The organism is Micromonospora sp. NPDC047527 (assembly GCF_040643015.1).
In the GTDB taxonomy this organism is placed as follows: domain Bacteria; phylum Actinomycetota; class Actinomycetes; order Mycobacteriales; family Micromonosporaceae; genus Micromonospora.
On the sequence record NZ_JBEYTK010000002.1, the window covers coordinates 110,731 to 225,176 of the forward strand.

At 71.1% G+C, this 114,446-nt stretch carries 109 protein-coding genes, 2 tRNA genes and 1 pseudogene (2 of these 112 only partly in view); 59 read left to right on the forward strand and 53 right to left on the reverse strand.

What is annotated here, in order from left to right; all coding sequences use genetic code 11:
• From ABZ808_RS09300 to ABZ808_RS09310, 3 genes are all read right to left on the reverse strand, one after another.
• Nucleotides 1–518 carry the 5' end (the start) of a hypothetical protein gene (locus ABZ808_RS09300; protein ID WP_357003060.1) on the reverse strand. Its footprint begins 544 nt before the window's first position, so the window shows 518 of its 1,062 coding nt (coding positions 1–518); its start codon is at nt 516–518; its stop codon lies beyond the left edge, outside the window.
• Nucleotides 519–658: 140 nt separating this feature from the next.
• The gene (locus ABZ808_RS09305) at nt 659–943 is read right to left on the reverse strand and encodes a DUF6457 domain-containing protein (protein WP_357003062.1); all 285 of its coding nucleotides are present in this window, start codon (nt 941–943) and stop codon (nt 659–661) included.
• On the reverse strand, nt 940–1,572 hold the full coding sequence (locus tag ABZ808_RS09310; RefSeq protein ID WP_357003064.1) for an NTP transferase domain-containing protein: 633 nt from the start codon (nt 1,570–1,572) through the stop codon (nt 940–942). Before ABZ808_RS09310 ends, ABZ808_RS09305 begins: the two co-directional genes overlap by 4 nt.
• Nucleotides 1,573–1,674: 102 nt before the next feature.
• Here ABZ808_RS09310 and fdhD point away from each other — a divergent pair, with 102 nt between their 5' ends.
• Nucleotides 1,675–2,529 (forward strand): formate dehydrogenase accessory sulfurtransferase FdhD, encoded by an 855-nt coding sequence (gene fdhD, locus ABZ808_RS09315; RefSeq protein ID WP_357003066.1) that lies wholly within the window; start codon nt 1,675–1,677, stop codon nt 2,527–2,529.
• On the opposite strand, the gene ABZ808_RS09320 is transcribed toward fdhD, so the two are convergent.
• On the reverse strand, nt 2,519–3,232 hold the full coding sequence (locus ABZ808_RS09320) for a GAP family protein (RefSeq protein WP_357003068.1): 714 nt from the start codon (nt 3,230–3,232) through the stop codon (nt 2,519–2,521). The two genes, fdhD and ABZ808_RS09320, sit on opposite strands and share 11 nt — an antisense overlap.
• A 194-nt stretch (nt 3,233–3,426) precedes the next feature.
• Nucleotides 3,427–3,603, reverse strand: a complete 177-nt coding sequence (locus tag ABZ808_RS09325; protein WP_357003070.1) for a hypothetical protein — start codon at nt 3,601–3,603, stop codon at nt 3,427–3,429.
• 71 nt (nt 3,604–3,674) lie between these two features.
• Here ABZ808_RS09325 and ABZ808_RS09330 point away from each other — a divergent pair, with 71 nt between their 5' ends.
• On the forward strand, nt 3,675–3,878 hold the full coding sequence (locus ABZ808_RS09330; protein WP_357003072.1) for a DUF397 domain-containing protein: 204 nt from the start codon (nt 3,675–3,677) through the stop codon (nt 3,876–3,878).
• A gap of 35 nt (nt 3,879–3,913) precedes the next feature.
• Here the strand turns inward: ABZ808_RS09330 and ABZ808_RS09335 are convergent, their stop codons facing one another.
• A complete protein-coding gene (locus ABZ808_RS09335) occupies nt 3,914–4,960 on the reverse strand; it encodes a DUF4192 domain-containing protein (RefSeq protein WP_357003074.1) in 1,047 nt (348 codons plus the stop codon).
• Between the two features lie 163 nt (nt 4,961–5,123).
• Here ABZ808_RS09335 and ABZ808_RS09340 point away from each other — a divergent pair, with 163 nt between their 5' ends.
• The 5 genes from ABZ808_RS09340 (at nt 5,124) to ABZ808_RS09360 (ending at nt 11,819) form a co-directional block, all read left to right on the forward strand.
• Nucleotides 5,124–6,038: a fructosamine kinase family protein gene (locus ABZ808_RS09340; RefSeq protein ID WP_357004781.1), complete on the forward strand. Its 915-nt coding sequence runs from the start codon at nt 5,124–5,126 to the stop codon at nt 6,036–6,038.
• The gene (gene moaA / locus ABZ808_RS09345; RefSeq protein WP_357003076.1) at nt 6,035–7,048 is read left to right on the forward strand and encodes a GTP 3',8-cyclase MoaA; all 1,014 of its coding nucleotides are present in this window, start codon (nt 6,035–6,037) and stop codon (nt 7,046–7,048) included. Before ABZ808_RS09340 ends, moaA begins: the two co-directional genes overlap by 4 nt.
• Nucleotides 7,049–7,051: 3 nt before the next feature.
• On the forward strand, nt 7,052–7,306 hold the full coding sequence (locus ABZ808_RS09350; RefSeq protein WP_357003078.1) for a MoaD/ThiS family protein: 255 nt from the start codon (nt 7,052–7,054) through the stop codon (nt 7,304–7,306).
• Nucleotides 7,307–7,318: 12 nt separating this feature from the next.
• On the forward strand, nt 7,319–8,563 hold the full coding sequence (locus ABZ808_RS09355; RefSeq protein ID WP_357003080.1) for a metallophosphoesterase: 1,245 nt from the start codon (nt 7,319–7,321) through the stop codon (nt 8,561–8,563).
• Nucleotides 8,564–8,624: 61 nt separating this feature from the next.
• A complete protein-coding gene (locus tag ABZ808_RS09360) occupies nt 8,625–11,819 on the forward strand; it encodes a UvrD-helicase domain-containing protein (protein WP_357003082.1) in 3,195 nt (1,064 codons plus the stop codon).
• 8 nt (nt 11,820–11,827) lie between these two features.
• Here ABZ808_RS09360 and ABZ808_RS09365 read toward each other — a convergent pair whose 3' ends face one another.
• Nucleotides 11,828–12,466 (reverse strand): prepilin peptidase, encoded by a 639-nt coding sequence (locus ABZ808_RS09365; RefSeq protein ID WP_357003084.1) that lies wholly within the window; start codon nt 12,464–12,466, stop codon nt 11,828–11,830.
• A 10-nt stretch (nt 12,467–12,476) separates the two neighbouring features.
• Nucleotides 12,477–13,418, reverse strand: a complete 942-nt coding sequence (locus tag ABZ808_RS09370; protein WP_357003086.1) for an EamA family transporter — start codon at nt 13,416–13,418, stop codon at nt 12,477–12,479.
• Nucleotides 13,419–13,951: 533 nt separating this feature from the next.
• On the opposite strand from ABZ808_RS09370, the pseudogene ABZ808_RS09375 reads away from it, so the two are divergent.
• From ABZ808_RS09375 to ABZ808_RS09385, 3 genes and pseudogenes are all read left to right on the forward strand, one after another.
• Nucleotides 13,952–14,407 (forward strand): annotated as a pseudogene (locus tag ABZ808_RS09375) (flagellar basal body protein FliL); the annotation flags it as partial.
• Nucleotides 14,408–14,613: 206 nt separating this feature from the next.
• Nucleotides 14,614–15,036 (forward strand): hypothetical protein, encoded by a 423-nt coding sequence (locus tag ABZ808_RS09380; protein ID WP_357004783.1) that lies wholly within the window; start codon nt 14,614–14,616, stop codon nt 15,034–15,036.
• Between the two features lie 135 nt (nt 15,037–15,171).
• Complete coding sequence (locus ABZ808_RS09385) at nt 15,172–16,413, forward strand: ATP-binding protein (protein ID WP_357003088.1); 1,242 nt, start codon at nt 15,172–15,174, stop codon at nt 16,411–16,413.
• A gap of 49 nt (nt 16,414–16,462) precedes the next feature.
• Here ABZ808_RS09385 and ABZ808_RS09390 read toward each other — a convergent pair whose 3' ends face one another.
• Complete coding sequence (locus ABZ808_RS09390; RefSeq protein ID WP_357003090.1) at nt 16,463–17,011, reverse strand: N-acetyltransferase; 549 nt, start codon at nt 17,009–17,011, stop codon at nt 16,463–16,465.
• A gap of 135 nt (nt 17,012–17,146) precedes the next feature.
• Between ABZ808_RS09390 and ABZ808_RS09395 the strand changes: the two genes are divergently transcribed.
• Nucleotides 17,147–17,695 carry a DoxX family protein gene (locus tag ABZ808_RS09395; protein WP_357003092.1) on the forward strand — a complete coding sequence of 183 codons (549 nt, stop codon included), beginning with the start codon at nt 17,147–17,149 and terminating at the stop codon, nt 17,693–17,695.
• Between the two features lie 215 nt (nt 17,696–17,910).
• A complete protein-coding gene (locus ABZ808_RS09400; protein ID WP_357003094.1) occupies nt 17,911–19,356 on the forward strand; it encodes a glycosyltransferase 87 family protein in 1,446 nt (481 codons plus the stop codon).
• Nucleotides 19,357–19,360: 4 nt separating this feature from the next.
• Here ABZ808_RS09400 and ABZ808_RS09405 read toward each other — a convergent pair whose 3' ends face one another.
• The 5 genes from ABZ808_RS09405 to ABZ808_RS09425 form a co-directional block, all read right to left on the reverse strand.
• Nucleotides 19,361–19,789, reverse strand: a complete 429-nt coding sequence (locus tag ABZ808_RS09405; protein WP_357003096.1) for a molybdenum cofactor biosynthesis protein MoaE — start codon at nt 19,787–19,789, stop codon at nt 19,361–19,363.
• On the reverse strand, nt 19,786–21,042 hold the full coding sequence (locus ABZ808_RS09410; RefSeq protein ID WP_357003098.1) for a molybdopterin molybdotransferase MoeA: 1,257 nt from the start codon (nt 21,040–21,042) through the stop codon (nt 19,786–19,788). Before ABZ808_RS09410 ends, ABZ808_RS09405 begins: the two co-directional genes overlap by 4 nt.
• A gap of 33 nt (nt 21,043–21,075) precedes the next feature.
• Complete coding sequence (locus ABZ808_RS09415; RefSeq protein ID WP_357003100.1) at nt 21,076–21,546, reverse strand: MogA/MoaB family molybdenum cofactor biosynthesis protein; 471 nt, start codon at nt 21,544–21,546, stop codon at nt 21,076–21,078.
• Nucleotides 21,543–22,034: a cyclic pyranopterin monophosphate synthase MoaC gene (gene moaC / locus ABZ808_RS09420; protein WP_357003102.1), complete on the reverse strand. Its 492-nt coding sequence runs from the start codon at nt 22,032–22,034 to the stop codon at nt 21,543–21,545. The genes ABZ808_RS09415 and moaC overlap by 4 nt, the downstream gene beginning before the upstream one ends.
• Nucleotides 22,035–22,297: 263 nt before the next feature.
• Nucleotides 22,298–25,297, reverse strand: coding sequence for a BTAD domain-containing putative transcriptional regulator (locus ABZ808_RS09425; RefSeq protein WP_357003104.1), 3,000 nt, complete (start codon nt 25,295–25,297; stop codon nt 22,298–22,300).
• Nucleotides 25,298–25,916: 619 nt separating this feature from the next.
• Here ABZ808_RS09425 and ABZ808_RS09430 point away from each other — a divergent pair.
• The 5 genes from ABZ808_RS09430 (at nt 25,917) to ABZ808_RS09450 (ending at nt 31,404) form a co-directional block, all read left to right on the forward strand.
• Complete coding sequence (locus ABZ808_RS09430; protein WP_357003106.1) at nt 25,917–28,445, forward strand: bifunctional diguanylate cyclase/phosphodiesterase; 2,529 nt, start codon at nt 25,917–25,919, stop codon at nt 28,443–28,445.
• Nucleotides 28,446–28,537: 92 nt separating this feature from the next.
• The gene (locus ABZ808_RS09435) at nt 28,538–29,872 is read left to right on the forward strand and encodes a glycosyltransferase family 87 protein (RefSeq protein WP_357003108.1); all 1,335 of its coding nucleotides are present in this window, start codon (nt 28,538–28,540) and stop codon (nt 29,870–29,872) included.
• A 41-nt stretch (nt 29,873–29,913) separates the two neighbouring features.
• Complete coding sequence (locus ABZ808_RS09440; RefSeq protein WP_357003109.1) at nt 29,914–30,546, forward strand: phosphoribosyltransferase family protein; 633 nt, start codon at nt 29,914–29,916, stop codon at nt 30,544–30,546.
• Nucleotides 30,547–30,565: 19 nt separating this feature from the next.
• Entirely contained in the window at nt 30,566–30,976 is a 411-nt protein-coding gene (locus ABZ808_RS09445; protein WP_357003111.1) for a zf-TFIIB domain-containing protein, read from the forward strand.
• A gap of 281 nt (nt 30,977–31,257) precedes the next feature.
• Nucleotides 31,258–31,404 (forward strand): hypothetical protein, encoded by a 147-nt coding sequence (locus ABZ808_RS09450; protein WP_357003113.1) that lies wholly within the window; start codon nt 31,258–31,260, stop codon nt 31,402–31,404.
• A 24-nt stretch (nt 31,405–31,428) separates the two neighbouring features.
• On the opposite strand, the gene dnaB is transcribed toward ABZ808_RS09450, so the two are convergent.
• Nucleotides 31,429–34,266 carry a replicative DNA helicase gene (gene dnaB, locus ABZ808_RS09455; protein ID WP_357003114.1) on the reverse strand — a complete coding sequence of 946 codons (2,838 nt, stop codon included), beginning with the start codon at nt 34,264–34,266 and terminating at the stop codon, nt 31,429–31,431.
• 383 nt (nt 34,267–34,649) lie between these two features.
• On the opposite strand from dnaB, the gene ABZ808_RS09460 reads away from it, so the two are divergent.
• Entirely contained in the window at nt 34,650–36,179 is a 1,530-nt protein-coding gene (locus ABZ808_RS09460) for a hypothetical protein (RefSeq protein WP_357003116.1), read from the forward strand.
• An 82-nt stretch (nt 36,180–36,261) separates the two neighbouring features.
• Here ABZ808_RS09460 and rplI read toward each other — a convergent pair whose 3' ends face one another.
• The 4 genes from rplI to rpsF form a co-directional block, all read right to left on the reverse strand.
• A complete protein-coding gene (gene rplI, locus ABZ808_RS09465) occupies nt 36,262–36,708 on the reverse strand; it encodes a 50S ribosomal protein L9 (RefSeq protein WP_357003118.1) in 447 nt (148 codons plus the stop codon).
• Nucleotides 36,709–36,722: 14 nt separating this feature from the next.
• On the reverse strand, nt 36,723–37,004 hold the full coding sequence (rpsR, locus tag ABZ808_RS09470; protein ID WP_051723758.1) for a 30S ribosomal protein S18: 282 nt from the start codon (nt 37,002–37,004) through the stop codon (nt 36,723–36,725).
• A complete protein-coding gene (locus ABZ808_RS09475; protein WP_357003120.1) occupies nt 37,004–37,549 on the reverse strand; it encodes a single-stranded DNA-binding protein in 546 nt (181 codons plus the stop codon). Before ABZ808_RS09475 ends, rpsR begins: the two co-directional genes overlap by 1 nt.
• An 82-nt stretch (nt 37,550–37,631) precedes the next feature.
• Complete coding sequence (gene rpsF / locus ABZ808_RS09480) at nt 37,632–37,922, reverse strand: 30S ribosomal protein S6 (protein WP_036391391.1); 291 nt, start codon at nt 37,920–37,922, stop codon at nt 37,632–37,634.
• Between the two features lie 638 nt (nt 37,923–38,560).
• Between rpsF and ABZ808_RS09485 the strand changes: the two genes are divergently transcribed.
• Nucleotides 38,561–39,352, forward strand: coding sequence for a deoxyribonuclease IV (locus tag ABZ808_RS09485; protein ID WP_357003122.1), 792 nt, complete (start codon nt 38,561–38,563; stop codon nt 39,350–39,352).
• Nucleotides 39,349–41,544, forward strand: coding sequence for a hypothetical protein (locus tag ABZ808_RS09490; RefSeq protein WP_357003125.1), 2,196 nt, complete (start codon nt 39,349–39,351; stop codon nt 41,542–41,544). The genes ABZ808_RS09485 and ABZ808_RS09490 overlap by 4 nt, the downstream gene beginning before the upstream one ends.
• A 22-nt stretch (nt 41,545–41,566) precedes the next feature.
• Here ABZ808_RS09490 and ABZ808_RS09495 read toward each other — a convergent pair whose 3' ends face one another.
• Nucleotides 41,567–43,087, reverse strand: a complete 1,521-nt coding sequence (locus ABZ808_RS09495) for a glycosyltransferase 87 family protein (protein ID WP_357003127.1) — start codon at nt 43,085–43,087, stop codon at nt 41,567–41,569.
• A gap of 125 nt (nt 43,088–43,212) precedes the next feature.
• Nucleotides 43,213–45,483 carry a transglycosylase domain-containing protein gene (locus ABZ808_RS09500; RefSeq protein WP_357003129.1) on the reverse strand — a complete coding sequence of 757 codons (2,271 nt, stop codon included), beginning with the start codon at nt 45,481–45,483 and terminating at the stop codon, nt 43,213–43,215.
• 4 nt (nt 45,484–45,487) lie between these two features.
• Here ABZ808_RS09500 and ABZ808_RS09505 point away from each other — a divergent pair, with 4 nt between their 5' ends.
• Nucleotides 45,488–45,964 (forward strand): hypothetical protein, encoded by a 477-nt coding sequence (locus tag ABZ808_RS09505; RefSeq protein ID WP_357003131.1) that lies wholly within the window; start codon nt 45,488–45,490, stop codon nt 45,962–45,964.
• 310 nt (nt 45,965–46,274) lie between these two features.
• Here the strand turns inward: ABZ808_RS09505 and ABZ808_RS09510 are convergent, their stop codons facing one another.
• A complete protein-coding gene (locus ABZ808_RS09510) occupies nt 46,275–46,724 on the reverse strand; it encodes a DUF5318 domain-containing protein (protein ID WP_357003133.1) in 450 nt (149 codons plus the stop codon).
• A 173-nt stretch (nt 46,725–46,897) separates the two neighbouring features.
• On the opposite strand from ABZ808_RS09510, the gene ABZ808_RS09515 reads away from it, so the two are divergent.
• Nucleotides 46,898–47,536, forward strand: coding sequence for a PadR family transcriptional regulator (locus ABZ808_RS09515; RefSeq protein ID WP_357003135.1), 639 nt, complete (start codon nt 46,898–46,900; stop codon nt 47,534–47,536).
• Nucleotides 47,537–47,559: 23 nt separating this feature from the next.
• Nucleotides 47,560–48,639, forward strand: a complete 1,080-nt coding sequence (locus tag ABZ808_RS09520) for an inositol-3-phosphate synthase (protein ID WP_357003137.1) — start codon at nt 47,560–47,562, stop codon at nt 48,637–48,639.
• Between the two features lie 444 nt (nt 48,640–49,083).
• On the opposite strand, the gene ABZ808_RS09525 is transcribed toward ABZ808_RS09520, so the two are convergent.
• Genes ABZ808_RS09525 through ABZ808_RS09535 form a run of 3 tightly spaced genes read right to left on the reverse strand, consistent with a single transcriptional unit; the run spans nt 49,084 to nt 50,177 of the window.
• Nucleotides 49,084–49,290 carry a ribbon-helix-helix protein, CopG family gene (locus ABZ808_RS09525; protein WP_357003139.1) on the reverse strand — a complete coding sequence of 69 codons (207 nt, stop codon included), beginning with the start codon at nt 49,288–49,290 and terminating at the stop codon, nt 49,084–49,086.
• A 28-nt stretch (nt 49,291–49,318) separates the two neighbouring features.
• Nucleotides 49,319–49,804 carry a methylated-DNA--[protein]-cysteine S-methyltransferase gene (locus tag ABZ808_RS09530; protein WP_357003141.1) on the reverse strand — a complete coding sequence of 162 codons (486 nt, stop codon included), beginning with the start codon at nt 49,802–49,804 and terminating at the stop codon, nt 49,319–49,321.
• A 40-nt stretch (nt 49,805–49,844) separates the two neighbouring features.
• On the reverse strand, nt 49,845–50,177 hold the full coding sequence (locus tag ABZ808_RS09535; protein ID WP_357003143.1) for a hypothetical protein: 333 nt from the start codon (nt 50,175–50,177) through the stop codon (nt 49,845–49,847).
• A gap of 180 nt (nt 50,178–50,357) precedes the next feature.
• Between ABZ808_RS09535 and ABZ808_RS09540 the strand changes: the two genes are divergently transcribed.
• Both ABZ808_RS09540 and ABZ808_RS09545 read left to right on the forward strand, forming a co-directional pair.
• A complete protein-coding gene (locus ABZ808_RS09540) occupies nt 50,358–50,879 on the forward strand; it encodes a hypothetical protein (RefSeq protein WP_357004786.1) in 522 nt (173 codons plus the stop codon).
• 25 nt (nt 50,880–50,904) lie between these two features.
• Entirely contained in the window at nt 50,905–52,440 is a 1,536-nt protein-coding gene (locus ABZ808_RS09545) for an SPFH domain-containing protein (protein WP_357003145.1), read from the forward strand.
• An 82-nt stretch (nt 52,441–52,522) separates the two neighbouring features.
• Here the strand turns inward: ABZ808_RS09545 and ABZ808_RS09550 are convergent, their stop codons facing one another.
• Nucleotides 52,523–53,983, reverse strand: coding sequence for a CCA tRNA nucleotidyltransferase (locus ABZ808_RS09550; protein ID WP_357003147.1), 1,461 nt, complete (start codon nt 53,981–53,983; stop codon nt 52,523–52,525).
• A 127-nt stretch (nt 53,984–54,110) separates the two neighbouring features.
• On the opposite strand from ABZ808_RS09550, the gene murJ reads away from it, so the two are divergent.
• The 7 genes from murJ (at nt 54,111) to ABZ808_RS09585 (ending at nt 62,454) form a co-directional block, all read left to right on the forward strand.
• Nucleotides 54,111–55,868 (forward strand): murein biosynthesis integral membrane protein MurJ, encoded by a 1,758-nt coding sequence (gene murJ / locus ABZ808_RS09555; RefSeq protein ID WP_357004788.1) that lies wholly within the window; start codon nt 54,111–54,113, stop codon nt 55,866–55,868.
• 423 nt (nt 55,869–56,291) lie between these two features.
• Nucleotides 56,292–57,899, forward strand: coding sequence for a protein kinase family protein (locus tag ABZ808_RS09560; RefSeq protein WP_357003149.1), 1,608 nt, complete (start codon nt 56,292–56,294; stop codon nt 57,897–57,899).
• Nucleotides 57,900–57,942: 43 nt separating this feature from the next.
• Nucleotides 57,943–58,665 (forward strand): RNA polymerase sigma factor SigM, encoded by a 723-nt coding sequence (gene sigM / locus ABZ808_RS09565; RefSeq protein ID WP_357003151.1) that lies wholly within the window; start codon nt 57,943–57,945, stop codon nt 58,663–58,665.
• Nucleotides 58,662–59,636, forward strand: coding sequence for a hypothetical protein (locus tag ABZ808_RS09570; RefSeq protein WP_357003153.1), 975 nt, complete (start codon nt 58,662–58,664; stop codon nt 59,634–59,636). Before sigM ends, ABZ808_RS09570 begins: the two co-directional genes overlap by 4 nt.
• A gap of 180 nt (nt 59,637–59,816) precedes the next feature.
• Entirely contained in the window at nt 59,817–60,767 is a 951-nt protein-coding gene (gene trxB, locus ABZ808_RS09575) for a thioredoxin-disulfide reductase (protein ID WP_357003155.1), read from the forward strand.
• 31 nt (nt 60,768–60,798) lie between these two features.
• The gene (gene trxA / locus ABZ808_RS09580; RefSeq protein ID WP_007453873.1) at nt 60,799–61,122 is read left to right on the forward strand and encodes a thioredoxin; all 324 of its coding nucleotides are present in this window, start codon (nt 60,799–60,801) and stop codon (nt 61,120–61,122) included.
• A gap of 171 nt (nt 61,123–61,293) precedes the next feature.
• Nucleotides 61,294–62,454, forward strand: coding sequence for an N-acetylmuramoyl-L-alanine amidase (locus ABZ808_RS09585; RefSeq protein ID WP_357003157.1), 1,161 nt, complete (start codon nt 61,294–61,296; stop codon nt 62,452–62,454).
• A gap of 34 nt (nt 62,455–62,488) precedes the next feature.
• Here the strand turns inward: ABZ808_RS09585 and ABZ808_RS09590 are convergent, their stop codons facing one another.
• The gene (locus ABZ808_RS09590) at nt 62,489–63,154 is read right to left on the reverse strand and encodes a GNAT family N-acetyltransferase (RefSeq protein ID WP_357003159.1); all 666 of its coding nucleotides are present in this window, start codon (nt 63,152–63,154) and stop codon (nt 62,489–62,491) included.
• Between the two features lie 297 nt (nt 63,155–63,451).
• On the opposite strand from ABZ808_RS09590, the gene ABZ808_RS09595 reads away from it, so the two are divergent.
• A complete protein-coding gene (locus ABZ808_RS09595) occupies nt 63,452–64,765 on the forward strand; it encodes a PLP-dependent aminotransferase family protein (RefSeq protein ID WP_357003161.1) in 1,314 nt (437 codons plus the stop codon).
• A 7-nt stretch (nt 64,766–64,772) separates the two neighbouring features.
• On the forward strand, nt 64,773–65,774 hold the full coding sequence (locus tag ABZ808_RS09600; RefSeq protein WP_357003163.1) for a D-alanine--D-alanine ligase: 1,002 nt from the start codon (nt 64,773–64,775) through the stop codon (nt 65,772–65,774).
• Nucleotides 65,775–65,865: 91 nt separating this feature from the next.
• Here the strand turns inward: ABZ808_RS09600 and ABZ808_RS09605 are convergent, their stop codons facing one another.
• The 9 genes from ABZ808_RS09605 to rpmH all read right to left on the reverse strand — a co-directional run bounded on the left by ABZ808_RS09605 (nt 65,866) and on the right by rpmH (nt 74,439).
• On the reverse strand, nt 65,866–66,819 hold the full coding sequence (locus tag ABZ808_RS09605; RefSeq protein WP_357003165.1) for a hypothetical protein: 954 nt from the start codon (nt 66,817–66,819) through the stop codon (nt 65,866–65,868).
• 1,353 nt (nt 66,820–68,172) lie between these two features.
• On the reverse strand, nt 68,173–69,204 hold the full coding sequence (locus tag ABZ808_RS09610) for a ParB/RepB/Spo0J family partition protein (protein ID WP_357003167.1): 1,032 nt from the start codon (nt 69,202–69,204) through the stop codon (nt 68,173–68,175).
• Between the two features lie 27 nt (nt 69,205–69,231).
• Nucleotides 69,232–70,548: an AAA family ATPase gene (locus ABZ808_RS09615; protein WP_357003169.1), complete on the reverse strand. Its 1,317-nt coding sequence runs from the start codon at nt 70,546–70,548 to the stop codon at nt 69,232–69,234.
• A gap of 257 nt (nt 70,549–70,805) precedes the next feature.
• The gene (gene rsmG / locus ABZ808_RS09620) at nt 70,806–71,513 is read right to left on the reverse strand and encodes a 16S rRNA (guanine(527)-N(7))-methyltransferase RsmG (protein ID WP_357004791.1); all 708 of its coding nucleotides are present in this window, start codon (nt 71,511–71,513) and stop codon (nt 70,806–70,808) included.
• 211 nt (nt 71,514–71,724) lie between these two features.
• Nucleotides 71,725–72,360 carry a R3H domain-containing nucleic acid-binding protein gene (locus tag ABZ808_RS09625; RefSeq protein ID WP_357003171.1) on the reverse strand — a complete coding sequence of 212 codons (636 nt, stop codon included), beginning with the start codon at nt 72,358–72,360 and terminating at the stop codon, nt 71,725–71,727.
• A gap of 211 nt (nt 72,361–72,571) precedes the next feature.
• Nucleotides 72,572–73,561, reverse strand: coding sequence for a membrane protein insertase YidC (gene yidC / locus ABZ808_RS09630; protein WP_357003173.1), 990 nt, complete (start codon nt 73,559–73,561; stop codon nt 72,572–72,574).
• Nucleotides 73,558–73,803 carry a membrane protein insertion efficiency factor YidD gene (gene yidD, locus ABZ808_RS09635; protein ID WP_139584732.1) on the reverse strand — a complete coding sequence of 82 codons (246 nt, stop codon included), beginning with the start codon at nt 73,801–73,803 and terminating at the stop codon, nt 73,558–73,560. The genes yidC and yidD overlap by 4 nt, the downstream gene beginning before the upstream one ends.
• A gap of 47 nt (nt 73,804–73,850) precedes the next feature.
• Nucleotides 73,851–74,267: a ribonuclease P protein component gene (rnpA, locus tag ABZ808_RS09640; RefSeq protein ID WP_357003175.1), complete on the reverse strand. Its 417-nt coding sequence runs from the start codon at nt 74,265–74,267 to the stop codon at nt 73,851–73,853.
• A gap of 34 nt (nt 74,268–74,301) precedes the next feature.
• On the reverse strand, nt 74,302–74,439 hold the full coding sequence (gene rpmH / locus ABZ808_RS09645; protein ID WP_007453904.1) for a 50S ribosomal protein L34: 138 nt from the start codon (nt 74,437–74,439) through the stop codon (nt 74,302–74,304).
• A 631-nt stretch (nt 74,440–75,070) separates the two neighbouring features.
• Here rpmH and dnaA point away from each other — a divergent pair.
• The 6 genes from dnaA (at nt 75,071) to ABZ808_RS09675 (ending at nt 81,533) form a co-directional block, all read left to right on the forward strand.
• A complete protein-coding gene (gene dnaA / locus ABZ808_RS09650) occupies nt 75,071–76,894 on the forward strand; it encodes a chromosomal replication initiator protein DnaA (protein WP_357003177.1) in 1,824 nt (607 codons plus the stop codon).
• A 323-nt stretch (nt 76,895–77,217) separates the two neighbouring features.
• Nucleotides 77,218–77,490 carry a hypothetical protein gene (locus ABZ808_RS09655; RefSeq protein WP_357003178.1) on the forward strand — a complete coding sequence of 91 codons (273 nt, stop codon included), beginning with the start codon at nt 77,218–77,220 and terminating at the stop codon, nt 77,488–77,490.
• 212 nt (nt 77,491–77,702) lie between these two features.
• Nucleotides 77,703–78,836 (forward strand): DNA polymerase III subunit beta, encoded by a 1,134-nt coding sequence (gene dnaN, locus ABZ808_RS09660; protein ID WP_357003180.1) that lies wholly within the window; start codon nt 77,703–77,705, stop codon nt 78,834–78,836.
• 40 nt (nt 78,837–78,876) lie between these two features.
• Nucleotides 78,877–79,749 (forward strand): phosphogluconate dehydrogenase (NAD(+)-dependent, decarboxylating), encoded by an 873-nt coding sequence (gnd, locus tag ABZ808_RS09665; RefSeq protein ID WP_357003181.1) that lies wholly within the window; start codon nt 78,877–78,879, stop codon nt 79,747–79,749.
• Between the two features lie 16 nt (nt 79,750–79,765).
• Entirely contained in the window at nt 79,766–80,899 is a 1,134-nt protein-coding gene (recF, locus tag ABZ808_RS09670; RefSeq protein ID WP_357003183.1) for a DNA replication/repair protein RecF, read from the forward strand.
• On the forward strand, nt 80,889–81,533 hold the full coding sequence (locus ABZ808_RS09675) for a DciA family protein (RefSeq protein ID WP_357003185.1): 645 nt from the start codon (nt 80,889–80,891) through the stop codon (nt 81,531–81,533). Before recF ends, ABZ808_RS09675 begins: the two co-directional genes overlap by 11 nt.
• Here ABZ808_RS09675 and ABZ808_RS09680 read toward each other — a convergent pair.
• Entirely contained in the window at nt 81,524–81,769 is a 246-nt protein-coding gene (locus ABZ808_RS09680) for a hypothetical protein (protein ID WP_357003187.1), read from the reverse strand. The two genes, ABZ808_RS09675 and ABZ808_RS09680, sit on opposite strands and share 10 nt — an antisense overlap.
• A gap of 100 nt (nt 81,770–81,869) precedes the next feature.
• On the opposite strand from ABZ808_RS09680, the gene ABZ808_RS09685 reads away from it, so the two are divergent.
• The gene (locus ABZ808_RS09685) at nt 81,870–82,361 is read left to right on the forward strand and encodes a MarR family transcriptional regulator (protein ID WP_357003189.1); all 492 of its coding nucleotides are present in this window, start codon (nt 81,870–81,872) and stop codon (nt 82,359–82,361) included.
• On the opposite strand, the gene ABZ808_RS09690 is transcribed toward ABZ808_RS09685, so the two are convergent.
• Nucleotides 82,346–82,900, reverse strand: a complete 555-nt coding sequence (locus ABZ808_RS09690; RefSeq protein ID WP_357003191.1) for a hypothetical protein — start codon at nt 82,898–82,900, stop codon at nt 82,346–82,348. The genes ABZ808_RS09685 and ABZ808_RS09690 overlap by 16 nt on opposite strands.
• Nucleotides 82,901–83,423: 523 nt before the next feature.
• On the opposite strand from ABZ808_RS09690, the gene gyrB reads away from it, so the two are divergent.
• The 6 genes from gyrB to ABZ808_RS09720 all read left to right on the forward strand — a co-directional run bounded on the left by gyrB (nt 83,424) and on the right by ABZ808_RS09720 (nt 89,453).
• On the forward strand, nt 83,424–85,370 hold the full coding sequence (gyrB, locus tag ABZ808_RS09695) for a DNA topoisomerase (ATP-hydrolyzing) subunit B (protein ID WP_354815157.1): 1,947 nt from the start codon (nt 83,424–83,426) through the stop codon (nt 85,368–85,370).
• 130 nt (nt 85,371–85,500) lie between these two features.
• On the forward strand, nt 85,501–88,023 hold the full coding sequence (gyrA, locus tag ABZ808_RS09700) for a DNA gyrase subunit A (RefSeq protein ID WP_357003193.1): 2,523 nt from the start codon (nt 85,501–85,503) through the stop codon (nt 88,021–88,023).
• Between the two features lie 4 nt (nt 88,024–88,027).
• Complete coding sequence (locus tag ABZ808_RS09705) at nt 88,028–88,939, forward strand: DUF3566 domain-containing protein (RefSeq protein WP_357003195.1); 912 nt, start codon at nt 88,028–88,030, stop codon at nt 88,937–88,939.
• Nucleotides 88,940–89,087: 148 nt separating this feature from the next.
• Nucleotides 89,088–89,161: transfer RNA gene (locus tag ABZ808_RS09710), tRNA-Ile, on the forward strand.
• A 42-nt stretch (nt 89,162–89,203) separates the two neighbouring features.
• Nucleotides 89,204–89,332 carry a DLW-39 family protein gene (locus ABZ808_RS09715; protein WP_357003197.1) on the forward strand — a complete coding sequence of 43 codons (129 nt, stop codon included), beginning with the start codon at nt 89,204–89,206 and terminating at the stop codon, nt 89,330–89,332.
• A 45-nt stretch (nt 89,333–89,377) separates the two neighbouring features.
• Nucleotides 89,378–89,453 (forward strand) — tRNA-Ala (locus tag ABZ808_RS09720).
• Between the two features lie 55 nt (nt 89,454–89,508).
• Here ABZ808_RS09720 and ABZ808_RS09725 read toward each other — a convergent pair.
• The 4 genes from ABZ808_RS09725 to ABZ808_RS09740 form a co-directional block, all read right to left on the reverse strand.
• Nucleotides 89,509–89,634 carry a hypothetical protein gene (locus ABZ808_RS09725; RefSeq protein ID WP_357003199.1) on the reverse strand — a complete coding sequence of 42 codons (126 nt, stop codon included), beginning with the start codon at nt 89,632–89,634 and terminating at the stop codon, nt 89,509–89,511.
• 395 nt (nt 89,635–90,029) lie between these two features.
• Entirely contained in the window at nt 90,030–90,185 is a 156-nt protein-coding gene (locus tag ABZ808_RS09730) for a hypothetical protein (RefSeq protein ID WP_357003201.1), read from the reverse strand.
• 45 nt (nt 90,186–90,230) lie between these two features.
• A complete protein-coding gene (locus ABZ808_RS09735; RefSeq protein WP_357003203.1) occupies nt 90,231–90,776 on the reverse strand; it encodes a DinB family protein in 546 nt (181 codons plus the stop codon).
• Nucleotides 90,777–90,816: 40 nt separating this feature from the next.
• On the reverse strand, nt 90,817–90,975 hold the full coding sequence (locus tag ABZ808_RS09740) for a hypothetical protein (protein WP_357003205.1): 159 nt from the start codon (nt 90,973–90,975) through the stop codon (nt 90,817–90,819).
• A gap of 94 nt (nt 90,976–91,069) precedes the next feature.
• Between ABZ808_RS09740 and ABZ808_RS09745 the strand changes: the two genes are divergently transcribed.
• Complete coding sequence (locus tag ABZ808_RS09745; protein ID WP_357003207.1) at nt 91,070–91,330, forward strand: hypothetical protein; 261 nt, start codon at nt 91,070–91,072, stop codon at nt 91,328–91,330.
• A gap of 153 nt (nt 91,331–91,483) precedes the next feature.
• Here the strand turns inward: ABZ808_RS09745 and ABZ808_RS09750 are convergent, their stop codons facing one another.
• On the reverse strand, nt 91,484–95,968 hold the full coding sequence (locus ABZ808_RS09750; protein ID WP_357003209.1) for an HAD-IC family P-type ATPase: 4,485 nt from the start codon (nt 95,966–95,968) through the stop codon (nt 91,484–91,486).
• A 281-nt stretch (nt 95,969–96,249) separates the two neighbouring features.
• Between ABZ808_RS09750 and ABZ808_RS09755 the strand changes: the two genes are divergently transcribed.
• The 5 genes from ABZ808_RS09755 (at nt 96,250) to ABZ808_RS09775 (ending at nt 100,086) form a co-directional block, all read left to right on the forward strand.
• The gene (locus ABZ808_RS09755; protein ID WP_357003211.1) at nt 96,250–97,629 is read left to right on the forward strand and encodes an MFS transporter; all 1,380 of its coding nucleotides are present in this window, start codon (nt 96,250–96,252) and stop codon (nt 97,627–97,629) included.
• A 53-nt stretch (nt 97,630–97,682) separates the two neighbouring features.
• Nucleotides 97,683–98,336: a GAP family protein gene (locus ABZ808_RS09760; RefSeq protein ID WP_357003213.1), complete on the forward strand. Its 654-nt coding sequence runs from the start codon at nt 97,683–97,685 to the stop codon at nt 98,334–98,336.
• Between the two features lie 94 nt (nt 98,337–98,430).
• Nucleotides 98,431–99,210: an NAD(P)H-binding protein gene (locus ABZ808_RS09765; RefSeq protein ID WP_357003215.1), complete on the forward strand. Its 780-nt coding sequence runs from the start codon at nt 98,431–98,433 to the stop codon at nt 99,208–99,210.
• A 37-nt stretch (nt 99,211–99,247) separates the two neighbouring features.
• On the forward strand, nt 99,248–99,442 hold the full coding sequence (locus ABZ808_RS09770; RefSeq protein WP_357003217.1) for a hypothetical protein: 195 nt from the start codon (nt 99,248–99,250) through the stop codon (nt 99,440–99,442).
• A gap of 95 nt (nt 99,443–99,537) precedes the next feature.
• The gene (locus ABZ808_RS09775) at nt 99,538–100,086 is read left to right on the forward strand and encodes a YbaK/EbsC family protein (protein WP_357003219.1); all 549 of its coding nucleotides are present in this window, start codon (nt 99,538–99,540) and stop codon (nt 100,084–100,086) included.
• A gap of 65 nt (nt 100,087–100,151) precedes the next feature.
• On the opposite strand, the gene ABZ808_RS09780 is transcribed toward ABZ808_RS09775, so the two are convergent.
• The 6 genes from ABZ808_RS09780 to ABZ808_RS09805 form a co-directional block, all read right to left on the reverse strand.
• A complete protein-coding gene (locus ABZ808_RS09780; RefSeq protein WP_357003221.1) occupies nt 100,152–100,799 on the reverse strand; it encodes a DsbA family oxidoreductase in 648 nt (215 codons plus the stop codon).
• A gap of 8 nt (nt 100,800–100,807) precedes the next feature.
• Nucleotides 100,808–101,236 (reverse strand): SufE family protein, encoded by a 429-nt coding sequence (locus ABZ808_RS09785; protein ID WP_357003223.1) that lies wholly within the window; start codon nt 101,234–101,236, stop codon nt 100,808–100,810.
• A 75-nt stretch (nt 101,237–101,311) separates the two neighbouring features.
• Entirely contained in the window at nt 101,312–101,737 is a 426-nt protein-coding gene (locus tag ABZ808_RS09790) for a CBS domain-containing protein (protein ID WP_357003225.1), read from the reverse strand.
• A gap of 57 nt (nt 101,738–101,794) precedes the next feature.
• On the reverse strand, nt 101,795–103,564 hold the full coding sequence (locus ABZ808_RS09795; protein ID WP_357003227.1) for a proline--tRNA ligase: 1,770 nt from the start codon (nt 103,562–103,564) through the stop codon (nt 101,795–101,797).
• A gap of 55 nt (nt 103,565–103,619) precedes the next feature.
• Nucleotides 103,620–104,669 (reverse strand): hypothetical protein, encoded by a 1,050-nt coding sequence (locus tag ABZ808_RS09800; protein WP_357003229.1) that lies wholly within the window; start codon nt 104,667–104,669, stop codon nt 103,620–103,622.
• Nucleotides 104,633–105,772 (reverse strand): transporter substrate-binding domain-containing protein, encoded by a 1,140-nt coding sequence (locus tag ABZ808_RS09805; protein WP_357003231.1) that lies wholly within the window; start codon nt 105,770–105,772, stop codon nt 104,633–104,635. Before ABZ808_RS09805 ends, ABZ808_RS09800 begins: the two co-directional genes overlap by 37 nt.
• Before the next feature lie 248 nt (nt 105,773–106,020).
• On the opposite strand from ABZ808_RS09805, the gene ABZ808_RS09810 reads away from it, so the two are divergent.
• The 3 genes from ABZ808_RS09810 to ABZ808_RS09820 all read left to right on the forward strand — a co-directional run bounded on the left by ABZ808_RS09810 (nt 106,021) and on the right by ABZ808_RS09820 (nt 108,212).
• A complete protein-coding gene (locus ABZ808_RS09810) occupies nt 106,021–106,788 on the forward strand; it encodes an SGNH/GDSL hydrolase family protein (protein WP_357003233.1) in 768 nt (255 codons plus the stop codon).
• Between the two features lie 2 nt (nt 106,789–106,790).
• On the forward strand, nt 106,791–107,237 hold the full coding sequence (locus ABZ808_RS09815) for a hypothetical protein (protein ID WP_357003235.1): 447 nt from the start codon (nt 106,791–106,793) through the stop codon (nt 107,235–107,237).
• A gap of 72 nt (nt 107,238–107,309) precedes the next feature.
• Complete coding sequence (locus tag ABZ808_RS09820) at nt 107,310–108,212, forward strand: sulfurtransferase (RefSeq protein ID WP_357003237.1); 903 nt, start codon at nt 107,310–107,312, stop codon at nt 108,210–108,212.
• 40 nt (nt 108,213–108,252) lie between these two features.
• Here the strand turns inward: ABZ808_RS09820 and ABZ808_RS09825 are convergent, their stop codons facing one another.
• The 3 genes from ABZ808_RS09825 to ABZ808_RS09835 all read right to left on the reverse strand — a co-directional run bounded on the left by ABZ808_RS09825 (nt 108,253) and on the right by ABZ808_RS09835 (nt 110,632).
• On the reverse strand, nt 108,253–109,434 hold the full coding sequence (locus ABZ808_RS09825) for a hypothetical protein (RefSeq protein ID WP_357003239.1): 1,182 nt from the start codon (nt 109,432–109,434) through the stop codon (nt 108,253–108,255).
• Entirely contained in the window at nt 109,431–109,982 is a 552-nt protein-coding gene (locus tag ABZ808_RS09830; protein ID WP_357003241.1) for a SigE family RNA polymerase sigma factor, read from the reverse strand. Before ABZ808_RS09830 ends, ABZ808_RS09825 begins: the two co-directional genes overlap by 4 nt.
• Nucleotides 109,983–110,050: 68 nt before the next feature.
• Nucleotides 110,051–110,632, reverse strand: coding sequence for a TetR family transcriptional regulator (locus tag ABZ808_RS09835; protein ID WP_357003243.1), 582 nt, complete (start codon nt 110,630–110,632; stop codon nt 110,051–110,053).
• Between the two features lie 108 nt (nt 110,633–110,740).
• Between ABZ808_RS09835 and ABZ808_RS09840 the strand changes: the two genes are divergently transcribed.
• Nucleotides 110,741–111,898 (forward strand): FAD-dependent oxidoreductase, encoded by a 1,158-nt coding sequence (locus tag ABZ808_RS09840; RefSeq protein WP_357003245.1) that lies wholly within the window; start codon nt 110,741–110,743, stop codon nt 111,896–111,898.
• Nucleotides 111,899–111,907: 9 nt separating this feature from the next.
• The gene (locus ABZ808_RS09845; RefSeq protein ID WP_357003247.1) at nt 111,908–112,471 is read left to right on the forward strand and encodes a VanZ family protein; all 564 of its coding nucleotides are present in this window, start codon (nt 111,908–111,910) and stop codon (nt 112,469–112,471) included.
• Here ABZ808_RS09845 and ABZ808_RS09850 read toward each other — a convergent pair.
• A complete protein-coding gene (locus ABZ808_RS09850) occupies nt 112,365–113,630 on the reverse strand; it encodes an MFS transporter (protein ID WP_357003249.1) in 1,266 nt (421 codons plus the stop codon). The two genes, ABZ808_RS09845 and ABZ808_RS09850, sit on opposite strands and share 107 nt — an antisense overlap.
• Before the next feature lie 121 nt (nt 113,631–113,751).
• On the opposite strand from ABZ808_RS09850, the gene ABZ808_RS09855 reads away from it, so the two are divergent.
• Nucleotides 113,752–114,446, forward strand: the 5' portion of a protein-coding gene (locus ABZ808_RS09855) for an HSP90 family protein (protein WP_357003251.1). It continues 1,093 nt past the right edge of the window; only the first 695 of its 1,788 coding nucleotides appear in the window; it begins with the start codon at nt 113,752–113,754; its stop codon lies beyond the right edge, outside the window.

A 114,446-nucleotide genomic window follows, 5' to 3' on the forward strand; every position in this document is an offset into this window, starting at 1 on the left:
AACTCGCTGCGCGCGGTGCCCAGCGGCTCCACCGTCAACGGCTCGCCCTCCGCGTCGTGCACGAGGTAGACGAGGAAGGCCGGGTGCGGGGCGCCGTAGACGTCGCGCAGCGTCCGGGACAGCAGCGGGGCGATCCGGGCCGCCTCCGCCGTCGTACCGTCCAGTCCGAACGAGCCGCCGGACCCGGGCACCACCCCGGGTGGGGACCAGCCCAGGGCCACCATGTCCGCCACCGCGGCCCGATCCAACCGGAAGCCCTGCGGCAGGGCGGCGTTGCCGACCGCCCGGGCGGAGAGCCCACCGTCGCCTGTCACGTCGACGCTGATCGAGTAGACGGCGTCCCCCGTACCGGAGGCGGTGGGGTCCAGGGTCAGCTCAAGGTGCGCGCCGGCGGGCAGTTCCCGCAGTCGCACGGCGAGCATTCGGGCGAACTCCCGCCACGCCTCGGTCACCTTGGCCCGCAGGTCGGTGGTGCTGGGTTCGTCGAGCAGGATCGACTCCGGGTGGTCAGCCGTCATGATCGCCTCCGTCCGTCACGATCACCCTACCCACGCCGCCCGAGCGACGACTCAGCCCGGACCGGGATCGGACACCGGTGCGGCCGACCACCGCCGCACGGTCCCGGAGGCAGCCGGCTCCGCGGTCCTGCGCCCGCCGGTCAGGACCCGGCCGGCCCGGCGGGGTCCGCCGCATCGGCGGGATCGGTGCCCAACGCGACAGGCCAGTTGGCGGCGAGGGCACTGAGCCGGGCCGCGGCGTCCGCCGGGTCGGCGCCCTGCCCCACCGCCAGCCCCAGCAGGTACGTGGTGACCGGCGCGCCCGGACGCAGCACCTGGTGGGCGACGTCCCGGGCCAGGTCCAGCACGGCCGGCACCGGCACCTGAGCCGGGTCGAGACCCACCTCGGCACAGGCCGCCGTGACCCAGTCGTCCAGCACCGTCATCGCACCCACTCCTTCGCCCGGCGTACGTCCTCGTCAGTGTCGCAGTCGAACCAGGGTGGTGGGCCGCTGCGCACCCAGGGCACCTCGCGGATCACCAGACCGGCCAGCAGCGCCCGGACCGGAGCGCCGGCCAGGCTGCCATCCCGCTCGGCCGACAGACGGGCCAGCCCGGACCGGAGCGCGGCGACCCGCCACACCCCACAGAGCGACTGCCGCCGCCCGCCGGTGTCGACGAAGCACACCCCGTCGATCTGCTCCGGGCCGCTCTCGACCTCCGACGCGACCAGCCCGGCGGTGAGGTGGGTCAGCAGCTCACCGATCGCGGCACGGGTGAGCAGCGGCAGGTCGGCGGCGAGCAACGCGACCAGAGCCGTGTCCGGGTCGAGCAACGCCAGCCCGGCAGCCGTCGCGGCGACCGGTCCACCGCCGGGCGGATCCTCCCGGGTGACCCGCACCCCGACCGGGACGACATCGGCCGGACCGACCAGGACCCGCGGCGCGGCGTCGGTGACGGCCGCCAGCACCCGGTCCCGCATCGACCGGCCACCGACCGCGAGCGCGGTCTTGTCCACCCCGCCCATCCGCCGGGCGGCCCCACCGGCGAGCACCACGGCGGCGTACGTTCCCATCCGGTCACGGTAGCCGGGTCGGTGCCCGACCGGCAGTAGCTGCCGTGCGGCCGATCGCGGGCAGCCGTGCGGGCGTACCGGCGCGGGGTGCAGGATGACGGGATGGGACGGGCGACTGACCGACGGGGCGTACTCCGGATCGACCTCGACGCGGCGGCCGACGGGCGCGGATCCGTTCGCCGGCCGGACAACCTGGCGGTGGAGGAGCCGTTGGAGATCCGGGTGGGCGCGGCCGGTCCCGGGCGGCGCAAGCCTCTCGCCGTCACGATGCGGACTCCCGGCGACGACCTGGACCTGGCCATCGGGTTCCTGCTGACCGAGGGGCTGATCCGTTCGACCGACGACGTGTTGACCGCCCAGCTCTGTGCCGGCGCGGAGACGCCGAACACGTACAACGTGGTGGACGTGGTGCTCGCCCCCGGCGTGCCGGAACCGACCACCGACCCGTCCCGGAACTTCTACACGACCAGTTCCTGCGGGGTCTGCGGCAAGGCCAGCATCGACGCGATCCGGACCCGGTCGTTGTTCGACGTCGCGGCGGACCCGCTCACCGTGCCGGCCGCCCTCCTGACCGAACTGCCCGACCGGCTGCGCGCCGCCCAGCGGGGCTTCGACCGGACCGGCGGGCTGCACGCGGCGGGACTGTTCACCCCGGCCGGAGACCTGGTGGTGCTCCGGGAGGACGTGGGCCGGCACAACGCGGTGGACAAGGTGATCGGCTGGGCGGTGCGGGAACGCCGGCTGCCACTGACCGGGCACCTGCTGCTGGTGTCCGGCCGGGCCAGCTTCGAGCTGACCCAGAAGGCGTGGATGGCCGGCCTGCCGCTGCTGGCGGCGGTGTCCGCGCCGAGCACCCTCGCCGCCGAGCTGGCCGAGGAGGCGGGCATGACGCTCGTCGGCTTCCTGCGCGGCAACACGATGAACGTCTACGCCCGCCCCGAACGGGTCACAGTCTGATCACCAGCTCGTCGAGCAGCCCCAGCCGGATCACGGCGTCGCGGGCCAGCAGGAAACCGGCGATGCCGAGGATCCAGCCGAGCATGCCGCCGGAGTGCCGCGCGATCCAGGCGTTGAGCCGGACCAGGACCGGCTCGACCAGCCTCGGCCACGCTGTCCGCGCCCCCAACAGCAGCACCGCCGGCACCACCATGACCAGGCAGTAGCCGGCGAGCAGCCCGACGATCTGCGCCGCGCCGAGCCCGGAGGTGGTCAGCAGGCCGACCGCGCCGAGGTACGGCAGCATCGTCGCCACCTCCGCGAGCGCGGCGAGCAGCGCCAACCCCACCAGCCAGCGTGTCGAGGAGTCGCCAGCGGTCACCCGATCCCGCCAGCGCAGCACGCCGCCGCCGCGCGGACGTCGTTTGCCGTCGTAGCGGAAGCTCAATGCGAACAGCCCGACCCCGAGAACGAGCTGCGCCCAGAGCACCGGCCGGTTGTCCAGTGCCCCGCCGAGCACGTCGGCCAGCCGGCTGCCGCCCACGGCCAGCAGCAGCCCGACCCCGAAGTAGAAGACGACGATCGTGCCGAGGTAGACGAGGATCCGCCGGGCGTTGACCGTCCCGGGCGCGAGCAGCAACCAGACCGGGATGAAGAGGGTGCCGATGCTGGTGCTGTCGACAAGTGCCAGGCCGGCGAGCGACAGCAGCAGTCCGACACTCATGTGCGGCATTCATGCGGTGGGGGCATCTGCTGATTCTGCGGCGACGCCACGCCATATGACTCGCCCCGTGGAACGAACGTCCACTACATCCTTCGACGGAGGGCATCGCCGGAGGAACCCGCCCCGGGCGATCGACCTCGGGGGACGAGGGATCAGCGCCGGGGCGGGAGTCAGCGGGTGTTCCGCGGTGGCGGTCATCGGCCGGCCGGCACCGTTACGCGCCGGGGCGACTGGCTGGTCGGGCCGGACGCCAACAGGTCGACCCCTTCGCGGAGCACGAACAGTTCCCGCCTGGCCCGTGCGCTGCCGTCCGGTCCCAGCTCGTACGCCTCGATCCAGGTCCAGCCGTGGTAGGTGTGCCGGTCGGTCAAGCAGTCTGGGATAGCGTGAGGTCGTTAGCGCTTCCGCGAGACCTGACCATCGACCTGATGAGAGCGCGAGCATGGATGACCTGACCGGCGCCCATTGGCGCAAGAGCACCCGCAGCAGCTCGAACGGTGGCAACTGCGTCGAGGTGGCCGACAACCTGCCTGGCGTCGTGCTCGTGCGCGACACGAAGGACCGCGACGGCGGCACGCTGACGTTCGAGCCGGCCGCCTGGGCGGGCTTCGTCGGGCTGGCGAAGAAGATCGGCCCCGTCGGCTAGGGCTCGTGGTAGCACCCACGGTATTACCGCGCGGGTCAGCCGCGGCCACGTCGGCGCCTCTTACGAGGGCGGACCACTCCGGGCATGCCGACCGACGGCCAGCCATCCAACTCGGACGGGGGCACGCCGCGCCGCAGCAGGTCGTCCAGGAGCAGGGCGAGCGAGTAGTCCGGGTTCAGGCTCAGCGTGCGCTCCAGCGCCACCGCTGCCAGCGCACCCTGCCCAGCTCGCCACGCGGCGAACGCCAACAACGCACCTGGCGCGGCGGTCACCTCCGGCTCCGCCCGGCGCAGCACGTCGGTCCAGAGGGCGATGTCCCGATCACGACCGTCGGTGCGTTCCCAGGCGTGGTCGCGGACCGGCAGGTGGGTCAGCAGCAGACACAGCCAGGCCAACTCGTCGTCGTCGAGTCGCTCACCGCGCCGCTGCCGGCGCTGCGCCTCGCGGACCGCCGCCACCCCGGCGGAGCGCACCGCCCGGCCGCCGAGGAGGTCGCTGGCGGGCGCGTGCTCGATCAGGTCGACCAGTCGCTGCTCGGCCCGGGCGGTGGCCGCGCGCAGCGCGTCCCGGGCGGGGCCGTCCACCGGTGACACCTGCGCCACGAGGGCGGCCCGGTCGGGGAGAGCCACCTGACCGGCGAAGACGGCCGACGCGGTGACCGGGTTGGCCGCCGGGTCGTAGCGCCGACCCTCGGGTGGGCAGCAGTCGGCCTCGGTGCAGAGGTAGGACCACCAGCGGCCGTCGGTCACCCGCAGCGCGTCGAGCACCTCCAGGCCGGCACCGGTCAGCGCGGCGCGTACGGCATCCACGCTCGGGGTGACCCGGTCGGGCGGCCCGTAACCCACGACGGTGGCGGCCTCCGCGCCCTGCCGGCGGATCACCCCGGCCAGGTGACGGGCTTGATCGGCCGGATCAGTGGCGGGCTCGGGCAGGTCGGCGCGGGCGGCGAAGATGATCTGTCGCCCGCAGAGCGCCACCGCGACCACGCTGTCGGCGGGGTGGAAACCCAGCAGGTACGGAACGGCGGCGAGCAGGTCGGCGGGCGAGCGGACGGCGAGCTGCGGGCGTTCGGTCGAGGTCATGGGGGCAGCCTGCGGGGCGCTCATCCGGCTGCGCCGCCCCTGTGGATGACACGCGGCTTATCCACAGTTACTCAGCGTATTTCACCTGGTCATCGCGGAGTGCCCATGGCTCGATGTGTTCGGGTAGCACCACCGTGTCATGGGCAACGGCTACCGTGCGCTGATGGACCTGGCGTACCTGCGCGCGCACCCGGCACACCTGCCGACGTTCCTGACCCACCAGCGGATCCGGGAGACGCCGGTCGCTGGTGGGAACATCTGTGCCGCCGCCCGGCTCACCCTGGACGACGGCCACTCCGTCTTCACCAAGTCCTGGCCCGAACGGGCCGGCCGGCCGGTGCCGGAGGGCTTCTTCGCCGCCGAGGCCGCCGGGTTGCACTGGCTGCGGGAGGCCGGCGCGGTCGGCGTACCCGAGGTGATCGTGGCCCTGCCCGACCTGTTGGCGCTCGACTGGGTGGAGCCCGGCGAGCCGACGCCTTCGGCGGCCGAGCGATTCGGTCGGGAGCTGGCCGGCCTGCACCGGGCCGGCGCGTCGGCCTTCGGTGCGACCTGGCCCGGCTTCATCGGGGCCCTCCCACAGGACAACACCCTCGACGACCGGCCCTGGTCGACGTGGTTCGCCGAGCGTCGGCTCGCCCCCTACCTGCGACGATCGGTCGACGGCGGCACGTTGACGGGCGCCGACGCCGCGTTGGTCGAGCAGGTGATCAGCCGGCTCGGCGAGTTCGGCGGGGACGAGCCGCCGGCCCGCATCCACGGTGACCTGTGGCCGGGCAACGCGCTGTGGGGGGCCGACGAGCGGGTCTGGTTGATCGACCCGGCGGCGCACGGCGGGCACCGCGAGACGGATCTCGCCCAGTTGGCGCTCTTCGGTGGCGTCCCGCATCTGGAGCGGGTGCTGGCCGCCTACCGGGAGGCCTGGCCGCTGCCCGACGGCTGGCGTGAACGGGTGCCGCTGCATCAACTGCATCTGCTGCTCGTGCACACCGCGCTGTTCGGCACCGATTACCGCGACGCGGTCGTCCAGCTCGCCCGCGCCGCCCTGGGCGGGGTCGAGCGCGCTACGGTCGACAGGTGAGCGTCGCCCCGCCGACCGACGGCGTCCTCGTCGACCGGTACGCCCGCGTCGCGCGGGACCTCCGCGTGTCCCTCACTGACAAGTGCAACCTGCGGTGCACCTACTGCATGCCGGCCGAAGGGCTGCCCTGGTTGGCGGGTCCGGAGCTGCTCACCGACGACGAGATCGTCCGGCTGGTCCGGGTGGCCGTCGAGCGGCTCGGCGTGACCGAGGTGCGGTTCACCGGCGGTGAGCCGCTGATCCGGTCCGGGCTGCTCGACATCGTGGCCGCGATCGCCGCACTCGAACCTCGCCCACGCATCTCGCTCACCACCAACGGCATCGGCCTGGACCGGTTGGCCCCGGCGTTGGGCAGGGCCGGCCTGGACCGGGTGAACGTCTCACTGGACACCCTCGACGCAGACCGGTTCACGCAGCTGACCCGTCGTCCCCGCCTGGACGCGGTGCTGGCCGGGCTCGCCGGGGCAGCCGCCGCCGGGCTCAACCCGGTGAAGGTCAATTCGGTGTTGATGCGCGGTGTCAACGAGGACGAGGCGCCGGCCCTGCTCCGCTTCGCCGTCGACCACGGCTACCAACTGCGGATCATCGAGCAGATGCCGCTGGACGCGCAGCACGGCTGGGACCGGGCCACGATGGTGACCGCCGAGGAGATCCTCGCCTCTCTGCGTACCGCGTTCGATCTCAGCCCCGACCCGACCGAACGCGGCGCGGCCCCGGCGGAGACGTGGTTGGTCGACGGCGGCCCGGCCCGGGTGGGCGTGATCGCCAGCGTCACCCGCCCCTTCTGCGGCGACTGTGACCGCACCCGGCTGACCGCCGACGGCCAGGTCCGCGCCTGCCTGTTCGCCACCGAGGAGTCCGACCTCCGGGGGGCCCTGCGCTCCGGCGCGACCGACGACGACCTGGCCCAGCGGTGGCGCACGGCGATGTGGGGCAAGCGCGCCGGGCACGGCATCGACGACCCCACCTTCCTCCAGCCGACCCGGCCGATGTCCGCGATCGGGGGTTGAGGCGTGGCCCCGAAGCCGCTGACCGTCCGCTACTTCGCGGGCGCGCGTGCCGCCGCCGGGCGCTCCGAGGAGACGACGCCCGCCGGCCGGTCGCTCGACGACCTCACCGCCGATCTGGCCCAGCGGCACGGCGATCAACTGGCCGCCGTTCTGCGGGTCGCCAGTTTCCTCGTGGACGGCGTCACCTGTCATGATCGAAAGGCACCCCTGCCAGGCGGGGCCACGATCGATGTCCTGCCCCCGTTCGCGGGCGGCTGAGGAGGCGCACAGATGTTGGCGGTACTCGGGTTCGTGACCGTCCTGGCTCTGGTCACCGGTCTCATCCACCTCTACCTGTGGAAACGGCTCGTTCGGGACGCCACCACCCCGGGCCGTTGGCGGCGGGCCGGCGGAATCGCCGCAGTGGTGTTGGCGCTGCTCGTGCCGGTCACCATGGCCGGGACGCAGGCCGGCCTCTACTGGCTCGCCTGGCCGGGCTATCTCTGGCTCGCGCTGATGTTCTACCTGCTGGTCGTCCTCGTCGTGCTGGAAGTGCCGATGCTCGTCACCCGGCTGGTGCTGCGCCGCCAGGTGACCGCCGCCGAGCCGACCACCGCGGCGCCCGAGCCGGTGCTCGTCGGTGCCGCCGGGCCGACCGATCCGCCGGCCGCCGCCGCCGTGCGGGCACCGGACCACGACCCGGCCCGCCGGCTGCTGCTGGCCCGCGGGGCGGCGATCTTCGCCGGGCTCACCGCCACCGGCATCACGGGGTACGGCATCCGCACGGCCCTCGGCCCGCCACAGCTCGACCGGGTGCAGATCCCGCTCGCCAAGCTCCCGCGCAGCATGGACGGCCTGCGCATCGCCACCGTCTCCGACATCCACATCGGCCCGCTGCGCGGCCGGGCGCACACCGAGCGGATCGTCGCCGCGATCAACCGACTCGACGCCGATCTGGTCGCGGTGGTCGGCGACCTGGTCGACGGTTCGGTCGCCGAGTTGGGCTCGGCCGCCGCGCCGCTGCGTGACCTCCGATCGAGGTACGGCAACTTCTTCGTCACCGGCAACCACGAGTACTACTCGGGGGTGGAGGAGTGGGTCCAGGAGGTGGACCGGCTCGGCCTGCGGGTGCTGCAGAACAAGCGACAGGAGATCCAGGCCCGGGGCGGCGTGCTCGATCTGGCCGGGGTGAACGACCTGACCGGCACGGGCACCGGCCTCGCCGCCGGGCCGGACTTCGCCGCCGCCCTCGGTGACCGTGACACGAACCGGCCGGTGATCCTGCTCGCACACCAGCCGTTGGCGGCGGTGGAGGCGGCCACGTACGGCGTCGACCTGCAACTCTCCGGGCACACCCACGGCGGGCAGATGGTGCCGTTCAACCTGGCCGTCCGACTCGAACAGCCGGTGGTCAGCGGCCTCGGCGAGGTCGACGGCACCAAGGTCTACGTGACCAACGGCGCGGGTTTCTGGGGTCCGCCGGTGCGGGTCGGCGCCGAGCCGCAGATCACCCTGGTGGAGTTGCGCTCGGCATAGCGGATGTCACGTCCGCGCGTGGCGGCAGGCGGCCGGCGCGGCGGGCGTGACAGGATGCGGCGTGCCCCCGTTCAGCGCCGTACCCCCCGGTGGCCTCCCGCCATTCGTCGCGGACCTGCACATCCACTCGAAGTACTCGCGCGCGTGCAGCCGTGACCTCACGACTCCGAACCTCGCCTGGTGGGCTCGGCGTAAGGGCATCGGCCTGCTCGGCACCGGCGACTTCACCCACCCCGCCTGGTACGACCACCTGCGGGAGACGCTGCGTCCGGCCGAGCCGGGGCTCTACCGGCTCGACCCGGAAGCGGAGCGGGACGTGGCCCGCCGGCTGCCGCCCCGACTGGCGAGCGCTGCCGAGGCGGACCCGGTCCGGTTCATGCTGAGCGTGGAGATCTCCACGATCTACAAGCGGGACGACCGGACCCGCAAGGTGCACCATCTGATCTACCTGCCGGACCTGGAGGCGGTGGCCCGGTTCAACACCGCGCTGGGGCGGATCGGCAACCTCGGCTCCGACGGCCGGCCGATCCTCGGTCTGGACTCCCGGGACCTGCTGGAGATCACCCTGGAGGCGAGCCCGGACGGCTTCCTGGTGCCGGCGCACATCTGGACGCCGTGGTTCTCGGCGCTGGGCTCGAAGTCCGGCTTCGACGCGATCGCGGACTGCTACGCCGACCTGGCCGAGCACATCTTCGCCGTGGAGACCGGCCTCTCCTCCGACCCGGCGATGAACTGGCGGGTCGGCAGCCTGGACGGCTACCAGTTGGTTTCCAACTCCGACGCGCACTCCCCACCGGCGCTGGGCCGCGAGGCCACGGTGCTGACGGCCGAGCGGAACTACTTCGCCGTCCGGGAGGCGCTGCGCACCGGTGACGGCCTGGCCGGCACCATCGAGTTCTTCCCCGAAGAGGGCAAGTACCACGCGGACGGGCACCGGTTGTGTGGGGTCAACTGGACCCCGGAGCGCACCCGTGCCGCCGACGGTCGCTGCCCCGAGTGCGGGAAGCCCCTCACCGTGGGCGTCCTCAGCCGGATCGAGGAGTTGGCGGACCGCCCGGAGGGGCACCGACCGGCGAACGCCCGGGAGGTCACCCACCTGGTGCCGCTGGCCGAGATCCTCGGCGAGATCAACAAGGTGGGCGCCCGGTCGAAGAAGGTCGAGGGGCGGCTCAACGAACTGCTCGCCACGCTCGGCCCCGAGTTGGAGATCCTCACCACGACACCGTTGCCCGACATCGCGCAGGCCGGCGGCGAGTTGCTCGCGGAGGGCATCGGTCGACTGCGGCGCGGCGACGTACGCCGGGTGCCCGGCTACGACGGCGAGTACGGCGTGATCACCCTCTTCGATCCCGCGGAGCTGGGAGCGGGCGCCGGCGCGGCGCAGGAGACGCTGTTCGACGTACCCGTGCCAGCGCAGCGGCGGCCCGCGGAGCCGGCGGCCCGCTCGACGGCCAAGCGCCCGGCGGCGAAGGCGGAGCCGAAGCGGAAGGCTCCGGCACCGCCGCCCGCCCCTCCGATCGCGTCGCCCCCGTCGCCGCACGAGCCGTTCGAACCGATGCTCGCCGGAATGGAGGAGGTCGGCACCGGCCTGCTGGACCGGCTCGACGCGATGCAGCGGGTGGCCGCGTCGGCACCCGGCGGCCCACTGCTCATCGTGGCCGGTCCGGGCACCGGCAAGACCCGGACCCTCACCCACCGGATCGCGTACCTCTGCGCGGAGCTGAACGTCTTTCCCGAGCACTGCCTGGCCATCACCTTCACCCGACGGGCGGCCGAGGAGCTGCGGCACCGCCTCGACAGCCTGCTCGGCCCGGTCGCCGAGGACGTCACCGTCGGCACGTTCCACGCGCTGGGGCTGACCATCCTGCGGGAGAACGCCGACGCGGCGGGCCTGCCGGCCGACTTCCGGATCGCCGACGACGGCGAGCGTGCGGCGGCCCGGGCGGAGGCCGGCGACGACCTCGCCAGCTACGTCGCGCTGCTGCGCAAGCAGGACCTGGTCGACCTGGACGAGCTGGTGAGCCTTCCGGTGGAGCTGCTGCGGGCCGACCGAAAGCTGGTCGAGCGGTACCGGGACCGCTGGCGGTGGATCTTCGTCGACGAGTACCAGGACGTCGACGCCGTGCAGTACGAGCTGCTGCGGCTGCTCAGCCCCGCCGACGGCAACCTGTGCGCGATCGGTGACCCGGACCAGGCGATCTACTCGTTCCGCGGTGCCGATGTCGGCTACTTCCTACGCTTCTCGCAGGACTTCACGGACGCCCGACTGGTCCGGCTCAACCGCAACTACCGCTCGTCGGCGCCCATCCTGGCCGCCGCCGTGCAGGCCATCGCACCCTCCTCGCTGGTGCGTGGCCGACGCCTGGACCCGGCCCGGCTCGACCCGGAGGCGCCGCTCGTCGGCCGTTACCCGGCGGCGTCAGTCGCCGAGGAGGCCGACTTCGTGGTCCGTACGGTCGACGACCTGGTTGGTGGGCTGTCCCACCGGTCGCTGGACTCGGGCCGGATCGACGGCCGCTCCACCACGCTGTCGTTCTCCGACATCGCCGTGCTGTACCGCACCGACGCGCAGGCCGCCCCGATCGTGGACGCCCTGGCCCGAGCCAACATCCCGGTGCAGAAGCGCTCACACGACCGGCTGCGGGACCGGCCCGGGGTGGCGGCCATCGCCCGCGAACTGCGGCACGCCGACGGGTTGGCCGGCTCGCTGGCCGCCCGGGTGCGCCTGGCGGGTCAGGTCGTCGCGGAACGGTTCGCGGTGCCCACCCTGGACGGCACCGGCAGCGCGGTACGCCCCGAGGACGTCCGCTCGGCGGTGGACCTGCTGACCCCGCTGGCCCGACGCTGCGGCGACGACCTGGAGGCGTTCCTGTCGCAGCTGGCCACGGGTGCGGAGGTGGACGCGCTCGACCCGCGCGCCGAGGCGGTCACGCTGCTCACCCTGCACGCCGCGAAGGGGCTGGAGTTCCCGGTGGTCTTCCTGGTCGGCGCCGAGGACGGGCTGCTGCCGCTGCGTTGGCCGGGCTCGACACCCGACGAGGACGCGGTCGCCGAGGAGCGCCGGCTCTTCTTCGTCGGGCTGACCCGGGCCCAGGACCGGCTGTACGTCAGCCACGCCGCCCGCCGTACCCGACACGGTGTGGAGCGCGACTGCGCCCCGTCACCGTTCCTCGGGGCCATCGACCCGGGCCTGTTCGAGCGGTTCGGCGAGACCGAGCCACGCCGCCCCAAGGACCGTCAGCTCCGCCTCATCTAGCGGGCTGATCAGGCCAGGAGCACGCCGAGCCAGGCACCCGCGAGCAGGGCCGGCCCGAGTGGCAGCAGGGTGTCCCGGCGGACCCGCCGCGCGGCGAGCAGGCCGAGCACCAGGGCACCGTGCAGCACGTGTGGCAGGAGCAGCCCGGCCAGCAGGGCGTCCCGGCCGAGCCAGCCGAGTGGCAGGCCGAGGACGCCGGCGAGCTTCACGTCCCCGAAGCCCAACCGGGACCCGGGCAGCAGGGCCAGCAGCACGTGCGCCGCGCCGGCGACCGCCGCGCCGCCCAGCGCACCGATCAGCCGTCCGGGAGTGCTTGCCAGCAGCGCCGCGCCGGTCAGACCACCGAGGGCCAGCACACCGGCGGCGAGGACCAGCGGGTCGGGCAGCCGCAGGCAGGCCAGGTCGACCCCGGCCAGCACCAGCCCCACCGCCGCCACCGCGAGGAACACCGGCAGCGCCGGGTCGGCACCCAGCGCGGCGGCGAGCCCGACGAACACACCCGCCGCTAGCAGCGGACTGAGCCAGGTCGAGGCGCGCCACGGTCGCGGCCGGGTCGGCGCGGTGGCGAAACGCCGGGCAACCCGGGGTACGACGACACCGACCAGCGCACCAAGCAGCGCGACCTGCACCAGCGCGGCGGCCGACATGGGCCGGAGGCTACCGCCGGTCGCCCGCTGGCACGGCCCCCGATCGTGCTTTCGCGCCCTTGCGGCGGGGCCGTTCGGTGCTCACCACCAGGGCCACGCCGGCGACGATGACCGCGCCGCCGAGCAGCACCTGCCCGGTGATCGGCTCGGCCACCAGCAGCGCGCCGAGCGCCACCGCGACCGCCGGGTTCACATAGGCGTACGTCGAGACCAGCGAGATGGGCGCGTTGTGCAGCAGCCACACGTACGCCGTGAAGGCCACCAGTGAGCCGGCGACCATGAGATAGGCCAGCGCCAGCCAGGACCGGGTGCTGACCGACGCGGGGTGGAAGTCGCTCAACTCGCCCCGGGCGGCAGCGATGACGGCCAGCGCCAGCGCGCCGGCCATCATCTCGTACACCGTCGCGACGAACGGGTCGGCGGGCATCCGGATCCGCCCCGACAGGAACGACCCGACCGACCAGGCGGTGGCAGCGGCCACCACCGTCAACGCCCCGACCACCGGCACCGCGTCCGCGCCGCCGCTGGGCAGCACCAGCAGGACCAGACCGGCGAAGCCCAGCGTCACCCCAGCGAACGTCCAGAGCGGGGGCCGGTCACCGGTCGCGGTGCGCAGCAACACGACGAGCAGCGGCACGGTCGCCACCAGCAACGCGGCGATCCCGGACGGCACCGCCACCCCGGGCGGCCCGGACTCGGCGAGCACCACCAGGCCGTTGCCGCCGGTGAGCAGGAGCACCCCGATCAGCGCGACGGAGCCGAGCTGCCGCCGGTCCACCCGGAGGGCACCCGGCCCTCGGCGCAGCCGCAGCACCACCGCCAGCACGAGACCGGCGACGGCGAACCGCATGGCGGCCGAGAGCAGCGGCGGAAGCGTCTCCACGGTGACCCGGATGGCCAGATAGGTGGAACCCCACAGGACGTAGACCACGATCAGAGCGGTCCAGATCATGGTCGATGCGGCGCCGGCGCGGCGGCCTGGGGCGGCTGCGGCACTCGGTGGAGATGAGCTCATCGGAGGACCACGCTACGGTGACCTCGGAGTCGGCGTCGCGCATTGGTGGCCGGCCTCTCACCAGCCTGGAGGGCGGCATGACGAACTACGGACCGCCGGGTAGCGGCGCCGGAGGACCGTGGCGTGGGCAGCGACCCGACGACACGCCCGAACGGCAGGCTCAGCAGCCCTATCCGCCCGCACCCCAGGGGCGGCCGGGGTCCTACGGCGACGGTTCGTACGGCGGTGTGCCCGCTGCCCCGTACGGCGGCGGGCCGGGGGCACCCTACGGTGGCGAGCGCGGTACGCCCTACGGAGGTGAACGCCCTGGGACGCCGTACGGGGCCGGCACTCCGACGCCCTACGGTGGCCGCGCTCCGACGCCCTACGGTGGCGCGTACCGGCCGGTCGAGGCGAACCCGGCGTACGGGGAGCCGTACCGGCCCGACGGTGGCCCGTACGGCGCGGACCCCTCGCCCGCCCCGGACAAGCGTGGCCGGGGGCCGCTGATCGCGGTGCTGGCCGTCGTGCTGCTGCTGATGGTGGCGGGCGGCGGCACGTACTGGTTCCTGCGCGGGTCGGACGACCCGGCCCCGGTGGTGGCCACGCCGACCGGTTCGGCCGCTGCCGGGGAGCCCAACGCGGACGTGATCGAGCCGACCGAGCCGGTGCCGAGCGCTGCGGCACCGGAGTCGTCGGCGGATCCACGGTTCGCCACGGTCGGCCAGTGTGTGCGCAACGACGGCGCGGCGGGCGGCAAACCCAAGCTGCTGATCAGTGACTGCGCGCCGAAGTCGTACGAGGTGCTGCGCCGGATCGATGGCGCGACCAGCGGTGAGCGCGATGCCGAAGCCAAGTGCGCCAAGGTCGAGGGCTATACCAACTGGTACTTCTTCGACAGCGAGTTGGACACCCTCGACTTCGTCCTCTGCCTCAAGCAGCGCTGAGGCCACCCACCCCTGGGGATGACATGACGACCTATGGTCCACCCGGTGAGGATCCGGCCCGGCAGCAGTGGGGTCCGCCGCCGGGGCCGTTCCCGCCCGCCGGGCCGACCCCGGGCCAGCCGGGGGCACCCTGGGGTCCGCCGGCACCGGGCGGGTACCCGATGCCGCCGTCCCCGCCGGCGAACAGGTCCAGCCTGAAGGTCGCCCTGATCGTCGGGCTGGTGATCCTGCTCCTGCTCTGCCCCTGCCTGGGTCTTGCCGGCTGGGCGGTCTTCAAGGTCGCCGACGACAGCAACGATGCCGCGCCGGTGCCGTCGGCGAGCGCGCCGGTCGTTCCGCCGGCTCTGCCCAGCGACGCCCCGAGCCCGGCCGCCCCGACCCCGGCCGCGCCGACGCCGGAGAGGGATGAGTTCGCCCGGGGTGACTGCGTGGTCAACGACGGCACCGAGGCCGACGCCGACCTGCGCAAGGTGCCGTGTGGTCCGAACACCTACCAGGTGCTGCTGCGGATTCCGGCGACGACCGACGGGGACCGGTGCCAGACGTTGGCACCGCAGGCGACCGCGAACTACGTGCACGACAACTCGGTCGACCTGTTCGACTACGTGCTCTGCCTGAAGAAGCGCTAGGCGATTGACAAAACTAGGGCTGTCTAGCGTGGACGCTAGACAGCCCTAGTTTTGTGTCGACGGGCTTCAACACGCCGGTAGCCCCATCTATCCATATCTAGCCTGGCCGCTAGATGGGCCGATACTCTGCGATGCGTGGATCCGGTCCGCAACCCGTACGCCCCTGGCGCCGGCCAGCGCCCGCCCGAGCTCGCCGGGCGGGGGCGGGAGCTGGACGTCTTCGACATCGTGCTGGAGCGCATCGCCCGGGGCCGCCCCGAGCGCAGCCTGATGCTCACCGGGCTGCGCGGCGTCGGCAAGACCGTCCTGCTCAACACTCTGCGGTCCCAGGCGATCAACCGGCTCTGGGGCAGCGGCAAGATCGAGGCACGCCCGGACCAGTCACTGCGCCGCCCCGTCGCCGCCGCGCTGCACATGGCGGTCCGCGAACTCGCGCCCCGGCACCGCGCGCCGGACCGGATCGACGCCTTCCTCGGCGTTCTCAAGGCGTTCGCCCAGCGGTCCGCCCCGACCGGCCGGGCCGGGGCATCGCCGAAACTGCGCGACAGGTGGCAGCCCGGCATCGACGTGCCCGCCGCCAGTGGCCGCGCCGACTCCGGCGACATCGAGATCGATCTGGTCGAGCTGCTCAGCGACGCCGCAGCCGTGGCCAGCGACGTGGGCACCGGCATCGCCATCTTCATCGACGAGATGCAGGATCTCAGTCCGGAGGACGTGTCGGCCCTCTGCGCCGCGTGCCACGAACTGTCCCAGATCGGCGCGCCGCTGATCGTCGTCGGCGCCGGCCTGCCCCATCTACCGGCCGTGCTCAGCGCCGCCAAGTCGTACTCGGAGCGGCTCTTCCGCTACCAGCGCATCGACCGGCTCGACCGGATCGCCGCCGACCAGGCGCTCTGCGCGCCGGCCGAGCGCGAGGCGGTGGAGTACGAGCAGAAGGCGCTCGACCTGCTCTACGAGAAGTCCGGCGGCTACCCCTACTTCGTCCAGGCGTACGGGAAGGCGACCTGGGATCACGCGCCGCGCTCGCCGATCACCGCCGCCGACGTTCGGGTAGCCGCTCCGGAGGCGGAGGCCGAGTTGGCGGTCGGCTTCTTCGGCTCGCGGTTCGAGCGGGCGACCCCGGCCGAACGCGAGTACATGCGGGCGATGGCCACGTTGTCCCTGGTGGAGGGCGAGTCCAGCGGAGTCACTCGTGACGACATGGACGCGGCGGTGCCCACCGCGGAGATCGCCCGCGCGCTCGGCCGCAAGCCGGCCAGCCTCTCCCCGGCCCGCGACGCGCTGATCAAGAAGGGGCTCATCTACTCGGGGGAACGGGGCACGGTGGCCTTCACCGTCCCGCACTTCGGCCGGTACCTGCGTACCCAGCCGGCCTGACCACCCCCGCACCCCTGGCCGCGCCTCAGACGGGGGACCAGGCGGCGTCTCAGACCCGGGACCAGGGCGCCGGGAAGAGCACCTCACCCTGTGGTGGCGGCGCCTCACCACTCGTCGACGGCGGCAGCACCAGCCCCTGCCACGGCTCTCCGAGCCCTGACCACGGGCTGGTCAGGCCCAGTTCTCCCGCCGGCCCGAAGCCGAAGCGGCGGTAGAAGGCCGGTGCGCCGAGAACCACGACCATCCGCTCACCCAGCTCGGTGGCCGCGTCCAACGCGGCCTGGACCACCGCCGTGCCGTGCCCGACCCGCTGTCGGTGCGGCGCGACCGCCACCGGCCCGAGGGCCAGGGCTGAACCGTCGCCACCTCGGTCGGGTCGCACCCGCACCCGGGTGAGCAGCGCGTAGCCGACGACCTCACCGCCGTACTCGGCGACCATGGCGAGCTCCGGCAGCCACGCTTCGGTGTCGCGCAGTTCGTCGACCAGGGCCACCTCCGGTGGCGTCGACACGTCCGGCCGGGCGAACGCGGCGGCCAGCACCCGACGCACCGACCCGGTGTCGGCCGGATCCTCGGGTCGAAGCCGCAGCGTCGTCACCCGCGCGACGTTACCCGTCGCGGGCGGTCCATCAGCGACGGTCGCTCGAATCGGCGTGGCGCGACGTGCACGGGCCGCCGATCCGGATCGGCGGTTGGCGGGGTAGCGGACGCCGCGACGGGGTATGACTGATCCATGACGCCCGTACGCTCCCTAGCCCGAGCCATGTTGAGCGGCATCTTCGTGGTCAGCGGATACCGCAGTCTCCGTTCCCCGGAGCGGCTGGCCAAGAAGGCCGCGCCGGTGACCGTTCGGGCGGCGCCACTGCTGCGGAAGGTGCACCCGAACTTCCCCACCGAGACCGAGCAGCTGATCCGCATCAATTCGGCGGTGCAGCTCGGTGCCGGGCTGATGCTCGCCACCGGGCGGCTGACGCGGCCCGCCGCACTGGTCCTCGCCGGCACCCTCGTGCCGACGACCATCGCCGGGCATCCCTTCTGGAACCAGGACGACGACAAGGCCACGCGCGACACGAACAAGGTTCACTTCCTGAAGAACCTTGGCCTCCTCGGCGGTCTGCTGCTCGCCGCGGCCGACACCGAGGGCAAGCCGGGTCTGCGCTGGCGCACCGGCCACCGCATCGGTCACTCTCGACGTTCCGTGGAGCGCGCCGTCCGGACGGCCAAGCGGGAGGCCCGGATCGCCGTCCGGTCCGCCGCCACCGCCCGACGCATCCCCGGCTGACCTGCGTCGATACACCTCTCCGCTGCCTCCCACCCCCACCAAGGCCGCGAATTACCTGAACCACCCGGTAGGCGTTAACGCGGTGGAAATGTCAAAAACATGTGTGGGATCGGACACGGTCGCATAACGCGGGAGGCACTGACGTGAGGCGCCGTTCTAGGCTCCGTGCAGGACCTGGACGGATCGGACGACCTTGGTACGGGGGTGGCCACGCCATGCCGACGATTGTCGGTAGACGGGCGGACCGCCTCGCCCCAGTCCAACGCGTGATGCGTGGGATCGATCGCAGGAACGTCGTACGGGGTGCCATCGTGGCCGCCGTCGCCTATGCCGCATGGCTCGCGATCGGCGAGTTCGGGCGACCGTACAACTTCTTCGACATGAAGATCTACCACGGTGCGGTGGTGTGGTGGGCGAGCGGTCACGAGCTCTACGAGTTCATCGCGCCCGGCACCACGCTCGGCTTCACCTACCCGCCGTTCGCCGGGCTCGTCATGCTGCCGATGGCGCAACTTCCGATCGGCGGGGCCGGGGTGGTCAACGCCCTCGCCAGCATCGCCGCGTTGGCGCTGGTCCTGGCCGGGCTGCTCCGTCCCATCGTCGACCGCCTGGGCTGGCCACTGTGGTTCACCGTCGCCGTGGCGGTGCCGCTCGCCGCCGCCATCGAGCCCGGCCGGGAGACCCTCGGCTACGGCCAGGTCAACATCCTGCTGTTCGCCCTGATCATGGCCGACCTGATCGGGCTCCGCTGGCGCTCGCGCCGAGGCACCCACTACGCCGCGACGGACGGCCCCCTGCTGCGCTTCGTCTACAGCGGCGCCTGGGCGGGCGCCGGCATCGGCCTGGCCACCGCGGTCAAGCTCACCCCGGCGCTGTTCATCGCCTACCTGCTGATCACCCGCCAGTGGCGGGTGGCGGCCACCGCGATCGGCACCACGATCGGCGTGACGGTGGGGTCCTTCGCGATCGTCGGCGACGAGTCGCGGACGTACTTCGGCAGCGTGTTGTGGCAGACCGAACGGGTCGGCGCGGCCGACATGACGCCGAACCAGTCGCTCGCCGGCCTGCTGGCCCGGCTGTACGACTCGATCGACACGCCCGGTCTGCTCTGGTTCGCCTTCTCGGTGCTGCTCCTGGCGCTGGGCCTGTCGCGGGCGGCCAGTTCCCGCGCCGACGGTGACGAGCTGACCGCGTTCACGCTGGTCGGGCTTACCGCCAACGTGATCAGCCCGATCTCCTGGACGCACCACCTGGTCTGGGTGATCCCGGCGATCATCGTGCTGGCAGACGCGGCGGTCCGTCGCCGGGAGGCGAGCCGGGGAGTGACGCAGCGCGGCGGGCAGGGCGCGGCGTTCGGCGGGCTGACCGGGCTCAACGGCCTCCGCCCACCGATCTGGTACCCCACGCTGACCGGGCTGCGGCACGGCGTCGCCGCAGTCGGGCTCTACCTGCTCTTCTTGATCTCCCCGATCTGGCCGTACGAGCACCAACTGCCAGAGGAGTCGCACTACCAGGACGGCCTGTTCGGTGCGCTTATGGAGAACTCACTGGCGCTCGCGCTGATCGTGCTGGTAGCCGCGCTGCCGTGGCGCCCCGGCGCCGAACCGGCGTTCTACGGGGAACGCCTCAGCCGCACCGCGATGGTCAACGGCCGACGCTGAGCGGTCAGGGGCAGTTGACCCATTCCTCGGTGCCGTCGGCGAACACCTGGCGCTTCCAGATCGGCAACCGCGCCTTGGCCTCGTCGACGAGCCGGGCACAGGCCGCGAAGGCGGCCGCGCGGTGCGCGGTGCTCACCGCGGCGACCAACGCCACGTCACCGATCGCCAGCGGACCGACCCGGTGCGAGACCGCCACCGCGTAGACGTCGGGCTCGGCGGCGATCTCGGCGGCCACCTCGCGCAGCACCTGCGCGGCGCTCGGGTGCCCCTCGTACTCCAGGCTCACCACCGGCCGCCCGTGGTCGTGGTCGCGGACCACGCCCTGAAAGGAGACGACCGCCCCGGCCCTCCGGTCGGCGACCGCCGCCTCGTGCGCGGCGAGGTCGAGCGGCTGGTCGGTGACCTCGCCGAAGGTGATCACTGGTGAGGTCACGACGCCCATTCCCCAGGCAGCGACGGCAGCGGCACGATCGGCACCCGGTCACCCTGCTCGCCACTGGTGCCGGGCCGGATGACGGCGAACCCGTCGGCACCGGCGAGGCCGCGTAGCATCGCCGAACCGACGTGCCGCACCGGATGGGCGGTGCCGGCGGCCCGGTCCAGCCGGACCAGCGCCAGGTGGGTGTGATTGCCGCGACCGGGCACCGCCTCGGCCAACGTGGCCTGCGGTAACACCGGCATCGAGCGGCCCTGGAGCCCGGCGAGCAGCGGGGCGACCAGCGACACCAGCGCGACGATGGCCGACTGTGGGTTGCCGGGCAGACCGGCGACGAACCGGACCCGCCCGTCGTGGCCGGCCAGCCTGGCCAGCAGCATCGGGAAGCCCGGCCGGACCGCCACCGTGTTGACCACATAGTCGGCGCCCAGCGCCTCCAGGGTCGGGTGCAGGTGGTCGACCGGGCCGTGCATCGTGCCGCCGGTGGTGCAGACCAGGTCGGCGTTGGCCAACGCCGAACGCAGGGCCGCCACGTGCGCGGGCAACGTGTCGGCCACCGGCCCCACCACGTCCGACGGGCGGACCTGGCAGCCGTAGCGCCGGAGCCACGCGGGCACCGCCGGCCCCAGCGCGTCACGCACCCGGCCCGCCGCAGGCGGACCGGCGGTGAGCAGCTCGTCGCCGAAGACCAGCAGCGCCGCCCGCGGCGCCCGCCGGACCCGCAGCGTGTCGTGCCCGCAGGAGGCGGCCAGGCCGATCACCGCCGGGTCGACCGGCGTGCCGACGGGCAACAGCTCCTCATCGGCGTACGCCTCCTCGCCCGGCTGCCGCCACTCCGGCGCCTGCCGGGGGGTGCCGCTGACCAGGCCCTCGGTGACGGTGGACTCCTCGACCCGCAGCACGGCCGTGGCGCCCTCGGGCACCATGGCCCCGGTCGCGATCTCGACGGTCGTGCCCTCGTCGACGAGCGGTGCGGGAGTGTTGCCAGCCAGCACCCGGCCGACGACGCGCCACGGCCCGGCACCCCGCACGGCCCAGCCGTCCACGCTGGAGGTCGGGAAGGCGGGCAGGTCGGTGCGGGTGGTCAACGGCTCGGCCAGGGTCAGCCCGTCAGTGTCGGCCAGCGGCCGGGCGACGGCGGGGAGCGCGGCGGCCAGGCCGACCGCGTAGACCCGGGACCGCGCCTCCTCCCACCCGGCCGGCGGGGGCGCGGCGACCCGGTCCGCGGTTGGTGCGGTTTCCGTGCTCACCTGTCGAGCCTATCGGGGCGGACCGACACCCGGTCAGTGGTCGCCGCCGCGAAGTTGGTCGACGGTGTGCCCGAGGATCGGCCCGAGCACGGCCAGCCCGTCGCGGGCGCCACCGGTCGAGCCGGGCAGGTTGACCACCAGCATCCGGCCGGCCACCCCCGCCAACCCACGGGACAACGCCGAGGTGGGCACCCGGTCGCGGCTGTGCGCGCGAATCGCCTCGGCGATGCCAGGGATCTCGTAATCGAGGACGGCCCGCGTCACGTCCGGTGTGCGGTCCGACGGGGTGACCCCGGTGCCACCGCTGGTCAGCACCACGTCGATGCCATCGGCGAGGGCATCCTCCAGGGCCCTGCCGACCGGCTCACCGTCGGGCACCACCACCGGCTCGTCGACCTCACAGCCCAGCTCGCGCAGGCCGGCGACGAGCAGCGGCCCACTGGTGTCGGCGTAGACGCCGGCCGCCGCCCGGTTGGACGCAACGATCACCCGTGCCCGGATCACGGCCGGTCCTCCGGTCGGACCCACTCGCCGGTCTTGCCGCCCTCCTTGCGCAGCACCCGGACCGCCTCAACCGAAGCAGCCGGATCGACCGCCTTGACCATGTCGACCAGGGCGAGACCGGCGACCGCGACTGCGGTGAGCGCCTCCATCTCGACCCCGGTCCGGTCGGCGGTGCGGGCGGTGGCGGTTATCTCCACGGTGTCGGCGGTCAGCCGCAGGTCGACGGTGACACTGTGCAGGGCGATCGGATGGCAGAGCGGGATCAGCTCCGGGGTGCGCTTGGCCCCCATGATGCCGGCGAGCCGCCCGACCGCCAGCGCGTCGCCCTTGGGCAGCCCGTCACGGTGCAGCAGGTCGACAACCTCGGGCGTGGTCCGCAGGCGGCCCGCCGCGACGGCCAACCGCCCGGTCACCGGCTTGGCGGAGACGTCGACCATGCGGGCCGCGCCGGCGTGGTCGACGTGGCTGAGCTGCGCGGGTTCGGTCACGGCCGTGAGCCTATCGGTGCGGTACGACGCGAAAGTGCTCGGAAGGAGCGGCGTCCCGTCCGTCGCCGGGTGCGTAAGCGCACTCGCGGGAGCACCGCTCCTTCCTCGCCGACCTGCCGCCGAAGTCGCTGGGGGGGACCTGGCAGCAGGCGTCGTGTCGACGACCCGGTTCTGCCCGTGGGCAGAACCTCCCCCGTTCGTCGATACGGCGCAGAAGCTATCGGGTCCGGCGATAAGAAATCGATAAGAGCAGTCTGCGCAGGTCAGCGCTCTGCTTGCGCCGCGTCCAGCTCGGCGAGGCGCCGCTCGGCGTCGAAGCGCTCCGGCACACCCATCCGCCGAAAGATCGCCAGCGCCCGTTCCCAGTACCGTCTGGCCTCGGCCCGGTCGACGCCAGCGAAGTGTTCGGCCAGCCCGGCCAGCGCCCGGCCCTGCTCGTACGGGTGCGAGATACGGGTCGCCAACCGCAGTGCCGCCTCGTGCATCCCGGCCGCCTCGCCGTCTCGCCCCTGAGCTCGCAGGGTTTGCCCGAGCTCGTTCAAGGCCGCCGCCTCCACGTGCCGTTCTCCCGAAACGATCGACAGTTTCCGGGCCACCTCGTGCTCCTGCTCGGCCTCCGCGAGCCGGCCGAGACTGCGGTATGCGATCCCGAGGTCGTTACGCACCTCCGCCTCGGCGTACCGGTGGCCGGTGCGCTCACGCAGGGCCAACGAGGCCAGGAGGATCCGGACCGCTTGGGGAAAGTCGCCCATACGGATTCGCACGGTCCCGATGTGGCTGAGGGCGTTGAGCACATGGAATTCGTTGGAGTTCGTCCGCGCCCACGCCAGGTGGCGACGGTGCAGTCGCAACGCCTCCTCGTAGCGTCCCAGCGCCATGAGTGCCAAGCCAAGGTTCGGCAGCAGAATTGGAACCCCGATATTGCCGTACACCTTGTAGTCGCGCAGGCACTCAAAGCCAAGCGTCACGGCCTCGGTGAACTGGCCGCTCCACCAGTAGACAGCGGCAAGGTTGGCCCGGTAACGCGCTGTGCTCAGCACGTCCCGGGAGTCACGCGAGAGGGCGACCGAGCGGGTCAGATGATCGAGCGCTTTGTGGTTGTCGCTGGTTCGAACGTAAGCCGATGCCAGGTAGTTGTTCACCAACGCCATCGCGTCGACGTCCCCCACCGCTTCAGCCGCCATCAGCGCGACGCGGTGGGTCAGGATGATGTCCTCGTAGTAACCACGCATGTAACAGAATCGCCAGAGGGCGCGGGCCAGTTGCCAAGAGTGCTGGTAGAAGCCGCCCTCGTGTGCTGAGAACACCATCGTCACCAATTCCGTCCGCTCCGCCTCCAACCAGCCGACGGTCGGTTCCCCCATGGCCTCGACCAACTCGGGCCGTTCGAAAGGGGGACGATTCACCTGGGCATTGATGACACCGGGCTCCAGCAGACCGGCAACCCTGAGGGCCACCTCCAGCGTAAAGTCGAACAAATGTGCCAGCGCGATCCTCCGGTCGCTCGCGGAGTCGGTGCGAATGCTCAGCTCGACGGAGTACTGGCGCATGAGGTCGTGCAATCGGTACCTCGTTGAGTCCAGGTCCTCCACCAGGTTCCGGTCGACGAGGTCGTCGAGCGCCGCGTGAGCTTGCGCCACCGTCAGACCGGTCAGTGCGGCGACCGCCGGCGGGCTGAATCGACTACCGGGATGCAGACCCAGGAACCGGAAGACTCGCCTGGTCGACTGTGGGAGAGGTTCGTAGGAAGCGGCGAAGGCACCGGTGACGGTGCTCTCTTCCCCCGCGAGATGGTGCAGGGTGAGCGTGGCGTCGGTCATCTGTTCTGCGAGGTCCGCCAACCGCCAGCCCTTGCGATGCGCCAGTCGGGCACCAGCCAGCCGGATCGCCAACGGAAGGTGGCCGCACCGCCGGACGACCTCGGCGGCAGCCTCCGGCTCGGCGTCAACACGAGCTCGACCAACACTCAGTGCGAGGAGGTCCAGGCTCTCTTCGGGGTTCATCACCGGCAACGTCTGCGAAGGCCCGAGGTCCGGATGGGAGAGTCGTCGCCGTGACGTGACCAGCACGACGGCGGTCGGCTCCGTCGGCAGGAGGGGCATGATCTGCTCGCTGCTCGCGGCATTGTCAAGAACGATGACGGACCGCCTACGGCCAAGCTCTCGTCGCCACAGGTCCACCCGGGCGTCGAACTCGGCCGGAACCTGATCGGCTGGCACCTCAAGCTGCCGAAGCAGGGTGAGCAGCGCGCTCGCTGGTTCGACCCTGTTCTTCTCGCCGTGGCCGCACAGGTCGATGAACAACATGGCGTCCGGGTACTGCTCGGAGAGTCGGCGGGCCAGGTGTACGGCGAGGGTCGTCTTGCCGCTACCGGCCATCCCGTCGAGGATGTGCACGGCCGGCACCCGATCCTCGACCCGCCGCGTCTCCGCCACCAACCGCGACAACACGTCTCCCCGACCGACGAAGTCGGTGACTCCCCGGGGTAGGTGGTCCACCGGGCTGACCTTGCGTGTTTGCTCGGTCGAGTCACCCGCCACGCTGGGGGCGATCGTCGCGGATCGCCCTCTCTGACTCCCCTCCTGAGCGGGGACGGCGGACAGCAAACTCGGAGCCTCGGTGACGATCCTGCGGCGCAGTTCTTCGATATTGACCCCGGGGGCCATTCGCAACTCCACGGCCAGCCGTGTTCGGATCTCGTCGTAGACGACGAGCGCCTCCGCGTTGTCCCCGCGCTGGTGCAGAGCCTGCATGAGAAGGACGTACGCCGGCTCGCGGAGCGGATGGCGGGCGACCACCTCCCGAAGCGATGGGATCGCCAGGTCACTCCGGCCTGATCGCAGCTGGACATCGGCGAGGAGTTCCGTCGCCAACAGCCGTTCCTCTTCGGCGGCCACGGTCCGGGCGGTCAGGACGGGTCCGAGCGGGACACCAGCGAGCATCGCGCCCTGCCACCGGGCTAGTGCGCGACCGAGCAACTCCGCAGCCTGGTCCACGTGGCCGGCTGTGAGCGCTTCGTGACCTGCTCTCCGCTCCAACTCGAAGCAAAAGACGTCAATCAGTTGAGGTGGCACGTCGAGCCGATAGCCGTTCCGCTGCCGCACGATAGCTCCGTGACCTGGCTGCAAAGACTCGAAGCCTCGGCGCAGATTGGCGGCGTAGGTCTGCACATTCGCTACTGCGGATCGCGGAGGGCAATCGGGCCATAACTCATCAACCAGATCGTCCAACGTCACCAACTGAGCAGGCTGAGCTGCGAGCATCGCGAAGATTGTCTGCTGTTTTGGTGTACCCAGGCGCAAAGTGCGTGTGGGGAGCTGCACCGAGAGGCCGCCAAGGACTCGAATCTCCACCTGTCCCCCCGCTCCAACCGTGACGATGTATCCAGTTGATCACACGCGAAGCCTATGGTCCCCGCCCTCACCTCGGACTACGTCGACCTGAGCGTCAGCTGGAATGATGCTCACATGCCCGCCCACAAACGACCCCGTTCGCTCGCCAATGGGCCCGAAGTGCGGATGATGCCGCAGGCGAGCGGCCGCAACACTGAATGCAGCCTCCAACTCCGGGATCTATGACCATGGCGCCTACGCGCCAACGACCCGCACTCCTGAGCGCTCCGCTCAGGAGTGCGGACAGAAAGTGACATATGCGCTGCAGCTTGGCTAATGTTGCGCATACCGACATTTATTGCTGCTAACCGCATCGAGTTCACCTTAGGCTCTCCTCACGAAAGACACCCGGGACACGGAACGAAGTCCCGGGCGGACGAGAGTGGAGGGAGCGTGCAATGCGCGGCAGCGACTGGATGTGACATGGGAGCGGCACCCAGCGGTATGCTCCCGTCGTCAGCGCGTGACTGTCGGCGACGACAGGAGCTTCATGGGTCGGGTGTCACCAAAGAGCCCCAGGACGGACCGGCACCTCCTGCTGCTCGTCGGCCTCATCGTCGTAGTGGCAATCGCCCCTACGGCCGTAGCTGGCGCCGACGTCCTAACCCACCCCCCTGTGTCGGTGGGCGACGCGGCGACCTTCGTCGCACTGACCTTCATGACGGCTCTCGGCACGATCGTCATGGCACCTATCCGCATCCGCTCCACCACCCACGCCATCACCTGGGTCGAAACCGCGATCGTGATCGGGCTGGCCGTCGCACCACTCTCCTGGGTGGTGCTGGCCACTGGGGCCGGCGTCGGTATCGCCTCAGCCATCATGAAGCTGCCACCGATCAAGGCAGCGTTCGGCGTCAGCAAGAACATTCTGGTGGCTGGCGGGGCGGGTGCCACCGCTCTGGCTGTCCACTGGCAGTGGCCACCGGCCGGCGTTGCGGAGCTGGCCACTCTGCTCGGGGCGATCTACCTGGTTGCCGCACTGTTGGACGACCTGCTGGCAATCCCGGTCATCGCGCTGGCGACCGGGACTCGGATCTCCCGTCAGTTCCTGAACAACCTCGACCTTCGGCTGGCCGGCTTCGGCGTGCGCTTCGTCGTGGCCCTTTGCACGCTATTCATCCTCTGGGCGGATCCTCGTCTGCTGCTTGCCGTCCCGCCCCTGGTCCTGAGCCTGCACCTGGCCTACTCCGCGCGGATCCGGGGCCGCACCGAACAGCAGGCGTGGCAGCGCCTCGCCCGCACCACCGACGCGCTCAACGTGGTCGACCTGGACAAGGTCCTCACCACCGCCGTCACCCAGGCGGCCGAGTTGTTCTCCGCCGACGAGGTCGAGATCGAGCTGCGCGACGGTGGTCGCACCGTGCGGGGTGGCACTGGCGGCATCACCGTCGACGGCCCGACCGGCACGCCCACCGACGTGGACGGCACCGTCGTGCCCGCGCCGTTGGAGGGCCATGACCGCTCCGTCGACGTCGGCACGCTGCGACTGCGCTTCCGCGGCCCGGTGCGGCTCTCCGAGCGGGAGCAGTACACGCTGCGCACCTTCGCCTCCGCGCTCTGCACGGCCGTCCGCAACGCCCAGGCGTACGCCGAGTTGGCCCGGGTCGCCGACGAGCACGCGTACGCGGCCTCGCACGACGCGCTCACCGGCCTGGCCAACCGCCGGCACCTCCTCGACGAGGGCACCGAGCAGTTGAGCACCCGGCACGCGGACGGGGTGACCGCGCTGGTGTTGATCGACCTCAACCACTTCAAGGAGGTCAACGACACGCTCGGCCACGCCGCTGGCGACCAGGTGCTGGTGCAGGTCGCCGACCGGTTGCGCAGCGCCGCACAGGGCAGTGACCTGGTGGCGCGGCTCGGCGGCGACGAGTTCGCCGTACTCCTGCGCGGGCTGCCGGCCCCCGCGATCGCCGCACACCGGGCCGAGACGTTGCTCGCGGCGTTGCACGAGCCGTTCGAGTTGGACGGCATGCGGATCAGCGTGGAGGCCAGCGGCGGGATCTCCGCCGCCCCGGCCAGCGGCGGCATGGCGGAGTTGCTGCGCCGCGCCGACGTGGCGATGTACCAGGCCAAGCGGACCGGGCAGCGGATCTCCTCGTACGCCCCGACCCGGGACACCGCCGACCTGGGCCGCCTCACCCTCGGCGGCGACCTGCCGCGGGCCGTCGCCGACCATGAGTTCATCGTCAACTTCCAACCGATCGTCGACCTGGGCACCGGCGAGGTGACCAGCGCGGAGGCGTTGGCCCGCTGGCATCACCCCACCCATGGCCTGATCGATCCGCTGCGTTTCCTGGAGGCGGTGGAGCGCTCCGGCCTGTTGCCGGCCTTCGCCGAGGCGATCCTCGACCAGGCGCTGATCGCGGCGGCCGACTGGCGGGACGCCGGCTTCGACATACCGGTCGCGGTGAACGTGTCCCCGCGCAGTCTGCTCGACGCGCGGTTCCCGGGCTCGGTGCTGGCCCGCCTGCGCGCCCACGACCTGCCACCGAACCGGCTGGTCCTGGAGTTGACCGAGACGTTGACGCTCAGCCAGCTCGACGTGGTCGACCGGGTGTTGAGCCGGCTGCGCGACGAAGGCGTCCGGCTGGCGCTGGACGACTTCGGCACCGGCTACTCCTCACTCTCGCTGCTCTCCCGCATCCCGGTGCACGAGTTGAAGATCGACCGGAGTTTCGTCACGACGATGGAGAGTTCGGCGGAGGCAGCAGCCGTCATCCGTTCCACCCTCGACCTGGGTCGCAGTCTCAACCTGGACGTGGTCGCCGAAGGCGTGGAGAGCGAGCCGCAGCGACGCGCCCTCTGGGAGTTGGGCTGCGTCGCCGGCCAGGGCCACCTGTTCGCCCGGCCGATGCCCGCCGGCACGCTGCTCGCCGCGTTGCAGCGGGGTTCGGGTGGCCGACCCGGCGCTCTGGCACCGCCGCTGCACGACACCGGCGCGGTGATCCGACTGACTCAGCCCCGCCGCCAGGGTGGCCGGTCCCGCCCCGACAACCTTCCCCACCTGCCCGCCTGACGGTCCGGCACCGGCCTACGGCAGTGTTCGCGGGGCGGCCCACGGCGACACGGACAACCGGGTGAGCAGCGAGGTCTGCCAGACTGACGCCCGTGATCGCCGACCCCCCGACCGCCCGCCACCGTCGCTGGCGAACGCTCGACAACGCCGCCGGCGGGCTCGCCCTCGACCTCGGCCTCTACGCCGCCTCGGCCCTCTTCGCGGCGATCACCGCGGTCACCTCGACCCTGCTGCCGCATCGGGCCTGGGGTGCGGTCGCCGCCGTCGGATACCTGGTCGCGGCCCTGGCGGTGGTCGTCCAACTCCTCCTGCGTAGGCGCACCCCCACATCGCAACTGGTCGGCCTGCCGGCACGCTGGGCGGTCACCGCGTTCGCGTGGGCGAGCACCGCGCTGCTGCCCGTGATCTGGCAGAGCATCCAGCGGGCCAGCGGACGAACCGACCGGGCGCAGGAGGAGGTGCTAGTCGTGGAGCAAGCCGGCATCCGCCTGCTGGAGCACGGCACCCCGTACCTCGGCCGCGACGCGATCGCCGCCCTCCCACCGGGCGAGCAACTCCTCGGTTACACCCCCTACCAGCCCGGCATGGCGATCTTCGGCCTGCCCCGGGCGCTTGTCGACGCTCCGTGGACCGACGCCCGGGTGTGGTTCGCGGTGGGCACCGCGCTGGCAATCGCCCTGGCCGTGAACGCCCTTCGCACGGCACCCGCCACCCGCCCCGGCGGGGATCACCGGCGAGGCGGCGCGCTGCTGCGGGGCGTACAGGCCGCCACCGTCCTGCCGGTCTGCGCGCTCACCCTCGCCACCGGCGGCGACGACCTGCCCGTACTCGCGCTCTGCCTTCTTGCCCTCGCGCTCGCCGCCGCCGACCGGCCGGGCCAGGCCGGCCTCGCGGTCGGGCTGGCCGGCGCGCTGAAGCTGTTCGCCTGGCCGGTCGCCCTCGTCCTGATCGTCTGGGGTCTGACCCGACGGGCCGGCACCCGGGTCGCCGCCGGCGCGATCGGACTGCCCGTCGCCGCGCTGCTCCCGGCCCTGCTGGTCGACCGCGACGCGCTCACCGAGAACGTGCTGCGCTTCCCACTCGGCCACGGCCTGGTCACCAGCCCGGCGCAGTCCCCGTTCCCCGGCTACCTGATCGCCACCGCGCTGCCCGCCGGCCGGCTGGTCGCCACCGCCCTGCTGCTCGCGGCCGGCGTGGCCATCGCCGTCCGGCTCGTCCGCCGACCGCCCCGCACCGCCGTCGCCACCACGCTCATCTGCGGGTACGGGCTGCTCGCCGCAATCGCTCTGATGCCCTCCACCCGATTCGGCTACCTGCTCTACCCGTTGGCCCTGCTCGCCTGGGCGCCCGCCCTGCACCACCCGGCACCCGCCGTGTCGATCACACCAGCACCCGATCAGCTGTCCGGTCGGGCCACATCGGCGTAACTGTCGGGCAGAACGACGCCGCAGGGCGTAGACCTGAAGGCATGACCACGTACCGCGACCGCGCCGAGGCGGGCCGGGTCCTCGCCGACCGGCTCACCGCACTCGTCGGCCAACCGGACGTCGTCGTCCTCGGCCTGGTCCGCGGCGGCATGCCGGTGGCCCGGGTGATCGCCGAACGGCTCGGTGCGCCCCTGGACGTGCTCGTCGTCCGCAAGCTCGGCATGCCTTGGGCGCGGGAGGTCGCCTTCGGCGCGGTCGGCCCAGGCGGCGTGCAGGTGCTCAACGACGTGGTGGCCAGCCGCCTCAGCAGCGACGACATCGCCGACGTCAACCACCGTGAACTGGCCGAGTTGGAACGCCGGGAACAGCTCTACCGGGGCGGCCGGGCACCGCTGGACCTCACCGGCCGGACCGCGGTGATCGTCGACGACGGGCTCGCCACCGGTGCGACCGCGCGGGCCGCCGTCGAGGTCGTCCGCCGGCTCGGCGCCCGCCGGGTGGTGGTCGCGGTGCCGGTCGGCGCGCAGGAGGCGTACGAACTGCTGGCCTCCGAGGCCGACCAGGTCGTCTGCGCCCAGCGCCCACCGGACTTCGGCGCGGTGAGCCTCTACTACGACGACTTCCACGAGGTGTCCGACGACGAGGTGATCGAGTCGCTCACAGCAACTGCATAGCCAGACCGGGTACCGTCTGGTGATGAGTCTTACCTGTCCCAAGTGTCATGGAGAAATGCGTCAGTACGAGCGCAGCGGTGTCGTCATCGACCAGTGCGGGGAGTGCCGGGGCATCTTCCTCGACCGCGGCGAGTTGGAGAAGCTGTTCGAGGCGGAGGCCAACTGGAGCCGCCAGCAGGCCGGCAATGCGCCGCCGCCGCCCGCCCAGCAGCCCGGCGGTTACCCGCCACCGCCGCCCGCCCAGCAGCCCGGTGGCTACCCGCCGCCGCACGCCCCGGCGCAGCACCAGCCCGGTTACGGCGCCGTGCCGCCACCGCCACCGCCCGCGCACGGCTACCCTCCGGCACCGGCCTACGGCCAGCACCAGGGCTACCACGGGCACTACAAGCGCAAGAAGCGCAAGGGCTTCCTCGACGAGATGTTCGGCTGAGCCCAGACCGACATCCCGCCCGGGCCGATCCAACGTGACCGGCCCGGGCACATCGCCCACCCCGTCGACGGTTGGCGGGTGCAACGGTCCGTGCGGTCCGCGCCCCGCGTCGACCGACCCCGAGGGGTACGTGAGCACGCAGGGCCACGTACTGCGCGTATCGGACTTCCTCGCGACCCTGACCACCGAGGCGGTCGTCCATCACCTGGACCTGACACCGGCCCTACCCGACGCGCCGCCGCCCGGCCCACCGGCCGTACGCGCCGCGGTGGCCACCATGGATGGCCTGCTCAGCGACGACGCGGTTCGCCCGACCGCCTGGGACGACCCACGAGTTCCTGCTGAAGGCGACCGGCCGGCTCCCGCTCACCGACCGGGACCGGTTGGAGCTGGGCGAGTCGGCGGGCTGGTTCCCGCTGCTCAGCTGATCGGCGCGGCGGCCGCCGGGCCTCTCAGCCGATGGCCATGTCGACGAAGCGGGACAGGTGCAGCTGCGCCGCGACGGTCACGGTGTCGGTCGGACCATTTCGATGCTTGGCAATGATGAAATCCGCCTCGCCCGCCCGCGGTGACTCCTTGTCATAATAGTCATCACGGTGCAAAAGTATCACTACGTCGGCATCTTGTTCAATTGAGCCAGACTCTCGCAAATCGGACAACTGGGGGCGCTTGTCGGTGCGCTGCTCGGGGCCACGGTTGAGCTGACTGACCGCGATCACCGGGCACTCGACCTCCTTGGCCAACAGCTTCAGGCCACGGGACAGATCCGCGACCTCCTGCTGACGGCTCTCGGTGCGCTTCGGTGAGGTCATCAGCTGGAGGTAGTCGACCACGATCATTTTGAGGTCGTGCCGCTGCTTGAGCCGCCGCGCCTTGGCCCGGATCTCCATGAGGTTCATGCTCGGCGTGTCGTCGACGAAGAGCGGCGCCTCGCTGATCTCGCCCATGCAGCGGGCCAACTTGGTCCAGTCGTCGTCGGAGAGTTGCCCGCTGCGCAGCACGTGCAGCGGCACCCGCGCCTCGGCCGAGAGCAGTCGCATGACAATCTCGACCTTGCTCATTTCGAGCGAGAAGATGGCGGCAGCCTGGTTGGCGCGAATGGCAGCATTTCGGGCAAAGTCCATGCTGGCCGTGCTGTTGTGGGTAGGAATCATCGCCCGGCTGGCCAGGTAGAGATGCTCGGGGTTGTCGACCGTGACGCACCGGACCGGCACGCTCGGGACCGGACGGACGTCGACGATGTACCGCGACGCCGTCCGGACGTCGGAGCTGCTTCGGCGGCGTTCGGCGTGCGCATCCTGCTTGCGCTTGAGCCGGAAGATGACATCCGGGGTGGAGAAGTTCAACGTGTACGCGATCGACGACTCGCGTGTGCGGCCGCGTACCGGCTTGGCGTTGACCGTGCAGCGGTAGCCGAGGCTGACAATGAGTTCACGTACGTCCTCTGCCAACCGCTTCGAGGTCGACGTGTACTGCAGGTTACCGGCGGGGGCGACGGTGCCGTCGGTGTCCATCAGTCCAGCCAGGAGCGCGCGACGCTGCGTCTCGGAGGCGCGCAGGTAGACGCCCGGGATGTGTTTGTCCTCCGCTACCCCGACCTGACGCAACAGCCCGACGAAGGAACCGTTCCGGTGACGGCCGCCAGCACACTTCCTGGTCGCCGGATTCTCCCGCAACGCCCTGGTGGAAACGCCACAGTCCACGCAGACGCCGTTCCCCTGAGCAGCCGACGTGGGCTGCAGCAGAATGGTGTAGACCATCGGTCCGCTGGGCCGCACGACAAAGCCGTCCGCCTCGACGTGCGTGAGCATCTCCGGATCTGCGGTGGTGAAGCGGCTGGCGCCGGTGTGCCCGTCCCCGAGCCACGTTCCCAAGGTGTAGGGCGGAACCAGCAGCTCGCGGTCCGGGAGTTGGATGGGAGCGCAATTCCGTACGGCATGGTTGAGCCGCCGCTCGGCGGTATCAGTACGCAGCGTGGCCGCGATCTCAGCAGTGGTGACGACACCGTCGTGGTCGGCCCGGCTGCCTGCGTTGACCTCCCGCTCGGCTCGTTCAAGAAGCGCGGTCAGCAGCGGACCGGTCGGGTAGCCGGGCGCCGTCCAGTTCCGTGTCCTGCCGTTGCGGACGATAGGACGGCTGATCCGGCCGATCGATCCGACCTCACGGGCGACCGTGTGCAGGACATGCCGGAACTCTGGCCCGACCTGCCCGATCGTGTCGAAGAGGGTGATCGGCTGGTTTCGCACGGCGCTGAGCGTCTTGTGGGCCGCACGTAGGTTGGCCAGCGACGATTCGGGCCAGTGCCGCTTCCGCCGTGCCGGGTCCTGCCGCCGACTCGCTCGGGTGGTCGTCTTCCACAGATGCTCCGCGTCCGCCACGATGACGGTGCCGTCGGAGAACTCCACCTCATAGCAGGGACGGTCGCGCATCACATCGAAGGCGTGTGTGACAGTGGTCGGGGAGCCGTCCGCCGCCAGTAGTTGATCGCCCGCCTTGACCTCGCCCATCGTGGTCCAGCCATCCGGCGTCGGCAGCGGGGTGTCGAGCGCGAGCGCCTTACCCAGACCGGGCCGGCCAGCCACGATGATCAACTGCCCAGCGTGGAGACCGTTGAGCAGCCGGTCCAGGTCGGTGAAGCCGGTCGGGACGCCGGTCATCATTCCGCCCTGCGCGCCCACCGCCTCGATCTCGTCGAGCGTCGGCTGCAACATGTCGGCCAAGATCGCGAAGTCTTCGCTGACCCGGCGCTCGGTGACGTCGTAGACGGCCTGCTGGGCAAGGTCCACGACGTCGTCGACGTCGCGGCTGCCACCGCTCGCCGTCCCGTACCCGAGTTGCACGATCTTGGTGCCGGCCTCGACCAGCCGGCGCAGCACCGCCCGCTCGCTGACGATCCGCGCGTAGTACGCGGCGTTCGCGGCCGTGGGCACGCTCGCGATGAGGGTGTGCAGATAGGGTGCGCCGCCGACGCGTACCAGGTCGCCGGAGTCGGCGAGCGCCGCCGCAACGGTGATCGAGTCAGCCGGCTCACCCCGGCCGTAGATGTCCAGGATGATGTCGAAGATGGTGGCGTGGACCGGCCGGTAGAAGTCGTTCGTCTTGAGGATCTCGACGACGTCGGCGATGGCGTCCTTGGAGAGCAGCATTCCACCGAGGACGCACTGCTCGGCGGCGACATCCTGGGGTGGGGTCTTGTCGAACTGGCCGTCCCGCTGCGCGGGTGGCTGGCCGCCGCCGGAGCGTGACTCCGCCCGCATGTCGTCGGTGACCGACACGGGTCCCCCCTCCACTGCGCCGGATCCGATCCCAGCTTTACCGCTGGGGTACGACACTTCTCCTCGACCGGGCCGGTCGATCGGGGGCCATCGTGCCGGCGGTCGAGGGCCAACCATACGGACCCCGAGGTCAGCCACTCAACAAGGCCGGTGGACGAGCCTCGGGACAACCTGTGGACGCAGGTGGACGAGCATGTGCGCAGCGTGTGCACAGGGTGTGGATAACCGTTGGGGAATTCTCGGCGAGAAGCCTCTGACCTGCTGATATGCGATCCCCAGCCTGTGGAGGAGAATTTTTTGGTCGGGCCTGCGCAACGATCGTCCCGTACTATCTCCAGCGAACGGCTACACCTGGACAGCGGATTACGCTTTGGGTTCAGAAGGGTCACACTCCGGCCGTGAGTTACCGGGACTGGGGACGCGGGGAGGGCAGCCCGCGCGAGCGCCAGCCGACCGCCTCGTGGGGTGAGCCCATGCCGCCCTCTCCGGTCGACCCGTACGACGAGGATGCGCGCTATCGCACCTCCAGTCGGCGTCGAGCGCTGGACCGGGGGCAGGACGAACCGGTCGACGCCTACCTGCCCCGGTGGGCGCTGGAGTCGGGGGTGCGGCACGCCGACGGCGGTGGCCGCCATGCCGCGCCCGACGAGGACGCCGAGCCTGAGCGGTCCGGTTCCGGCGCTGGCTGGCGCAGTCCCGAGCCGACGAGCACCCAGCGCTGGGCCAGCGAGACCAGTTGGCGGGAGCAGCCGGCGATCGGTGCGGGCCCCGATTCGGACCACACCCGGGAGTGGACGCTCGACCGTCCACAGGAGCAGGGGTACGCGGGCCGCCGGCGCGCCGACTCGGCAGAGGATGAGCCGGTCTCCGGAGCGGTCCCGGACCGCCGTCCCCGCCGTGCGCCCGCCGGTCGTCCCCAGGTGATCTGGTCCGGTGGGGACCTGGAGGCCGCCCCGGCCGATCCTGCGCCTAGTTCGGAGGTGCGCCGGCCGACCCGACGCAGCCGCCGCGCGGCGGAGGAGTCCTGGACGCGTCCGGCGGTCGACCCGTGGGACGGCGGCTCGGAGCGGGTGGCGGAGCCCGACCCGTCGTACGCCCCCGCAGTGGACCCGTGGGACGCCTCGGGCGTGCACGCGTGGCCACCGGCCGCTGCGGACGGCACGGACCTGAGCGAGCAGTGGTCGCAGGCGGAGAGCATCGGTGGCTGGGAGCGGTCGGACCACACCGGTCAGTGGGAGCGGTCGGCGGTCGAGGACGACCAGTGGGATCAAACGCTGCCACCTCGCTCCAAGCGGTCCTTGGGCGAGGGGTGGCCAAGTCGGGACAACGGGTTCTGGTCCGGGACCCGGTTGTCCGGGGACGATCCGCGCTGGATGGATCCGCCGACGTCGGCGCCCCGGTCACCGGTGGTGGGTTACACCGCTCCGCGACCGCGTAGCGCGCCCGTACCGTCTGGTGGTGTGCCGCGACGCCGGGCGGCCCAGTCGCCGGTCGGTACGGCGTCGGTGCGCCGACGGGTCGAGGCGGCGGCGTCAGCTGGCTGGGCGCGGCGCCTGGAGGACGACCTGCTCGACCCGGATCCGGGTGGGTCTTTCCGGCCCCTGCTCTACACCGCCGCCTGTTATCTCGTGCCGGCGGTGCTGATCTTCGTTTGGCTGTTGACGCTGGACGGCCAGGCGCCGGCGGGATGTGTCACCGACATCAGCGGGGGTGGGTGCGACTCGGCCCGGTCGCGGGCGTTGGAGTCGTTGCTCGCCGGATCGCCGCGCTTCGGGTTGGCGTTGGTGAGCAGTCTGGTGGTCGCGGCGTTGCTGCGGCGGGTCGGTACGACGTGGCGGTCGGCCACCATCGCGATCGCCGCCGCGGTGGTCGGCGGCGGCCTCTCCACCGTGATGATCAGCGCGGTGACCGGTCAGCCGATCGGCTGACGCGGCGCCGGCGAGGTAATCGAACGCACGAGGGCCCGCACCGATCTCTCGGTGCGGGCCCTCGTGGTGGTATTGCTGGCCGTCAGCCCTGAACGACGTTCAGGTTGAACGACGCGGTGACCTCGGGGTGCAGCTTGATCTTCACCGGGTAGGTGCCGGTCGACTTGATGTGACCGGGAACCTCCAGCCGGCGCCGGTCGAGGACCGGACCGCCAGCGCCCTTGACGGCGTCGACGATCTCGGCCGGGGTGACCGAGCCGAAGAGCCGCCCGCCGTCACCGGCACGGGCCTTCAGGTTGACCTTGAGGCCCTCGAGCTGACCCTTGACCTCGTTCGCGTGGTCGAGGTCGCGGATCTCGCGGGCCCCACGGGCCCGCTTGATGACCGTGACCTGCTTTTCCGCGCCCTTGGTCCAGGCGATCGCGAAGCCCTGCGGCAGCAGGTAGTTACGGCCGAAGCCGTCCTTGACCTCAACGATGTCGCCCGGGGCACCGAGGCCGGACACTTCCTGAGTCAGGATGATCTTCATATCGGTGCCTCCTCTCAGCGGGTGGTGGCCGTGTAGGGCAGGAGCGCCATTTCACGGGCGTTCTTGACCGCACGGGCGATCTGACGCTGCTGCTGCGAGGTCACGCCGGTCACCCGACGAGCGCGGATCTTGCCGCGATCGGAGATGAACTTGCGCAGCAGCGCGGTGTCCTTGTAATCGATGTAGGCGATCCCGTCCTTGTCGAGCGGGTTCACCTTCTTCTTCGGCTTGCGCAGTGCCGCAGCCTTGGCCGTTGCACGTGCTCCTGGTTTGCGATCGCGAGCGCTAGGCGCCATTAGAACGGTGGCTCCTCGTCAAAATTGGCGCCCGAACCGGCACGCGCGGGAGATGGTGCAGCCGAAGCCCAGGGGTCGTCGAAGTTGCCTCCGCCGCCACCCTGACCGCCACCGCCGCCTTGACCGCCACCGCCACCGAAGCCGCCGCCACCGCCGCCGGAGCGGGACATCTTCTGCACCTTCGCCGTGGCGTAGCGCAGGGACGGGCCGATCTCGTCGACCTCAAGCTCGATGACGGTGCGCTTCTCGCCCTCGCGGGTCTCGTACGACCGCTGACGCAGCCGGCCCGAGACGATCACGCGGGCGCCCCGCTGCAGCGACTCGGCGACGTGCTCCGCCGCCTGGCGCCACACGGTGCAGGCCAGGAAGAGCGGCTCGCCGTCCTTCCACTCATTGGTGGTCTTGTCCATGAATCGGGGCGTCGAAGCGACCCGGAACTTGGCGACCGCCGCACCGGAAGGGGTGAACCGCAACTCGGGGTCATCGGTCAGATTGCCGATGACCGTGATGGTGGTGTCTCCTGCCATGACCATCTCCTCGCGCACTCAGCGTCTCGTCATACAGGCTCGCAGAGCCCTCCGACAGAGTCGCGGAGGCTGATCCGGACGAACCGGGGGGTTTGAAGGCTTAGCGCATTTCCGGTCGGATGACCTTGGTGCGCAGCACGGACTCGTTGAGCCGGAGCTGACGGTCCAGCTCGGCCACCGCAGCAGGCGTGGCCTGCAGGTCGATGACGGCGTAGATGCCCTCGGCCTTTTTGTTGATCTCGTACGCGAGGCGCCTGCGGCCCCACACGTCGGTCTTCTCAACCGAGCCACCCGCGGTCCGAATCACGTTCAGGTACGTGTCGAGCGACGGTGCGACGGTGCGCTCCTCGAGGCTGGAGTCGAGGATGACCATTAGTTCGTAGTGACGCAAGACGTGCTCACCTCCTGTGGGCTAAGCGGCCACGGTCCTTCCGTGGCAGGAGGTCTTGTGTCGCCGCCCGCACGTGCCGGGGGATCCCGGCCGGACGCGGACAACCTGACCAGGATACCCGGTCCGGACGATCAAGTCAGGGGCGGTCGGGCCAGCACCCGGAACGCGCTGACGGGGGCCGCCGGCCGACCATCACTGGTCGGTGGCGAGCCCCCGTCAACGAGGCCGCGGAGCGTCCCGTCCGCATTCCTTGGGTGGGACCTGGGGAGGAACGACCACACCGATGAGGTTGGACCGAAGACGCCCCGCGGAGCTTTATCGTGTTGTTACCTGACGATACAACGGCTCTCGTCCCTTGTCGGGGGAAATAGCACATTTTTCCGAGAATCTTCATCGGCGTACGTCTGGTGTTTCGAAGGGGTCGCCCCCGCCCCGCCGGGCCGCGAGACGGGGGTGACCTCGCTGACGATCCGGCGACCGCCACTGGCCATGCGTGGCGCTCACGCCACCAGCGGCATCGACGCTGATCGCCGGTTTCACTCCATCAACGACCGCCGGTCCGAGCGGTAACGCGACGGGCGACGACACCGCACCGGCCGTCACCGCGCCCGTCGGGGGCGCGACGTAGGCTCGCTCCCATGCGTATCGGAGCCCACGTCGATTCGACCGACCCGCTGGCGGAGGCATCCGCGCGGTCCGCCGACACCGTGCAGTTCTTCCTCTCCGACCCGCAGGGGTGGAAGGCACCCACGCCGCGGGAGGACGCTGAGCGGCTACGCGCGGCCGAGGTCGACCTCTATGTGCACGCGCCGTACGTCATCAACGTGGCAACCCTCAACAACCGCATCCGGATCCCCAGTCGCAAGCTGCTGCTCGGGCACGCGACCGCGGCCGCCGCGATCGGCGCCAAGGGCCTGATCGTCCACGGCGGGCACGTCAACGCCGGGGACGACCTGGCGGTCGGCTTCGACAACTGGCGCAAGACATTCGCGTACGCGGCAGACTCCGGCGGCTTCGGTGTGCCGGTCCTGATCGAGAACACTGCCGGCGGTGACAACGCGTGCGCCCGCCGGCTGGACGCGCTCGCCCGACTCTGGGACGCCATCGGCGACCACGAGGTCGGCTTCTGCCTGGACACCTGCCACGCGTACGCCGGTGGCGAGGAGTTGCTCGGGCTGGTCGACCGGGTCAAGGCGATCACCGGACGGATCGATCTGGTGCACGCCAACAACTCCAAGGGCGCGTTCAACTCCGGCCAGGACAGGCACGACAACCTGAACGGCGGGACGATCGACCCGGAGTTGGTCGTGGCGGTGATCCGCGCCGCCGGGGCACCGGTGGTCGTCGAGACCCCGGGCGGAGTGGCCGGTCAGGCCGCCGATATCGACTTCCTCCGCCAGCAGGTCGGAGCGGAGCGCTCGCCAGCATGACGACCGGACAGCACGAGACCGAGAACGCCACGGACAGCGCCGCCACGGACGGTCCGGCGAAGAACGACGCCGCGAAGGACCGCACGCCCAAGGACGAAACGACCAAGAGCGGCACGCCCAAGAGCAACACGACCACGAACGGCACAGCCAAGAGCACCACGACCAAGAGCAGCCCGACCAAGAGCAGCACCGCCGAGAGCGGCACGACCAAGGACCACGCGGCGAAGAACGACGCCGCGAAGAACGACGCCGGGAAAGACGACACGCCCAAGAGCGGCGCGGCCTCCGGCGAGAGCACGGCCGAGAAGGACGTGAGCGACAAGGACGTCAGCGACAAGGACGCGGGCGAGAAGGCGGGCGACGCCGGCGGTCAGGACAAGGCCGACGGCGAGGCGAAGCCGGTGGAAGCCGAGCGGTGGGACGCCTTCGCCTCCGCGCCGGAGCCGGTGCCCAACCGGTTCAGCCGGGCGGCCCGCGCGGTCGGCCGGTCGGTCGGCCGGTTCCTGGTCCACGAGTGGACCCTGGCCAGCCTGGCCGTGCTGGGGCTGGCCGCGCTGATGACCTGGCCGACGCTGCGCTACCCGCGCTACACGCTTCCGCAGGACTACTGGGACCCGAGCCTGCAAGCCTGGCAGATGGCCTGGTCCGGGCACATCCTGCTGACCGATCCGGCGCGCCTGTGGCAGTCCAACACCTTCTTCGACGAGCTGTGGAGCTTCGCGTTCTCCGACACGCTGCTCGGTTACGCCCCGGCCGGGATGCTCGGCAGCGGCCCCGAGGACGCGGTGCTGCGCTACAACATCATGTTCGTGTTGGCGCACGCGCTCGCCACGTTCGGGGCGTACGCGCTGGCCCGGCAGTTGGGCTCGGGCCGGATCGGCGCGGCCGTCGCGGGGGTCGCCTACGCCTACGCGCCGTGGTTGCTGGCCCAGGCCGGGCACCTGCACGTGCTGTCCAACGGCGGTATCCCGCTGGCCCTGGCGATGCTGGCGCGCGGGCACGGCTGGTCGCTGCGGTACGGCTACCGGCCCGAGCGACGGCACGATGGCTGGGTCTACGCCGGCTGGCTGGTTGCGGCCTGGCAGATCAGCCTCGGCTTCGGTATCGGCCTGCCGTTCGCGTACTTCCTGGCCGGCGCGGTGGTGGTCACGGCCGTCCTGTTCGTCGTGCGGCGGTTCCGGGCCGGTCAGGCCCTGCCGTTCGGTCGCCGGCTGTTCGTCGCCGATCTGGTCGGCGGCGCGTTCTTCGCCGGCGTGGGTCTGCTGATGGCGTACCCGTACTTCATGGTGACCGAGCTGCACCCGTACGCCGAGCGTTCGATCGATGACATCCGCTCGTACTCGCCGCCGGCGTCGGGCTTCGTGACCGCGCCCGCCGAGTCGTGGGTCTGGGGTGGCCTGCACGAGGGTGCCCGCGCGGCTCTGCCGTGGCACGCGGAGATGACGCTGCTGCCGGGCTTCGTGCTGTACGCGCTGGCCGCTGGCGGCCTGTTCTTCTCGGTCTGGCGGCTGCGGCACCGGTTGCTGCTGCTCACCGGGGTGCTGGTGACGATGGTCTTCGCGATGGGCACCAGGTTTTTCGGCGGCAGTTTCACCTACGGGTTGCTGTTCGAACACGCGCCGGGTTGGAACGCCCTGCGTACCCCGGGCCGGTTGATGCTCTGGACCACGTTGCTGCTCGCGCTGCTCGCGGCGGGCGCGGTCACCGCCCTCACCGACCGGGTCCGCGAGTTGGCCGCGCAGCGGATCCCGTCGTGGCCGGGGCCGTGGCTACGGCTGGCCACCCTGTTGCCGCTGCTGCTGGTCACCGTCGAGGGTCTGAACAGCACTCCGCATCCGGTGGTGCCGACCCAGCCGGCGGCGCTGCGCACGGCCGAGGGGCCGCTGCTGGTGCTGCCGAGTAACCAGAGCCTGGACCAGCACGTGATGCTCTGGTCGACCAGCGGGTTCCCCGACGTGGTGAACGGTGGCAGCGGCTTCACGCCCCGCCAGCTCGACGACGTCCGCCGCGTGAGCCAGTCCTTCCCGAACCAGACCAGCGTCGACTACCTGCGCCTGCTGGGCGTCCGCACGGTGGTGCTGCTGCGTGGGCAGGTGACCGGTACGCCGTGGGAGATCACCATCGACGCACCGGTCGAGTCGCTCGACATCACCCGTCAGGAGATCGACGGCGCGGTGGTCTACCGGTTGTGACGGCGGTCGTGCCGTCCAGCCGCTAACGAGCTGCGGTACCGGCTGGGATCTCCGGATCGAGCGTCGACGGTCTTTCGGGGCGTATGCGGAAGCGGTCGATCCAACCGACGTCGGGCGCGCCGTCCAGCACGCCGCCGTCCGGGTCGTCGGCGTAGGTGGCCCGTACCGCGTCCTGCTCGGGATGCAGGATCTCCCGGATGACCAGCACGCAGAGCACCACCACGGTGGCCAGTCGCAGCGTCGAGGCCAGCACGAACACGCCTTCGGGGAAGACCGGACGGCTGGTCGCCGCGCCGAGCAGCTCACCGTAGAAGGCGACGAAGTAGCAGACCTCGGCGAGCTGCCAGGCCAGGAAGGCACCCCACTTCGGTCGGGCCAGCACCACCAGCGGCAGCATCCAGAGCACGAACTGCTGGGACCAGACCTTGCTGAAGATAAGGAACGCGGCGACCACCAGGAAGGCGAGCTGGGCGAGCCGTGGCCGGCGCGGTGCCCGCAGCGCCAGCACTGCCACGCCGAGGCAGGCCAGCCCGAACAGGGCGTACGAGACGATGTTGAGGGTGGGGATGTTGGCGTTCAGCCACTCGAACGGGCCCTGCCGGCCCGAGTTGGTGCCGATCTTGCCGTCGAGATAACGCCCGATGTACCAGAGTGTGCCCCAGTCGATCGGCCGGGTGGTGTTGAGTTCGAAGAACCGGCCCCAGTTCTCCGGGTACGCCCGCGCGGGCTGCAGGTTCACCAGCACCACGGCGACGACCGCCGTACCGATGGCGGTGAGGGCAGCACGGAGCCGGCCGGCCCGCAGCGCCAGAACGAGGATCGGCCCCAGCAGGAACAGCGGCCAGAGCTTCGCCGCACCGGCCAGGCCGAGCAGCACGCCGGCCACCGCCGGTTGTCGCCGAGCCCAGGCCAGCAGGCCGAACGCGGCCAGGCCGATGGCGAGCAGGTCCCAGTTGACGGTGGCGGTGAGCAGCAGCGCCGGGGCGAGCGCGAACATCGCGGCGTCCCAGGGTCGTCGGCGCCGCAACGCCAGGATCACCGCCACGGTGGCCACCGCGAGCGCGCCCAGCACGAGCGCGTTGAGGTTGTAGAACCACTGGGCCTGGTTGATGCTCGGGTCACCGTCGCCGATGGCGTGCACCGGCAGGCCGAGGGCCCCCATGAAGTAGCCGGTCAACACCGGGTACTCGACGGGGTGGTCACGGTAGGGCACCTTGCCCTCGTTGAGCCCTTCGGCGTAGTAGAGGGCGAGCACGTCGGTGTAGCAGAACCGGTTGTACTGGACGTTGTTCTGCCAGGCGCCGTCCTGGCACGGCGATTTCTGCACCCAGTGCAGGGCGAGCGCGAGACAGGTCAGCGCCAGGACGATCCGGGCGGCGGTCCAGAACCGGCGCTCGCTGCCGGCCGGCCGGTCCAGCGCCGTCGCGTGGTCGCCCAGCGGCCCGCCGATAGCGCCGGAGATGCCGCGGACGAACCCGTCGGAGCGGGACGGGTGGTCGGTGGTTCCGGCGTCGTCGATGCCGGGCGTCGACTGGGTGCTCATGAGAAGGCATCCTGCCGTACGACGGGGGTGCGCGTCCCGCCCCGACGCAGAGATCCGGGTACGGATACGCCGCCGCCGGCCGGACAGATCGTCCGGCCGGCGGCGGCGTGGTGGAGCTGTGCTGGTCAGTCCCGATTGGACGGAGGCAGGCTGGGTAACAGCCCGCCGCCGTTGCCTCCATTGCCTCCGTTGCCGGGTCGACCGGGCCCACCGGGAGTGTTACCGCCGGCGTTGCCGTCGTTACGCGGGCAGAACGGGTTGGTCAGCGGGTCGCAGGGCTGGCCACCCGGGCCACCCGGCAGGCCCGGCAGATCGGGCGTGGGCGGCGGCGGTGGTGCCTCACCGTTTCCGGAGTCTGCGTCGCCGACGTTCGCCGCTGGCGGGAAGTCGACCTTCGGCTTGCCCTTCAGCGCCTCATTCATGAACCGTTCCCAGATATCGCCAGGGAGGTTGGCGCCGCTGACCTTGCGCTTGTCCTTGAGGAGGAGTGGCTTCCGGTCCTTCACGTTGCCCACCCACACCGCGGTGGCCAACTGCGGGGTGTAACCGATCATCCAGGCGTCGCCGTTGTCACTGCTGTCGCCCTTGAGTTCCCAGGTGCCGGTCTTGGAGGCTGCCTTGCGACCGTCGTCGAGTCGGTGGTTGACCGCGGCAGGGTAGTCCTTCAGCACCGACGTGACGTCGTCCACTACGCCCTTGTCGATTCTCCGCTTCGAGTCGAGCTTCTCGCTGTAGACCTTGTCCCACTTACCGGTGTTCGGGTTCTGCTTCTCCACCGAGTACAGGAAGTGGGCCTTGTTGTAGACGCCCCCGTTGGCGAAGGTGGCGACCCCGTTGGCGTGGTCCAGCACCGTGATCGGGTACTGGCCGTAGCCGACCACGTTGAAGAACGGCTCCGGCGTGATGTCCTTCGGGTCGGTCTTGGTCAGGTCGTAGGCTTTGGCGGGGACGGTGTCGGTCCTCCACATGGTGGTGACGCCGGCCTGCTTGGCCATGTCGACAACCTTGTCCGCGCCGATTTCCTCCGTGACGTAGTAGAACGGCACGTTGAGGGACTTGAGCGTGGACACCTTGAGTGTGCAGGAGTTCCCGCAGGAGGGGTTGTCGACGCCAGCGTTGCTGACCTTGAACTTGGTGCCCTCCGGCGTGAAGGCCTTGCCCTTCCAACGAGACTCGAGCGACTTCTTTTCCTTGAGCGCAGCCGCCAGGGTGTAGATCTTGAAGCTTGAGCCGGGTGAGTGCCCGCCGCTGATCGCCCCGCTGGAGTCGGTGTTCTTGCCGGCGTAGTCGGTGCCGGTGCCGTTGTCACCGCCGTAGTACGCGAGCACCCGACCGGTGGTGGGGTCGATCGCCACCACCGCGGCCATGAGGTTGCTCGGCTGGCCAGCCAGCTCGGAGCCCTTGGACTTGCGCTGGGCCGTCTCGACCGCCGCCGCCTGGATCTTGGTGTCGACGGTGGTGCGGATGCGATAACCGCCGGCCATCAGCGCCTGCGAGCACCGCGGCTTGGTGTCGGTCACCTCCGCGTCCTTCTCGACGCAGAGGCCCCTGTCCCGCATCTCCTGCCGGACGTAGTTGATCACGTTGCCGTACGGCGTGTCGACGCCGAAGTCGACGCCGATGCCGCCCTTCTTCGGGGCCTTGATGGTCTTCGGGTACTCGGCAGGCCGCTCGGGCTTGCCGGCCACACCCAGCCAACCCTCCTTGACCATGCCGTCGATCACGTAGTTCCAGCGATCCTGGGCGGCGGTCGGGTTGACAGCCGGGTCGTACCCCTGGTGGGTGGCGCTGGGCTCCGGTTGCTTGATCAGGGCCGCGAGCACCGCGCCCTCATCCGGCTTGAGGTTCTTCACCGACTTGCCGAAGTAGGTCTGCGCCGCCGCCTCGATGCCGTAGGCGCCTCGGCCGAAGTAGATCACGTTGAGGTAGTGCTGCATGATCTGCGGCTTCGTGTACTCGTCGTTGAGCTTGGAGGCGAGGATCGCCTCCTTCACCTTCCGGGCGTAGGTGTCGTCCTTCAGATTGTCGTAGGCGTTGCGCGCGTACTGCTGGGTGATGGTGGAGGCACCCTGCTTGTCACCGCCGGAGAGGTTGTTCCACCCGGCACGGGCAATACCCTTGTAATCCACGCCGGAGTGTCGGTAGAAGTTCCGATCCTCGGCTGCGGCCACCGCGTCCTGCACGTACTGCGGGATCTGGTCGATGGTCACCAGGGTTCGGTTCTGATCGCCCACCTTGGCGATGATCGTCTTGTTGTCGAAGGCGTACAGGGTGGTCGCCTGCGGCGGGGTGATCTCATCCGGCAGCACCACGTTTGTCGAGTAGTAGGTGAACCCGACGACGCCGATACCGGCGAGCATGATGAAGACCGCGAACCCGGCGATCAGCAGGTTCATCCGCTTGCGCTTCTTGGCCCGTGCCGCCCCGCGCGGATCACCCGCACCACGACCGCCCCGACCCGGACCGTTCGGCCCGCCTGGGCCACCCGGGCCACCGGAGACCGGGGAGACGCTGGCTCGGGCGACCGCGGCACGGCCACCGACCGACGCCGAGCCGACGCTGGCCCGGCCACCGACGGCAGCGCTGCCGACCGTGGCCCGGCCCGCGGGAGCGCCCGGTGCCGGGGACACGGGCACCGAGGCCCGGCCCGCGCCGGCACGTCCGGCGGCCACGCCCGGTGCCGGCGACACCGGCACCGAGGCCCGGCCGGCCCGACCCGGCGTGGCCGAACCCACCGAGGCGGACCCGGCGGCACCGCCGCGCGGCGGCACCGAGGCCGAACCACCCACCGAGGCGCGACCACCGGCAGGCCGGGGTGTCACCGAGGCCCGGCCGGGCGGCGCCGCTGGCTCCGAGGCGGACCAGCCGCCTGCGTGAGAGTCACCGCGGGATCGGTGGTACGCGTCGTCCGTGCCCGGTCCGGGGTCACCGTCCGGGCCCGGGTACTGGGCCCGCCCGCGCGCAGAACTGGGATCGCCGTACGAGTTCATTCCTCACACCCTGCCGGTCGCGGTGGAGCGCGACTGCGCCGCCACCGGGTTGCCGTGAGTTGCTTCACCCGGGACGCCGGCACGAGGGTGCCGATTCACCGGGGTCATTGCAGTATCAATCGGGCCAATCGGACCAACGAGCGGTCGGCCGTCCCGGGTCACGTCTACGGCCCCGGGGCCGGTCCAACCAGCTGAGATCACCGTTGCGCCTCTCGCCTCCGCCGACCCACGCCCTCGGTGGCCGCCACGTCCTGCTCGTCAGCGCTGTCGCCGTCGCCAGTGAGACCATCCCGGCCGAGCAGGTACTGCTCGACGAGATGGTTCCAGTCACAGCCGAGGCACACCTCCACCACGAAGACCTGAAACTCACGCAGCGTCATCGCCAGCACGGGCAACTCGACAAGTGTCCGTGCCTGCCCGGCGGACTGCTTGAGTTCGTCCCCGTAAATGTAGTGGACGAGGGTCAGATTCTCGCTGCGACAGATCGGGCAGCGCCGCTCCGTCGGCTCGCCGTGGAACCGTGCAGCGTTCTTCAGGTACGGCGATGCGTCGCAGACGTCGTACGTGCCGACCCGGCCGGCCAGAAGCTCACGCAGCACTGCTCGCTTCTGAAGCGAGTAGTCGACGACCTGGCGCTGCGTACGCATGCGGAGAAGGGTACGCGGTCCGGCTCGACCAGGCGACCACGGTCACGATCCGTGACGACGGGATCCCGGAACGAGGGTTTGCCCTGGCTTCGACGAACCGCTAACGTGCGATGTATCGGTCCGATACATCGCGGCGGTTACCGCTCCGCGCCGGGGGTAAGAGAGGATGGCCCGTGCTCGACCTCGCCATCCTCGGCCTCCTGCAGGAGTCTCCGATGCACGGCTATGAGCTGCGCAAGGAACTGGCGGCCAAACTCGGTGCGATCCGAGCGGCGATCAGCTACGGCTCGCTCTACCCCACGCTACGCAGGTTGCAGGCGGCGGGATGGATCACCGAAGCCGCTGAGACACCCGTCACCGCCGAGGAGGTTCCCGCGCTGACCAGCCGACGTGGTCGGGTGGTCTACAAAATCACCGCGGAGGGCAAGGAACGTTTCGCCCAGCTGATCGCACAGGCAGGGCCCGAGACGTACGACGACACGGGTTTCGGAGTGCACTTCGCGTTCTTCGCCCGGACCGACCAGGCGACCCGACTACGCATTCTGGAGGGTCGCCGCCGCAAGATCGAGGAACGTCGCGAAGGGCTTCGCGACGTGCTGGGCCGGGCGGCCGAGCGCCTCGACGCTTACACCCTGGAACTGCAGCGCCACGGCCTTGACGCCTGTGAGCGTGAGGTCCGCTGGCTGGAGGAGCTCATCGCCAACGAGCGCTCCGGCCGAGCCCCGACAGTCCCGCGAACCGGGACGGCCGGTGGCCGACGAGAAGACAACAGCCCGCCTCCACCTGGAGAGACCAGGAAAGAGCGGCCGTGACAGAGAAGAAGGAGGCAGACGCTATGGGCTCCGTCCGCGTCGCCATCGTCGGTGTGGGTAACTGCGCCTCGTCCCTGGTTCAGGGCGTCGAGTACTACCGGAACGCCGACCCGAACGACCGCGTCCCGGGTCTCATGCACGTCACCTTCGGCGACTACCACGTCTCTGACGTTGAGTTTGTCGCGGCGTTCGACGTCGACGCCAAGAAGGTGGGCATGGACCTCGCGGAGGCGATCGTCGCCAGCGAGAACAACACCATCAAGCTCTGCGACGTACCGCCGACCGGCGTGTCCGTGCAGCGCGGTCCGACCTTCGACGGTCTGGGCCAGTACTACCGCGAGATCGTCGAGGAGTCCGACGCCACCGCCGTCGACGTGACTCAGGCGCTGCGCGACGCTCAGGTCGACGTCCTCGTCTGCTACCTGCCCGTCGGTTCCGAGCAGGCCGCCAAGTTCTACGCCCAGGCGGCGATCGACGCTGGCTGCGCGTTCGTCAACGCCCTGCCCGTCTTCATCGCCTCGGACCCGGCGTGGGCGCAGAAGTTCACCGACGCTGGCCTGCCGATCGTCGGTGACGACATCAAGAGCCAGGTCGGCGCCACCATCGTGCACCGCGCCCTGGCGAAGCTCTTCGAGGACCGCGGCGTCGAGCTGCTGCGCACGTACCAGCTCAACTTCGGCGGCAACATGGACTTCATGAACATGCTGGAGCGCAAGCGGCTGGTCTCGAAGAAGATCTCGAAGACCCAGTCGGTCACCTCGCAGATCCCGCACGAGATGAGCAAGAGCGACGTGCACATCGGCCCGTCGGACCACGTGCCGTGGCTGGACGACCGCAAGTGGGCGTACATCCGCCTGGAGGGTCGCTCCTTCGGTGACACCCCGCTGAACGCCGAGCTCAAGCTCGAGGTGTGGGACTCGCCGAACTCGGCCGGCGTCATCATCGACGCCGTCCGGGCCGCGAAGATCGCCCTGGACCGGAAGATCGCCGGCCCGATCCTGTCGGCCTCGTCGTACTTCATGAAGTCCCCGCCGGTGCAGTACGCCGACCACGACGCCCACCAGGCTGTCGAGGAGTTCATCGCCGGCGAGGTCGAGCGCTGACCCGCTGATCAGCAAGCACGGCCGAGGGCCGGGTCCGCACGGACCCGGCCCTCGCCACGTTCAGCTCGACATCTCCAGGTACGGCGACAGCCGCAGCGCCAACTCGTCGATGGAGTCGACCTCGCCACTGACCAGCGCGTCGGTCAATGCCGTCCGCTCCTTCGCCGGCATGTTGAGGACAAAGCCGGCCCGGCCCCAGGAAGACCGTCATCGCTGCCCAACCAAGTCCGGCGTTCCAGACATCGAGTGGTCGCCACATCATCAGGCCATGCAGAAGCGCTGCGGACTTGTCGAGGACCGTCGGATAGACGGCTCGCCCCACCATCCGTGCATGGGGGCGCGCCGCCGCCGCGACGAGGATCCCCGCATCGCGTACGCGGCTCTCTGGCCCGGTCCACTCCGCGAGAAGGGTCAGTAGATCCTCCGCATCTGGCCAAGCCTGGGTCACCGCTCGCCCAGCATCTCGAAGAACTTGGCGTCCTCAGCGAACACCTTCCGAGCTGCCTGGCGGGTCCATTCGTCGCGATCGTGGCGGTCCAGGTATGCCTGAATCGCCACTTCCACGGTCTTGTGCATCGAACGCTGCTCGGCCTCGGCAAGCTCCTTGAGGCGCTGTTCGACTTCGGGCTTGAGCGTCAGCGTGAATGCCATACCAAAGTTGTATAACCCTGCTCGAGCGTCAACCAGCGGACCAGGCGTGTCGCAGCGCGACCCCGGCCTCCAGCTCCAGCAGCTTGACCTTGCGGGGCAGACCGCCACCGAAACCGACCAGCTTGCCGCCCGCGCCGACGATCCGGTGACACGGCACGATCACCGGGACCGGGTTGCGGTTGCAGGCCACACCAACCGCCCGTGCCGCTCCGGGGTCACCGACCAGGCACGCCACCTCGCCGTACGTCAACGTCTCGCCGTACGGAATACGGGTCATCTCCCGCCACACCGCCCGCTCGAACTCCGAGCCGCGCGGAACCGACACCGGGACGGTGAAGGCGGTCAGCTCACCGGCGAAGTACGCCCGCAGCTCCGCGACGGCCTGTTGGGACAACGGGTCGGCGGGCTCGCCGGCCACGGCATCCACCCGACCGAAGTGCGTGCCGCACACGCTCGTGCCGTCGGTGGCCACGGAGAACTCGCCGATCGGTGAGTCGAGCACGGTCCAGCGCATCCACCCATTGTCCCTGTCGCGGGCTTCCTCGCCGGCACAGCTACCAGCGTCGGGCCGAACGCCACTCCTCGGCTGCCTGGATCGCCGTGGCAGCGGCAGCCCGCTCGGCGCGGGCGCGATCACGATCGCGGAACCCCAGGTAGAGCTTGCGGCCGGCGAAGAACGGCAGCAGCACCGCCGCGTAGAAGAACGTGACGTACCCGCTCCCGGAGCGAAGCAGGTAATAGACGTAGTAGCCGGCGAGCACACCACCGATGCCGCAGAGCACCCGGTCGACCCGCGAGGTGGTGGCGAAGGAGGTGACCGCGGCGCCCAGGAGCACGGCGGCGGTCAGCGCCAGGCCAACGATGTAGACGATGTAGATGACGATCACCACGGTTACGGCACGTGCCCTCTCGTTACGGGCTGACCTGAGCGATCGGTCGGCGGCGCAGAAGATAACTCGCCGGTGTCCGTCGGCGCTGCCCCGCTTTTCGATCTACACCAGCGGCCCGCGTCGGCAGATCATCTTCGCGTCGCACCGGGCCGTCGAACGTTGCAGGACGTCGATACTGTGCAGGTCGTGGCCACGGGGACGCTCATCTTTCTGCTCATCGGCGCGGCGGGTGTCGGAGTGCTGGCACTCGCCCTGCTCGGCACCGAGCTGCTGCACTTCGGGCACGCCGACGTGGACGGGCCGGCCTCGACCGAGGCGGTGGCGGGCTTCGCCGGCGCATTCGGGTTCGGCGGGGCCATCGTCAACGAACTGCTCGGTGCGCGTACACCGGGAATGATCGCGGGCGCGGCAGCCGCCGGCCTGGTCGCCGCCGTGCCCACCGCGTGGTTGGCGGCCCGGCTGAGCCGGGCGGCGCGGAACATGCGCACCGACCCCACCCCCACCCGGAACGACCTGGTCGGCGCGCTCGGTCTGGTGGTGACCCCGGTGCCGGTCGACGGTTACGGCGAGGTCCGGGTACGCGTCGCCGGCCAGCCGGTCAAGCTCAACGCCCGCGCCGACCAGCCGATCCCGATCGGCGCTCAGGTCTTCGTCGTGCAGGCGCTCAGCGAGACCAGCGTGCACGTCGAAACCTACTGACTCCTCCTCGAAGACAGGACTCCTCATGCCCCTGTTAATCGCCATCGGCGGCGCGGTCCTCCTCGTGCTCGTCCTGGTGTTCTTCGTCCTCTCCCGGATCAAGGTGGCCGGGCCGAACGAAGCGTTTATCGTCACCGGCCGTAAGGGCCGCACCACGCACACCGCCGACGGTGGTCGGTCCACCGACAACTCCGGGCAGAAGGTCGTGCTGGGCGCCTCGGTGTTCGTGCTGCCGGTGGTGCAGAAGCTCCAGTCGCTCGACCTGTCCAGCCGGCGGATCGACGTCGGCATTCGGGGCGCGGTGAGCAAGCAGGGCATCCGCGCCGACCTGCACGGCGTGGCCATCGTCAAGGTCGGCGGGACCGAGGACGCGATCCGGGCGGCCGCCCAGCGGTTCCTGCACCAGCAGGACGAGATCGACAACTTCACCCGGGAGGTGCTGGCCGGCGCGCTGCGGTCGATCGTCGGCCGACTCACCGTCGAGGAGGTGATCCGGGACCGGGCGGCGTTCGCCAACGCGGTGGCCGAGGAGGCCGAGCACTCGATGACCAACCAGGGGCTGGTGCTGGACACCTTCCAGCTTCAGGACATCCTCGCCGAGGGTTCGTACCTGCAGGACCTGGGCCGGCCCGAGGCCGCCCGGGTGCTCAAGGACGCGGCGATCGCCGAGGCGCGGGCCCGGCAGCAGGCAGAGCAGGAGCGACTGCTCGCCGAGGAGGCCATCGCCGAGGCGAACCGGAACCTGGCTCTGAAGCAGGCCGGCATCCAGGCGGAGATCGACGCGGCGAAGGCCAAGTCGGCCGCGGCCGGGCCGCTCGCCCAGGCGGAACGGGACCAGGCGATCCTGTCCGAGCAGCAGAAGGTGGCCGAGCGCAACGCCGAGCTCAAGCAGCGCCAACTGGACACCGAGGTCCGCAAGCCGGCCGACGCCGCCCGGTACAAGGTGGAGCAGGAGGCCGAGGCGGCCCGCAACGCGGCGGTGCTGAGTGCGGACGCGCAGCGGCAGGCGGTCATCGCCGCCGCGCAGGCCTCCGCCGAGCAGGCCCGGCTCACCGGTGAGGGCGAGCGGGCCCGCCGGGCCGCGCTGGCCGAGGCGAACGCGATCGAGGGCGCCAAGGAGGGTGAGGCCGAGCAGCGACGGCGCTCGGCGATCGCTGAGGCGGTCGAGCGGGAGGGCACGGCCGAGGCTGCCGCCATCCTGGCCCGAGGGCAGGCCGAGGCCGACGCGATGGCGCGCAAGGCCGAGGCGTTCGCCGCGTACGGCGAGGCCGCGGTGCTGGACCTGCTGGTCAAGGTGCTGCCGCAGGTGGTCGAGGCGGCCAGCGCCCCGATCGGGGCGATCGACAAGATGACCGTCATCTCCACCGACGGCGCGTCGTCACTGACGAAGTCGGTGGCCGGCAACGTGGCGCAGGGTCTTCAGCTCGGCAGCGACCTGACCGGCATCGACCTGCCCGGCCTGCTGGCGCGGCTCGGCTCGGCGTCCAGCGCTGTCGCCAACGGCACCTCGGCCGGCAAGGGCACCGCAGCCGTGGACGGAACGGCAGTCGAAACCCGCTGACGACGTACGCCGACGGGCGCCACCCCCGGTTCGGGGGTGGCGCCCGCCTGCGTACCGGGAGTGTTCGTTGCGGAGGCGACGGCTAGTTGATCAGGCCTTCGGCGCGGGCCCAGCGCAGCAACTCCGCCTCGGCTGCGTCGCGGTCCAGTGGGCCGTGCTCCAGGCGCTGTTCCTTGAGGTGCTTCCAGGCCCGCCCCACCACCGGCCCCGGCGGTACGCCGAGCAGTTCCATGATCGCGTTGCCGTCGAGGTCGGGGCGAACCCGGGCCAGGTCCTCCTCGGCCGCGATCCGGCCGATCCGGTCCTCCAGCGCGTCGTAGTCGGCGGCGAGCTGGGCGGCCTTACGGCGGTTGCGGGTGGTGCAGTCCGAGCGGGTCAGCTTGTGCAGCCGGGGCAGCAGGTCACCGGCGTCGGCGACGTAGCGGCGCACCGCGGAGTCGGTCCACTCGCCCCGCCCGTACCCGTAGAACCGCAGGTGCAGCGCGACCAGCGCGGTCACCTTCGCGGTGACCTCCTTGGGGTAGCGCAGCGCCTTCATTCGGGCCTTGGTCAGCCGGGCACCGACCACCTCGTGGTGGTGGAAGCTGACCCGACCGTCGGGGGCGGCGGCCTTGGTCGCCGGCTTGCCGACGTCGTGCATGAGGGCGGCCATCCGCAGGACGAAGTCGCAGCCCTCCTCCTCGAAGGAGATCGCGTTCTCGACGACCGTCAGCGTGTGCTCGTAGACGTCCTTGTGCTGGGCGTGTTCGTCGATCTCCAGCTTCAGACCGGTCAGCTCCGGCAGGAACCGCTCGGCCAGCCCGGTGTCGACCAGCAGCCGCAGCCCGGTAATCGGGTCGGCGCCGCAGAGCAGCTTGGTGAACTCGTCGCGAATCCGCTCGGCGGTGATCCGGTCCAGGTCGGCGGCCATCTCGCTCATCGCCGCGTGCACGTCCGGGTGCACGGCGAAGCGCAGTTGGGCGGCGAACCGCGCGGCCCGCAGCATCCGCAGCGGATCGTCGCCGAACGACTCACGCGGGGTGCTGGGGGTACGGATCACCTTGGCCGAGAGGTCGCCCAGCCCACCGTGCGGGTCGGTGAACCGGTGCTCCGGCAGGCTGACCGCCATCGCGTTGATGGTGAAGTCGCGCCGCTTCAGGTCCTCGTCGAGGCTGGTGCCGTAGGCCACGACCGGGTTGCGGCTGACCTGGTCGTACGACTCGGCGCGGAAGGTGGTGATCTCCAACCGGAGGCCGTCGCGCTGGGCGCCGATGGTGCCGAACTCCCGGCCGGTCTCCCAGATCGACTCGGCCCAGCCCTTGATGATCCGCAGCGTCTCGTCTGGGTGCGCGTCCGTGCAGAAGTCCAGATCGTCGCCGAGCCGGCCGAGCAGCGCGTCCCGCACCGAACCGCCCACCAGGTGCAACTCGTGACCGGCGCGGACAAACCGGCGGCCCAACTCGTCGGCGACCGGGGAGACCCGGAGTAGTTCGGCGACGGCGTTGCGCTGCGCGGCGGTGAGTTCGCGGCGGTCGGCGGCGTGAGGAGCAGAAGCTTCGGACATGGGATCGCCAGCCTATCGGGCCGGGGTGTGATCCGATCCGCCGGGCGCAGCTAATGGGTAGGGGTTGACTAAGGTCTGTGGAGTGCGGGTCGGTGCCCGGCTCGACGTACCCCCTGGGAGGCTGGAGATGAGCGGCGGGCTCTACCGCAGCGCGAACGCCGCGCGCGACGGCGGGCCCGGAGCCGGCGGGCGCCCGGGAGACGGCGCCACCTTCATCTCCGCCGAGCCGCTGAACCAGCCGGCCATGGAGTCGACCGCCCCGCCGCAGGAGCAGGTGGCCGAGGCGAGCGCCGCGACCAACAGCGCGGTGATGGCCATCGGCAGCCTGGTCAGCCGGGGTACGGGCTTCCTGCGCACGTTGGCGCTGACCGCCGCGCTGGGTGGCGCGCTGGTCGGTGACGCGTACACGACCGCGCAGATCCTGCCCGGCATGGTGTACGAGTTCCTGCTCGGCGGCATCCTCACCAGTGTTCTGATCCCGGTACTGGTCCGCCGTCGAAAGGTCGACAGCGACGGCGGTCAGGCGTACGCCCAGCGGCTGTTGACCCTCGCGGTGCTGACCCTCGCCGGGGCGGCGCTGCTCGCGGTGCTCTCCGCGGGCCTGCTGACCAAGCTCTACGCCGGTGACAACACCGGGGAGGACTTCCGGAGCCTGGTCAAGGCTTTGTCGTACCTGATGCTGCCGATGATCTTCTTCACCGGCCTCAGTGCGCTGATCAGCGCGGTGCTCAACACCCGGGGGCACTTCGCCGCGCCGATGTGGGCACCGATCCTCAACAACATCGTGGTGATCGCCACGGCGGGCCTGTACATCGCGATCTTCGGCGCGAAGATCGTCAAGCCGGAGGACATGACCACCGGGCGCATCCTCCTGATCGGTGGCGGCACCCTGCTCGGCGTGGCGATTCAGGCCGCCGGGCTGCTGCCGGCGCTGCGCAAGGTCGGTTTCCGCTGGAAGCTACGGTTCGACTTCCGCACCCTCGGCCTGCGCGAGCTGGGCCGCCTCGGCGGCTGGATGTTCTGCTACGTCGCGGTCAGCCAGGTCGGCCTCATCGTGCTGTTCAACCTGCTGAACCGGGCCGGCAAGGAGAATGCCGCCGGCCCACTGATCTACAACAACGTGTTCCTGCTGCTGATGATGGCGCACGGCATCATCGCCGTCTCGATCATCACGGCGCTGATGCCCCGGATGAGCGCCGCCGCCGCCGACGGCCGGTACGCCGACGTCGCCGCCGACCTTTCCCGGGGCACCCGGACCGTCTCGGCGGTGCTCGCCCCGATCGCGGTCTGCTACGCGGTGCTGGCCACCCCGTTGGCCGTGGCGCTGTTCCGCTACGGCGCGTTCACCGACGAGAACGCCTCGGACACCTCGCTGGTGCTGTTGCTGGCGGCGCTGGCGCTGGTGCCGTTCGCGATCAGCCAGCTCTTCACCTTCGCGTTCTACGCCCTGCCGGACACCCGCACCCCGGCGCTGATCAACATTCCGGTGGTGGCACTGCGGATCGGCGTGCAGGTGGTGCTCTACGTCGCCTTCGCCGCCCACTTCGCGGCAGCCGGAATGATGATCGGTAACGCCGTCTCCTACCTGGCTGCCGCGTTCGCCTCTGCCTGGCTGCTGCGGCCCCGGGTCGGCCGGATCGGGATGGGTGCCATCCTGCGCACCCTCGGCCGGGTGGCGGTCGCCGCGCTCGGTGCCGCGTTGGTCGGACTGCTGGTGGTGAACCTGCTGCCCGGAGGCGACACGCCGAGCTGGGTGCAGGCCGTGGTGCAGCTCGTGGTCGGTGGCGCGGTGATCGGCGGGACCTACCTCGGGCTTGCCATGTTGCTGCGGATCGGAGAGATCACCGAGGTGGTCGGCATGGTTCGGCGCAAGCTCGGCCGCTGAGCGTGAGCACCAGGCATACCCGCACGGACCGTGACCGCGGATCACCAGGCTGGGGATGCATCTGTGGATAACTCCGCGATTCGCTCGTCAACCACCGCATCAGCCTGTGGATAACCAGCCGTACGGCTGAGCGTGATCGTCCGATCGGGGGGAACACGTTCGCCCGGGCGGAAAGCGCCAATCGGACCTGGCCCCGACGTCGATCACTTGCGGTGAAGCCGTAGATTGGTTAGTACATGTGCCAGCAACGTGGCTGACAACGGTCGTAACCGGACTACTTCTCCGGCTCCCGGCTTTCCGCCGGGTACGGCGGGAAGATGACATGTCGGAGAGACGGGCAACCCGGGTAAGGTCGCTCTCGACGGGTACGGCAGGCGTCGGCACCGGTCAGCCGGTTCCTTCGACGGCAGAGCGGGAAGCCACATGCCCAGCAGTGCGGGTCCATCGATCGACACGATCACCGAGGGAGGACGGGTGACCCAGGTCGGCGAAGGTCAGGAGGCGGACGAGAGCGCTCCGCCGGTCATGACCTTCGGTGCTCCCACGGCCGGTGAAATCCTCGCCGAGCGGTACGAACTGGTCGAGCACATCAACAACGACAGCGCGGGTCGGCTGGTCTGGCGCGGGGTCGACGTCATCCTGCGCCGCCCCGTCGCGGTGGTGCTCCGCTACCCGGGTGGCGACTCCGCCACCGAGATGCTCCAGGCCGCCGTCGCGGCCAGCCGGGTCATCCACCCCAACCTGGTCGGGGTCTACGACGCCATCGACGAGGCCGAGCGGGCGTACGTGGTCCGTGAGTGGGTCGACGGCCAGTCGCTGCGTGACCTCGCGGCCGATGGCCCGCTGGATCCGGCCCGCGCCACCGCGATCGGCAACGCCGTCGCCAGCGCGCTCGCCGCGGTGCACGCCACCGGGATGGTGCACGGAAACGTGCACCCCGGCACCGTCATGATCAGTGACGAGGGCCGGGTGGTCCTGGCCGACGCGCGCACCGACGGTGACGACAGCAAAGAGAACGACATCCGGGCGGTCGGCGGTGTCCTCTACTTCGCGCTGACCGGTCACTGGCCGCACACCGAGGCACCGCTGCGCGGCGCCACTGCCGGCCACGGCCGGGCCGCCATCTCCGACGCGGTCCGGGACGCCGCCGGCACGATCGCTGCCCCCCGCCAGGTCCGTGCCGGGGTGCCCGCGTACCTGGACGACCTGACCATGGACCTGCTCGACGCCGAGATCGCCCCGCCCTCGTCCGACGTGCTCGCCGCCGAGCTGGCTCGGCTGGACGTGCCGGCCGAGGATGAGCACTACCTCGACACCAGCGGGCCGCTGCGGTTCACCGCCGACACCGGGGAAGAGCCGTCCCCACTGGCCGCGGCCGGTGGTCGCAAGGTCGCCATCGGCATCGCGGGCCTGCTGGCGGTCGCCCTGGTGGGTCTGCTCATCGGCATCAGCGCGCTCGGCGGCAACGACGAGGATCCGCAGGACACGGCCGGGGCCGCGCCCACCGCCAGCGCGCCGGCCGGTGACGCCACCCCTGCCGCCGCCACGACACGCAAGTTGACCGTGAAGAGCGTCCGGATCATCGACCCGGACAGCAAGAACCGCAGCGAGCTCGACGGCGCCGACAAGGTCATCGACGGTGACGAGGACAAGGGCTGGGAGACCGAGACGTACCGCGACCGGCCCAACTTCGGCAACCTGAAGAAGGGCATGGGCGTCTGGATCGACCTTGGCGAGCCGCACACCGTCAAGTCGGTCCAGGCGGTGCTGTCGGCCACCGGCGCGTCCGCCCAGCTCATCGCCGGCACGACCAACCCGCCGTCCAGCTCCAGCGGTGACAAGCAGCTGGTCGCGAGCTACAAGACCCCGATCGGCCAGCCGTTCGAGGACCACGACGGCACCACGATGACGTTCAACGGCTTCGACGCCGACACGAAATACCAGTACCTGCTGTTCTGGATCACCGAGCTGCCTCCGTCTGAGGGCGGGTTCAAGCTGGGGGTGCAGGAGATCACGGTCCAGGGGTCGTGATCCTGGCACCTCCCCCGTCCCATCGCATCCGCCGGACGCGGTAATGGACGGGCTCGACGCGGCGACGGACCTTGAGCTGCTGCGCGCCCACGTCTCCGGTGACCGGGACGCCTTCGCCGAGTTGTTCCACCGACACCGCGACCGGCTCTGGGCGGTGGCTCTGCGGACGCTCGGCGACCGCGAGGAAGCCGCCGACGCCCTTCAGGACGCCCTGCTGTCGGCGCACCGGGCGGCCGGGCGGTTCCGGGGCGACTCCGCCGTCACGACCTGGCTGCACCGGATCGTCGTGAACGCGTGCCTGGACCGGATCCGCCGCCGGCAGGCGCACCCCACCGTGCCGCTGCCCGACGGCAACCGGTCCGCGGACGGGTCGGGCACCGGCGGCGTCGAGCCGGCCGCCCCAGCGCACGACCACGACACCGCCCTGGTCGTCCGTGCCGCGCTCGCCGCGCTGCCCGTCGAGCAGCGGGCCGCCCTGGTGCTGGTGGACGTGCAGGGCTACCCGGTCGCCGAGGTGGCCCGCATCCTCGGTGTCGCCGAGGGGACGGTCAAGAGCCGGTGCGCCCGGGGCCGGGCCCGGTTGGCGGTGCTGCTCGGGCATCTCCGTCCGACGGTGTCGGCGACCCGTCCGGATTCTGCCGACCCGGAGCCGCCCGGCACGAAGGCGGACGTGCCCGGCGTCACGGCGGGGAACCCGCGCACGGCCGAGGGCGTCGGATCGGGGTCGGGCCGGTACCGGCGGGACGCCAACCAGGAGGACACGTGACGACCGAGGAGTTCAGAGAGGTCGACACCGACCTGCTCGCCGACTACCTCGGCGGGGCGTTGGACGGCACGCCGCAGGAGGCGGAGATCGCCCGACTGGTGGACGCCGACCCAGCCTGGGCGCAGGCGTACGCGCTGCTGGCCCCCGCGGTCACGCAGGTCCACGCGGACCTGGCCCGGTGGGCCGAGCCAGCCCCGGAGCTGCCGCCCGACGTTGCCGATCGACTCACCGCCGCGCTGGCCGCGGCGGATCCCCTGCCGACCGACGACGCAGCCGCCGGAGAGCCGTCCGCCGACTCCGCGACGCCGGTGATCCTGCCGACGCAGGGCGGCGGCGGTCGCCGACCCGCCGAGTCGGGGCGTGGCATATCCACCGGGCCGGGGCGTCGACAGCGCCGACAGCGCCGTTGGGCCCGGGGTGCCGCACCGGTGGCCGTCGCGGCGGTCGCCGTCGTCGCAGTCGGCCTGGGTCTCACCCAACTGGCGAGGAACGCCGCGGACACCGCTGGCACCAGCGCCATGGACCGCCCGGCCAGCGCGCCCGAGGACGCAGCGGCACGCACCACCGGGCCGGCGCTGCACAGCGGCACCGACTACACCCCGCAGACCCTCGGTCAGGCCACCGGCAGTTCCACGACGAGCCAGCCCCTCAAGGAGCCCACCGGCGGTCCGGGCGAGCAGCCCGGGGTGGACGCCGAGGGGGGCCGCCGGCCCGCGTCAGCCGGGTCGGACCAACTGGCCCGGCTCACCGACGAGGCCGCCCTGACGACCTGCCTGGCGGATGTGGCGGCCGAGCACGGATCCGCTCCGCTGGTGGTCGAAGTCCTCGACTACGCGCGGTTCCAGGGCGAGCAGGCGCTGATCCTGCGATTCACCGACGCGACCGGTGCCCGCTGGGCCTGGGTGAGCGGCCCGGAGTGCGGCGTCCCCGGGTCCGGCTCGGACAGCCGGTATTCGGCGCGGGTAGGGTGAATCCGCAGTCATCGGTGCGATAACCGTCCACGTGACCTGACCCACCGGATGCCCGGCTCGGGAATCCTCGCTTCGTACGATGACGTTCTGGAAGTCAGTCGCCGGCACCCACCACGCGTCGGCACTTGGATCAGCATCGGTGCGCGCGCCGACGCCGAACACACAACTCGGGAGACGGCAGTGGACGAGGTCCGCAACCTGATCATCATCGGCTCCGGCCCGGCCGGTTACACGGCGGCGGTCTACGCGGCACGCGCCAACCTGAAGCCGCTGATCATCGAGGGCGTGCAGTCCGGCGGCGCGCTGATGACCACCACCGAGGTGGAGAACTTCCCCGGGTTCGCCGACGGCATCCTCGGCCCCGAGTTGATGGACAACATGCGCAAGCAGGCCGAGCGGTTCGGCGCCGAGTTCCTCACCGACGACGTGACCCGGGTCGAACTGGCGGACACTGGCGACGCCGGCGCTGGCGCGGTGAGCACCGTGTGGGTCGGCGAGACCGCCTACCAGGCCCGCTCCGTCATCCTCTCCACCGGTTCTGCCTGGCGCCCGCTGGGCGTGCCGGGCGAGCAGGAATACCTCGGCCACGGCGTCTCCTCGTGCGCCACCTGTGACGGGTTCTTCTTCCGCAACCAGCACATCGTGGTCGTCGGCGGCGGCGACTCGGCGATGGAGGAGGCCAGCTTCCTCACCCGCTTCGCGGATTCGGTCACCATCATCCACCGGCGCGACTCGTTCCGGGCCAGCAAGATCATGGCTGACCGGGCACTGGGCAACGAGAAGATCAAGGTCGAGTGGAACAGCACCGTCGAGGAGATCCTGGGCGCCGACGGCAAGGTCACCGGTGTACGCGTCCGCAACGTGCACACCGGCGAGACCAAGGTCCTGGACGTGACAGGCGTCTTCGTTGCCATCGGCCACGACCCGCGCAGTGAGCTCTTCCGCGGCCAGGTCGAGATGGACGACGAGGGGTACATCAAGGTCCAGGCCCCCAGCACCCGGACGAACGTGCCCGGTGTCTTCGCCGCGGGCGACGTGGTCGACCACACCTACCGTCAGGCGATCACCGCGGCCGGCACCGGCTGTGCCGCCGCGCTCGACGCCGAGCGCTTCATCGCGACGCTCAGCTGAAACAGGAAACACATCCCGGAGGAGGGGCATAGTGGGAAATACCAAGGCGGTCACGGACGCGAGCTTCGTTGCTGACGTGCTGCAGGCCGACAAGCCGGTTCTGGTGGACTTCTGGGCCGAGTGGTGCGGGCCGTGCCGCAAGGTGTCGCCGCTGCTCGAGGAGATCGCCGGTGAGATGGGTGACCAGGTCACCATCGTCAAGCTCAACATCGACGAGAACCCCGAGACCGCCCGCGCCTACCGGGTGATGTCGGTGCCGACCCTGACCGTCTTCAAGAACGGTCAGCCCGTGCAGTCGATCGCTGGCGCCAAGCCGAAGGGCGAGCTGGTCCGGCTCATCGAGTCGGCCCTCTGACCAGCAGTTACGTCACCGAACCCCGTACCCGCTCGTCGGGTGCGGGGTTCGCTGTCTTTCGCGACCCCCGGACCGCGCGTTTTTCGCGCCCGAGCCACCTGGCCGCCCCGGAACGCATAGCCTCAAGCCGGGGCCGCCCGGCCAGCCAGCTTCGTGCAGAGGGGGTCGTGCGTGCGTCCGATCCGACCCGGTGACCGGGGACCAGCGGTCACGGAGATCCGTGCCATTCTCAACGGCCTCGACCTGCTCGCCGCCGGTCCGCAGACCGACGAGTTCGACGTCGACACCGAGCGCGCCGTCCGCGCGTTCCAGCAGTCCCGTGGGCTCAGCGTGGACGGCCGGATCGGCACGGAGACCTGGGGTGCGCTGGAGGCCGCCCGTTGGCGGCTCGGCGCCCGCACCCTCTACCACGCGGTGCCCGAGCCGCTCACCGGCGAGGACGTCCGTTCGCTGCAGGAACGACTGCTGGAGATGGGGTACGACGTCGGCCGCGCGGACGCCATCTACGGCATTCGGACCTCCCGCGCGGTGGCGCAGTTCCAGCGCGAGGTCGGGCTCACCCCCGACGGCTCCTGTGGGCCGCACACGATGAACGCTCTACGCCGCATCGGTCGCAAGGTCGTCGGCGGGCGCCCGCAGTGGCTCCGCGAGTCCGACGCGATCCGCCAGTCCGGGCCGGCACTGGTCGGCAAGACGGTGGTCATCGACCCCGGGCACGGTGGCACCGATCCGGGCATGGTCGTGCCGGACGGCCCGCTGCGCTGGACGGAGGCGGACCTCGTGCACGACCTCGCCAGTCGACTGGAGGGACGGCTCGCCGCCTCCGGAGTGCGGGTGCAGCTCACTCGGGGTCCCGCGCCCGACACGTGCCTGCCGGACACCGACCGGGCGATGCTGGCCAATTCGCTCGGCGCCGACGTGTTCGTGTCGCTGCACCTGGACGGGCACGCCAATCCGGAGGCGGAAGGAGTGGCGACCTACCACTACGGCACCGACAACGGGGTCACCTCGTCGACCGGGGAGCGGCTGGCCGGGCTGGTGCAGCGGGAGATCGTCGCCCGCACCGGGCTGCGGGACTGCCGCACCCACGCCAAGACGTGGGACCTGCTGCGGCTGACCCGAATGCCGGCGGTCCGGGTGGAGGTCGGCTACCTCACCTCGCCGACGGACCGCGCCCGGCTGATCGACCCCCGCTTCCGGGACCGAGTGGTGGAGGCGATCGTGGCCGCGGTGCAACGCATGTACTTCCCGATCGAGCGGGACGTGCCCACCGGATCGATCGACGTGAGCGAACTGCGCGCGGTGGTCACCGCCGGCACGGTGGTCGACTGAGACCGGTGTCGGGTGGCGCTTTCGAAGCGCTCGCTCAGCCGCCGGTGGACCGGGTGGCCGGTGCCGGTCGGACCGGACGAAGCAGGGTCTCCGGGCTCATCGAGCCGAGCAGCTTCTCCAGCGCGTACTCGACGTCGGATTTCCAGCTCAGCGCGGTGCGCAGCTCAAGGCGCAGCCGTGGGAACCGGGGATGCGGACGTACGGTCTTGAAACCGACCGAGAGGAAGAAATCGGCCGGTGCCATGCAGCCCCCGGCCGGGTCGTCCGCGTCACCGAACTTGGCGTCGCCGAACGCCTCGATCGCCTTGATCCCCCGCTTGGTCAGATCCCGCGCGACGCCCTGCACCAACATCCGGCCCAACCCGCCGCCAGCGAACGAGGCGACCACGTTGGCGGTCATCAGCAGCGCCGCGTCGGCAGAGACCGGAGAGGTCGGGAAGGCCATCGAGCGGGGCACGTAGGCGGGCGGTGCGTACATCACGAAGCCCGCCGGCATACCGTCGACGTACGCGAGCTTGCCGCAGGAACCCCACTCCAACAGCGTCTGGGAGACCCACGCCTCCTTCTCCAGCCCCGGGTCACCGGCAGCGCCTGCCCGGTCGGCGGAGACCGGATCCAGCTCCCAGTAGACGCACTGCCGGCAGGGACGAGGAAGATCCTCCAGCGTGTCGAGGGTCAGGTTGACCAGACGTCGCGACATATGGCGCATCCCCACAAATAGGCTCGGTGGTAAGACCGGCATGGGACGACAGCGCCGCCATCCTGCCCCCGACGAGCGATCGTACGCCGCTGATCGCTGGTGCGGGAGAGGACGCGCAGATGCCCACCGCACCGGGGGACGACACCGAGGGTCCGCGATGTGGTCGGTCCGCCACAGCAGGCCGACAGGCAGGTACAGGCGGGCTACGATCGACAATTGGTGCCTCCCGCCCCCATGGTCACGAGCGGTCGGGGTACCCGGGGCGGGAGCCACCCGAGCAGCGATCGAGGTGAGGTCATGACCGGCACGACCCACGACGACTACACCGACCGGTACGCCCGGCGGGTGCGCGGCATGACCGCCTCGGAGATCCGAGCACTCTTCGCGGTGGCCAGTCGGCCCGAGGTCGTCTCGCTCGCCGGTGGGGCTCCCTACATCGCCGCGCTGCCACTCGACGCCGTCGGCGAGATGCTGGGCCGGCTCGGCTCCGAGCACGGCGTGACCACCCTGCAGTACGGCATCGGCCAGGGCACCCTGGAGTTGCGCGAGCGGATCTGCGAGGTCATGTCCCTCTCCGGGATCGACGCCGCGTGCGGTGCCTCACCCGAGGACGTGGTGGTCACCGTGGGCGGGCAGCAGGCTCTCGACCTGGTGGCCCGGCTCTTCCTCGACCCCGGTGACGTGGTGCTCGCCGAGGGTCCGACGTACGTCGGCGCGCTCGGGGTCTTCCAGGCCGCGCAGGCCCAGGTCGCACACGTGCCGATGGACGACGAAGGGCTGATCCCCGAAGCATTGGAGACGGCCATCGCCGACCTGGCCCGCGCCGGCCGGCGGGTGAAGTTCCTCTACACCATCCCCACCTACCAGAACCCGACCGGCGTGACGCTCAGCGAGGAGCGCCGGGAACGCGTACTCGACATCTGCGAACGTGCCGGCCTGCTCGTCGTCGAGGACGACCCGTACGGCCAGCTGGGTTTCGAGGGTGAGGCGCCCGCGCCGTTACGGGCTCGCCGCCGCGACGGTGTCTTCTACCTCAGCACCTTCTCCAAGACCTTCGCCCCCGGGCTGCGGGTCGGTTGGATCCTGGCGCCGCACGCGGTCCGCGACAAGCTGGTCATCGCCAGCGAGGCGCAGATCCTGTGCCCCAGCGGCTACGCCCAGGCTGCCGTGACCACCTACCTGAGCACCATGCCCTGGCGTGAGCAGCTGAAGGTCTACCGCGAGGTCTACCGGGAGCGCCGGGACGCCCTGCTGGAGGCGCTGTCCGACCTGATGCCCGAGGGCACGAGCTGGACGACGCCGTCCGGCGGCCTCTTCGTCTGGGCCAGCCTGCCGGACGGGCTCGACTCGAAGGCCATGATGCCGCGCGCGATCGCCGCACGGGTCGCCTACGTGCCCGGCACCGGCTTCTACGCCGACGGCACGGGCACCGACGCCATGCGGCTCAACTTCAGCTTCCCGCCCCCGGAGCGGATCCGCGAGGGCGTCCGCCGGCTCGCCGGCGTCATGGAACAGGAGATGGCGATGCGCCGCGTCTTCGGCGCCGTCGGTGGTGCCGCAGGTCGCCGCGGCCGGCCCGGCTCCGACGTGCCGGGTCCCGACTTGGCATGATGCCGCCATGGGTACGACCGCTGTCGAGCACCTTGCCGTGACCAACTCCGCCGTCGCGGCCGACCTGCGGGTGCTCGTACTCGCCGGCGGCCTCTCCTACGAACGTGACGTCTCGCTGCGCTCCGGCCGCCGGGTGATCGACGCGCTGCGTGCCGTCGGGGTCGAGGCCGAGTTGCGGGACGCCGACGTGGCGCTCCTGCCCGCCCTCGCCGCCGACCCGCCGGACGCGGTCGTGATCGCCCTGCACGGAGCCACCGGCGAGGACGGCTCCCTGCGGGGAGTGCTCGACCTGTGTGGCATCCCGTACGTCGGCTGCGACGCCCGCGCCTCCCGGCTCGCCTGGGACAAGCCCTCCGCCAAGACGGTGCTCCGCGAGGCCGGCATCCCCACCCCGGACTGGGTGGCCCTGCCGCACGACCGCTTCTCCGAGTTGGGCGCGGTGGCCGTACTCGACCGGATCGTCGACCAGCTGGGCCTGCCCCTGATGGTCAAGCCGGCGCAGGGCGGATCGGGCCTCGGCGCCGCGGTGGTCCGGGACGCCGCGTCACTCCCGGCCGCGATGGTCGGTTGCTTCGCGTACCACTCGACGGCGCTCGTGGAACGGTACGTGCCCGGCATGGACGTGGCGGTCTCCGTGGTCGACCTGGGTGACGGGCCGCAGGCGCTGCCGCCGGTCGAGATCGTGCCGCGTAACGGGGTGTACGACTATGCCGCCCGTTACACCGCCGGTCGGACCACGTGGCATGCTCCGGCCCGGTTGGAGCCCGAGGTGGCCGCCACGGTGGCCGACGTGGCCCTCGCCGCGCACACCGCGCTCGGCCTGCGGGACCTGTCCCGGGTCGACGTGATCGTGGACGCGGACGGTCAGCCGCACGTGCTGGAGGTCAACGTCTCACCCGGCATGACGGAGACGTCGTTGCTGCCACTCGCCGTCCAGGCTGCCGGCCTGGACTTCGGTCGACTCCTCGGCTCCCTCGTCACCCGGACCGCGGCCCAGCGCGCATCCTGATCCTGCTTCGCCCTCCGGCAGTGACCCTGTCGACCCGTGAGGTTGACGGTGGCGTGCCGCGGCTGCCACCGCCGACCTGACGATTCGACGATCAGTGGACGGGTCGCGCGTCGGGTGGGGTCACCTCGGGGGTGCCCTTGTTGGGAGCGGCCGAGTCGGCGGTGTCGTCCACCGGATCGGGTGCGGTCGCGGTGGCAGGTTCAGTCGCCGGGTCGGCGTCGGGTGCTGGCTCTGCGGCTGGCCCTGTGGCTGGCTCGTCAGCCGAGTCGGTGGCGGTGACGGAGGGCGCTACCGACGGGTCGGCATCGGTCGCTGTGGGATCGGTGGCATCCCCGTCACCATCGGCGCGGTCGTCGTCGACTGCGGGCTCCGGAATCTCCTCAGCCGCCTCGATGACCGAGACGGCCTCCTCCCGGATGGCAGCGGCGTGCGCGGCCTCGGACTGGGCCAGCAGGCTCGACGGCGCCTGCCACTGGATGCGGGGCGGCTCGGCCAGCGGCCGGCCACCGAACTCAGCGAGCCAGGCGGCGACGAGTGCCAGATTTTCCCGCCACTGCTCCTCGGAGATCGGCGGCAGGATCGAATCCCACAGCGACAGGAAGGTGCCACGCAACTGAAGCCGGCCGTACGGCCGGGCCAGGAACCACATGTGCAGGTGGGCGGAGCCGTCGCCCCACCGGTTGACGTGCACCCGCGCCACGCCGTCAAGCGACCGGATGGCCCGCTCCAGGCGGACGGTCATCACCCCGAGCTCGGCGGCGAGCAGGTTCGGCAGGTCACCCAGATCGAGGTGGGTCCGCGATTCCAGGATGAGCACCATGGGCAGACCGGTCGGCCGATCCATGGCGCGCACCCGCCACCGCTCTCCCACCCAGATGTAGGCGTCGTCGGGAGCGTTGCAGGCGGTGCATTCCCGGAGGCCCTCGCCCTTGCGCGGAGGTTCGACCGGGACCGGGTCGTCGAGCTGCTTCACGCGGAGGTCACCCTCGAAGGGAAACGAGGGCCATTGGGTGAAGTCCGGGACTGAGGGAGGGGTGTCGTGCACGACGCTGACCCTAACCGAGTCTGTCGCCGCTGTCCCTAGCTGTTCGATCGGTCCGGACCACCCAGATCAGTGCTTCTCGTCGATTGATCTGCCCGCCGCCGACACTCGGCGAGGCGATATCCACAGGCTGCCGAGATCGCCAACACAGGCCGTCATCCACAGGCCGGCACCCGTTCCCACGCGGTGTTTCACGTGAAACGGGGGGTGCCTGTGGACAACGGGTGTGGATAACTTTTCGGCCCTTCGGTCGTTGCGGCGAACTGCGCCGGGCCGGTTCGGTGACCGCCACGTCGGGGGCGCGTTTGGGACCGCGTCGAGTGCCGGGACCGGGGTGCGATGCCGGCACCCATCGGACGAGACAGGGCGTGACGATGGGGACGGGTGGCCGTTCACCTGGAGCCTGTCGAAGATTCGCATCGGGTACGGCTGTGCGCTGCTCGACGCCACTCACTCCGCAGGCTTCTCGGCGCTGCCCTCCGACTTCCCCACAGGCTCGTCGGCGTTGCCCTTGCGACGTTGCGACGCGCCTCCCCGGCTGCTCTGCCGCCGGAGTCTGGGGGGCAGCCTGGTGCACCGTCTCCAGGGTCGGCCGCCTGCTCGACCTGCCATCGCCGGGCGCGCACCTGCTGTTCTTCGACCATTGCGGCATCTGGGCGAGCGAACGTCGCGGGCGGCGGGCGGCCTTCCGCGACCGCAGTGCACGTTCTCTGCTTCAGATTGGCCGTCTCGGTCCGCGCTCCAGAGCAGGCTTCGGGACCGGACGGTTGGGGGGCGGTTTCACGTGAAACGGAGGCCGCGAGCGTTCGGGTGGCAAGCCCAACTCCACAAGAACACGGGAGGGCCTCGTGCGCCCTCTCAGTGGGCCGCTACCGGCTCCAAGGTCGGAACGGGTGCCTCGATGTGGCTCCGTCACCCACTAGCCCTCTCGCAGCCCGTGGAGGTCAACTTCTCTCCCGAGCCGGGCGACGTCATGTGCTCGGTGGATTTCCGGTCGACCTGCCCACCCGCGCAGAGGCCCGGCTCGTTGCTCCGGCGCCGCACCGCAGACGCATTTTGCGGTCCTCGCCGGCAGACCGAGGGCTGCGGATTTTCGGTTGCTCCACCTCTACCGCCGCCACCGCCACTGGCGACCCTCGTGTCGGCGGCGACTCCGCCGTGGTCGCCGCCGACGACCCGCAGCAACTCCCTCGCCCGTCGTCAGCGTCGTCGTTCTGAATCGCCAGCCTCGTGGCCCCCGGCCCAGAGCGGAGAGCCAAGGCGGGGAGGGCACGGTCCCGTTTCACGTGAAACGGGACCGGATGCAGAACGGCCGCGCTACCCGAGGGAAGCGCGGCCGCAGGCGGAGCGAGACGATCAGGCCTCGGGCTCCCCGGGCTCCTCCTGCTGCACTCCGATGATCCCGACGATCCGTTCCAGGTCGTCCACCGTGGCGAACTCAATCGTGATCTTGCCCTTGCTGCGGCCAATGTCGACCTTCACCCGGGTGTCGAACCGGTCCGACAAACGATCAGCGAGATCCGTCAGGGCGGGCGCATGCGGCTTCGGTCGCCGTTTCGCGGCCTGGCCCGTCGGTGGCCCGTCGTTCAGCGTGAGGGCAACGATCTCCTCGGTGGCCCGCACCGACAGCCCTTCGGCCACAATGCGCAGCGCCAACTGCTCCTGTGCCTCCGAATCGTCGAGGCTGAGCAGGGCACGGGCGTGGCCGGCGGAGAGGATGCCCGCGGCGACCCGACGCTGCACCTGCGCCGGCAGGTTCAGCAGTCGGATCGTGTTGGAGATCTGCGGGCGGCTGCGACCGATCCGACGGGCCAGTTCCTCGTGGGTGGCGCCGAACTCCTCCAGCAACTGCTGGTACGCGGCGGCCTCTTCCAGAGGGTTCAGGTTGGCCCGGTGGATGTTCTCCAGCAGTGCGTCGCGGAGCATGGCGTCGTCGCGGGTATCCCGGACGATCGCCGGGATGTTGTCCCGCCCGACCGCCTGGGCGGCACGCCATCGCCGCTCGCCCATCACCAGCTCGTACTTCTCGCCGTCGAGCTGCCGAACGACGATGGGCTGGAGGAAGCCAACCTCCTGGATCGAGGTCTTCAGCTCCTCCAGCGCTTCCTCGTCGAAGACCTGACGAGGCTGCTTCGGGTTCGGCAGGATCGCGTCGACCGGGATCTCGGCGAACCGGGCTCCCGGCACGGGACTGAGCGTGGGCTCCGGCTGGTGGGCCGGAGCGCTGGCAGGCGCAGCCGATACGACCGAGGCCGCCGCGCCATCGTCAACGTCGACGTGCCCGTTCTCCGGCTCGGCGGTCATGGTGCCGGCGGCACCCTGCACCGGCCCGGTCGGGATGAGCGCCCCCAGGCCTCGTCCCAGACCGCCCCGAGGACGGTTCTTCATGCCACGCCTCCCAGCGACTCGTCCGCACTACGCATTCCGGCCCACCGGCTCCTTGACGCCCCGCTCGGCGATCTCTTGGGCGGCCTCGAAGTAACTCGTCGCGCCCCGCGAACCGGGATCGTAGGTCATCACCGACTGGCCATAGCTGGGCGCCTCGGAGACCCGGACGTTGCGGGGGATGACCGCCTGGAGGACCTTGTCGCCGAAGTGGTTCCGGACGTCCTGCTCGACCGCGTCCGCCAGCCGGGTACGGCGGTCGTACATGGTCAGCAGGATGGTGGAGACGTCGAGCTTCGGATTGAGGTGCTGCCGTACCAGGTTGATGTTGTTGATCAGCTGGTTGAGCCCTTCCAGGGCGTAGTACTCGCACTGGATCGGAATCAACACCTCCTGCGCGGCGACTAGGGCGTTGACCGTGAGCAGGCCGAGCGAGGGCGGGCAGTCGATGAAGACGTAGTCGAACTGGCCCGGGTAGGCGGCGATGGCCCGGTCGAGGCGCGACTCCCGCGCCACCACCGACACCAGCTCGATCTCCGCCCCGGCGAGGTCGATCGTCGCGGGTACGCACCAGAGGTTGGGGATGCCCTCCACGGCCTGCGCCACCTCGGCCAGCGGCACGCTGTTGATGAGGCAGTCGTAGACGTCCGGGATGCCGGTGTGGTGGGGGACGTTGAGGCCGGTAGAGGCGTTGCCCTGCGGGTCAAGGTCGACCACGAGCACCCGGTTACCGTGCAGGGCGAGCGCCACCGCCAGGTTGACCGTGGTCGTGGTCTTGCCCACGCCGCCCTTCTGGTTGGCGACGCACATGACCCGGGTCCGGTCCGGCCGAGGCATGGTCACCTCGCCACTGGGATTCAGGATCTGCACGGCGCGCATCGCCTCCATAGCCAAGGGTGGGTCCTCATCCTCTTCGCGCGTCGGGGTTTCACGTGAAACGTACGTGGGATCGGACGCGGTCGGCGACTCCACCGAAGCGGCTGGCGCATCGGGGATTACCGGCGTCGAGTCCCGAGCCACCGCAGCGGTGGGTTGGTGCGGGACCGCCGGCTCGAAGCGGACCGCCGCAGCTGTGTTCCGCCGACCCGACGTCGGCCGCACCTCGGCGGCATTGCCCGGCCGACTCGGCCCCTCCACTGCCCGACGGGCAGCCGTCGGCTCCGGGGTCTCCAACCGGTCTGGTTGGCCCGCCGGCTCGTCCCGCGACGCCTGCGGCCCGTTGTCCGCCGCAGTCGGGGACGACCCGGGCGCACCGGGCGACCAGCTCGGGTAGTCGGTTTCACGTGAAACCGGATCGCTGGTTGACCCGGTCACGCGTGGATCGTCGTACCTGCCGTCGTCATGCACCTGTCATCCCTGCCCGCTTCGGATGGTCGGTCCGCGCCCCGGTCAACTTGGCCGCACCCGCGCTCGCACCCCGGAGCGTACGGCCCCTCGGGAGCGGTCGGAGTCCGCGACGTCCGTCGGCCGCTCCACACTATCGACGCGCGGTCAGCCTACGGCGGACGGGCGCGGCCGGTCCACGTCGGGTTCTCATTCCCTCGTTCCATCCGTACGGGTACAACGAGGCAACCCACTGACCGGACGTCCGATGGCGCGACGGGTCAGCGGCGGCGTGCTCCGCCACGGGAGCGCTTGCTGGCGGCAGGCCGGGGCGGTCCGACCATGCGCTCGCGGACGATCTCCACGACGGTGGTCGGCGGATCGATCACGTCGACACCGCAGAAGTGGACGGCCGCCGAGCCGCCACCGAGCCGCGCCACGACGTCGGCGTGCTCCTCGATCTCCGCTGCGGCGGACGATCCCTTGAGGGCCAGCAGCCGTCCGCCGCGCACAGCCAGTGGCAGGCACCAGGCCGCCAGACGGTCCAACGGTGCGACCGCACGGGCGGTCACCACGTCTCCGCTGATCGGTTCCCGGCCAGTCGATCCGCTGGCGGCCTCGTCAGCCCGACCTCGGAACACCCGTACCGATCTGGTCAGGCCGAGTCGCTCGACGGCCTCGATCAGGAACGACGTCCGCCGGGCGAGCGGCTCGATCAGGGTGACGGTCAGGTCGGGGCGCGCGATGGCCAGGACCATGCCGGGCAGGCCAGCGCCAGAGCCGACGTCGAGCACTGTCGCGTTGGCCGGGATCCGCTCCACGACCACGGCGCAGTTGAGCAGGTGGCGGTCCCAGATCCGGGGTGCCTCCCGGGGGCCGATCAGACCGCGGATCACGCCGTCGGTGACAAGCAGTTCGGCGTACGCGGCGGCCAGGTCGAGCCGGTCGCCGAAGAGGGTCAGCGCGGCCGGAGCCAGTTCGGGCGGCAGTGCCGCGTCGGCCGGCGACGGACCACCGTCGGACTCGACCTGCGACGAGGTGTCACCGACAGACGCCTCCGGCGGCGGAGTGTCGCCGTCCACGTCGTACCGCCTCGGATCGGTGTCGGGGATCGCTGTGGGCCGGACAGCGGACGGCCCGGGCGGCGTACCGCCCGGGCCGGTCACGGCGTCCGCCGTGGTGTCGTCGTGGGTCACCCGGTCAGTCCGCCGGCCGTACGACGATGCGCCGGTTCGGCTCGACGCCCTCGGACTCACTCGCCACGCCGGACATGGCGTTGACGACGTCGTGGACGCACTTGCGCTCGAACGCGGACATCGCTTCCAGCCGGACCGGCTCGCCGTACTCCTTGACCTTCTCGACCGCGTTCTTGGCGACCGCGGCGAGCTCCTTGCGACGGGTCGCGCGGTAGCCGCCGACGTCGAGCAGCAGCCGGCTCGGGGTGCCGGTCTGCCGGAAGATGGCGAGCCGGGTCAGCTCCTGAAGCGCCTCCAGGGTGGCGCCGCGCTGACCGACCAGGTTCTGCAGTCGGGCACCGACCACCTCGACCACCGGTCGGCCACCGGCGACCAGTTCGTCGATGTCGCCGTCGTAGTCGAGGATGTCCAGCAGCCCTTCGACGTAGTCGGCCGCGATCTCGCTCTGCCGGAACAGCTCGCCTTCGCCCGCGGCCTTCTTCTCGCGGCCACTCGCGACGGCTGCGGTGTCGGTGTCGTCGGCCTCGGTGTCGTCGTCGGCCTCCGTCTCGTCCGCCTCGGTGTCGCCGTTCACCGCCAGGGCCGCGGTGTCCTCCTCGTCCAGGGGCTCGTCGACGCGGGGGATGCTGGTCTCGGTCACGGTCTCATCTCCGTACTCGCTCGTCCGGACCGTCGGGTCCGCTGGTTTCCCGGGGCCGGCGGGAGGTCGCCGGTGCCCACGGGCACGTCTGTAGGGGCAGTGTCGCCCGTGACCGCGTCGGACGCGGCCGGTTCCGCCCGGCGCCGGCCTTCCGGCGGCTGCACGGTGCGGAACGGGCCGCCGCCGGTCATCCGGCGACGGCCCTTACAGCTCAGCCCTGCCGCTTGGCGGGGCGGCTCTTCTTCGGGTTGTTCACCGGCTTGGCGCCCGGCTTCGGCCCGGCCACCTTGGGCGCGGTCGCCTTGACCGGCGCGGGCGGGGCCGACTTGCCGCGACCGAAGAGGCCACCGGACTTGGTGGGCTGTACGGGGTTGCGGCTGGCGGCCGGGGCGGTGGCCTTCTTCGCGGTCACCGGCGGCGGGAACTTGCGCAGCACCCACTGCTGCTGGCCGAGGGTGAAGAGGTTGTTCGTGACCCAGTAGATGATCACACCGATGGGGAAGATCGCGCCGGAGATCAGCAGCGACGCCGGGATGCCGTAGAGCATCAGCCGCTGGATCATCCGCTGCTGCGGGTCCTCCGCCCAGCCGGTCTTGAGGATCATCTGACGGCTCGTCAGGTAGGTGGTCGCGATCATGATCAGGACCAGGAAGCCGGCGATGACCTTGACCGTGGTGCCGTTGGCGCCGAGGCGGGCCAGCTCGTCGGCGGTGGAACCGAACTTGCCGGCGATCGGCGCGGTGAAGAGCTTCGCGTTGGAGGCGCTGTCGAACTGAGCGGCCGTCCAGCCGTAGAGGTCCTTGCTCTGCTTGGCCGGGTCCAGACGGCGAAGCACGTGGAAGAGGCCGAGGAAGACCGGGATCTGAAGGAACATCGGAAGGCAACCCATCAGCGGGTTGGCCTTCTCCTTCTTGTACAGCTCCATCATTTCTTTCTGGAGCGTCTCCCGGTCACCCTTGTGCTTCTCCTGCAACTCCTTGACCTTGGGCTGCAGGGCCTGCATGGCCCGCTGCGACTTGATCTGCTTGACGAAGACCGGGAACAGGATCACCCGGACGGTGACCACCAGGAAGACGATGGCCAGGATCCAGGCGAAGTTGGTGCCGATCACCGCGCCGACGGGCACCCCGATGGCGTCCCAGGCCGAGTGCCAGGTCAGCAGGATCCACGAAATCGCGTAGTAGATCCAGTCGAGACTCAATTCGGTGCTCCAGTCACATCGGCACGGCGGCGACCGCCCGGCTCCGGCACCGGGTCATGTCCACCAGGGTGGAAGGGGTGGCAGCGCAACAGCCGCCGGACCGCCAGCGCGGCTCCCCGGAGCGCGCCGTGTCGGGCCACCGCCTCCTGGGCGTACGCACTGCACGACGGGTAGAACCGACAGCGGGCCGGCAGTGCCGGACTTATCCACCGACGGTACGCGATGATGGGCGCGATCAGCACCTTGGCACCGGTTGACGTCGGGCGCGCGGCGGCGGTCGGTTCGGTGCTCACCGGGACCGCCTCTCTCGGGGCGACCGGGCAACCGCGATGGCGGCGTCCAGGTCGGCGGCGAGCCGGGGGTAGGACGCCTCGGCTGCTGCGGGCAACGCCCGGACGACCAATGTACTGCCGGCGGGCAAGGCGACCAGTCGTTCCCGGACGAGCGCACGGAGCCGGCGCCGGACCTTGTTGCGGACGACCGCGTTGCCCACCGCCTTGGACACGACGAAGCCGGCGCGGGTCGGTGCGGAGAGTTGCTCCGCACCGATTTCCCGCACCGGCTTCGGCGAGGTCGTTGTGGTGGGGTCGGCGGTCACCGGCACGGTCAGGTGGACCACGACGGCACCTCGTCCGGCGCGTCGGCCACCGCGAAACGCTGCGGCGAAGTCAGTGCTGCGCCGCAGTCGCTGCGCCGCGGCCAGCACGACTGCTCACGTCCCCCGGACCGGCCCGGTCGGCTCAGGCCGACAGGGTGGTGCGACCCTTGGCGCGACGGCTCGACAGGATGGCACGGCCGGCACGGGTGCGCATGCGCAGCCGGAAGCCGTGGGTCTTCGCGCGCCGGCGGTTGTTCGGCTGGTAGGTGCGCTTGCTCACGTCAGGCTCTCCGTTTTCGTACGCGCCCCGCGCGACGGAATCGCCGGGGTCGTGGGGTGGTCCAGGCCACCTCGACGGTGACCACCGATCGGTGCTGCCCTGCGGAGCGGGACCTCGGCGACGCGGGGATGCGACCGTGGGCAGCAAACACCCATCACCCTAGCAGAGGACGAGAGAGCAGCCGCTCCAGCCTACGCAGGGGCGCAATGACCGTCAAACATCCCCAGCGGCCACCATCGGGGACGCGCCCGGGACCGAAGGGGCGGTTTTCGCTGATGCCGACAAGGCCGCTGCCGCGTCGCCGGTTGATGGGGCAGGGACAACGCTGTTACCGTGCCCGATTGCGGTGAGCGTCGGAAGCTCCGGTCGTCGCGCGCAGGCAAGACCGGACACGCCGGTGAATCGTTCGGCACGGTGAACCCGCTTCAGCGCCCGGTCAGGCAGGGGGCAGGTCCCACCCGCGTCCGCCGGACGGCCACAATCGGTCGGTACACAGGCTGTGGATAACCTGTGGATGACCCACTGGCAGTTGTCCGGGTGGGTGATGTTCCACCCGCGCACGCGGCGGGCCCGGGACGGCCGGCTGGCAGACAGCGGCGGCCGGGAGCAGAGGCGAGGGGGTGGCACGACGGTGGCCGGTACGACCGACCTTGCCGCGGTGTGGTTAGCGGCGACCGACGAGCTCGCCGACGAGATCATCTCCGCGCAGCAGCGTGCCTACCTCCGGCTGACCCGGCTGCGGGCGATCGTCGAGGACACTGCGCTGCTCTCCGTCCCGGACGCGTTCACCCGGGATGTGATCGAGTCGCGGCTGCGCCCGGCGATCACCGAGGCGTTGACCCGTCGGCTCGGCCGACCCATCCAGGTGGCCGTGACCGTTCGGGTGGCCGAGGACGCCACCGGACGCCCGGCCGGCACCGTCTACCGCAGCGCTCCGGAGCCGGGGTCACCCGACGTCGAGGCTCCGTTGTCCGGCTCGCTCGACGACGGGCACTCCGGACGGCCGGCGGTCGACACGATCATTCCGGAACAGCAGCAGCCGGGGCACGACCCCGCCATGCCGCCGGCACCGGCCGGTCCGCCGCCCGCGCCGGCCGTCGACGGGCACCGGTCCGGGTTGATCCCGGCGAGCAGGGACGGGCAGGAGGCGCTGTTCAGCGCCGCGTTCGTGGAGCCGCTGCGGTCGCCCCGACCGGCGTCGGACCGACGTGGGTACGACGACCAGGCCGCCCGACTGGACCCGCCAGGCCCGGACACCCGGCCCTACGAGCCCCGCTACCGCGACGACGCCTCATCGCCTCGGGACCAGCACGTGATCCGTCCGCTGCCCCGCGACGGCGGAACGGACAGCGGTCCGGGCCGCGGCGGGGTGGACCACCGCACCGGTGGGCGCGACGACCGGCGGCTGCCCGGCACCGACACCGGCGGCAATCGGCTCAACCCGAAGTACATGTTCGAGACGTTCGTGATCGGCTCGTCGAACCGCTTCGCCCACGCGGCGAGCGTCGCGGTGGCCGAGTCGCCGGCGAAGGCGTACAACCCGCTCTTCATCTACGGCAGCTCCGGGCTGGGCAAGACCCACCTGCTGCACGCCATCGGGCACTACGCCACGACGCTGGGCAACGCGCGGTCGGTGCGGTACGTGTCGACCGAGGAGTTCACCAACGACTTCATCAACTCGCTGCGGGACGACAAGACCAGTGCGTTCCAGCGCCGCTACCGCGACGTCGACATCCTGCTGATCGACGACATCCAGTTCCTGGAGAACCGCGAGCGTACGCAGGAGGAGTTCTTCCACACCTTCAACACCCTGCACAACGCCAACAAGCAGATCGTGATCACCTCCGACCGGTCGCCGAAGCAGTTGGCCACGCTGGAGGACCGACTGCGGACCCGCTTCGAGTGGGGCCTGCTCGCCGACATCCAGCCTCCGGACCTGGAGACGCGGATCGCGATCCTGCAGAAGAAGGCGGCGCAGGAGCGGCTCTACGCCCCGCCGGACGTGCTGGAGTTCATCGCCTCCCGGGTGTCGAACTCGATCCGGGAACTGGAGGGCGCCCTGATCCGGGTGACCGCGTTCGCCAGCCTGACCCGGTCGACGGTCGAGCTGTCGCTGGCCGAGGAGGTCCTGCGGGACTTCATCCCGGACGGCGCCGGCCCGGAGATCACGGCCGACCAGATCATGGTCTCCACGGCCGACTACTTCGGGGTGAGCCTGGAGGACCTGCGCGGCCAGTCCCGCTCCCGGGTGCTGGTCAACGCCCGCCAGGTGGCCATGTACCTGTGTCGGGAGCTGACCGAGCTGTCGTTGCCCCGGATCGGGCAGGCTTTCGGCGGCCGGGATCACACCACGGTCATGCACGCGGACCGCAAGATCCGGCAGCAGATGGCCGAGCGCCGCTCGCTCTACAACCAGATCGCCGAGCTGACGAACCGGATCAAGCAGAACACCTGAGGGGTACGGCGACACGCAAGCCCGGGACACGCCCGGCCGGATCTCCGGTCGGGCGTTCTTTTTTCGGCTCCGACGCGGCTCCGACGGCGCCCGTTTCGGCTCTGGAGACGGCTTCGGCTTGACCCTCGACATGGTGCAGACCACAGGATCGACGCCGTGTCCGCCTCGATGCTCAATCGTTGTCCACAGCTCGTTGTCCACCGCCCGTGGATAACTACGGTCCGTCCCCCGCCAGTTACCCACAGGCTGTGGAGAAACCCTGTGCATGACGCTGTGGACGGCTGGGGACAACCGCGAGGTTGTCCACCGTTGATCATCGCCCTGTGTACGAGCTGTTGAAGGTTCTGGGGACAACGGCAATGGCGATCTTCTCGGCTGTCCACAGGCATGGGGAGAAAGTCGGTGGATTACCGGTGGACAACCGGTGGACAACGGTGGACAACCAGCCGCCGTCGCCGGGCTGTGGACACGCGAGGCAGTTGTACCCCCGGTTCTCCACAGCTAAATCACCGGTGGATAACCTGTCTGAGCTGCGCGAACTTGAGTTCTCCACAGTTTGCACAGGTGCGATGAAGACGATGGGTTATCTCTTCTAAGAGAACAAAAACCAATCATCACCGTTGGGCTTTCTGTGGATCGTGCCGAACGCTGCCGGACGGGCCGGTCAGCATCGACACGATCCCCGGGGTCGGGCGCACAGCCGATGCCCCCGCGCCCTAAGGTGCGATGGGTACCCGCACGGTCGGGCGGGACGGTAGGCAGCGGTCGGCATGAGAGAGTTGTCGCTGACGTCGACGCGGAGGCATTAATGAAGTTCCGAGTGGAGCGCGATGCGCTCGCCGAGGCCGTGGCGTGGACCGCGAAGAGCCTGCCCAACCGGCCATCCGTACCGGTGCTCGCCGGGGTGATGCTGCGCGTCACCGACGGCAACCTGCGGGTTTCCGGGTTCGACTACGAGGTCTCCAGCCAGGTCACCGTCGAGGTGCAGGGTGACGCCGACGGCGCCGCCCTCGTCTCCGGCCGGCTGCTCGCCGAGATCACCAAGGCGCTGCCGGCCAAGCCGGTGGACATCGCCGCGGTCGGCGCCCACCTCGAGTTGGTCTGCGGCAGCGCCCGGTTCACCCTGCCCACCATGCCGGTGGAGGACTACCCCGCCCTGCCCGAGATGCCGCAGAGCGCCGGGACGGTCGACGCCGCGGCGTTCGCCACCGCCGTCGCTCAGGTGGCCATCGCGGCGGGCCGCGACGAGACGCTGCCGATGATGACCGGCGTCCGGGTCGAACTCTCCGGCAGCACCCTGTCCATGCTCGCCACCGACCGGTACCGGCTGGCGCTGCGCGAAATCCAGTGGCGGCCCGACGACCCCGACGTCAGCATCAACGCCCTGGTGCCGGCCCGCACCCTGAACGACACCGCCAAGGCGCTCGGTCCGATCGGTGGCGAGGTCACCCTCGCCCTCGCGCAGGGCGCTGCCGGCGAGGGCATGGTCGGCCTCGCCGGTGGCACCCGACGCACCACCAGCCGGCTGCTCGACGGCGCCAACTACCCGCCGGTGCGCTCGCTCTTCCCGGCCACCCACAACGCCGAGGCCCGGGTGCCGGTCAGCACCCTGATCGAGGTGGTCAAGCGGGTCGCGCTGGTCGCCGAGCGCACCACCCCGGTGCTGCTCAGCTTCAGCGCCGACGGGCTGGTCGTCGAGGCCGGTGGCTCCGAGGAGGCCCGGGCCAGCGAGGCGATGGAGGCCACCTTCACTGGTGAGGCGCTGACCATCGGCTTCAACCCGCAGTACCTCATCGACGGCCTGTCCAACCTGGGTTCCCAGACAGCCATGCTCTCGTTCGTCGACGCCTTCAAGCCCGCGGTGATCTCGCCCGCCGGTGAGGATGGAGAGGTCATTCCGGGGTACCGGTACCTCATCATGCCGATCCGCGTGTCCCGCTGATCGCGCCCAGCAACACCCAGATCCACGGAGGTAGGAACAGATGCAGCTCGGCCTGGTAGGACTCGGCCGGATGGGCGGCAACATGCGCGAGCGGTTGCGGGCGGCCGGCCACGAGGTGGTCGGCTTCGATCACAACGCGCAGATCAGCGACGTTGCGACCATCGCGGGCCTGGCGGAGAAGCTCGAATCGCCCCGTGCGGTCTGGGTCATGGTGCCGGCCGGTGTCACCGACGCCACCATCGACGAGCTCGCCGGAGTGCTCGGCGATGGCGACATCATCATCGACGGCGGCAACTCGCGCTTCAGCGACGACGCTCCCCGGGCCGAGCGGCTCAACGAGCAGGGCATCGGCTACATCGACGTCGGCGTCTCCGGCGGCGTCTGGGGCCGGCAGAACGGCTACGGTCTGATGGTCGGCGGCTCCCAGGAGCACGTGGACCGGCTCATGCCGATCTTCGACGCGCTCAAGCCCGAGGGCGAGTTCGGCTTCGTGCACGCCGGCCCCGTCGGCGCCGGGCACTACTCGAAGATGGTGCACAACGGCATCGAGTACGGCCTGATGCACGCCTACGCCGAGGGCTACGAGCTGATGGCCGCCTCCGAGTTGGTGACCAACGTGCCGGGGGTCATCAAGTCCTGGCGTGAGGGCACCGTCGTGCGCTCGTGGCTGCTCGACCTGCTGGACCGGGCCCTCGACGAGGACCCGGAGCTGGCAGAGCTGAGCGGCTACACCGAGGACACCGGCGAGGGCCGCTGGACGGTCGACGAGGCCGTCCGGCTCGCCGTGCCGCTGAACGTCATCACCGCCTCCCTGTTCGCCCGGTTCGCCTCCCGCCAGGACGACTCGCCGGCCATGAAGGCCGTCGCCGCGCTGCGCCAGCAGTTCGGCGGCCACGCCGTCCACAAGCGCTGAGCGGTATCCACACCCTGTGTACGTCCACCGGCTGGAACTGGTCGACTTCCGCTCGTACGAGCGGGTCGCCGTCGACCTCCAACCGGGGGCGAACGTCCTGATCGGCGCCAACGGCGTCGGCAAGACCAACCTCGTCGAGGCGCTCGGCTACGTGGCGACCCTGGCCTCGCACCGGGTCGCCACGGATGCGCCGCTCGTCCGGATGGGCGCCTCCTCGGCGGTGATCCGCTGCGCGGTGGCGCACGACGGCCGGGAGCTCCTGGTCGAGCTGGAGATCGTGCCCGGCAAGGCCAACCGGGCCCGGCTGGGCCGATCCCCGGCGCGACGGGCCCGGGACGTGCTCGGAGCCCTGCGACTGGTGCTCTTCGCTCCGGAGGACCTGGAGCTGGTCCGGGGCGATCCGTCCGAACGCCGTCGTTATCTGGACGACCTGCTGGTGACCCGGCAGCCCCGCTACGCGGGTGTGCGGGCCGACTACGAGCGGGTGGTCAAGCAGCGCAACGCCCTGCTGCGCACCGCGTACCTGGCGCGCAAGACCGGTGGGTCCCGGGGTGGCGACCTCGGCACCCTCGCGGTCTGGGACACCCACCTGGCCCAGCACGGCGCGGAGCTGCTCGCTGGCCGGTTGGAGCTGGTCGCGGCGCTCACCCCGCACGTCGCCAAGGCGTACGACGCGGTGGCCGCAGGTCGGGGCGCGGCCAGCATCGCCTACCGGCCCTCAATCGAGCTGGCCGAGCCGACCACCGACCGGGCCACGTTGACCGAGGCGTTGACCGCCGCGCTGGCCGCCTCGCGGTCCGCCGAGATCGAACGGGGCACGACCCTGGTCGGCCCGCACCGCGACGAGCTGGCACTGAGCCTCGGCCCACTGCCAGCCAAGGGGTACGCCAGCCACGGTGAGTCCTGGTCGTTCGCGCTCGCGCTGCGTCTGGCCGGGTACGACCTGTTGCGCGCCGACGGAATCGAACCGGTGCTGATCCTCGACGACGTCTTCGCCGAGCTGGACACCGGGCGGCGGGAGCGGCTGGCCGAGCTGGTCAGCGGGGCGAGTCAGCTGCTCGTCACCTGCGCGGTGGACGATGACGTGCCGGCCGCCCTGCGCGGCACCCGTTACCAGGTCGGCGAAGGGGCGGTACACCGTGTCGAGTGAGTCACGCTCCGACGGAAGCGACAGCGGCCGGACCGACCGGCGGGCTGGCGACGCGGCGAACGCCCGTACCGCTGGCCCGGGGGCGACCGCGGGTGCCGACGGCGGTGGCCAACCGGAGGCCGCGACCGGGCCGGAGCTGGCCCGGGCGGTGCTCGACGCGGCGCTGTCCCGGCGGCAGGCGGCGGCCCGTGCCCGACGTACCCCTGGCGGCGGGGGCGGCGACGCTGCCGGCGGCTCGGGGCGGCGGCTGCGTGGCTACTCCGGCCCCGGCCCTGACCCGCGCGACCCGCAGCCGCTCAGCGTGGTGCTGAACCGGCTGGTGAAGGCGCGCGGCTGGCAGCAGCCTGCGGCCGAGGCCACCGTGTTTGGCGCCTGGGAGCGGGTCGTGGGCGCGGAGGTCGCCCAGCACAGCCGCCCGGTCAAGCTGGAGAACGGCGAGCTGACCGTGGAGGCGCGCTCGACCGCCTGGGCGACCCAGCTGCGCCTGCTGGCCGGCTCGTTGCTCAAGCAGATCGCTCAGGAGGTGGGCCACAACGTGGTGCGCAAGCTGCACATCCACGGCCCGGCCGCGCCGTCCTGGTCGAAGGGGCCACGCAGGGTACGCGGCCGGGGGCCACGGGACACCTACGGCTGAGCCGACCCTCCCCGGTTCCTGCCGGCCTCGCGGGCGGCCCGCTTCCGTTCGCGCTGCTCCTGGGTGTAGCGCTTGCGCTCGGCCAGGTCGCGCTTCCACGCTTCGCGGGCCTCAGTCGAGCCGCCCTGCACCGCGCCCTGCACACCGTCGGCGGGGCCGGCGAGGTTCCGGAAGGTCCAACGCAGGAACCGGCCGCCCTCGCCCGCAGATTTGGGGGCCGCACCGTTCTCAGTCATCTGCCGCCTTCTCTCGCCGTGCCCGACAGGTAATTGGGCCGCCAATGGTTGGGGCACCAACGATCGCTACGATAGTGACCATGCGTGGGGAGGGCAACCGATGAGCGAGCGGCCGGAGGACGTCGACCCGCTGGCCCTGGAGCAGCAGGTCTGTTTCGCCCTGTCGGTGGCCGCGCGCAGCGTGGTGGCCGTCTACCGGCCGCTGCTGGAGCCGATGGGGCTGACCCATCCGCAGTACCTGGTCATGTTGGCGCTCTGGCAGCACGCGCCGCTGTCCGGGCGCGACCTGAGCCGTCTGTTGCAGCTCGACCCGGGCACGCTGTCACCCCTGCTGAAGCGGCTGGAGGCCGCCGGCTACCTGCGCCGCGAGCGCGACGCCGCCGACGAACGCAGCCTCGCCGTCACCCTCACCGCCACCGGCGCCGCCCTGCGCGGCCAGGCCGAGCTGATCCCGGCCGCGATCGTGCAGCGCCTCGGGCTGCCCGTCGAGGACCTGCAACACCTGCACGGGGTACTCACGCAGTTGATCGCGGCGGCCAACCGGCCGAGTGGCGGCCCTGCGAGCGGCGCGGTCGCTCAGGCGTCGGCGTAGACGGCGAAACCGCGATCGGCGCACCGCCGGTAGAACGCCGCCAGCACGCCCAGCTCGGGGCAGGTGAAGTTCCACTGCGGCGGATCTCCACTCTCGTCGCGCATCGCGTCCAGCCGGCTCTCCAGCCAGCGAAGCTGCTGCTCGGCGAGCCGGCCGTCGCCGAGCAGCGAACGCAGCACCGTGCTCACCGACTCGAAGGTGACCGCCTCGCCGTACGCGCGGTGGCCGGCGACGAACCGCTCGATGCCGGCCGCGATCCAGGCGCAGCCGTCCGGATCGATCACCGGGTCCTCGTCCTCGGCTGCGGCGTCTGTGGCATACAACACACCTTCGAGACCGAGCAGAAGATCCACCACCTCGGTGTACGCGGTCGCGCGGACGGTGCCGGTCTTCGCGATCAGCTCGGCCAGCGCCGCCGTCGGCGCGGAGATCCCGGGCACGTCGACGATCTCGCCGAAGTCGACGAAATCGGCGGGAGCCACCGGATCGTAGAAGCGGCCGGTCCGCGGCCAGTGCACCGCGACGTTGTCCAGCCCCATCTGTCACCTCTTAAAGAGCACGTGTCGGGTCGATCGGGTCGATCGTCCCGGTTCCGGCCGGTAAAGATCAAGGCCGCTTCCGGAGCGCCGCAAACGTACGACACCGGGGGTCCGGCCGCGACCCCCGACCCGCCCGGTCGCGGGTCAACCCGTTTCGGGGCGGCGCGTGCGATCGGAGCCTGGCGTGTGGGGGGAGTCGTGGGTAATGGGGTTCTGCCGGCTATGGACATCTCAGCCGCCTCGTTGAGGGTGCCGAGTGGCGGTTCTGTCCCGCGCGCACAGTAGGATTGACGGTGAGACGAAGACCCGGTGCGGAGCGAGGGACGGGGCCGATGGCCCCGGATCATTCTCCACGGCGGGTCGAGCCGATCGCGATCCGCGGGCAACCGCGGCGACCGGCGCGTTCGACCCGCTGTCCGGAGGTCTCCGGCACCGGTCCGCGCGCCGACGTCGCGTCCTGTCCGCCGAACCCGCGCCCGACGCGCGCTTTTTTGGCGTGGAGGACGCGAGAAAGTGGCCGAGGGTGGCAGCGCAGGACAAGCAGGAGTACGGCGCAGAGTCGATCACCGTTCTCGAAGGGCTGGAGGCCGTTCGCAAGCGGCCCGGTATGTACATCGGGTCCACCGGCGAGCGCGGTCTGCACCACCTCGTGTGGGAGGTCGTCGACAACGCGGTGGACGAGGCGCTGGCCGGGTACTGCGACACCATCGACGTCGTGCTGCTCGCCGACGGCGGCGTGCGGGTCACCGACAACGGCCGGGGCTTCCCGGTCGACTTGCACCCGAAGCTCAAGAAGCCGGGCGTCGAGGTCGCGCTGACCATCCTGCACGCGGGTGGCAAGTTCGACGGCAAGGCGTACGCGGTCTCCGGCGGTCTGCACGGCGTCGGTGTCTCCGTGGTGAACGCGCTCTCCACCAAGATGTTCGTCGAGATCCACAAGTCCGGCGCCGTGTGGCGGCAGCACTACACCAACTCCAAGCCGAGCCCGCTGGAGAAGGGCGAGGCCACCGACCGCACCGGCTCGGCGGTCTCCTTCTGGCCCGACCCGGACGTCTTCGAGACCGTCGACTTCGACTTCCAGACCATCTACCGACGCCTTCAGGAGATGGCCTTCCTCAACCGCGCCCTGCGCATCCACCTGCTCGACGAGCGGGTGGCCGAGGAGGAGGACGGCCGGCAGCGTGAGGTGACCTTCTACTACGAGGGTGGCATCGCCGACTTCGTCCGACACCTCAACGCCTCGAAGAGCCCGATCCACAAGACCGTGGTCGAGTTCGAGGCCGAAGAGGAGGGCATGTCACTCGAGATCGCCATGCAGTGGAACGAGTCGTACGGCGAGTCGGTCTACACCTTCGCCAACACGATCAACACGCACGAGGGCGGCACCCACGAGGAGGGCTTCCGTTCCGCGCTGACGAGCGTGGTCAACCGGTACGGCACCGACAAGAAGCTGCTCAAGGGCGACGAGAAGCTCTCCGGCGAGGACATTCGCGAGGGGCTCGCGGCAATCATCTCGGTCAAGCTGGCCAACCCGCAGTTCGAGGGTCAGACCAAGACCAAGCTGGGCAACACCCCGGTGAAGAGCTTCGTGCAGCGGGTCTGCAACGACCGGCTGGTCGACTGGTTCGACCGCAACCCGGCCGAGGCCAAGATGATCATCACGAAGGCCTCCCAGGCGGCTCGGGCCCGGATCGCCGCGCAGCAGGCGCGCAAGCTGGCCCGGCGCAAGTCGCTGCTGGAGTCCGGCTCGATGCCGGGCAAGCTGGCCGACTGCCAGTCCACCGACCCGCGCGAGTCCGAGGTGTTCATCGTCGAGGGCGACTCGGCCGGCGGCTCGGCCAAGCAGGGCCGTGACCCGCGCACCCAGGCGATCCTGCCGATCCGCGGCAAGATCCTCAACGTGGAGAAGGCCCGGATCGACCGGGTGCTGAAGAACAACGAGGTCCAGGCGCTGATCACCGCGCTGGGCACCGGCATCCACGACGACTTCGACATGGAGAAGCTGCGCTACCACAAGGTGGTGCTGATGGCCGATGCGGACGTCGACGGCCAGCACATCCAGACGCTGCTGCTCACCCTGCTGTTCCGCTTCATGCGTCCGCTTGTCGAGATGGGCCACGTCTACCTGGCGGCACCCCCTCTCTACAAGATCAAGTGGAACAAGAAGGGCGACGACGCGCAGTACGCGTACTCCGACCGCGAGCGGGACGGGCTGATCGCGCTGCGCCAGCAGAAGAAGCCGAACGCCAAGCCGGACGACATCCAGCGCTTCAAGGGCCTCGGCGAGATGAACTATCCCGAGCTGTGGGAAACCACGATGAACCCGGCGACGCGTACCCTGCGTCAGGTCACTCTCGACGACGCGGCGACCGCCGACGAGTTGTTCAGTGTGCTGATGGGTGAGGACGTCGAGGCGCGCCGGTCGTTCATCCAGCGCAACGCCAAGGACGTGCGGTTCCTGGATATCTGACGGATCGCGGTGGGTGGGCCGGGCGCTGCCCGGCCAACCCACCGATCCACAGAGTTATCCACAGCTTGACCGGTATCCACAGCGGTTATCCACAGCACGAAAACGACTTTGAGTCTGATAAGGGTATACAGTGACCGATTCTCCCGAGTCCACACCGAACGAGCCCGAGGTCCCCGCCGAGGCCATCGCCGCCGTGGTCGCACACGACCGGATCGAGCCGGTCGGGCTCGAGGTGGAGATGCAGCGCTCCTACCTCGACTACGCGATGAGCGTCATCGTCGGTCGTGCGCTGCCGGACGTCCGGGATGGGCTCAAGCCGGTCCACCGCAAGATCCTCTACGCCATGTTCGACTCCGGCTACCGACCGGACCGGGGCTACGTGAAGTGCTCCCGCGTCGTCGGCGACGTGATGGGCCAGTTCCACCCGCACGGCGACTCGGCGATCTACGATGCGCTGGTCCGGATGGCGCAGCCCTGGTCGCTGCGGTACCCGCTGGTCGACGGCAACGGCAACTTCGGCTCGCCGGGTAATGATCCGGCCGCCGCGATGCGCTACACCGAGTGCAAGCTCGACCCCCTCGCGATGGAGATGCTGCGGGACATCGACGAGGACACCGTCGACCTGCAGGACAACTACGACGGCCGGGCCAAGGAGCCCACGATCCTGCCGTCGCGGATTCCGAACCTGCTGGTGAACGGCTCCGAGGGCATCGCGGTCGGCATGGCCACCAAGATTCCGCCGCACAACCTGCGGGAGATCGGCGCGGCGGTGCAGTGGTGCCTGGAGCACCCGGAGGAGGACGAGGAGACCACCCTTGAGGCGCTGCTCGGCATCGTCAAGGGTCCGGACTTCCCGACCCACGGTCTGATCGTCGGCACCACCGCCATCCAGGACGCGTACCGCACCGGTCGCGGGTCCATCCGGATGCGCGCCGTGGTGGAGGTCGAGGAGGACAAGCGGGGTCGGCCCTGCCTGGTCGTCAGTGAACTGCCCTACCAGGTCAACCCGGACAACCTCGCCGAGCGGATCGCCGAGCTGATCAAGGAGGGCAAGCTCGCGGGGATCGCCGATATCCGCGACGAGTCCTCCGGGCGTACCGGCATGCGGATCGTGCTGGTGCTCAAGCGCGACGCGGTCGCCAAGGTCGTGCTGAACAACCTCTACAAGCACACCCAGCTTCAGGAGACCTTCGGCGCCAACATGCTGGCCCTGGTCGACGGGGTGCCGCGCACGCTCAACCTGGCCCAGTTCATCCGCTACTACGTCGAGCACCAGATCGACGTGATCCGCCGGCGGACCGCGTACCGGCTGCGTAAGGCTGAGGAGCGGGCGCACATCCTGCGCGGTCTCGGCAAGGCCCTCGACGCGCTGGACGAGGTCATCGCGCTGATCCGGCGTTCGCCAACCGTGGACGACGCCCGCCAGGGCCTGATCCGGCTGCTGGAGATCGACGAGATCCAGGCGACCGCGATCCTCGACATGCAGCTGCGCCGGCTCGCCGCCCTGGAGCGGCAGCGGATCGTGGACGATCTGGCCAAGCTCGAGATCGAGATCGCCGACCTGAAGGACATCCTCGCCAAGCCGGAGCGGCAGCGCAGGATCGTCTCGGAGGAGCTGGGCGAGATCGTCGCCAAGTGGGGCGACGACCGGCGTACGCAGATCATCCCGTTCGACGGCGAGGTCTCGATGGAGGACCTCATCGCCCGGGAGGACGTGGTCGTCACGATCACCCGGACCGGGTACGCGAAGCGGACCAAGGTCGACCTCTACCGCTCGCAGCGGCGCGGTGGCAAGGGCGTCAGCGGCGCCACGCTGCGGCAGGACGACATTGTCAGCCACTTCTTCGTATGCTCCACCCACGACTGGATTTTGTTCTTAACGAACAAGGGCCGCGTCTACCGGGCCAAGGCATACGAGCTGCCGGAGGCCAGTAGGGTAGCCAAGGGCCAACACGTGGCCAACCTGCTCGCCTTCCTGCCCGACGAGCAGATCGCCCAGATCATCGAAATTCCGAACTACCAGGTAGCCCCCTATCTGGTACTGGCCACGAAGAACGGCCTGGTGAAGAAGACGCGGCTCGAGGAGTTCGACTCCAACCGTTCCGGCGGAATCATCGCGATCAACCTGCGCGATGAGGACGAGCTGGTCGGTGCTGCGCTGGTGGCACCGGAGAACGACCTGCTGCTGGTCTCCAAGAAGGCACAGGCGATCCGGTTCAACGCCTCCGACGAGGCGCTGCGGCCGATGGGCCGGGCCACCTCGGGCGTGATCGGCATGCGCTTCACGGACGACGATGTCCTGCTCGCCATGGAGGTCGTCCGGGACGGTCGGGACGTCCTGGTGGCCACGAACGGGGGATACGCGAAACGCACCCCGATCGAGGAATACCCGGTGCAGGGCCGGGGAGGTAAGGGCGTGCTGACTGCGAAGATCACCGAACGGCGCGGTGGTCTGGTCGGTGCCGTGGTGATCGACCCGGACGACGAGCTGTTCGCGATCACCAGCAACGGTGGTGTCATCCGGACTCCGGTGAAGCCTGTACGCCGTACACGTGACCGGAACACAATGGGGGTCAAGCTGATGGACCTCCCGGACGGCGTGACTATCGTGGCGATTGCTCGCAATGCCGACGAGCCTGACGAACAGGACTAGTTGAATGACGGAGACACAGGCGAAGTCGGGGAACACGGGGACCTCGGCCAACCCGGTCGACGAGGAGGCCGCCAAGAGCGGCACACCAGCGACCGGCCGCGCGGCCGTGGGCCGGGCTACGGTTCCCGCCGACGCGCCTGCCCCGAAATTCACCCGGGCTCCCGGTATGACACCTCCGCCGGAGCAGCCCGGCGAGGACGGCGGCTCGGGCGACAACAAGGCGGAGAAACCCGCTGCCGAGGCGCCGGCGTCCGCCGGCCCAGCCCCGGCGGCGGCCGCCCCGAGCCCGGCTCGACCGACGACCACCCAGCCGATCAGCACCCGGCCGGGTCAGGCGACCTCGACCGGTGCCACCGGCACCCAACCCCGGATCATGCCGGGCATGACGCAGCCGCAGCCGGATTTGGGTCGTACCTCCGCTGCCGGCCGTCCGGCGAGCGGTGGCGGCCTGCCTCCGGGGATCGGCAACGCGTCCGCCGTCGGGGCCGCTCGCGTCGGTGAGGCGGTACGCGCCGCGCGTAGCTCGGTCAGTTCGGCGGCGTCCCGCGGGCCGCGCCGGGCCCGGCTGAACCTCAAGCGGATCGACCCCTGGTCCGTGATGAAGTTCGCGTTCGCCGTCTCGGTGGTGCTCTTCATCGTCGTGGTGGTCGCCACCTCGGTGCTCTACCTGGCGTTGGACGCGATGGGCGTGTTCCAGAGCGTCAACGACAGCCTGAGCGACCTGGTCAACGCCGGTGGTGGGCAGAGCACCAGCGGCTTCCAGATCACCGCCAAGGGCGTGATCCTCAGCTCGGCGCTGATCGGCCTGGTCAACGTGGTGCTGTTCACCGCGCTGGCCACGCTGGGAGCGTTCGTCTACAACGTCTGCGCCGACCTGGTCGGCGGCATCGAGCTGACCCTCGCCGAGCGGGACTGAGTGACCGGGGCGCCGGACACCGCATAATTGCGGTCGCTCCGGCGTCCCGTATTCGGGTAGGTTTCACGGTGTCGACGGCCCGGCTCGCGGGGCCGACCCCGATTTGGGGCCGGCCAAGCGGATGGGTTAATCTTGCTCGTCGCAACACGGGGCTATAGCTCAGTCGGTTAGAGCGCAGAGCTGATAACTCTGAGGTCGCTGGTTCGATTCCAGCTAGCCCCACCGAATGTCGTCCGACGGTAGTCGAGCGCGAGGGGTCGCCCCATGATCAAGAAGCTGCTGATTCTGGCTGGCGTCGTCGGCGTGGCCGCCGTCGTCTACAGCAAGGTCAAGGCCTCCAACGACGAGCGTGCGCTGTGGCACGAGGCCACCACCTCGCCTGACCTGCGCTGACGCCCGGCCTGCGGCGAACGGTTCATCGACTGCCGCGGCCACCACGGGGCCCTAGCTCAACTGGCAGAGCACTGCCTTTGCAAGGCAGGGGTTAGGGGTTCGAGTCCCCTGGGCTCCACCAGAACTTTCCTTGGTTGACCTCGGTCCCGAGTACAGCCATTCGTACGGCCAAGCGGTCACACCATCTCCTCTTGGCCGAGAATCCGGTCAATGGCTGTGGCAGCCTGACGAGCCCGCGTCGGCAGGACATGGCCGTAGGTGTCGGCCGTCATCCGGATCGTGGAGTGCCCGAGCAGTTCCATGACGGTCCGCAGATCCCCCCTGGTCGAGCAGGAACGTGGCGAAGGCGTGCCGCAGGTCGTGCAGGTGCAGCCAATCCATCCTGGCCGCCGCGCGGAGCTGCTGGAGCGTCTGCCGAACGAACAGCGCCCGTCCCGGAAGGTCGACATCCGATCAGCGGAGGCCCAACAGCTCAGCCCGCCGGAGCCCGGTTGTGATCCGACAGCTGATGTGCGACGTAGCTCTGCCAGGCCGAGGCTCACGGGCCATCCGTGGGCCAGTAACCGGGGCGCGTAGTGGGCACGAGCGGGCACGAGAAGCAGCCGGGTGAACGCCGGCCGCAGGCGTTTCGGGCATCGCGGTCGGTTGATCACGCTCTTCCCAACCGACACTCCGGGCTTAGCGCAAGGACGACCAGTTAGTTGTACAGCCAGAGGGCGGCACAGCCGAAGCACAGCGCCAGCAAAACGGCCGAGGCGATCAGCAGCATGAGTAGCGTGAACAGTTCGTTGCGCGCCGTTGGCGCAGGCGGCTCCGGCGATGGACTGCCGTCGGCGGGCTCGGGGTCGCGCACGTCGTGATGATGTCAGATCCAATCGTGTGGCGGTTTGGGTGAGCGTCAGAGCGCCTGACGACCAGCTTCGGTCCGGATCGCACGCAGCAGCCGCAGTTGGCCGATCTCCGCCACGTTCTTCATCAGCTCGGAGTTGACCCAACCGATCATGTGCGTGACCGTGTACTCGGGCTGATCCTGCCAGGGGAACGGTGCCGTGTCGTCAAGGTCGGCGTCGGTGAGTCGGTCGAGGAGACCCAACCATTCGGTACGCAGGTCTCGTAGCCAGGCGACAGTCGGCTCACCGGCGCCGGGCCATTCGACATCCGTACGCTGCCGTACTGGCTGCCCCCGGAGATGATCCATCGTCACGCTCCACCACCAGCCGATGTGCCAGGTCAACCAGCTGATCGTCGGTACCGGGATGGGGTCGGGTTCGCTGTCGGCCCAGTCCGGCGTCCAACTGCCGTCAGAGTCACGCCGCATCGACCAACTGGGGCTCGCCGGCTCCCAGAGGAAATCCGCGGGCTCGATCTGCTCAAGGTGGTATTCGAAGAGCGACCAGGTCAGGTCGAACTGCCACCGCAGCAGATTCAGGGAGGGAACGGGCATCCGGGGATTGTGGCGGAGCAGCAGTCAAGGCGACAACTGATTAGAGGCTGAGACCCTCGGTGCGTGGGGCGATGGTGGCCATGGCGCGGTTGATGGCGTCGCTGAGCGGCCCGACGGCGCCGGACGCCAACCAGGAGTGTTGGGCGGCGACCAGGCAGCCGAAGGCGCACTGTCGAACGAGTTGGACAGACAGTTTCAAGCGGGCTGCATCTGTGAAGCGTGCGCCAACCTGTGCATGATCCTTCGATGGATGAGCAATCAACGCCGGTGACGATGCAGGTGTACTGCCGAGAGTGGAGGTGATCGTCACCGATCCGGCAGCGGTCAGCGCTCTCGCCGTGCGGGAGCTTCGAGCCGCCGACATCGACTGGTCCACCGAGGAAGACGACCTCGCGACCGCCGTCGAGGAGTTGCGAGTCGATCTCGCCAACTCCCTGGCCGGTGTCGTGGACATCAGCAGGCTCGCAGACGGCATCCCCGGGGTGGAGTTCCGCGGCGGCCTTTGCTGGGCAGAGCAGGCACCGGCCCGCGACCCGTTCCGGACGATGGGGTAGTCGCGGCCGAGCCGGTGGGCCCGATTTGCCGTTGGCGTGGGGTCGCCCCGAAAAGCGTGATGCCTCTGCGGCATCAATATGTCTCTGAGACATCACGCTCGAACCAGCGACAGCCACAGCCACAGCGGCTCCCTCCAAGCGGCCGGGCGATGGTCAGCGCTGGGATTCGGCCGGTTTGGCGTCGCCGGCCGCCGGCTCCGCGTCATCGCCCGAGGGCTGCCCGTCCCTCGCCGACGGCAGGTTCTCCATCAGCCTGGTGAGCGCGCCGTTGGCGAAGGTGGCGCCGAGCGCTGACCCGGCTCCGATGGTCCAGCCGACCGGCCCGAGAGGCGTACAGCCGAAGAACTGACTGAGCCCCGGCGTCTGCACCACCACGACCAGCACACCCAACGAAGCCGCCGTGGACGCCAGCACCGCGGGGCTGGTGCCGCCCGCCAGGATGGTCTGGCCGAGTTGGGTGCCAACCAGCGAGACGAGAGCGACCGTTCCGGCCCGCTGCCGGCGGCCGGTGTACCGGGCCAACGTCCATCCGGCTGTCGCGCCCAGCGTGGTGGCCGCCGCACGCAGCCCGATCTCCCGGGTGAGAGTCGCGCCGAGGGACGCGTCCGGCCCTTCCTTGAGTAGCCGGTCGGCGCGGTCCGCGGCAGGCGGACGGACCGCGATGGCCAGCGCCGGTGCCAGGTCGGTGAGGAGGTTGACGAGCAGGAGTTGTCGTCCGGTGAGCGCGGAACGGCCGGTCGCGGCGGCGCTCAGGACGCTGAACGCGATCTCGCCGAGGTTGCCGCCGACCAGGATGCTCAGCGCGTGCCGTACCGACGACCACATGGCCCGACCTTCGACCAGGGTGGCGATGATGGTCTCCAGCCGGTCGTCGGTGACCACCAGGTCGGCGGCGGCTCGGGCTGCTGGCGTGCCCCGCTTGCCGAGCGCGATACCCACGTCGGCCAGCCGGATCGCTGGCGCGTCGTTGGCGCCGTCGCCGGTCATCGCCACGGTCCGCCCGCACTTCTGCAACGCCTGGATGATCCGTACCTTGTGCGCGGGGGTGCAGCGGGCCACCACGTCCGTGCTCGCCAGCCGTTCGGCGAGCGCCTCGTCGTCCAGCTGGTCCAGCTCACCTGCGGTGACCACCCGCTGCACGTCGTGCTCGCTGATGGTGGCGGCGATCGCCTCGGCGGTGGCCGGGTGGTCGCCGGTGATCATGATGGTGTGTACGCCGGCCTGCCGGATGCGGCGTACCGCCGGCGCGGCGCTCTCCCGAACCCCGTCGGCCATGGCGAGGAAGCCCACGAAGGTCAGATTCCGCACGTCGCCGTCGGTGACGTCCGGGCCGTCGACGGTGCACTCGGCGACGGCCAGGATCCGGTGCCCCGAGCCGGCCCGATCGGCCAGCATCTGGTGCAGCTCGGCGCGGCCGGCGTCGTCCAGCGGCTCCTGACGACCGTCGGTGCGTCGGGCCGCGCAGCGCGGCAGCACCGTCTCCGGTGCGCCCTTGACGCTCAACAACAGGTGACCGTCGGTCTCCCCGACGCTGGCGTGGTAACCACGGGACGGCTCGAACGGCAGCCCACCAGCCGCTCGCCAACCGGCGGCGCCGGTCTGCTCCACCACCCCGGCCGTGGTGGCGCCCCGCCGGACCGCCCGGTCGGTCTGCAACGCCAACTCCTCCGGGTTGGCCGCCGCGGGCGTCGCCCGCAGCGCCGCCGCCAGCGTCAACCGGAGTCGGTCGTCCAGCCTGTCCACCGGCGCGTACAGGTCGCCGACGCCGTCACCGACCCCGGCGAGCAGCAACTTGCCCTCGGTGAGGGTGCCGGTCTTGTCGAAGCAGAGCACGTCCACCCGGCCCAGCGCCTCGATCGTGCGCGGATTGCGGACCAGGGCCCCGTGCTCGGCCAGCCGTCGGGCGGCGGCCAACTGCGCCGCGCTCACCAGAAACGGCAACCCCTCCGGCACCGACGCGACGGCCAGGTTCGCGGCGGTCGCCGCCGTCTCCCGCAGCGGTACGCCGCGCAGCAGGCCCGCGCCGGCCACCGCGATCGCCGAGCCGGCTGCCAACGGAATGGCGGCTTTGGTCAACGAGCCGAGCCGGGCCTCCACCCCGCTCGTCGGCGGCGCCTGCCGGACCAGCGCCAGGCTGCGACCCGCCTCCGTGCCGGTGCCGGTGGCCACCACCACGGCAGTGCCGTGGCCGGCGGCGATCGTGGTCCCGTCGTAGAGCATCGAGTGCCGGTCGGCGACCGCGGCGGCCACCACCGGTCGGTCGGTCTTCGCCACGGGCAGCGATTCACCGGTCAGCGAGGACTCGTCCGCCTCCAACCCCACCGATTCGAGCACCCGGCAGTCGGCGGGCACCGAATCCCCTGATTCGACGACGATGACGTCCCCGGGCACCAGGTCCTCCGCGGCGATCACCCGCTCGGTGCCGTCCCGCCGGACCCGGGCGGTCACCGCCGAGCGGGACAGCAGCTCGGCCAGTGACCGTTCGGTGTTGCGTTCGTGCACCGCCCCGATCAGTGCGGAACCCCCCACCACGCCGCCCACCAGCGCGGCGTCGACCAGTGAGCCGAACGACGCCGAGAGCACCGCCCCGGCGGCGAGCACCGGGGTGAGCGGATTGGCCAACTCGTCCACGAAGGCGCGCAGCAGGCCGCCGGACGGGGCGTTGTCGCCGGGCGTACCGTCCCCGCTCTGCCGGCGGGACGCCTCCGCGCTGCCCAGACCGTCCGGCCCGGTGCGGAGCCGTTCCAGGACCGCGTCGACCGGCATCAGGTGCCAGGCTGTCTCCACCGGCGCCGGGGTGTCCGTCTGGTCCGGCACCCGGCCGGCCCGCCACACACCGTGGGCGAAGGCGAGCGCCGCCGCGCCGTTCACCGATGCCAGCGACCGTAGGGGCAGCTGGGTCGGTGGGGCGGTGAGTGCCCCCAGCGTGCCGAGGCCGGCGCCGGCCAGGGCCAGCCGGATGTTCTGCCCGGCCATCCGTCGGGCCACCCCGGCCGCCTCCACGAGCAGCGCCACCACCCGCAGGTCGGTGCCGACCAGCAGGTGTGCACCCCACGGTGGCAGGTCGTCCGGCCCGCTCAGGCCCAAACCGCAGTCGGAGGCGGCGAGCCCCGCCCGGTTCGCGGACACCAGCATCACCACCGCGCCGTCGCGTTGCAGTGTCCGCACGGAGTCGGCCACCCGGTCACCGCCGGGGAGCACGGCGTCGGCGAAGCCGTACCGCTGATCGTCCGGGCCGGCGATCACCAGTCGCAGCCCGGCGTGCCGGGCCGCGGTCGGCAGGCCGTCGACGCCCGGCGCGGGTTCCGGTTCGACGCGCAGCAGCGCGGCCAGCCGGTCGCCGTGCGCCAGGCCGAGCAACTGACCGCCGGACGATCGCAGCCGGCCACTGTCCGGTGTGTCGCCCGGATCGGCGGCGTGCAGCTGCTCCAGTGGGCCGAGTCGCCAGCCGTCGGCCTCCCGTGACCCGTCCGGTGCGCTCGGGTCGAAGAGTGTGAACGCCCGCTCCGCCACCTGGTCCACGTCGGCTCCCGGCAGCGGTGCCAGGTCGGTGAGGACACCCCGGTCGGAGCCGAGTACGGCGGCGTCGAGCACCAGCGTGTCGATCCGGTCCAGCTCCCGCAGCACGCTGCGGTCCATGGCGATCACGCCGCGGCGGGCCAGGATCCGGCCGAGCTGGGCGGCGTACCCCTCGCGGCCACTGCCCGGGGCCTTGGGCAGTGCGGAAAGGCCGACCGAGGCGGCGCGTTTGTGCCCGGCGAACGGCATCGCCGCCACGCCGCCCGCCACGCCGGCGATCAGCGAGCGGTTGACGTACCGCTCGATCGGGCCGTCCGGCTTTGGCCGGGGACGGTCGCTGACCTGCCACCGTGCGCAGGCCCGGTCCGGGTCGCCGGTCAACCGTGGCTCGGCTCGCTGCCAGGCCTGCAACTGTGCTCGGGCCTCGCCCCACTGCACGATCCGCTGTGCGCCGTCCAGCACGATGCCGATCCAGCCACCGGTCAGGCCCTGCACCACCGCCTCGGTGAGTGGAAACAGCACTTCGGCGCGAGGGTCGGCGCGGAGCCCCCGGTCGGCCAGCGCGTGCAGCTTCGGATGCAGGTCCACGGCGCCGACCAGCCCGACCACCTCACCGGGCACCGGCGTGAGCGGCAGGATCCGGGTCGCCGCGGAGATGGTCAGCCCCAGCACGTCGGAGGCCAACGCCCCGAGGGTGCGCGGCGTACGCGGCCCCTCCGCGGGCGGGTGCGGCGGTGGGACCTCCGGATCGGGTTCGTGATCGCAGGTCCGTTCGATCCGTTCGATCGCCGTGATCAGGTCGCGCAGCTCGGGCTCCGGTGTCCGCACCGCGACCACCACCCGGCCCGAGGGCGCGTTCACCCGGGCCCAGGCGACCCCGGGCAGCCCTTCCAACGCGTTCTCCACCTGCCGGGCCAGCTTGTCGCCGCCGGGTTGGCAGACGCCGTGCACCTCGATGTGGTGCCGGCCGGGCAGGGAGCGCACCTTGCGGCGGGTCAGGCCGGTCAGCCGGGCCAGCCGGGTCGCGGTCGGGCCGACGGTGCGGGACGCCGCACCGACCAGGTTCGACACATTGACGGACGGCAGCAGGCGGCCGGCGGCGCGACCCACCGCCGTCATCGAGGCGTACGGCCGGAGGGGTGCCGACCCAGCTCCCTACCGCCGCTGCTTCTGCCGTCGGCCATCTTCGCCCTCCCGCTGCCTCGGATACGGGCGGCTGGCTTCCCGACGTGGCGTCCGTTATGCCCTGCGAGGAGGGGAAGTTTCCGCAGCGCGGCGTCGGGGCGAGAGGCGGGTCACCCCGGTTGACCTCAATCCGGGTTGAGGTCGCAGGCTTGGTCCATGCCGAGTAGAACGCCCCCGACCCTCTGGACGACCGACGATCCGACGGCGGGCCGCCGGTGACCGCCACCGCTGTTGCGCCGGAGTCGGGACTGTGGGCACCCCGGCTGCGGGCCATGACCGTGGGCAGCGTCGCGCTGATCTCGCTTGTCGCGTTCGAGGCGCTCGCAGTCGGTACGGCGATGCCGACGGTGGCGCGCAGCCTGGACGGTCTCGCGCTGTACGGGATCGCGTTCGGCGGTGCGTTCGCCGCCAGCGTGGTCGCGATGGTGGTGTCCGGCATCTGGTGTGACGCGCGGGGACCTCGGGCGCCGATGTGGCACGGCGTGGCCTGGTTCGTCGTCGGGTTGGTGGTGGCCGGAACGGCACCGGTGATGGGTCTGCTGGTCGTCGGCCGGGTGGTGCAGGGCTTCGGCTCGGGCCTGCTCTCGGTGGCGCTGTACGTGATCGTCGCTCGGGCGTACCCGGAGGAGTTGCATCGGCGGATCTTCGCGGCGTTCGCCGCCGCGTGGGTCGTGCCGTCGCTGGTCGGCCCGGCGCTGGCCGGCCTGATCGTCGAGCACCTGGGCTGGCGCTGGGTGTTCCTGGCGGTGCCGGCGGTGGCCGTCCCAGCGGTGTTGTTGATCCACCCCGGCCTGCGGTCGTTCGGCAGTACGGCCGTGAGCCGGGTGCCAGCCGGGGCGGTGGCCCGGATCGCCTGGGCGTGCGGGGCGGGGGCGAGCGCCGCGCTGTTGCACATCGGGGGACAGCAGCGCGGCGTCACCGCCCTGGTGTTGGTCACCCTCGCCGTGGCCGGCCTGCTGGTCAGTGCTCCCCGTCTGCTGCCGGCCGGGTTCCTGCGGGCCGCCCGAGGGCTGCCCACCGTGATCGGCCTGCGCGGCCTGGCCTCGGCGGCCTTCGTCGGCGCCGAGGTCGTCATCCCGCTGCTGCTCTCCCGGGAACGCGCGTTCTCGCCGACGGCCGCCGGGCTGGTCCTCACCGTGGGGGCGTTGGCCTGGTCGGTGGGTTCGTGGGTGCAGGGCCGTGTTCCGGTGCCCGCCTCCCGGGCGAGCCTGCCCCGCGCCGGGCTGACCTTCATCACGGTCGGCATCGCCACGGTGGCGCTCGCCGTCCAGCCAGAGGTGCCGGTGGCCGTGGTGGTGCTGGGCTGGGCAGCGGCCGGCGTGGGCATGGGCCTGCTCTATCCCTCGCTGTCGGTGCTCACCCTGGAGTTGTCCGCCCCCGGCGAGCAGGGCCGCAACAGTTCGTCGCTGCAACTGGGCGACTCGCTCTTCGCGGCGACCGTGCTGGCGCTCACCGGCGCCGTGCTGGCCGCCGGAAGCGCGCCGGGCCGGGGCAGTTACACGGTGACCCTGGTGGTGGCCGCCGGTCTGGCGTTGGTCGGTGCGCTGCTGGCCGGCCGGGTGGTGGTGGGCGGACGTACGCGGCCGGGTGGGTGATCCACCCGGATTCGACGGTGTGACGCCCGGTCGGGCCGGGAGGATGGCGGGCGATGAGCTTCCTGACCGTCCTGCCACTGGCCGTGGTGGTGGCCGCCGGGACGAAGCTGGTCGTGGCGGTCTTCCTCGCGTCGTCGGACCGGCCTCGGGCCGCTTCGCTGGGGTTCCTCGCCGGTGCGGGACTGGTGGTGGCCGCCGGAGTGACGGTGAGCTGGCTGCTGACCCGGTGGCTGGGTGGGCTGGCCGCCGACGCCAGCGCCGTCGCGGGCAGGGCCGACCGCGGCCGTGTCATCGACGTGGTGGTGCTCGTCCTGCTGGTGAGTCTGGCCGTGGTGGTCTGTCTGCGCCGAAACCGGGCCGGGTCGGGCCGGTGGCTGGGCAGCATCGGGCACGCGAACCCGCGCTCGGCGCTGCGACTGGGCGCGCTGCTCGTCGTGGTGGCACCCACCGACGATCTGACCCTGGCCGCCGTCGGTGCGAGCGTGGCCCGGCGTGACCTGCCGTGGTGGCACCTGCTGCCGTTCGTTCTGGTCACGGTGTTCCTGCTGGCGTTGCCGCTGCTGGCGTTGCTGCTGCTCGGCGATCGGGCGACCCGGGTGCTGATGGATATGCGGCGGTGGGCCGAGGGGCACGCGTGGGTGGTCAACGAGGTGGTGATCGCGTTCTTCGGGCTGTTAACCGTGCTGGACCTGGTGCGCTCGGGATGAGCCGGGGCGAGTCGTGGAGTGAGCCGCCGCACATCAGGTCACATGTCGTCCCTGAGCGCCGTCATCTGCCATGGCGAGGGACGGGAGGACGAAGATGAGGGTTCTGGTCACCGGAGCGGGTGGTCATCTGGGTCAGGCGGTGCTGGCCCGGCTCCGCGACGACGGGGTGGACGTCCGGGCCACGAGCCGGCGGTCGCGTACCGCCTCCGACGTGCAGTGGGTGGTGGTCGACCTGGCCACCGGGGACGGGTTGGCCGAGGCGGTGGCCGGGGTGGACGCGGTGCTGCATCTGGCGTCCTCGCCCCGAGGGAAGACCCCCCAGGTGGACGTGCTGGGCACCCGTCGGCTGGTGGTGGCCGCCGCTGCGGCAGGCGTCCAGCACCTGGTCTACATCTCCATCGTCGGGGTCGATCGGGTGCCGATTCCGTACTACCGGCACAAGCTCGCCGCCGAGCAGGTGATCGCGGCCGGGCCGGTGCCGTGGTCGGTGCTGCGGGCAACCCAGTTCCACCAGTTCCTGGACGACATGTTGGCGACCAGCGCACGGCTGGGCCCGGTGATCGGTGACCGGGCGGTGCTCGCCCAGCCGGTCGACCCGGGCGAGGTGGCGGCCCGGCTCGCGGCCCGGCTGGTCGCCGGCCCGCTGGGCGGCATCGAGGAGTACGGCGGCCCGCAGGTGCTCCGCTTCGACAAGGCGGCCCGTGCCTGGCGAGAGGCCCGGGGCGGACGCCGGCCGCTGCTGCCGGTCCGGATTCCCGGCCGGCTCGGCCGTGAGCTACGCGCCGGTGGCCTGGTCACCGAGGCCCTGCCGCGCGGCGTACGGACCTGGGCCGATCACCTCGCCGACACGTACGGGGGAACCGGGCAGAGATGAGACGGATACCGGTTCACGTTCGCCTTACGGTGACGCCATGTTCTCCGTCGTCATCACCGTGATCCTTTATGTCGCTGGCTTCGTCTTCCTCTACGGCGTGATCCGGCTGGGTGTCCGGCACGCGTTGGAGGACCTGGAGCTGCAACGGGCCAAGGCCCAGCGCGAAGAGGAGTTGGCGGCAGCCCGTGACCGCTCCTTCATGCGTGATAACGCCTTCCTGTCCGGCAGCTGAGTCGCAGCCCGGTGCAACCCGACCAGGTGGCGTCGTGGGATGGCTCGGAGGTCGCCGGGCCGTCTGACGCGACGGGTGCGAGGATCGCACCCGTGATGGGAGCGCTGAAGACTGAACCGGCCCGTACCCGCCTGGACCTGCTCGCCGCGCCGGTGGCGGAGGCCATCGCCCAGTGGCCCGCCGAGGCGCCGGTGGACGTCGACGACGTGCTTGTCGCGCCGATCGACGCCGACCTCGCCGACACCGCGGCCTTCTGCGCCGCGTACGAGGTGGGGCTGGAGGTGTCGGCCAACTGTGTCGTGGTGGCCGGCAAGCGTGAGGGTGTGGTCCGCTACGCGGCCTGCGTCATCCTGGCCACCACCCGGGCCGACGTGAACGGCGTGGCCCGGCGGGCGTTGGACGTGCGCAAGGCGAGCTTCGCCCCGATGGACGACGCGGTCGAGTTGACCGGCATGGAGTACGGCGGCATCACGCCGATCGGGCTGCCGGCCCAGTGGCCGATCCTCGTCGACGCGCGGGTGATCGCCACGCCGCATGTGATCATCGGGTCCGGCGTACGGCACAGCAAGCTCGCGCTGCCGGGGCCGGCGCTGGGCGCGCTGCCCGGCGCGCAGGTCGTCGAGGGCCTGGCCAGACCCGCCTGACCAGCCACCGGCGTCGATACCGTTGCACGTGAAACATCGCGTCGGTCGATGCGCCGGCTGCCGGCTCAGTGGGCTGCGGACTCCCGCTGCTCGACCTCGGCCAGCGCGGCGAGCAGCGTCTGCGTCTCCTGTGCGCCGGAAACCGCGTACTTCCCGGCCAGGACGAAGGTCGGCACGCTGCTGATGCCCAGGTCCCGCGCGGTGGCCAGCTGGGCGGTGATGTCGGCGACGCGCTCGTCGGATTCGAGGAACCGGCGTGCGTCGCCGGCGTCCAGGCCGATCTCACCGGCGAGGGTGGCCAGCGCCTCCCGCGAACCGATGTCGACGCCCTGGACGAAGTGCGCCTGGTAGAGCGCCTCGACCATCTCGGCGGCCCGCCCGTGGTCGGTGGCGTAGGAGACCAGCCGGTGCGCGTCGAAGGTGTTGGCGATCAGCGCGCGGTCGAAGTCCAGTCGCAGCCCGGCGCCCGCCGCGACCTGGGTCACGTGGTCGAACATCTGCCGTGCCCGCTCCGGCCCGCCGAACTTGGCGGCCATCGCCTCCACCGTCGGGCGGGGCTCGGGCACCGGTGACGGGTCGAGCTGGAACGGCCGGTAGCGAACCGTCACCTCGCCCTCGTACTGGGCGAGAGCCTCATCCAGCCGGCGCTTGCCGATGTAGCACCACGGGCAGACGACGTCGGCGTAGATCTCGATCTCCATGATCGGTGACAACCGCCCGATCAGCCCAGTTGTTCCCGGACCTGCCGCTTGAGCCGGCCCAGGATCGCCGTGCCGCCGCGTACGCGCAGCGGGCTGATCGCCTGCGCCAGGCCCATCCGCTGATAGAGGTCGTCCGGAACGGCCAGCACCTCCTCGGCGCTCGCGCCGGCCAGTCCTTCGGCGAGGATCCCGGCGAACGCCCGAGTGGTCGGCGCCTCCGGCGGGCAGTCGAAGAGCGTGTCGACGACCCCGTCCGGCGTCACCCGGGCGCGCAGGAAGAACGCCGTCTGGCACTCCGGCACCTGCTCCATGCCCTCGCGCTCGGGGGCACCCTCGGGCAGCGGCGGGATGACGTCCGCGTACTCCAGCAGCATCTCCAACACCAGGTCGCGGGGCGCGGCGGCGAACTCGTCGACGATCTCGGCCAGTCGGGCCGGCATGTCAGCCATGCGTCGAGGCTACCGCCGCCAGGGTGGGAGCCCTTGCGCTACCCGAGACGATCGGAAGGGCCCCTCCCCGGCAGGTCAGGCGGTCGAGGACTGCTCGCTGATCTCACTGAGGGCGCTGGTGGGGTCGAGCTGCATGGCCAGGTCCCCGAGCGAGACGATCCCGACGAGCTTGCGGTCGCTGTCGCAGACCAGCACCCGCCGGATGCCCCGGTCCCGCATCAGCGCCGCCGCCTCGCCCGCCGTGCAGTGCTGCTCGATCATGACCACCTCGCGGGTGACGATCGAGCCGATGCTGGTGGCCGCCGGTGAGCTGTTCTCGGCCACCGCCCGGACCACGATGTCCCGGTCGGTGAGCATGCCGGCGAGGGTGGCGCCGTCGGTGACCACCACGTCGCCGATGTCCGCCTCCTTCATCACCTTGGCCGCCTCGTCCAGGGTGGTCTCGGCCGGCAGGTACACGACCTGCTTGGTCATCACGTCACTGACCCGGTAACCGGTCATGAGCTCCTCCGAAGACGTTTTCACCCGATCGAACTGCGGTACCCCGTCACGTGGTGGCTACACCAGGTTCCCACGTTCGCTGTGTACTTCGTGGACGATGCGTTCCACCAGTCCTTCCAGCGGCAGTTCGACGCGGCTGTCGCCGACCCGCTCACGCAGCTCCACGTACCCGTCGCTCAGGCGGCGACCGACCACGACGCTGCGCGGGATGCCGATCAGCTCGGCGTCGGTGAACTTCACCCCGGCCGAGACGTGCGTCCGGTCGTCGACCAGCACCCGCACGCCGGCGGCGGCGAGGCGTCCGCCGAGCTCCAGCGCCGCGTCGAGCTGCGGCCCCTTGCCCGCGACCACCAGGTGTACGTCGCACGGCGCGACCGCCGCCGGCCAGCGAAGCCCCCGGTCGTCGTGGTGCTGCTCGGCGATCGCCGCAACCGCCCGGGACACCCCGATGCCGTAGCTGCCCATGGTGGGCCGGACCGGCTTGCCCTCCGGGCCGAGCACGTCGACCGCGAACGCGTCGGTGAACCGGCGGCCCAGTTGGAAGATGTGCCCGATCTCGATGCCCCGCCGGATGGTCAGCTCGCCGTCGACGCAGTCGGGGCAGGGGTCGCCGGCGCGTACCTCGGCCGCCTCGATTGTGCCGTCGGGCGTGAAGTCGCGCCCGCAGACCACGCTGGTCGCGTGTCGACCCGGCTCGTTCGCGCCGGTCAGCCATGCCGAGCCGGGCACCACCCGAGGATCGACAAGGTAGCGGACGCCCAGCTTGTCGAGCCCTTGCGGGCCGATGTAGCCGCGTACCAGCTCCGGATGCTCGGCCCACTCCTCGAAGACGGCGACCTGGGCTGGGTGCAGCGCGGCACCTACCCGCTTCAGGTCGACCTCCCGGTCACCGGGCAGCCCGATCATCAGGGGTTCGGCCCGATCGGCGCCTGGCTGGCGCACGGTCAGCACGACGTTCTTGAGGGTGTCGGCGGCCGTCCAGTCGTCGCGGCCGCCCAGCCGTCGGGCGTTGGCCAGCTCCACGAGGCTGGCGATCGTCGGGGTCTCGGGGGTGTCGTGCACCTCGATGGCCGGCTGTGCGACCGGATCGCTGGCGGCCGGCGCCCGCGTGACGACCGCCTCGGTGTTCGCCGCATAGTCGCAGGCGGTGCAGCCGACGAAGGTGTCCTCGCCGACCGGCGTCGCCGCCAGGAACTCCTCGGACGCCGAACCGCCCATCGCGCCGGACATCGCGTGCACCACCGTGTAGTCCAGACCCAGCCGGTCGAAGATCCGCTGGTACGCCGCCCGGTGCCGCGCGTACGCCTCCCGCAGACCCGCGTCGTCCAGGTCGAAGGAGTACGCGTCCTTCATCAGGAACTCCCGCCCGCGCAGCAGACCGGCCCGGGGCCGCGCCTCGTCGCGGAACTTCGTCTGCACCTGGAACAACGTCAGCGGGAAGTCCCGGTACGAGGTGACCAGGTCCCTGACCAGCAGCGCCGCCAGCTCCTCGTGGGTGGGTGCCAGCAGGTGGTCGGCGCCGCGCCGATCGGCGAGGGTGAAGATGTCGTCGCCGTACTCCGCCCACCGGCCGCTCGTCCGGTACGGCTCGGCGGGCAGCAGGGCCGGGAAGTGCACCTCCTGGTCGCCGATCGCGAACAACTCGCACCGCACCACCTCGGTGATCCGATCCAGCACCAGCTTGCCCAGCGGCAGCCAGGTGTAGCCGCCCGGTGCGGCGCGACGGATGTAACCGGCGCGCAGCAGCAGCCGATGGCTCGGCACCTCCGCGTCGGCCGGATCCTCGCGAAGGGTCCGCAGCAACAGGGTCGACATGCGTAGCAGCATCCGCGCAGCCTAGAACGGGTGCCTCGAAAACGGCGATCCAATTCGTTGCCCGGGATCACCCTTCGCCGGGAAGTCGGCCGGCGCAGCGCACGTCCGGATCGGTCAGCGGTCGCCGGGGCATCATCCAGTCCAGGGCGGTCTCCTCCACGGGCCAGCCGCGCACCGACACCAGGCTGTAGGGCACCGCCGCCGCCTGTGGGCAGAGGACCTGCGACCGGACCTGACCGTTCGGCAGGAAACGCACGCCGGCGGTCTGGTCCAGCACGATCGTCGACGTGTCGGTGACCGTGATGAGCGCCCCGAGCACCACCTCCGTGCCGGCCTCGCCGGCCGGGGGCGGGACGGGAGTGGCATCGGAGGGGACGTGGACCGCGTCCGCCTCCTTCGGCGCCACCTCGATCGCGGCCGTGGGCAGCAGCGGCACCCGGAGGAAGACCGCCCCCATCACCACCGGGAGCACGGCGGCGACCGTGAACGCCAGGCCGTGGGTCAGCGCCGGGGCGATCCAGCCGGGGATCGGGCCGGTGAGCAGCACGGTGGCGGCGGGCGGCACCGCCAACAGTGCGGCCGTGGCCAGCTCGCCCTCCTGCACCGCCGACCAGATCGCCGGGCCCAGCACGCTGTACGCCAGGACCGCCGCCGCCAGCGGCAGCGCCACACTGACGAGCAGGATGCGCGTCGGCTCCTGCGGGTGCAGGTAGCGGGTGCGCAGCGCGAGCAGCCAGAGCCCGAGCATCAGCAGCGATGGCAGGAAGCGGAGCTGCCAGGTGAGCGCGCCCAGCGCGACCGCCGCGGTGAGCACCCAGCCGGGCGTACGGGCCGTTCCGGAGGCCAGCAGCGAGCGCTCCGGGTCGAAGCGGTCAGGGGCGCTGAGTCGGAGCAGTCGGCCGAGCACGCCGAACGTGAGCACGACCACGGGGAACGCCCACACCAGGGCGATCAACAGGGCGCTGAGCAGGCCGAGTGGGCTGACGTACTGCACCAGCAGCAGCATGGTGGACATGTCCTGGCGGCTGAGCTGCCACAGCCGCAGCACCAGGAGCAGGACGGGGAACGCGGGGAGGAGGGTCAGCAGCCACTGCTGCGCCTGCCGCGCCCCCGCCATCCGACGCGGTTGGCCAGTGTCGGCGGGGTCGCTGGCGATCCGGGGTGCGCCGGGGTGGGCAGCGCGATCCTCTCCCACGGCCACTGTCGCACCTCCACCTTTCGCGCCTCGGGCTGCTGCTGTTCCGCGACCGGCTGCGGGAGGTTGTATCCCTGCTGCCAGCGGAGGTTGGCGTTGTACGCGTTCTCCCAGGTCGAGTCCTTCTCGTCGTGGGCCGAGACGTAGAGCGCGAGGTCGACCAGGTCACGCAGCGCCTTGTTGGGGCCGGTGTTGACACCCCACCTCTCCTGCGGGGACGAGCCGATGTCCCAGTGCTGTAGCGGCTTGACGTTGCGGAGCGTGACCGGGAAGCGCTGGCCGTCGTCGTCCGGCTGGTCGCCGGTGACGAAGCCGGCGAGGATCGCCGCGTCGGTGGTGACCGCCTCCACCGTGCCGTCGTACAGCATCTGGATGCACTCGCTGATGCGGTTGCGGCCGGTCGGCTTGGCGCCGGCCTCACCGAGGCGCTGGATGGACGTCGAGGTGGTGAGCGAGCACACCGTCCGTCCGTCCAGATCCTCCAGGCTGCTCACCTGCCCCTTGAAGCTCTTCAACGTCACCACCGACTGCTCGGTGTGCAGGTACGAGGAGGAGAACACCGCTCCCTCCTCCTCGCGCTTGGCGTTGATGCTGTACGAGGCGATGACCAGGTCGACGGTGACGAAGCCGTCGTTGTCGCGGGCCTGTCGACGCGCCCGGTCCTCGCTCTCGATCGGCAGGAACCGCACCTGGGAGTGGTCGAACCCGAGGAAGCTGGCGATCATGTAGGCGATGTCGACGTCGAAGCCCTTCCAGACGTTGTTGCCGAAGCGCTGGGAGATGCCGGGCTGGTCGTCCTTCACCCCGATGACGAGCTGCTGCTTTCCCTTCATGCCGGCCTGCTCCAGCAGTTCGTCGCGGGTCGGGGGGCCGGCGGCGAGCGCGATCGGGACCAGGGCCGCCGCCAGGACGGCCAGCGCGACAGTGAGCCCCACGAGGCGGATCTGGCGGGTCCGGGTGGTGCGCGGCGAGGTGGTCGTCGCCGGGGCCGGCCCGTCGGGGCTCGGCTCGCTTGCCTGACTCAACTAGGCCTCCCCTTGCGCGGCCCGGTGACCGGCCCTCCATTGTGGGGCCCGCAGGCGAGCCGACGCGACCCTTACCGAGCCGGATATCCGACCGCCGGTGCCGTCGTGGTCGACCCGGTCGGTGCGGTTGAGGAGATGGGCATCGGCCCATGACGTCCACCACGTCGTCCGTCCGGGGGCACCGACGACTGCCGCATCTGGTGACAGACTGATCGCCGCAGGCAACGGGTGGCGTGAGGGAGGCGCGGGTGCGCTGGCGCAGTTATGTCGCGGTCGGGGACAGCTTCACCGAGGGAATGGACGACGCGTACCCGGACGGCACCTACCGGGGCTGGGCCGACCTGGTGGCGACCCGGCTCGCCGCCGAGGCCGGCCCCGACTTCCGCTACGCCAACCTGGCCATCCGGGGTCGGCTCTTCCCGAGCGTGGTGGCCGAGCAGGTGCCCGCCGCGGTGGCGATGAAGCCCGACCTGATCAGCTTCGCGGCCGGCGGCAACGACGTGCTCCGCCGCACCTTCGACCCGGACAGGCTGGTCGCCCGTTTCGACGACGTGGTTCGCCAACTGCGCTCGGGCGGCGCGGACGTCCTCCTCTTCCGGTTCGCCGACGTGATGGCCCGACTCCCCGGCCAGCGCCTCGTCGCACCCCGGGTGGAGCTGCTCAACCAGGCGGTCGGTGAGACCGCCGAGCGGCACGGCGCCACCCTGGTCGACCTGTACGCCGACGACACCTTCCTCAACCCGATGCTCTGGAGCACCGACCGGCTGCACCTGTCCCCGGCTGGGCACCGGCGGGTCGCGGGGCAGGTGTTGAACGCGCTCGGCGTGGGCTGCGACGAGGAGTGGCTGATGGTTCCGCCGCATCCGGCCCCGTCGCCGTGGCTCGCCGCCCGCGCGGCCGACCTGCGCTGGGCGGGGCGGTACCTCGCCCCCTGGGTGAAGCGGCGGCTCACCGGCCGGTCGTCCGGCGACACGGTGACCGCGAAGCGTCCGCTGCTCGGGCCGATCGTCGACTGAACGTGCGAACCCTGCACACCGCGCCACTGCTGCGGCGCACCCCCGGCGGTGAGCCGGTGCCGGGCCACGCGGTGCTGGTCGGTGGCGACCGCATCGAGGCCGTGGGTCCGCTGACCGAGCTGACCGAGGCGTACGCGGGTGTGCGGGTTCGCCGCTGGCCCGGCACGCTGGGGCCGGGGCTGGTGCACGACGCCCCGCTGCCAGCGGCGCCGACCCCGCGCGAGCGGGTGCACGCGCTGCTGCGGCGCGGGGTGACGGCGGTGCTGGCCGAGCACCTGACCGACCCGGCGCTGCGGGCCGCCGTCGACCGGAGTGATCTGCTGGTGCTGCTCGAATCCGTGCCGCCGCACCTGCTTGCGGGCGGCCGGGCCGACCTGGCGGTGCACGACGCCGACGGCACCTGCCTGGTGACCGTGGTCGCGGGCCGGATCGCCCACCGTCGCGCCTGAGCAGCCCTCACGTGCGCCGCGTCGCACCCGATGGCCCGCTGCGGGGCGGTATCGCGGCGTACCTTGGGGATCATGTCTGTGCCGAACGATCCTGATCCCCGCCTCCAGTCGTACGCGGACCCGCAGCGGCTGGTCACCACCGAATGGCTGGCCGAGCATCTGGGCGACGAGGGCCTCGTCGTGGTCGAGTCCGACGAGGACGTGCTGCTCTACGAATCCGGTCACATCCCCGGCGCCGTCAAGGTCGACTGGCACCTCGACCTGAACGACCAGGTGACCCGGGACTACCTCGATGCCACGAGCTTCGCCGAGATGTGCGCCGCCAAGGGCATCGGCCGGGGTGACACCGTCGTCTTCTACGGCGACAACTTCAACTGGTGGGCCGCGTACGCCCTCTGGGTGTTCTCGCTCTTCGGCCACGTCGACGTACGACTGCTCGACGGCGGCCGGCAGAAGTGGATCGCCGAGGGGCGCGAGGTGACCCGCGACAAGCCGAACCGGCCGCGCGCCGACTACCCGGTGCCGCTGCGCGACGACGCGCCGCTGCGGGCGTTCCGCGAGCAGGTGATGGCGCACATCGCCGTCGGGCGGCCGCTTGTCGACGTCCGGTCTCCGGGCGAGTACACCGGCGAGATGCTGCACATGCCGGACTACCCGCAGGAGGGCGCGCTGCGCGGTGGGCACATCCCGGGTGCGGTGAACAAGCCGTGGAAGTCCGCAGCCAACTCCGACGGCACGTTCCGGTCCGCCGACGAGCTGCGCGCGATCTACGCCGACCAGCTCGGCCTCAGCCCGGACGACGACGTGATCGCGTACTGCCGGATCGGCGAGCGGTCCAGCCACACCTGGTTCGTGCTGCGGCACCTGCTGGGCTACCCGCAGGTGCGCAACTACGACGGTTCGTGGACCGAGTGGGGCAACCTGGTCCGGGCACCCGTCGCGAAGGGCGACCAGCCCGGCGGCATCGCCGCCTGACGGTCCCGCCGGCACCGGCCGGTTGAGCGTCCGAGGATGCTCAACCGGCCAGGGCCAGGACGCCGGTCAGGTTGTCGACCACGCCGGTGATCTCGCCGGTCTCGGGGTGCCAGCGCGCCAGGGCGGCCGGCTCCAGGCGGAGCAGCACGGCACCCTTGTTGTCCCAGCCCAGCACCGGACAGCAGCCCTTCGCCCGGTCCCGGCCGAGGTCGAGCACGTGCGCCACGGCGCCGGTCCGGGCGTCCAGCACGGCCACCCCCTCGGCGCCGTCGATCTCGTCGTTGGTGATCCAGGCCGCCTGGGCCAGCCGTTCGCCGTGCAGCCACCCCCGGCCGTAGAACTCGTTGACCTGGTACGGGGCCGGCAGCAGCTCACCCGTGACGCGTTGTTCGGAGCGGAGGGTGCCCTCGCGGGCGGTCCGGCTGCGCACCATCAGGCCGTCCCGTTGGCCGCTCGTCTCGATCAGTGCCGCCTCGCGGCCCGCATCCGGGTCGGGTGTGACGACCTCCCACGCCGACACGTCGATGGTGCTCGCCGCTTCGGTGTCCCGCTCCACCGCGTACGTCCGGTCGTCGCCGCCGACCAGCACCCGGTCGTTCGCCCAGACCACCAACTCCAGATAGCCGTCGAGCGGGATCCGGCCCACGCCCGCCCTGGTCAGGTCGACCATGATCAGCTCGTTGGTCTGCGCGAAGGCGGCCCACCGGCCGTCCGGCGACAGCACGCCCGGCTTCAGGGCGGGCGCCTCGTTACCGTCCCGGTCCCGGGTGGGCGCCAGCGTCACCACGTCGAGACTGCGCACCACACCGTCGTCGCCGAGGACCCGGACCGGGCCGTCCGCGCGGTACTCCTCGTCCACGGGTTGGAACAGCGCCAGCGCCCGCTGGACCGGCCGCTCGGACAGCCGCACGATCGGCGGGTTGCTGAGCCGGGCCAGCGGATCGGGTGGGAAGGTCAGCTCGGCCGGTGGGTGCTGCACGGGACCGGCGTGGGTGGGCTCGACGGTCGGTGCCACCGGGTGGCCCGGCGGCGGCCCGGCGGACGGGCGCAGGGCGGCCACCGTGCCGCCGCCGACCAGCACCACGGCCAGGGCGACCGCTCCGACGGCTCGACGGGTACGTCGGGTGCGCCGGGCTCGCTCCCAGCCGGCCGCCGCCGGCTGGCTCGGCCGGATGTCCTCGACGCTGACGGTCAGCAGTTGCCGCAGATCCTGCTCGTTCACGGGTTCACCTCCACGCCGGTGGCCAGGTCGCCGGAGAGGGCTCGGCCCGGCCGCTTGCCCGGGGCGAGGTCCGGTGCCACCTCGCGGAGCCGGCGCAGCGCGGTGTGGCACTGGCTCTTCACGGTGCCGACGGTCACGCCGAGCGCTTCGGCGGTGGCGACCTCGGTCAGGTCCTCGTAGTAGCGCAGGACCAGGACAGCCCGCTGCCGGGGCGGCAGTTGGCCCAGCGCGTCGTGCAGCGTCAGCCGCAGCGCGCCGTCGCGGTCGACGGTCACCCGGTCCGGTGGTGCGGCGCTGAGCCACTCCCGGCGTCGGCGACGCCACCACGACACCGCGTCCCGGTAGAGGATGGCCCGTACGTAGGCGGCGGGGTCGCCGTCGCGGACCGAAGCCCAGCGCAGCGCAAGTTTCAGCAGGGCCTCCTGGAGGAGGTCCTCGGCCTGGTGCCGGTTGCCGCAGATCAGGTATGCCGCGCGGAGCAGCCGGTGTTGGTGGCTCTCCACGAAGGCGAGGTAGCCGTCGCGTCCGTCGTTCGCCGTCGGTGCCATCCGCCCCCCTCCCGGCCGTCTCGGTGCGCGTCACCTGGCAGACGCACGGGGAGGGGTAAAAGGTTGGGTCAGTTCTCGGCCAGCCCGGTCAGGTAACGCTGGAGGGTCGGTGCGATCCAAGAGACCAGCTCCTCCGGTTCCACGTCCACCATGGGCGGCAGCCGAACGATGTAGCGGGTGAAGGCGAGGCCGAGGATCTGGCTGGCGACCAGGCCGGCGCGTCGGGCGGTCGTCGTCGGGTCCGTGCCGAAGGTGGCCACGGTCGCGGTGAGCTGGTCGGCGAAGATGCCGCGCATGCGTTCGGCCGCGCCGGGGTTGGTGCTGGCGGCCCGCAGCAGCGCCACCAGCGTCTCGTCGCCCTCCCAGCGGGTGAGGAAGTGCCGGATCAACGCCTCGCCGCGTTGCCGGGGCGGCACGGCGGCCAGGTCCGGCAGTCGGAGGTCGAATTCGGCCGCCGCCGCGAAGAGCCCCTCCTTGCTGCCGTAGTAGCGCATGACCATCGACGGGTCGATCCGGGCGTCGGCGGCGATGGCCCGGATCGTGGCCCGCTCGTAGCCGTCGGCAGCGAAGCGTTCCCGGGCGGCTCGCAGGATCGCCGCGCGGGTGGCGTCCGAGCGACGGGGCTGGGTCTGGTGGGCGTGCGCTGTCATGTCAACGACCGTATGCCAACGCCTGTTGACACTCAACGAGTACCCGCCCTAACGTTGCCAACAAGCGTTTGCCAACGAGTGTTGGCATTGGTCGAACCGGAGGTGGCCATGCTGCCCAGGAATACCGACGTTCTGGTGGTGGGAGCCGGCCCCACCGGCCTCGCCACCGCACTGACACTGGCCCGACGCGGGGTCGACGTGACAGTGCTGGACCAACTGGCCGAGCCACCGATCACCTCCCGAGCGGCAGTCGTGCACGCGTACACCCTGGAGGTGCTGGACCTGGTCGGCGCCGCGGCCCCACTGGTCGCCCAGGGGGTGCGGTCGCCGGGCTTCACCGTGCGCGACCGGGACCGGGTGCTGCTGAGGGTTCCGTTCCACGACCTGCCGTCCCGCTTCCCCTACGCGCTGCTGGTCTCCCAGGCGGTCACCGAGGCGGTGCTCGCCGGGCAGTTGGCCGACCTCGGCGTGCGGGTGCGGCGGCCGTCTCGGCTGACCGGCCTGAGCCCGACCGGCGACGGGGTGCTCGCGCAGGTCGACGGGGAGGCGCTGCGCGCCCGGTACGTGGTCGGTGCCGACGGCCTGCACAGCACCGTGCGGCAGGCGGCCGGCATCGGTTTCACCGGCCCCACCGACCAGGAGTCCTTCGTGCTCGCCGACGTGCGGGTGGACAGTGCGCTGCCGTGCGACGAGGTGGCGCTCTTCCTGGCGCGCTCCGGACCGCTGGTCTGGGCGCCGCTCCCGGACGGGGTGGTCCGGCTGGTCGCCGCCGTGCCGACGGCACCGGCCGACCCGGACCGGGCGTATCTCCAGGCGCTGCTCGACGAACGTGGCCCGGCGCGGCGGCCCGACCGGGTGACCGACGTGCTCTGGGGCTCCCGCTTCCGGGTGCACCACCGGATCGCCGACACCTACCGAGCCGGGCCGGTGCTGCTGGCCGGCGACGCCGGGCACGTCCACAGCCCCGCCGGTGGGCAGGGCATGAACCTCGGCATCTGCGACGCGGTCGCCGCCGGCACCGCGCTGGCCGACGTGTTCGCCGGTGGCCCGGAGACCCTGCTCGACGACTACAGCACCCGCCAGCGTCCGATGGCCGAGGACGTGCTGAGCCTCGCCGCCAACCTGACCCGGCTGGCCAGTGCCTCCCCCGTCCGCCAGCCGGCCCGCGACGTGCTGCTCCGGCTGATCGGTCTGGTGCCGCCGGCCCGCCGGAAGGTCGCGCTGCGCCTGTCCGGGCTGTCCCACCGGGAACTGACCCCGGGCTAGGCTGCGCCGATGGATCAGGTCTGGTGGGACTGGGCCGCCGTGCTGTTCGCTGTGCTGGCCGGCCTCGCGCTGCTGGCTCTGGTCATCGTCAGGCTCGTCCGTGTGCGGCGCGAGGTGCCGGCCGGCGCGGCACGGCGACGCGGTGTCGCCGAGGTGGGCGCCGTCGCCGGCACCCTGCCCTGGGTGTGGATGACCCTCGCCCCGCGTCCCGCGCCGCGCGACGTCCATCTGGTGCCGCTGCGCGACCTGGCCGACCTGCTCACCGCCCCACCGGCGACCGCCGTGGTGCAGGTGGTCGGCAACCTGCTGGTCTTCGCCGCGCTGGGCTTCTTCGCCCCGGTACGCTTCGCCGCGCTCGCCGGCATCGGCCGGCTCTTCCTGCTTGGTGCCGCCGGTTCCCTGCTGATCGAGTCCCTTCAGTACGTGCTGCACCTCGGTCGGGTGTCCTCGGTGGACGATGTGCTGCTCAACGCGACGGGTGCGGCGCTGGCCGGGCTGCTGTCGCGCCGCTGGTGGGCGCGACCGTCGGCGTTGGTGCGGCCGGTCGCAGTGCCCACCACGCCGCCAGCGTGACAAGCGCGAACGTGCCCGCCGCAGCGCCCGCCACCGGCACCGTCCCGTAGCCGGCGGCGACCAGCCCGGCCAGTGCCGCGCCGACCGGAGCCGTGAGCATCCCGAGCATCCGCTGGGCGGCACCCACCCGGCCGAGCAGTCCACTCGGCACCTCACGCTGCCCGTACGACGCCCACAGGCTGTTCCACACCACCGTGCCGGCGGCGAAGACGGCCAGCGCGATCCCGCCCGGCACCGGATGTCGGGCCATCGCGAACCCGACCAGCGCGACGGTCTGCGCGGCGAGCACCGCGCGCAGCGCGGACACCGTGCCGAGCCGGGCGGCGAGCCGGCCCGCCCCGAGCGCCCCCGTCAAGCCGCCGACGATGGCACCCGCCGCGAACAACCCGTACCCGGCAGGCGGCACCCGCAGTACGTCCAGCGCGTAGAGCACCTGCACCGCCAGGAGGCCGCTGATCGCCAGGTTGCTCGCGGCCGTGAGCAGGGTGACCCGCCACAGTGTCCGGTGACCCCGCAGCCATCGCACTCCCTCGACGATCTCGTTCCACACCGAGCCACGCCGCGGAGGCGTCGCCACGACCACGGCGGGAGGCGGGGTGAGAGCCAGCACGAGCAGGGCGGCCACGGCGAAGCTGACGGCGTCGATGGCGAACGGGAGCGCGGGGGCGAGGGCGAACAGGACGCCAGCGGCCGGCGCGCCGAGGAAGCCGCCGGCCACCGCGCTCCCGGCCTGGAGAAGCCCGTTCGCCCGGGGCAGTGCGGCCGGCGGCACCACAACGGGCAGCAGCGCGAACGAGGCCGAGTCGAAGAGGGTGCCGAGTGAGGCGAGGAGGAACGCCGCCACCAGGATCGCCACGACCGGCGCCCGGTCGAGGGCGACAGCCACGGCCAGGGCCGCCACCACCACGGCGCGTACCCCGTCGACAAACGCCATGGTCCGACGCCGGTCCCAGCGGTCCGCGTACACACCGCCGAGCAGACCGAACAGCAGCGGCGGCAACTGCCCGGCCACGGTTACCGCCGCGATGACCCGGGGGTCGCGGGTCAACGTCGCGGCCAACAGCGCCAGAGCCGGGGTACGCAGCGCGTCGCCGAACCGGGACGAGACGGCGGCGGACCACAGGAGCCGGAAGTCCCGGCCCAGAGCGGAGGAGGTCATGCCGGCGACCGTGCCGGCTCGACCCGGTCGAGGGTCAAGCCGCCGGCCGAAAGGGGGGCCACGCACGTCGGTGGTCATCGGTACGGTTGGCGCCGGCATCGGGACCGGGGAGAAACCAAGCGTGGACCACACTTTCCAGGTCGACCTTCGAGGCGTGGTCGACCTGCTCAGCCATCATCTCTACGGCAGCCCACGGGTCTACGTCCGTGAGCTGCTGCAGAACGCGGTGGACGCGATCACCGCCCGACGTGCCGTCGACCCGGACGCGCCAGCGCTGGTACGCATCGAGCCACCGGACAGCACCGGCGACGGGACGCTGCGCGTACACGACACCGGCATCGGCCTGACCGAGGCGCAGGTGCATGAGCTGTTGGCCACCATCGGCCGCAGTTCCAAACGCGACGAGCTGGGTTTCTCCCGGCACGAGTTTCTCGGCCAGTTCGGCATCGGCCTGCTCTCCTGCTTCCTGGTGGCCGACGAGATCCAGGTGCTCACCCGGCACGGCGACGATCCCACGGTCCGCTGGACCGGCTACGCCGACGGCCGCTACGCGGTGAGCGTCGCGCCGCCGGAGGCCGCCCGGGCCGAGGTGGGCACCACCGTCACGCTGGTGCCCCGCCGCGACGCCGACCAGTGGTTCAGCACCCCGACCGTCACCGACCTGGCAAGACTCTTCGGGTCGCTGCTGCCGGTCACCGTCCGGGTCGGCGACGTGGTGACGACCACCGGCGAACCGCCGTGGTCGACCGCGCCGGGCGCGCCGCTGGACCGCGCGGCGTTGATCCGGTACGCCCGGGAGACACTCGGCGTGGACCC

Coding starts and splice junctions, on each gene's coding strand:
- ABZ808_RS09305 (WP_357003062.1), bottom strand. CDS start 943: ATGACGGTGCTGGACGACTGGGTCACGGCGGCCTGTGCCGAGGTGGGT.
- ABZ808_RS09310 (WP_357003064.1), bottom strand. CDS start 1,572: ATGGGAACGTACGCCGCCGTGGTGCTCGCCGGTGGGGCCGCCCGGCGG.
- fdhD (WP_357003066.1), top strand. CDS start 1,675: ATGGGACGGGCGACTGACCGACGGGGCGTACTCCGGATCGACCTCGAC.
- ABZ808_RS09320 (WP_357003068.1), bottom strand. CDS start 3,232: ATGAGTGTCGGACTGCTGCTGTCGCTCGCCGGCCTGGCACTTGTCGAC.
- ABZ808_RS09330 (WP_357003072.1), top strand. CDS start 3,675: ATGGATGACCTGACCGGCGCCCATTGGCGCAAGAGCACCCGCAGCAGC.
- ABZ808_RS09335 (WP_357003074.1), bottom strand. CDS start 4,960: ATGACCTCGACCGAACGCCCGCAGCTCGCCGTCCGCTCGCCCGCCGAC.
- ABZ808_RS09340 (WP_357004781.1), top strand. CDS start 5,124: ATGGACCTGGCGTACCTGCGCGCGCACCCGGCACACCTGCCGACGTTC.
- ABZ808_RS09355 (WP_357003080.1), top strand. CDS start 7,319: ATGTTGGCGGTACTCGGGTTCGTGACCGTCCTGGCTCTGGTCACCGGT.
- ABZ808_RS09365 (WP_357003084.1), bottom strand. CDS start 12,466: ATGTCGGCCGCCGCGCTGGTGCAGGTCGCGCTGCTTGGTGCGCTGGTC.
- ABZ808_RS09370 (WP_357003086.1), bottom strand. CDS start 13,418: ATGATCTGGACCGCTCTGATCGTGGTCTACGTCCTGTGGGGTTCCACC.
- ABZ808_RS09395 (WP_357003092.1), top strand. CDS start 17,147: ATGACGCCCGTACGCTCCCTAGCCCGAGCCATGTTGAGCGGCATCTTC.
- ABZ808_RS09400 (WP_357003094.1), top strand. CDS start 17,911: ATGCCGACGATTGTCGGTAGACGGGCGGACCGCCTCGCCCCAGTCCAA.
- ABZ808_RS09425 (WP_357003104.1), bottom strand. CDS start 25,297: ATGCTCGCAGCTCAGCCTGCTCAGTTGGTGACGTTGGACGATCTGGTT.
- ABZ808_RS09430 (WP_357003106.1), top strand. CDS start 25,917: ATGGGTCGGGTGTCACCAAAGAGCCCCAGGACGGACCGGCACCTCCTG.
- ABZ808_RS09440 (WP_357003109.1), top strand. CDS start 29,914: ATGACCACGTACCGCGACCGCGCCGAGGCGGGCCGGGTCCTCGCCGAC.
- ABZ808_RS09450 (WP_357003113.1), top strand. CDS start 31,258: ATGGCCTGCTCAGCGACGACGCGGTTCGCCCGACCGCCTGGGACGACC.
- rplI (WP_357003118.1), bottom strand. CDS start 36,708: ATGAAGATCATCCTGACTCAGGAAGTGTCCGGCCTCGGTGCCCCGGGC.
- rpsR (WP_051723758.1), bottom strand. CDS start 37,004: ATGGCGCCTAGCGCTCGCGATCGCAAACCAGGAGCACGTGCAACGGCC.
- ABZ808_RS09485 (WP_357003122.1), top strand. CDS start 38,561: ATGCGTATCGGAGCCCACGTCGATTCGACCGACCCGCTGGCGGAGGCA.
- ABZ808_RS09490 (WP_357003125.1), top strand. CDS start 39,349: ATGACGACCGGACAGCACGAGACCGAGAACGCCACGGACAGCGCCGCC.
- ABZ808_RS09495 (WP_357003127.1), bottom strand. CDS start 43,087: ATGAGCACCCAGTCGACGCCCGGCATCGACGACGCCGGAACCACCGAC.
- ABZ808_RS09500 (WP_357003129.1), bottom strand. CDS start 45,483: ATGAACCTGCTGATCGCCGGGTTCGCGGTCTTCATCATGCTCGCCGGT.
- ABZ808_RS09510 (WP_357003133.1), bottom strand. CDS start 46,724: ATGCGTACGCAGCGCCAGGTCGTCGACTACTCGCTTCAGAAGCGAGCA.
- ABZ808_RS09520 (WP_357003137.1), top strand. CDS start 47,560: ATGGGCTCCGTCCGCGTCGCCATCGTCGGTGTGGGTAACTGCGCCTCG.
- ABZ808_RS09525 (WP_357003139.1), bottom strand. CDS start 49,290: ATGGCATTCACGCTGACGCTCAAGCCCGAAGTCGAACAGCGCCTCAAG.
- ABZ808_RS09530 (WP_357003141.1), bottom strand. CDS start 49,804: ATGCGCTGGACCGTGCTCGACTCACCGATCGGCGAGTTCTCCGTGGCC.
- ABZ808_RS09545 (WP_357003145.1), top strand. CDS start 50,905: ATGCCCCTGTTAATCGCCATCGGCGGCGCGGTCCTCCTCGTGCTCGTC.
- ABZ808_RS09550 (WP_357003147.1), bottom strand. CDS start 53,983: ATGTCCGAAGCTTCTGCTCCTCACGCCGCCGACCGCCGCGAACTCACC.
- murJ (WP_357004788.1), top strand. CDS start 54,111: ATGAGCGGCGGGCTCTACCGCAGCGCGAACGCCGCGCGCGACGGCGGG.
- ABZ808_RS09560 (WP_357003149.1), top strand. CDS start 56,292: ATGCCCAGCAGTGCGGGTCCATCGATCGACACGATCACCGAGGGAGGA.
- sigM (WP_357003151.1), top strand. CDS start 57,943: ATGGACGGGCTCGACGCGGCGACGGACCTTGAGCTGCTGCGCGCCCAC.
- ABZ808_RS09590 (WP_357003159.1), bottom strand. CDS start 63,154: ATGTCGCGACGTCTGGTCAACCTGACCCTCGACACGCTGGAGGATCTT.
- ABZ808_RS09595 (WP_357003161.1), top strand. CDS start 63,452: ATGACCGGCACGACCCACGACGACTACACCGACCGGTACGCCCGGCGG.
- ABZ808_RS09600 (WP_357003163.1), top strand. CDS start 64,773: ATGGGTACGACCGCTGTCGAGCACCTTGCCGTGACCAACTCCGCCGTC.
- ABZ808_RS09610 (WP_357003167.1), bottom strand. CDS start 69,204: ATGAAGAACCGTCCTCGGGGCGGTCTGGGACGAGGCCTGGGGGCGCTC.
- dnaN (WP_357003180.1), top strand. CDS start 77,703: ATGAAGTTCCGAGTGGAGCGCGATGCGCTCGCCGAGGCCGTGGCGTGG.
- gnd (WP_357003181.1), top strand. CDS start 78,877: ATGCAGCTCGGCCTGGTAGGACTCGGCCGGATGGGCGGCAACATGCGC.
- ABZ808_RS09680 (WP_357003187.1), bottom strand. CDS start 81,769: ATGACTGAGAACGGTGCGGCCCCCAAATCTGCGGGCGAGGGCGGCCGG.
- ABZ808_RS09685 (WP_357003189.1), top strand. CDS start 81,870: ATGAGCGAGCGGCCGGAGGACGTCGACCCGCTGGCCCTGGAGCAGCAG.
- ABZ808_RS09690 (WP_357003191.1), bottom strand. CDS start 82,900: ATGGGGCTGGACAACGTCGCGGTGCACTGGCCGCGGACCGGCCGCTTC.
- ABZ808_RS09705 (WP_357003195.1), top strand. CDS start 88,028: ATGACGGAGACACAGGCGAAGTCGGGGAACACGGGGACCTCGGCCAAC.
- ABZ808_RS09715 (WP_357003197.1), top strand. CDS start 89,204: ATGATCAAGAAGCTGCTGATTCTGGCTGGCGTCGTCGGCGTGGCCGCC.
- ABZ808_RS09725 (WP_357003199.1), bottom strand. CDS start 89,634: ATGGAACTGCTCGGGCACTCCACGATCCGGATGACGGCCGACACCTAC.
- ABZ808_RS09735 (WP_357003203.1), bottom strand. CDS start 90,776: ATGCCCGTTCCCTCCCTGAATCTGCTGCGGTGGCAGTTCGACCTGACC.
- ABZ808_RS09750 (WP_357003209.1), bottom strand. CDS start 95,968: ATGACGGCGGTGGGTCGCGCCGCCGGCCGCCTGCTGCCGTCCGTCAAT.
- ABZ808_RS09760 (WP_357003213.1), top strand. CDS start 97,683: ATGAGCTTCCTGACCGTCCTGCCACTGGCCGTGGTGGTGGCCGCCGGG.
- ABZ808_RS09765 (WP_357003215.1), top strand. CDS start 98,431: ATGAGGGTTCTGGTCACCGGAGCGGGTGGTCATCTGGGTCAGGCGGTG.
- ABZ808_RS09770 (WP_357003217.1), top strand. CDS start 99,248: ATGTTCTCCGTCGTCATCACCGTGATCCTTTATGTCGCTGGCTTCGTC.
- ABZ808_RS09775 (WP_357003219.1), top strand. CDS start 99,538: ATGGGAGCGCTGAAGACTGAACCGGCCCGTACCCGCCTGGACCTGCTC.
- ABZ808_RS09785 (WP_357003223.1), bottom strand. CDS start 101,236: ATGGCTGACATGCCGGCCCGACTGGCCGAGATCGTCGACGAGTTCGCC.
- ABZ808_RS09790 (WP_357003225.1), bottom strand. CDS start 101,737: ATGACCGGTTACCGGGTCAGTGACGTGATGACCAAGCAGGTCGTGTAC.
- ABZ808_RS09795 (WP_357003227.1), bottom strand. CDS start 103,564: ATGCTGCTACGCATGTCGACCCTGTTGCTGCGGACCCTTCGCGAGGAT.
- ABZ808_RS09800 (WP_357003229.1), bottom strand. CDS start 104,669: ATGGCGGGGGCGCGGCAGGCGCAGCAGTGGCTGCTGACCCTCCTCCCC.
- ABZ808_RS09820 (WP_357003237.1), top strand. CDS start 107,310: ATGTCTGTGCCGAACGATCCTGATCCCCGCCTCCAGTCGTACGCGGAC.
- ABZ808_RS09830 (WP_357003241.1), bottom strand. CDS start 109,982: ATGGCACCGACGGCGAACGACGGACGCGACGGCTACCTCGCCTTCGTG.
- ABZ808_RS09835 (WP_357003243.1), bottom strand. CDS start 110,632: ATGACAGCGCACGCCCACCAGACCCAGCCCCGTCGCTCGGACGCCACC.
- ABZ808_RS09840 (WP_357003245.1), top strand. CDS start 110,741: ATGCTGCCCAGGAATACCGACGTTCTGGTGGTGGGAGCCGGCCCCACC.
- ABZ808_RS09845 (WP_357003247.1), top strand. CDS start 111,908: ATGGATCAGGTCTGGTGGGACTGGGCCGCCGTGCTGTTCGCTGTGCTG.
- ABZ808_RS09850 (WP_357003249.1), bottom strand. CDS start 113,630: ATGACCTCCTCCGCTCTGGGCCGGGACTTCCGGCTCCTGTGGTCCGCC.